108 protein-coding genes, 2 tRNA genes and 1 pseudogene (1 of these 111 running past the window's edge) are annotated in these 115343 nt (G+C 67.8%); 61 read left to right on the top strand and 50 right to left on the bottom strand.

The window, feature by feature from the left end; translation table 11 throughout:
* From MHA02_RS13905 to MHA02_RS13890, 4 genes are all read right to left on the bottom strand, one after another.
* Positions 1-673: part of an MCP four helix bundle domain-containing protein coding region (locus tag MHA02_RS13905; RefSeq protein ID WP_507762917.1), annotated on the bottom strand (this coding region is incomplete at its 3' end). Its footprint begins 38 nt before the window's first position; the window shows 673 of its 711 annotated nt.
* Between the two features lie 35 nt (positions 674-708).
* Positions 709-1254, bottom strand: coding sequence for a chemotaxis protein CheW (locus tag MHA02_RS13900; protein ID WP_147079608.1), 546 nt, complete (start codon positions 1252-1254; stop codon positions 709-711).
* Positions 1251-2735, bottom strand: a complete 1485-nt coding sequence (locus MHA02_RS13895; protein WP_147079606.1) for a CheR family methyltransferase — start codon at positions 2733-2735, stop codon at positions 1251-1253. Before MHA02_RS13895 ends, MHA02_RS13900 begins: the two co-directional genes overlap by 4 nt.
* A gap of 11 nt (positions 2736-2746) precedes the next feature.
* A complete protein-coding gene (locus MHA02_RS13890) occupies positions 2747-3247 on the bottom strand; it encodes a chemotaxis protein CheW (protein ID WP_238180456.1) in 501 nt (166 codons plus the stop codon).
* Positions 3248-3626: 379 nt separating this feature from the next.
* Here MHA02_RS13890 and MHA02_RS13885 point away from each other — a divergent pair, with 379 nt between their 5' ends.
* The 8 genes from MHA02_RS13885 to MHA02_RS13850 all read left to right on the top strand — a co-directional run bounded on the left by MHA02_RS13885 (position 3627) and on the right by MHA02_RS13850 (position 9863).
* Positions 3627-5402 (top strand): acetolactate synthase 3 large subunit, encoded by a 1776-nt coding sequence (locus MHA02_RS13885; RefSeq protein WP_147079602.1) that lies wholly within the window; start codon positions 3627-3629, stop codon positions 5400-5402.
* Positions 5403-5421: 19 nt separating this feature from the next.
* Entirely contained in the window at positions 5422-5964 is a 543-nt protein-coding gene (ilvN, locus tag MHA02_RS13880; RefSeq protein ID WP_147079601.1) for an acetolactate synthase small subunit, read from the top strand.
* Positions 5965-6026: 62 nt separating this feature from the next.
* Complete coding sequence (locus tag MHA02_RS13875; protein ID WP_147079599.1) at positions 6027-6266, top strand: MazF family transcriptional regulator; 240 nt, start codon at positions 6027-6029, stop codon at positions 6264-6266.
* A complete protein-coding gene (locus tag MHA02_RS13870; protein ID WP_147079597.1) occupies positions 6250-6630 on the top strand; it encodes a type II toxin-antitoxin system PemK/MazF family toxin in 381 nt (126 codons plus the stop codon). The genes MHA02_RS13875 and MHA02_RS13870 overlap by 17 nt, the downstream gene beginning before the upstream one ends.
* Positions 6627-7271, top strand: a complete 645-nt coding sequence (locus MHA02_RS13865) for a glutathione S-transferase family protein (protein ID WP_147079595.1) — start codon at positions 6627-6629, stop codon at positions 7269-7271. Before MHA02_RS13870 ends, MHA02_RS13865 begins: the two co-directional genes overlap by 4 nt.
* 75 nt (positions 7272-7346) lie before the next feature.
* Complete coding sequence (locus MHA02_RS13860; RefSeq protein WP_147079593.1) at positions 7347-7982, top strand: TetR/AcrR family transcriptional regulator C-terminal domain-containing protein; 636 nt, start codon at positions 7347-7349, stop codon at positions 7980-7982.
* A complete protein-coding gene (gene ilvC, locus MHA02_RS13855; RefSeq protein ID WP_170249225.1) occupies positions 7891-9033 on the top strand; it encodes a ketol-acid reductoisomerase in 1143 nt (380 codons plus the stop codon). Before MHA02_RS13860 ends, ilvC begins: the two co-directional genes overlap by 92 nt.
* Positions 9034-9209: 176 nt before the next feature.
* Positions 9210-9863, top strand: a complete 654-nt coding sequence (locus MHA02_RS13850; RefSeq protein WP_147079590.1) for a pyridoxamine 5'-phosphate oxidase family protein — start codon at positions 9210-9212, stop codon at positions 9861-9863.
* Positions 9864-9866: 3 nt separating this feature from the next.
* Here the strand turns inward: MHA02_RS13850 and trpS are convergent, their stop codons facing one another.
* The 3 genes from trpS to MHA02_RS13835 form a co-directional block, all read right to left on the bottom strand.
* Positions 9867-10928 carry a tryptophan--tRNA ligase gene (gene trpS / locus MHA02_RS13845; protein WP_147079588.1) on the bottom strand — a complete coding sequence of 354 codons (1062 nt, stop codon included), beginning with the start codon at positions 10926-10928 and terminating at the stop codon, positions 9867-9869.
* A gap of 122 nt (positions 10929-11050) precedes the next feature.
* Positions 11051-11827: an endonuclease III domain-containing protein gene (locus MHA02_RS13840; RefSeq protein ID WP_147079586.1), complete on the bottom strand. Its 777-nt coding sequence runs from the start codon at positions 11825-11827 to the stop codon at positions 11051-11053.
* A 55-nt stretch (positions 11828-11882) separates the two neighbouring features.
* Positions 11883-12635, bottom strand: coding sequence for a GyrI-like domain-containing protein (locus MHA02_RS13835; RefSeq protein ID WP_147079584.1), 753 nt, complete (start codon positions 12633-12635; stop codon positions 11883-11885).
* Between the two features lie 224 nt (positions 12636-12859).
* On the opposite strand from MHA02_RS13835, the gene dapF reads away from it, so the two are divergent.
* From dapF to trpB, 9 genes are all read left to right on the top strand, one after another.
* A complete protein-coding gene (gene dapF, locus MHA02_RS13830) occupies positions 12860-13750 on the top strand; it encodes a diaminopimelate epimerase (RefSeq protein ID WP_147079582.1) in 891 nt (296 codons plus the stop codon).
* Entirely contained in the window at positions 13747-15021 is a 1275-nt protein-coding gene (gene mtaB / locus MHA02_RS13825; protein ID WP_147079580.1) for a tRNA (N(6)-L-threonylcarbamoyladenosine(37)-C(2))-methylthiotransferase MtaB, read from the top strand. Before dapF ends, mtaB begins: the two co-directional genes overlap by 4 nt.
* 220 nt (positions 15022-15241) lie before the next feature.
* Positions 15242-16957: a 30S ribosomal protein S1 gene (gene rpsA, locus MHA02_RS13820; RefSeq protein ID WP_147079578.1), complete on the top strand. Its 1716-nt coding sequence runs from the start codon at positions 15242-15244 to the stop codon at positions 16955-16957.
* Between the two features lie 178 nt (positions 16958-17135).
* Positions 17136-18470 carry a class I SAM-dependent methyltransferase gene (locus MHA02_RS13815; protein ID WP_147079576.1) on the top strand — a complete coding sequence of 445 codons (1335 nt, stop codon included), beginning with the start codon at positions 17136-17138 and terminating at the stop codon, positions 18468-18470.
* 347 nt (positions 18471-18817) lie between these two features.
* The gene (gene sppA / locus MHA02_RS13810) at positions 18818-19789 is read left to right on the top strand and encodes a signal peptide peptidase SppA (RefSeq protein WP_147079574.1); all 972 of its coding nucleotides are present in this window, start codon (positions 18818-18820) and stop codon (positions 19787-19789) included.
* 50 nt (positions 19790-19839) lie between these two features.
* Positions 19840-20157 carry an integration host factor subunit beta gene (locus MHA02_RS13805; protein ID WP_147079572.1) on the top strand — a complete coding sequence of 106 codons (318 nt, stop codon included), beginning with the start codon at positions 19840-19842 and terminating at the stop codon, positions 20155-20157.
* Positions 20158-20286: 129 nt separating this feature from the next.
* Positions 20287-20637 (top strand): lipopolysaccharide assembly protein LapA domain-containing protein, encoded by a 351-nt coding sequence (locus tag MHA02_RS13800; protein WP_147079570.1) that lies wholly within the window; start codon positions 20287-20289, stop codon positions 20635-20637.
* A 24-nt stretch (positions 20638-20661) separates the two neighbouring features.
* Entirely contained in the window at positions 20662-21306 is a 645-nt protein-coding gene (locus MHA02_RS13795) for a phosphoribosylanthranilate isomerase (protein ID WP_147079568.1), read from the top strand.
* Between the two features lie 110 nt (positions 21307-21416).
* A complete protein-coding gene (gene trpB, locus MHA02_RS13790; protein ID WP_147079565.1) occupies positions 21417-22661 on the top strand; it encodes a tryptophan synthase subunit beta in 1245 nt (414 codons plus the stop codon).
* Here the strand turns inward: trpB and MHA02_RS13785 are convergent, their stop codons facing one another.
* On the bottom strand, positions 22662-23093 hold the full coding sequence (locus MHA02_RS13785; protein ID WP_147079563.1) for a cupin domain-containing protein: 432 nt from the start codon (positions 23091-23093) through the stop codon (positions 22662-22664).
* Between the two features lie 185 nt (positions 23094-23278).
* Here MHA02_RS13785 and MHA02_RS13780 point away from each other — a divergent pair, with 185 nt between their 5' ends.
* A complete protein-coding gene (locus MHA02_RS13780; protein WP_147079562.1) occupies positions 23279-25333 on the top strand; it encodes a methyl-accepting chemotaxis protein in 2055 nt (684 codons plus the stop codon).
* 58 nt (positions 25334-25391) lie between these two features.
* Here MHA02_RS13780 and MHA02_RS13775 read toward each other — a convergent pair whose 3' ends face one another.
* On the bottom strand, positions 25392-26597 hold the full coding sequence (locus MHA02_RS13775) for an efflux RND transporter periplasmic adaptor subunit (protein ID WP_147079560.1): 1206 nt from the start codon (positions 26595-26597) through the stop codon (positions 25392-25394).
* 116 nt (positions 26598-26713) lie between these two features.
* On the opposite strand from MHA02_RS13775, the gene MHA02_RS13770 reads away from it, so the two are divergent.
* Entirely contained in the window at positions 26714-29866 is a 3153-nt protein-coding gene (locus tag MHA02_RS13770; protein ID WP_147079558.1) for an efflux RND transporter permease subunit, read from the top strand.
* 22 nt (positions 29867-29888) lie between these two features.
* Here MHA02_RS13770 and MHA02_RS13765 read toward each other — a convergent pair whose 3' ends face one another.
* Positions 29889-30704, bottom strand: a complete 816-nt coding sequence (locus MHA02_RS13765; RefSeq protein WP_147079556.1) for a Crp/Fnr family transcriptional regulator — start codon at positions 30702-30704, stop codon at positions 29889-29891.
* Between the two features lie 191 nt (positions 30705-30895).
* Positions 30896-31759 carry a glycoside hydrolase family 25 protein gene (locus MHA02_RS13760; RefSeq protein ID WP_147079554.1) on the bottom strand — a complete coding sequence of 288 codons (864 nt, stop codon included), beginning with the start codon at positions 31757-31759 and terminating at the stop codon, positions 30896-30898.
* Positions 31760-31949: 190 nt separating this feature from the next.
* Between MHA02_RS13760 and MHA02_RS13755 the strand changes: the two genes are divergently transcribed.
* The 10 genes from MHA02_RS13755 to MHA02_RS13710 all read left to right on the top strand — a co-directional run bounded on the left by MHA02_RS13755 (position 31950) and on the right by MHA02_RS13710 (position 43478).
* Positions 31950-32393: a DUF488 domain-containing protein gene (locus tag MHA02_RS13755; RefSeq protein WP_147079552.1), complete on the top strand. Its 444-nt coding sequence runs from the start codon at positions 31950-31952 to the stop codon at positions 32391-32393.
* A gap of 297 nt (positions 32394-32690) precedes the next feature.
* Complete coding sequence (locus MHA02_RS13750) at positions 32691-33791, top strand: SMP-30/gluconolactonase/LRE family protein (RefSeq protein ID WP_147079550.1); 1101 nt, start codon at positions 32691-32693, stop codon at positions 33789-33791.
* A gap of 322 nt (positions 33792-34113) precedes the next feature.
* Positions 34114-35145, top strand: a complete 1032-nt coding sequence (locus MHA02_RS13745) for a sulfate ABC transporter substrate-binding protein (protein WP_238180457.1) — start codon at positions 34114-34116, stop codon at positions 35143-35145.
* Positions 35146-35151: 6 nt separating this feature from the next.
* Complete coding sequence (gene cysT, locus MHA02_RS13740; protein WP_147079548.1) at positions 35152-36009, top strand: sulfate ABC transporter permease subunit CysT; 858 nt, start codon at positions 35152-35154, stop codon at positions 36007-36009.
* Complete coding sequence (gene cysW / locus MHA02_RS13735; RefSeq protein WP_147079546.1) at positions 36002-36901, top strand: sulfate ABC transporter permease subunit CysW; 900 nt, start codon at positions 36002-36004, stop codon at positions 36899-36901. The genes cysT and cysW overlap by 8 nt, the downstream gene beginning before the upstream one ends.
* 4 nt (positions 36902-36905) lie before the next feature.
* Entirely contained in the window at positions 36906-37952 is a 1047-nt protein-coding gene (locus MHA02_RS13730) for a sulfate/molybdate ABC transporter ATP-binding protein (protein WP_147079625.1), read from the top strand.
* A gap of 811 nt (positions 37953-38763) precedes the next feature.
* The gene (locus MHA02_RS13725) at positions 38764-40092 is read left to right on the top strand and encodes an MFS transporter (RefSeq protein ID WP_147079544.1); all 1329 of its coding nucleotides are present in this window, start codon (positions 38764-38766) and stop codon (positions 40090-40092) included.
* Positions 40093-40097: 5 nt separating this feature from the next.
* The gene (locus MHA02_RS13720) at positions 40098-41213 is read left to right on the top strand and encodes a metallophosphoesterase family protein (protein ID WP_147079542.1); all 1116 of its coding nucleotides are present in this window, start codon (positions 40098-40100) and stop codon (positions 41211-41213) included.
* Between the two features lie 41 nt (positions 41214-41254).
* Positions 41255-42523: an arsenic transporter gene (locus MHA02_RS13715; protein WP_147079540.1), complete on the top strand. Its 1269-nt coding sequence runs from the start codon at positions 41255-41257 to the stop codon at positions 42521-42523.
* A gap of 25 nt (positions 42524-42548) precedes the next feature.
* On the top strand, positions 42549-43478 hold the full coding sequence (locus MHA02_RS13710; protein WP_147079538.1) for a DMT family transporter: 930 nt from the start codon (positions 42549-42551) through the stop codon (positions 43476-43478).
* Between the two features lie 255 nt (positions 43479-43733).
* Here the strand turns inward: MHA02_RS13710 and MHA02_RS13705 are convergent.
* From MHA02_RS13705 to MHA02_RS13680, 6 genes are all read right to left on the bottom strand, one after another.
* A tRNA-Ile gene (locus MHA02_RS13705) sits at positions 43734-43809 on the bottom strand.
* A 321-nt stretch (positions 43810-44130) separates the two neighbouring features.
* Complete coding sequence (locus tag MHA02_RS13700; protein ID WP_147079536.1) at positions 44131-44712, bottom strand: DUF2147 domain-containing protein; 582 nt, start codon at positions 44710-44712, stop codon at positions 44131-44133.
* Positions 44713-44751: 39 nt separating this feature from the next.
* Positions 44752-47856, bottom strand: coding sequence for an efflux RND transporter permease subunit (locus MHA02_RS13695; protein WP_147079534.1), 3105 nt, complete (start codon positions 47854-47856; stop codon positions 44752-44754).
* Positions 47857-47899: 43 nt separating this feature from the next.
* Entirely contained in the window at positions 47900-49138 is a 1239-nt protein-coding gene (locus MHA02_RS13690; protein ID WP_147079532.1) for an efflux RND transporter periplasmic adaptor subunit, read from the bottom strand.
* On the bottom strand, positions 49135-49773 hold the full coding sequence (locus MHA02_RS13685) for a TetR/AcrR family transcriptional regulator (RefSeq protein WP_147079530.1): 639 nt from the start codon (positions 49771-49773) through the stop codon (positions 49135-49137). The genes MHA02_RS13690 and MHA02_RS13685 overlap by 4 nt, the downstream gene beginning before the upstream one ends.
* Positions 49770-50078: a hypothetical protein gene (locus MHA02_RS13680; RefSeq protein ID WP_147079528.1), complete on the bottom strand. Its 309-nt coding sequence runs from the start codon at positions 50076-50078 to the stop codon at positions 49770-49772. The genes MHA02_RS13685 and MHA02_RS13680 overlap by 4 nt, the downstream gene beginning before the upstream one ends.
* A gap of 361 nt (positions 50079-50439) precedes the next feature.
* Here MHA02_RS13680 and MHA02_RS22710 point away from each other — a divergent pair.
* Both MHA02_RS22710 and MHA02_RS13670 read left to right on the top strand, forming a co-directional pair.
* A pseudogene (locus MHA02_RS22710) lies at positions 50440-50630 on the top strand (transposase); the annotation flags it as partial.
* A gap of 354 nt (positions 50631-50984) precedes the next feature.
* Entirely contained in the window at positions 50985-52439 is a 1455-nt protein-coding gene (locus tag MHA02_RS13670; protein ID WP_170249222.1) for a TIR domain-containing protein, read from the top strand.
* A gap of 499 nt (positions 52440-52938) precedes the next feature.
* On the opposite strand, the gene MHA02_RS13665 is transcribed toward MHA02_RS13670, so the two are convergent.
* Positions 52939-53028: transfer RNA gene (locus tag MHA02_RS13665), tRNA-Ser, on the bottom strand.
* A gap of 192 nt (positions 53029-53220) precedes the next feature.
* Between MHA02_RS13665 and MHA02_RS13660 the strand changes: the two genes are divergently transcribed.
* Positions 53221-53874, top strand: a complete 654-nt coding sequence (locus tag MHA02_RS13660; RefSeq protein WP_147079623.1) for an ABC transporter ATP-binding protein — start codon at positions 53221-53223, stop codon at positions 53872-53874.
* A 108-nt stretch (positions 53875-53982) separates the two neighbouring features.
* Entirely contained in the window at positions 53983-55224 is a 1242-nt protein-coding gene (locus MHA02_RS13655; protein ID WP_147079522.1) for a KpsE/RkpR family capsule polysaccharide export protein, read from the top strand.
* 9 nt (positions 55225-55233) lie between these two features.
* On the opposite strand, the gene MHA02_RS13650 is transcribed toward MHA02_RS13655, so the two are convergent.
* Entirely contained in the window at positions 55234-55932 is a 699-nt protein-coding gene (locus tag MHA02_RS13650) for a general stress protein (protein ID WP_147079520.1), read from the bottom strand.
* Between the two features lie 41 nt (positions 55933-55973).
* A complete protein-coding gene (locus MHA02_RS13645; protein ID WP_147079518.1) occupies positions 55974-56273 on the bottom strand; it encodes a hypothetical protein in 300 nt (99 codons plus the stop codon).
* A gap of 144 nt (positions 56274-56417) precedes the next feature.
* Between MHA02_RS13645 and flhA the strand changes: the two genes are divergently transcribed.
* From flhA to hemC, 4 genes are all read left to right on the top strand, one after another.
* Complete coding sequence (flhA, locus tag MHA02_RS13640; protein ID WP_147079516.1) at positions 56418-58556, top strand: flagellar biosynthesis protein FlhA; 2139 nt, start codon at positions 56418-56420, stop codon at positions 58554-58556.
* Positions 58557-58816: 260 nt separating this feature from the next.
* Positions 58817-60154 carry a type III PLP-dependent enzyme gene (locus MHA02_RS13635; RefSeq protein WP_147079514.1) on the top strand — a complete coding sequence of 446 codons (1338 nt, stop codon included), beginning with the start codon at positions 58817-58819 and terminating at the stop codon, positions 60152-60154.
* A gap of 87 nt (positions 60155-60241) precedes the next feature.
* On the top strand, positions 60242-60541 hold the full coding sequence (locus MHA02_RS13630) for an antibiotic biosynthesis monooxygenase family protein (protein ID WP_147079512.1): 300 nt from the start codon (positions 60242-60244) through the stop codon (positions 60539-60541).
* A gap of 59 nt (positions 60542-60600) precedes the next feature.
* Positions 60601-61530 (top strand): hydroxymethylbilane synthase, encoded by a 930-nt coding sequence (hemC, locus tag MHA02_RS13625; RefSeq protein WP_147079510.1) that lies wholly within the window; start codon positions 60601-60603, stop codon positions 61528-61530.
* Between the two features lie 210 nt (positions 61531-61740).
* Here hemC and MHA02_RS13620 read toward each other — a convergent pair whose 3' ends face one another.
* Positions 61741-62808, bottom strand: a complete 1068-nt coding sequence (locus MHA02_RS13620; protein WP_147079509.1) for a GSCFA domain-containing protein — start codon at positions 62806-62808, stop codon at positions 61741-61743.
* A gap of 136 nt (positions 62809-62944) precedes the next feature.
* On the opposite strand from MHA02_RS13620, the gene MHA02_RS13615 reads away from it, so the two are divergent.
* Positions 62945-63883 (top strand): WcbI family polysaccharide biosynthesis putative acetyltransferase, encoded by a 939-nt coding sequence (locus MHA02_RS13615; protein WP_238180504.1) that lies wholly within the window; start codon positions 62945-62947, stop codon positions 63881-63883.
* On the opposite strand, the gene MHA02_RS13610 is transcribed toward MHA02_RS13615, so the two are convergent.
* Positions 63866-64264: a response regulator gene (locus MHA02_RS13610; protein ID WP_147079507.1), complete on the bottom strand. Its 399-nt coding sequence runs from the start codon at positions 64262-64264 to the stop codon at positions 63866-63868. The genes MHA02_RS13615 and MHA02_RS13610 overlap by 18 nt on opposite strands.
* Before the next feature lie 105 nt (positions 64265-64369).
* Between MHA02_RS13610 and MHA02_RS13605 the strand changes: the two genes are divergently transcribed.
* From MHA02_RS13605 to MHA02_RS13565, 9 genes are all read left to right on the top strand, one after another.
* On the top strand, positions 64370-64732 hold the full coding sequence (locus tag MHA02_RS13605; RefSeq protein ID WP_147079505.1) for an Hpt domain-containing protein: 363 nt from the start codon (positions 64370-64372) through the stop codon (positions 64730-64732).
* Between the two features lie 299 nt (positions 64733-65031).
* Positions 65032-65535, top strand: a complete 504-nt coding sequence (gene pal / locus MHA02_RS13600) for a peptidoglycan-associated lipoprotein Pal (RefSeq protein WP_147079503.1) — start codon at positions 65032-65034, stop codon at positions 65533-65535.
* 107 nt (positions 65536-65642) lie between these two features.
* Positions 65643-66647, top strand: coding sequence for a tol-pal system protein YbgF (gene ybgF, locus MHA02_RS13595; protein WP_147079501.1), 1005 nt, complete (start codon positions 65643-65645; stop codon positions 66645-66647).
* Positions 66644-67765, top strand: a complete 1122-nt coding sequence (gene tilS, locus MHA02_RS13590) for a tRNA lysidine(34) synthetase TilS (protein WP_238180503.1) — start codon at positions 66644-66646, stop codon at positions 67763-67765. The genes ybgF and tilS overlap by 4 nt, the downstream gene beginning before the upstream one ends.
* 133 nt (positions 67766-67898) lie before the next feature.
* Positions 67899-69827, top strand: coding sequence for an ATP-dependent zinc metalloprotease FtsH (gene ftsH, locus MHA02_RS13585; RefSeq protein WP_147079499.1), 1929 nt, complete (start codon positions 67899-67901; stop codon positions 69825-69827).
* 239 nt (positions 69828-70066) lie between these two features.
* Positions 70067-71410, top strand: coding sequence for a phosphoglucosamine mutase (gene glmM, locus MHA02_RS13580; protein ID WP_147079497.1), 1344 nt, complete (start codon positions 70067-70069; stop codon positions 71408-71410).
* Between the two features lie 228 nt (positions 71411-71638).
* The gene (locus tag MHA02_RS13575) at positions 71639-72502 is read left to right on the top strand and encodes an outer membrane protein (RefSeq protein WP_147079495.1); all 864 of its coding nucleotides are present in this window, start codon (positions 71639-71641) and stop codon (positions 72500-72502) included.
* A 375-nt stretch (positions 72503-72877) separates the two neighbouring features.
* On the top strand, positions 72878-73783 hold the full coding sequence (locus tag MHA02_RS13570; RefSeq protein WP_147079493.1) for an outer membrane protein: 906 nt from the start codon (positions 72878-72880) through the stop codon (positions 73781-73783).
* A 35-nt stretch (positions 73784-73818) separates the two neighbouring features.
* Positions 73819-74115, top strand: a complete 297-nt coding sequence (locus tag MHA02_RS13565) for a hypothetical protein (RefSeq protein ID WP_147079491.1) — start codon at positions 73819-73821, stop codon at positions 74113-74115.
* Between the two features lie 10 nt (positions 74116-74125).
* Here the strand turns inward: MHA02_RS13565 and MHA02_RS13560 are convergent, their stop codons facing one another.
* From MHA02_RS13560 to MHA02_RS13525, 8 genes are all read right to left on the bottom strand, one after another.
* A complete protein-coding gene (locus MHA02_RS13560; protein ID WP_147079489.1) occupies positions 74126-75289 on the bottom strand; it encodes an endo-1,4-beta-xylanase in 1164 nt (387 codons plus the stop codon).
* Entirely contained in the window at positions 75286-76566 is a 1281-nt protein-coding gene (locus MHA02_RS13555; protein WP_170249220.1) for an acyltransferase family protein, read from the bottom strand. The genes MHA02_RS13560 and MHA02_RS13555 overlap by 4 nt, the downstream gene beginning before the upstream one ends.
* A 19-nt stretch (positions 76567-76585) precedes the next feature.
* Positions 76586-77923 (bottom strand): O-antigen ligase family protein, encoded by a 1338-nt coding sequence (locus MHA02_RS13550; protein ID WP_147079485.1) that lies wholly within the window; start codon positions 77921-77923, stop codon positions 76586-76588.
* A 219-nt stretch (positions 77924-78142) separates the two neighbouring features.
* On the bottom strand, positions 78143-79192 hold the full coding sequence (locus MHA02_RS13545; protein WP_147079483.1) for an efflux RND transporter periplasmic adaptor subunit: 1050 nt from the start codon (positions 79190-79192) through the stop codon (positions 78143-78145).
* A gap of 31 nt (positions 79193-79223) precedes the next feature.
* Positions 79224-79418, bottom strand: coding sequence for a DUF1656 domain-containing protein (locus MHA02_RS13540; RefSeq protein ID WP_147079481.1), 195 nt, complete (start codon positions 79416-79418; stop codon positions 79224-79226).
* Positions 79419-79423: 5 nt separating this feature from the next.
* Entirely contained in the window at positions 79424-81448 is a 2025-nt protein-coding gene (locus MHA02_RS13535) for an FUSC family protein (protein WP_147079479.1), read from the bottom strand.
* Positions 81445-81882: a DUF4345 domain-containing protein gene (locus MHA02_RS13530; protein ID WP_147079476.1), complete on the bottom strand. Its 438-nt coding sequence runs from the start codon at positions 81880-81882 to the stop codon at positions 81445-81447. Before MHA02_RS13530 ends, MHA02_RS13535 begins: the two co-directional genes overlap by 4 nt.
* Before the next feature lie 76 nt (positions 81883-81958).
* Positions 81959-82213, bottom strand: coding sequence for a hypothetical protein (locus tag MHA02_RS13525; protein WP_147079474.1), 255 nt, complete (start codon positions 82211-82213; stop codon positions 81959-81961).
* 232 nt (positions 82214-82445) lie between these two features.
* On the opposite strand from MHA02_RS13525, the gene MHA02_RS13520 reads away from it, so the two are divergent.
* Positions 82446-83081, top strand: coding sequence for a glutathione S-transferase family protein (locus MHA02_RS13520; RefSeq protein WP_147079472.1), 636 nt, complete (start codon positions 82446-82448; stop codon positions 83079-83081).
* A 115-nt stretch (positions 83082-83196) separates the two neighbouring features.
* On the top strand, positions 83197-83565 hold the full coding sequence (locus MHA02_RS13515) for a hypothetical protein (RefSeq protein WP_147079470.1): 369 nt from the start codon (positions 83197-83199) through the stop codon (positions 83563-83565).
* Positions 83566-83589: 24 nt separating this feature from the next.
* On the opposite strand, the gene MHA02_RS13510 is transcribed toward MHA02_RS13515, so the two are convergent.
* From MHA02_RS13510 to MHA02_RS13500, 3 genes are all read right to left on the bottom strand, one after another.
* Positions 83590-84141, bottom strand: coding sequence for an RBBP9/YdeN family alpha/beta hydrolase (locus MHA02_RS13510; RefSeq protein WP_147079468.1), 552 nt, complete (start codon positions 84139-84141; stop codon positions 83590-83592).
* A 32-nt stretch (positions 84142-84173) separates the two neighbouring features.
* Positions 84174-85244 carry an apurinic/apyrimidinic endonuclease family protein gene (locus tag MHA02_RS13505; protein WP_147079466.1) on the bottom strand — a complete coding sequence of 357 codons (1071 nt, stop codon included), beginning with the start codon at positions 85242-85244 and terminating at the stop codon, positions 84174-84176.
* Positions 85245-85361: 117 nt separating this feature from the next.
* A complete protein-coding gene (locus MHA02_RS13500) occupies positions 85362-86144 on the bottom strand; it encodes a GntR family transcriptional regulator (RefSeq protein ID WP_238180502.1) in 783 nt (260 codons plus the stop codon).
* A 62-nt stretch (positions 86145-86206) separates the two neighbouring features.
* Between MHA02_RS13500 and MHA02_RS13495 the strand changes: the two genes are divergently transcribed.
* A complete protein-coding gene (locus MHA02_RS13495; RefSeq protein WP_147079464.1) occupies positions 86207-87106 on the top strand; it encodes a ribokinase in 900 nt (299 codons plus the stop codon).
* A 6-nt stretch (positions 87107-87112) separates the two neighbouring features.
* Here MHA02_RS13495 and MHA02_RS13490 read toward each other — a convergent pair whose 3' ends face one another.
* The 7 genes from MHA02_RS13490 to MHA02_RS13460 form a co-directional block, all read right to left on the bottom strand.
* Positions 87113-87331, bottom strand: coding sequence for a hypothetical protein (locus tag MHA02_RS13490; RefSeq protein WP_147079461.1), 219 nt, complete (start codon positions 87329-87331; stop codon positions 87113-87115).
* Positions 87332-87434: 103 nt separating this feature from the next.
* The gene (locus MHA02_RS13485; RefSeq protein ID WP_147079459.1) at positions 87435-88457 is read right to left on the bottom strand and encodes a 5-oxoprolinase subunit C family protein; all 1023 of its coding nucleotides are present in this window, start codon (positions 88455-88457) and stop codon (positions 87435-87437) included.
* A complete protein-coding gene (gene pxpB, locus MHA02_RS13480; RefSeq protein WP_147079457.1) occupies positions 88454-89179 on the bottom strand; it encodes a 5-oxoprolinase subunit PxpB in 726 nt (241 codons plus the stop codon). Before pxpB ends, MHA02_RS13485 begins: the two co-directional genes overlap by 4 nt.
* A gap of 46 nt (positions 89180-89225) precedes the next feature.
* Positions 89226-89945, bottom strand: coding sequence for a hypothetical protein (locus tag MHA02_RS13475; protein WP_147079455.1), 720 nt, complete (start codon positions 89943-89945; stop codon positions 89226-89228).
* Positions 89946-90101: 156 nt separating this feature from the next.
* On the bottom strand, positions 90102-90479 hold the full coding sequence (locus MHA02_RS13470; RefSeq protein WP_147079453.1) for a DUF3618 domain-containing protein: 378 nt from the start codon (positions 90477-90479) through the stop codon (positions 90102-90104).
* Positions 90476-90871 (bottom strand): phage holin family protein, encoded by a 396-nt coding sequence (locus tag MHA02_RS13465; RefSeq protein ID WP_147079451.1) that lies wholly within the window; start codon positions 90869-90871, stop codon positions 90476-90478. Before MHA02_RS13465 ends, MHA02_RS13470 begins: the two co-directional genes overlap by 4 nt.
* Positions 90872-90881: 10 nt before the next feature.
* A complete protein-coding gene (locus tag MHA02_RS13460) occupies positions 90882-91343 on the bottom strand; it encodes a hypothetical protein (RefSeq protein ID WP_147079449.1) in 462 nt (153 codons plus the stop codon).
* Between the two features lie 464 nt (positions 91344-91807).
* Here MHA02_RS13460 and MHA02_RS13455 point away from each other — a divergent pair, with 464 nt between their 5' ends.
* Together MHA02_RS13455 and glgX are read left to right on the top strand one after the other, a co-directional pair.
* On the top strand, positions 91808-93229 hold the full coding sequence (locus tag MHA02_RS13455) for an alpha,alpha-trehalose-phosphate synthase (UDP-forming) (protein WP_147079447.1): 1422 nt from the start codon (positions 91808-91810) through the stop codon (positions 93227-93229).
* Positions 93230-93309: 80 nt separating this feature from the next.
* Positions 93310-95427, top strand: a complete 2118-nt coding sequence (glgX, locus tag MHA02_RS13450) for a glycogen debranching protein GlgX (protein WP_147079445.1) — start codon at positions 93310-93312, stop codon at positions 95425-95427.
* Here the strand turns inward: glgX and MHA02_RS13445 are convergent, their stop codons facing one another.
* Positions 95428-95835: a flagellar biosynthesis repressor FlbT gene (locus MHA02_RS13445; RefSeq protein ID WP_147079443.1), complete on the bottom strand. Its 408-nt coding sequence runs from the start codon at positions 95833-95835 to the stop codon at positions 95428-95430.
* A 191-nt stretch (positions 95836-96026) separates the two neighbouring features.
* Here MHA02_RS13445 and MHA02_RS13440 point away from each other — a divergent pair, with 191 nt between their 5' ends.
* From MHA02_RS13440 to MHA02_RS13415, 6 genes are all read left to right on the top strand, one after another.
* Positions 96027-97217, top strand: a complete 1191-nt coding sequence (locus tag MHA02_RS13440) for a flagellin N-terminal helical domain-containing protein (protein ID WP_147079441.1) — start codon at positions 96027-96029, stop codon at positions 97215-97217.
* 181 nt (positions 97218-97398) lie between these two features.
* Positions 97399-98601 carry a flagellin N-terminal helical domain-containing protein gene (locus tag MHA02_RS13435; protein WP_147079439.1) on the top strand — a complete coding sequence of 401 codons (1203 nt, stop codon included), beginning with the start codon at positions 97399-97401 and terminating at the stop codon, positions 98599-98601.
* A 132-nt stretch (positions 98602-98733) separates the two neighbouring features.
* Positions 98734-99075 carry a PilZ domain-containing protein gene (locus MHA02_RS13430; RefSeq protein WP_147079437.1) on the top strand — a complete coding sequence of 114 codons (342 nt, stop codon included), beginning with the start codon at positions 98734-98736 and terminating at the stop codon, positions 99073-99075.
* 99 nt (positions 99076-99174) lie between these two features.
* Entirely contained in the window at positions 99175-99807 is a 633-nt protein-coding gene (gene upp / locus MHA02_RS13425) for a uracil phosphoribosyltransferase (RefSeq protein ID WP_147079435.1), read from the top strand.
* 59 nt (positions 99808-99866) lie between these two features.
* Positions 99867-100871 carry an NAD(P)H-quinone oxidoreductase gene (locus MHA02_RS13420; RefSeq protein ID WP_147079433.1) on the top strand — a complete coding sequence of 335 codons (1005 nt, stop codon included), beginning with the start codon at positions 99867-99869 and terminating at the stop codon, positions 100869-100871.
* A 118-nt stretch (positions 100872-100989) separates the two neighbouring features.
* A complete protein-coding gene (locus MHA02_RS13415; protein ID WP_147079431.1) occupies positions 100990-101214 on the top strand; it encodes a hypothetical protein in 225 nt (74 codons plus the stop codon).
* Between the two features lie 60 nt (positions 101215-101274).
* Here the strand turns inward: MHA02_RS13415 and MHA02_RS13410 are convergent, their stop codons facing one another.
* The 5 genes from MHA02_RS13410 to MHA02_RS13390 form a co-directional block, all read right to left on the bottom strand.
* A complete protein-coding gene (locus tag MHA02_RS13410; RefSeq protein ID WP_147079429.1) occupies positions 101275-102156 on the bottom strand; it encodes a 3-hydroxybutyryl-CoA dehydrogenase in 882 nt (293 codons plus the stop codon).
* 183 nt (positions 102157-102339) lie between these two features.
* Positions 102340-103290, bottom strand: coding sequence for an electron transfer flavoprotein subunit alpha/FixB family protein (locus tag MHA02_RS13405; RefSeq protein WP_147079428.1), 951 nt, complete (start codon positions 103288-103290; stop codon positions 102340-102342).
* 76 nt (positions 103291-103366) lie between these two features.
* Positions 103367-104116, bottom strand: a complete 750-nt coding sequence (locus tag MHA02_RS13400) for an electron transfer flavoprotein subunit beta/FixA family protein (protein ID WP_147079426.1) — start codon at positions 104114-104116, stop codon at positions 103367-103369.
* 194 nt (positions 104117-104310) lie between these two features.
* Entirely contained in the window at positions 104311-106497 is a 2187-nt protein-coding gene (locus tag MHA02_RS22705; protein ID WP_238180251.1) for a hypothetical protein, read from the bottom strand.
* Positions 106498-106563: 66 nt separating this feature from the next.
* A complete protein-coding gene (locus MHA02_RS13390; RefSeq protein ID WP_238180252.1) occupies positions 106564-109014 on the bottom strand; it encodes a PAS domain S-box protein in 2451 nt (816 codons plus the stop codon).
* A 413-nt stretch (positions 109015-109427) separates the two neighbouring features.
* Between MHA02_RS13390 and MHA02_RS13385 the strand changes: the two genes are divergently transcribed.
* On the top strand, positions 109428-109676 hold the full coding sequence (locus MHA02_RS13385) for a hypothetical protein (RefSeq protein WP_147079610.1): 249 nt from the start codon (positions 109428-109430) through the stop codon (positions 109674-109676).
* 99 nt (positions 109677-109775) lie between these two features.
* On the opposite strand, the gene MHA02_RS13380 is transcribed toward MHA02_RS13385, so the two are convergent.
* The 4 genes from MHA02_RS13380 to MHA02_RS13365 all read right to left on the bottom strand — a co-directional run bounded on the left by MHA02_RS13380 (position 109776) and on the right by MHA02_RS13365 (position 114183).
* On the bottom strand, positions 109776-110348 hold the full coding sequence (locus MHA02_RS13380) for a cob(I)yrinic acid a,c-diamide adenosyltransferase (RefSeq protein WP_147079424.1): 573 nt from the start codon (positions 110346-110348) through the stop codon (positions 109776-109778).
* Between the two features lie 122 nt (positions 110349-110470).
* Positions 110471-111097, bottom strand: a complete 627-nt coding sequence (locus MHA02_RS13375; protein WP_147079422.1) for an acyloxyacyl hydrolase — start codon at positions 111095-111097, stop codon at positions 110471-110473.
* 116 nt (positions 111098-111213) lie between these two features.
* Positions 111214-111399 carry a twin transmembrane helix small protein gene (locus MHA02_RS13370; RefSeq protein WP_147079420.1) on the bottom strand — a complete coding sequence of 62 codons (186 nt, stop codon included), beginning with the start codon at positions 111397-111399 and terminating at the stop codon, positions 111214-111216.
* Between the two features lie 75 nt (positions 111400-111474).
* Complete coding sequence (locus MHA02_RS13365; protein WP_147079418.1) at positions 111475-114183, bottom strand: TIGR02302 family protein; 2709 nt, start codon at positions 114181-114183, stop codon at positions 111475-111477.
* A gap of 220 nt (positions 114184-114403) precedes the next feature.
* Between MHA02_RS13365 and MHA02_RS13360 the strand changes: the two genes are divergently transcribed.
* Positions 114404-114634, top strand: a complete 231-nt coding sequence (locus MHA02_RS13360; protein WP_147079416.1) for a hypothetical protein — start codon at positions 114404-114406, stop codon at positions 114632-114634.
* 64 nt (positions 114635-114698) lie between these two features.
* Entirely contained in the window at positions 114699-115253 is a 555-nt protein-coding gene (locus tag MHA02_RS13355; protein WP_147079414.1) for a GAF domain-containing protein, read from the top strand.
* Positions 115254-115343: the final 90 nt, after the last annotated feature.

Here is a 115343-nt window from a genome sequence, read left to right as displayed (position 1 = left end):
CCCAGGCGACGAGAAGACTCAGGGCCACGCCGCCGATCAGCGTCAGCAGGATCGAGAGCCGGCTGCGCTCGTAGATCTCGGTGGCGCCACGCTGTCCGGCGGCAATGCTGCCGTCCAACGCGGCGCGGGTCAGTTCGATGCCGGAGACCGTGGCCTCGTAGAGCCGGCTGACCTCCGCATTCATCGTCTCGACACGTTCGAAATCCCCGGCGGCCACCGCCTTGAGCTGCGTGTCGCTGCTGTCGCGATAGACGTTGTAGGTCTGCAGCGTATCCCGGAGTGCGCTGCCGAGGCGGTCCCAGGCGGCGGACCGGTCCGACGAGATCGACTGTGCCCGGAGCTCACCGGACATGCGCACGAGATCGGCGAAGAGCGCGTCGGTCGCCGCCGCCGTGCGGCGCCAGGTGGCGTAGTAGTCCTCGTCCTTCACGGTGCGCCCGCGCTCGCGCATGAGCACGGCGATGACCGCGTTGCGGCGCTGGACACCGAGGTCGCGCGCCCTGTTGCCGAGGTCGTCGAGCTGGCGCAGCACCATCAGGTCGCGCGCCACGATCCGGTCGATCGTTTCGCGAACCGTGCCGATCTGGCCGGTCGCGTAGAGCCCGAGCGCCACCAGGATCGCCGTGATGACGGCGAAGCCGAGCAGGATGCGTTTTCCGATCGAGATCGACACGTGACGTCAGGCTCCGGGCGTCGCGCGCGCGCGCATCAAGGCAGAAAGGGGCGCAGAAGGCGCGGCAGGTCGAGGATGGTGAAGCCGCCGCTCACGGTGCCGCCGCGATCCGAGCCGGCCGGTGCATAGCCCGAAAGCGGCTCCGCTCCCAAGCCGTCGCGATCGTCCGCCAGGGGCGGTGCCTCGATCGCGTCGAGTTCCACGCTGGCGAGACCGAGCACGCGGTCGACGGCGAACGCCACGGGCGGATCGTCGGCGCGCAGCCGCAGGAAGTGGCCTTGCCCGGCATTCGCGTCGTCGCGGCGGAACCCAAGAGCCTCGGCAAGGTCGATCACGCTGAGGATGGATCCGGCATGGGCGACGATGCCGCGCAGCGCCGCCGGCGCCCCCGGCACCTTCGTGCAGCCCCGCTCCGGCATCACGGCCGCCGTGGCCGACAGGGGAAACCCGTACTGCTCGGCGCCGACCAGGCAGACCAGGAAATCCCGGCACGCTCCGACCTGGCGGTCGACGAGTCCGCGCGCGGCCAGGGCCGCCGAGCGTTCATCGAGCAGGGCGCGATGGCGTTCGGTCTCGCTCACCGCAGAGGGCGCCCGAACTCTTCGAGCGCATGGCGCACCGTCACCACAAGATCGCCCGCCGTCACGCCGTCTCCTTCGGGAAGGGCCGCATCAGGCTCCAGTCCTTGCGCGAGGCGCAGCGCGTTGTCGAGGGCGCGGCGCGCGGGGGCGCGGCGGCCGAGCGAGGACAACATCAGGCCGAGATGGAGATGGGCCATCACGAAGTCGCGGTCGAGAAACAGCGCGCCGCGCAAGGCCCGTTCGGCCTCGGCCTCGCGTCCCAGGCTGCGGGCGAGGAGACCCTCGTAGTAGCGCAGGGGTGCCGCGGTCGGATCGGCATCGACGGCCTTGCGCAGCTGTTTCCACGCCTCGCCCGTATCGCCGGCATCCGCCAGGGCGCGGATGCGGGACAGCCGGTCTTCGGGAGAGTCGAAGTCGACCGGCGAACCTGCTGGCAAGACAGCATCGGGCAGGGGGATCGGATCGATCGCGATGGCGTCCGGCACGACGTCCTCGGCATAGGCGAAAACGGTCGCCGTCGGCGCCGGATCGGGCAGGGGCGCATGATCCCAGGCTTGCCGCGGGCTCGTGCCGGGAAGCGGGGGTTCGTCCCGGCGGCGGTAAGCCGCGGTGCCCGGGAGGGCGACCGGGGTGAGCCAGGCGTCGAAAGCCGGGTTCGGCTCGGCATGCCCGATCAGCAGCCAGCCGCCGGGGCGCAGCCGATCGGCGAAACCGCGCATCATGCCGAGCACGTGCTCGGCACTGAAGTAGATCAGCACGTTGCGGCAGAGGACGAGGTCGAACCCCGAGAAGCTCGCGGGCACGGTGCCGTCGATCAGCCCCATCAGGTTGCGCCGCTCGAACCGCACCATGTCGCGGAACTCGGAGCGCAAACGGTAGCCGCCCTCGCGGGTGGCGCCGGGCCGGGGCGCGGCGGGACGGAACCAGCGCAATCGCTCCTCGGTCGGCATGGTGCGCAGTGCCCAGCGGCCGTACTCGCCGGCCCGGGCGGTGGCGAGGGCGGCTTCGCTGATGTCGGTGCCGACGATGCCGACGTCCCAGCGGACGAGGTCGGCGCCGAGGAGCTCGTGCAGCAGGATCGCGATCGAGTAGGGCTCGGCCCCTGTCGAACAGCCGGCGCTCCAGATCCGCAGCGTGCGCTCCTCACGCCGCGCCGCGATGAGCGCCGGCAGGATCTGCTGCCTCAGCGCCGCGAACTGCTCGGCGTAGCGGAAGAAGAAGGTCTCGCCGATGGTGATCTCGGCCTCGAGCGCGGTCCATTCCTCGCGCCCGTCCGCTCCATCGAGATGGGCGAGATAGGCCCGGGCATCGGGCAGGTTGAGCGCCTTGAAGCGTCTGGCGAGACGGTCGAAGAGCAGATCGTCCTTGTCGGCATAGTAGTGGTGGGCGGTCCGCGCGATCACCCGCGCCTTCAGCGCTGGAAAGGCCGGATCTGCCGCCGGTCCCGATCCACGCCTGAAGCGGCTCCGGTCGAAGGGCACGGTCTCCCGCCTCACGACACGGCGGACAGGTCGAACGCCGCGAGCCGCTCGGCGGCCCGCCGACCGAGGGCAGCGACGCGTTCCCGCTCCTCGGCAGTCAGGAGGCGCGCCATCGACAACACGTGGACGAGGCGGTCGCCGAGCGCGACCTCGGCCTCGATGCAACCGTTGAGGGTCCGGCCTTCGGCGACCGGGCGCACGGTATCCGCACCGGCCTGGATCACGTCGAGCACCCGGTCGACGAGCAGCGCGAGGCTGCCGTCGGCGGCGAGGAGGACGTGCCGGTACGGATCGGGGTCCGACGCGTCACGTAGCCCCAGAAGTCTGGCAAGGTCGAGAACCGGGAGCGGAACGCCGCCGAGATTGAGGAAGCCGGCCAGAGGCCCGGCGGCGGCCGGAGGCGCATGCAGATGCGGCAGCGGCAGGATCTCGCGAACGGCCTCGCGCGGCAGAGCGCAAGGCGTGCCGGCCACGTCGAGGACGAGATACGTCGTGGTCGAGGGCGGCGCCACCGATGCTCCTTGTGGCCGAGGCGTACGGCCGAGATAGGGCCGGTCCATGGCGGCTGCAATCGCGGTGCTGCACGAACACCGGGCTTCGCCAGCGCGAACCGCGATCGGTCGCCGATCCGTACCCTCGGCGTCCGACGTATCGAAGGCTCGAACTTGCCGTTGACGCTTCCGCAGCCTTCGACTACACGAGCCGCTCGACTTCGAGACAGGTCAACTTTTCACATGCGTACGGTTCTCATCGTAGCGGAAGCGCCACGGACGGGGCGGGCTTAACGGAGCCCGCAGACCCGGTCGGTGGCGCATGCAGGGTCCCTCGGGGCCCTTTTTTGTTGCCGAAAGCCAGGGTCGTCGCACGAACAACGGGATGATGGAGGAGACGATGAGCGGCGAGGTCATGACCGGGGCCCAGATGGTCATCCGGGCTTTCCAGGACCAGGGCGTCGACACCCTGTTCGGCTATCCGGGCGGCGCAGTGCTGCCGATCTACGATGCGCTCTTCGGCGAAGAGCAGATCAAGCACGTGCTCGTGCGCCACGAGCAGGGCGCGATCCACGCGGCGGAGGGCTATGCCCGCTCGTCGGGCAAGGTCGGCTGCGTTCTCGTCACCTCAGGCCCCGGCGCCACCAACATCGTCACCGGCCTCACCGACGCGATGATGGACTCGATCCCGATCGTCGCGATCACTGGTCAGGTTCCGAGCCACCTGATCGGCACCGACGCGTTCCAGGAATGCGACACGGTCGGCATCACCCGCCACTGCACGAAGCACAACTACCTCGTCCGATCGATCGAGGACCTGCCGCGCATCCTGCACGAGGCCTTCTACATCGCCTCGCACGGGCGTCCCGGCCCGGTCGTCATCGACCTGCCGAAGGACATCCAGTTCGCAAGCGGGATCTACGAGCGGCCGACCGAGAACGGCCACAAGACCTACCACCCGGCCTTCAAGGGCGACGGCGAGCGGATCAAGGCTGCCGTCGAGATGATGGCGAATGCCCGGCGCCCGGTGTTCTACACCGGTGGCGGCGTCATCAATTCCGGACCCGAGGCGACGCGGCTGCTGCGCGCGTTGGTTGCCGAGACCGGCTTCCCGGTGACGTCGACCCTGATGGGCCTCGGCTGCTTCCCGGCTTCGGACGACAAGTTCCTGGGCATGCTCGGCATGCACGGGACCTACGAAGCCAACCTCGCGATGCACGACAGCGACCTGATCATCTGCGTCGGGGCGCGCTTCGACGACCGCATCACCGGCCGGCTCGACGCCTTCGCGCCGTTCTCGAAGAAGATCCACATCGACGTCGACGCCTCCTCGATCAACAAGGTCGTGCGCGCCGATATCGGCATCGTCGGCGACTGCGCCTCGGTGCTGGAGGACATGCTGGCCGATTGGCGCGCCCTGCCGAAGCAGCCGGACAAGGGCCGCCTCGACGAGTGGTTCGGCAAGATCCACACGTGGAAGGCGCGCGAGTGCCTCGCCTATTGGCCGTCGGGCACGATCATCAAGCCGCAATACGCGGTCCAGCGCCTCTACGAGGCCTGCAAGGACCGCAAGACCTTCATCACGACGGAGGTCGGCCAACACCAGATGTGGGCGGCGCAGTACTTCAAGTTCGAGGAGCCGAACCGCTGGATGACCTCCGGCGGTCTCGGCACCATGGGCTACGGCCTGCCCGCCGCGATCGGCACGCAGTTGGCCAACCCGGACGGACTCGTCATCGACATCGCCGGAGAGGCCTCGATCCTGATGAACATGCAGGAGATGTCGACGGCGGTTCAGTATCGCCTGCCGATCAAGATCTTCATCCTGAACAACGAGTACATGGGCATGGTGCGCCAGTGGCAGGAGCTGCTGCACGGCTCGCGCTACTCGCAGAGCTACTCGGAGAGCCTGCCGGACTTCGTCAAGCTCGCCGAGGCCTACGGCGCCAAGGGCATCCGCTGCGAGAAGCCCGGCGACCTCGACGCGGCCATCCAGGAGATGCTCGACTACGACGGTCCGGTGATCTTCGACTGCGTCGTGGACAAGAAGGAGAACTGCTTCCCGATGATCCCGTCGGGCAAGGCGCATAACGAGATGCTGCTCTCCGATTACCTCGGCGAGACCGGCGTCGAGATCGGCGACGTGATCTCGGCCGAAGGCAAGATGTTGGTCTGACCGGTCCGGGAGCCGAACCATGAACGCCATGAACACGCATTACCCCGAACCCACGAAGTTCGAGACCGTCAACCGGCACACGCTCGCCGTGATCGCCGACAACGAACCCGGCGTGCTTGCACGCATCGCCGGGATGTTCTCGGGCCGCGGTTACAACATCGAGAGCCTGACCGTGTCGGAGACGGAGGAGGCGCGCCACATCTCGCGCTTCACCATCGTCACCACCGGCACCGACGTGGTGATCGAGCAGATCAAGGCGCAGCTGAACCGGCTCGTCCCGGTCCACCGCGTCGTCGACCTGACCCTGCAGGGCCGGGCGCTGGAGCGCGAGCTCTGCCTCGTGAAGGTCGCCGGCACCGGCGATCACCGCAGCGAAGCCCTGACGCTCGCCGCCGCCTTCGGCGCGCGCACGCTCGACGCGACGCTCAGCTCCTTCGTGTTCGAGCTGACCGGTACGACCGAGGAGGTCGACCGCTTCATCCGGCTTCTCAGCGTGATCGGCCTCGTCGAGATCTCGCGCACGGGGATCGCGGCGATGGAGCGGGGGGCGGAGGCGCTCTGAACGCGTCTTTGCCGGAAGCAATGCTATCATGGCCTCGCAGACGGACCGCAGGAGGATCTGCGATGGAAGCCAAGGTGGCGCCAAGAGGCGATGATTTCGTTGTCCAGCTTTCGGCCGAGGACATCCATTCGCTCGGGTTGCGCGAAGGGCAGATCGTCGAAATCATGCCGAAGCGAAAGCGCGAATTGATGCTGGCCGACATGATTGCCGAGATGGACCGACTGGGACCGTCCCACCGTCCGGACGTAGTCGATGGGGGTCCGGACGTCGGTGCAGAAATCATCGATGACGGCGATCGATGAGCTGCCGCCGTCTTCGGGCGACCTTGTTTGGGTCGATCTGGGGCCGACCAAGGGTCGCGAGCAGAATGGTGTTCGGCCTGCCGTCGTCTTGACCGACAGCGCGTTTCATCTGCGGAACGCGACGGCGATCATCTGCCCAATCACGAGCAACACGCATCCTTGGCCCACGAAGGTCATCCTTCCTGCGGGACTGCCCGTTGCCGGAGCCGTGCTCGCCGACCAAATCCGTAGCGTCGATCGATCGACGCACGGCTTTCGGCGCGTTGGAGCCGTGCCAGCCTCGGTGCTCGCAGAAATCAGGCTGAAGGTCGCCGTGCCGATCGGAGCCGTTGCGGACGGCGATCTTCCGGGGCCGACACCGTGACCGCCCGCACACTCTATTACGCCCCCGGCACCTGCTCCCTCGCCGCCCACATCGCCCTCGAAGAAACCGGCACACCCTTCGAGACCGTGCGGATCGACCTCGCCAAGGGTGGCCAGCGTGCACCGGAATACCTCGCCGTCAACGAGCGCGGCCGGGTGCCGGCGCTCTGGGAGGACGGCTGGGTGCTGACCGAAACCCAGGCGATCCTGCGCCACGTCGCCCGTTCGCATCCGGACGCCGGGCTCTGGCCCGAGGATCCGCGCGATCAGGCCATCGCCGACGAATGGCTCGCCTGGCTCGCCACCAACCACCACGCGGCCTTTCGGCAGGCGCGGATGCCGTCGCGCTACTCGGACGAGGACGAGGGTCTTGACGCGATCCGTGCCAAGGGCGCCGACACCTACGGCGACCTCGCCACGATGACCGAAGTGCGGCTCTCGCACGGCGGCTGGGCCTTGGGCGTTCACTACAGCGGGGTCGATCCTTACCTGCTGGTGTTTTGGAACTGGGGCAGCAGCCCGACCCTCCGCTTCGCCATGGCCGATCGCTTCCCGGCCTGGACCGCCCATGCCCGCCGCGTCGCGGGACGGCCGGCCGTACGTGCGGTTCTGGCGCGCGAAGGGCTGACGCTTCCGGCCTGAGAACCGCCCTTGCGGCACGATCGAAATCCGCCTATGAGCCGAACCGTACGGTACGGTACGGCCCCCCGGAGTGCAATGGAATCAAGCCCCGCCATCGAGACCACGACCCCATCCGCCCGCCAGCAGGCCGTGCTCGACGCCGTGCTCGGGTTGATGGTGGAGGCGGGCGACCAGCTCACCATGGACGCGGTCGCGCGCCGTGCGAGCTGCTCCAAGGAAACGCTCTACAAGTGGTTCCGCGACCGCGACGGCCTGCTGACCGCGACGGTGCAGTGGCAGGCCTCGCGGGTGCGCGCCGGACGCTACGAGGCCCGCGCGCTCGATGTCGCCACCTTGAGCGAGAGCCTGCGGGACTTCGCGACGACATGGCTCGAAGTCATTTCGAGCTCCGCTTCGATCGCCCTGAACCGCATCGCCATCGGCGATGCCGGATCGCGCAAGAGCAATCTCGGTAGCATCGTCCTGGCGAACGGGCGCTTCGCCATCGGCGATCGCCTGAAGCCGCTGCTGGAGGCGGGGCGCGCGGCGGGGCTGTTGGCCTTCGACGACAGCGAGACCGCCTTCCGGACGTTCTTCGGCCTCGTCGGCCGCGACGTCCAGATCCGACTTCTGCTCGGCGATGCGATCGACTTCGACGCCGCCGAGATCCGACGCGACGCCGCCAGCGCGGTCGAGCAGTTTCTGGCCCTCTACGGCCAGCCCCAAAGCTAACCACACCAGCTTCAGCAGAAGGACAAGAAACATGCGGGTTTATTACGATCGCGACGCCGACCTGAACCTGATCAAGGGCAAGAAGGTCGTCATCGTCGGCTACGGCAGCCAGGGCCATGCCCACGCGCTCAACCTGCGCGACTCCGGCGTGAAGGGCATCATCATCGCCCTGCGCGAGGGCTCGGCCACCGCCAAGAAAGCCGAGCACGAGGGCTTCACGGTGATGAACGTCGCCGACGCCGCCAAGCAGGCCGACGTCGTGATGATGCTCACCCCAGACGAGTTGCAGGGCGACATCTACAAGGAGTCGCTCGAGGGCAACATGAAGCAGGGCGCCGCCCTCCTGTTCGCCCACGGCCTCAACGTGCACTTCAACCTGATCGAGCCCCGCAAGGATCTCGACGTCCTGATGGTCGCCCCCAAGGGCCCCGGCCACACCGTGCGCGGCGAATACCTCAAGGGCGGCGGTGTCCCCACGCTGATCGCCATCGCCCAGGACGCCTCCGGCAATGCCCACGACCTCGGCCTGTCCTACGCCTCGGCCAATGGCGGCGGTCGCGCCGGCATCATCGAGACCACCTTCAAGGAGGAGTGCGAGACCGACCTGTTCGGTGAGCAGGCCGTGCTCTGCGGCGGCCTCGTCGAGCTGATCAAGGCCGGCTTCGAGACCCTGGTCGAGGGCGGCTACGCCCCCGAGATGGCCTATTTCGAGTGCCTCCACGAAGTGAAGCTCATCGTCGACCTCATCTACGAGGGCGGCATCGCCAACATGAACTACTCGATCTCCAATACCGCCGAGTACGGCGAGTATGTCACCGGCCCGCGCATCGTGACGTCGGAGACCAAGGCCGAGATGAAGCGCGTGCTGGACGACATCCAGTCGGGCAAGTTCACCCGCGACTGGATGCTGGAAAACAAGGTCGGCCAGACCTCGTTCAAGGCCACCCGCGCCAAGCTCGCCCGTCACCCGATCGAAGAAGTCGGCGCCAAGCTCCGCGGCATGATGCCGTGGATCTCGGAGAAGGCGCTGGTCGATAAGTCCAAGAACTGATCTTTTCGGAGTCGAGGCTGGGCTTTGCTCGGCCTCGGCGACGGATCTCGGCCGGTGTCGCGAGGGCGACATCGGCCTTTTCTTCGAATTTCGCTTGGGCAAAATGCCCTTCCGGCCGGCCGCGCGCCTTGCGAAGCTGCCGCCGAACAAGAACAGTCAGGGGAGGGACGATTCCGATGGGCTCGCTCTACAGCGAAGAACACCGTGCGTTGCAGGACGAATTCGGCACGCGCAAGCTCGCCGACTTCCTCGACAAGCATCACGTCCAGCCGGCGATCGGCGAGCAGGAGAGCGGCTTCATCGAGAGCCGCGACATGTTCTTCCTCTCGACCGTCGACCCCGACGGCAACCCGACCGTTTCCTACAAGGGCGGCCCGACCGGCTTCGTGAAGGTGCTCGGGCCGAACGCGCTCGCCTTCCCCGGTTACGACGGCAACGGCATGTTCCTGTCGATGGGCAACATCGCCGGGCAGCATAAGGTCGGCATGCTGTTCATCGACTTCGAGACGCCGCACCGCGTCCGTGTCCAGGGCACGGCGCGGGTCGTGCGCGACGATCCCTTGGTCGGCGAGTTCCCCGAGGCGCAGTACATCGTGCGGGTCGAGGTCACGAGCATCTGGGTGAACTGCCCGCGCTACATCCACACCTACACGCGCGTCGAGCAGAGCCGCTACGTGCCCAAGGCCGCGTGCGAGACGCCGCTCGCGCAGTGGAAGCGCCTCGACATGGTGCAGGAGGTGATCGCCGACGAGGATCGTGCGCGCGCCGAGAGCGAGGGCGTGCTCAGCCTCGACGCCTATGGTGAGAAGCTGGTGAAGGGCGAGGCCTGAGTCTCACACCGCCCGCAAGGCCGGCCCCCGCCGCACGAAGCCGACGATGTCCTTGACCGCATCGAGGGTCGGGGCGGCCAGCGCCTCGGCCCGCTCCGAGCCATCGGCGAGCACCGCGTCGATGTGGGACGGATCGGCCACCAGCCGCTTCATCTCGCCGGCGATCGGCGCCAGCTTCTCGACGGCGAGGTCGACCAGCGCCGGCTTGAAGGTCGAGAACTGCGAGCCGCCGTAATCGGCCAGCACCTCTTCCCGTGAGATCCCGCGCAGGGCCGCGAAGATGCCGACCAGGTTGTCCGCCTCCGGCCGCCCGGCGAGGCCGGCGACCTCGGAGGGCAGGGCCTCCGGGTCGGTCTTGGCCTTGCGGACCTTCTGCGCGATCGTATCGGCATCATCCGTGAGGTTGATGCGCGAATTGTCGGAGGGGTCCGACTTCGACATCTTCTTCGCACCGTCCCGCAGCGACATGACCCGCGCCGCCGGGCCTCCGATCAGCGGCTCGGTGATCGGAAAGAACTGCTCGCCGTGGCCATGGGCGAGGATCGACCCCGAAAAGTCGTTGTTGAACTTCTGGGCGATGTCGCGGGTGAGTTCGAGGTGCTGCTTCTGGTCCTCGCCGACCGGCACATGCGTCGCGCGGTAGGCCAGGATGTCGGCGGCCATCAGCACGGGGTAGTCGTAGAGCCCGATCGAAGCGGCCTCGCGGTCCTTGCCGGCCTTGTCCTTGAACTGGGTCATGCGGTTGAGCCAGCCGAGCCGCGCCACGCAGTTGAAGATCCAGGTCAGCTCGGCGTGCTGCGGCACCTGACTCTGATTGAACACGATCGAGCGCTTCGGGTCGATGCCGGCGGCCAGGAACGCCGCCGTGACTTCGCGGATCTGCCCCTTCAGCGCCTCGGGGTCCTGCCACAGTGTGATCGCGTGCAGGTCGACGACGCAGTAGAGGCACTGCGCATCGCGCTCCTGCATCTCCACGAAGCGTTTGATCGCGCCGAGATAGTTGCCGAGATGCAGGTTCCCGGTCGGCTGGACGCCGGAAAACACCAACTCCGAAAACGCCGCCATCGGCGCGATCCTTCAAGCCATGCGCCGGAGCGGCCCACCGCCCGATCGAAGGGCCGGGTTCTGACACCCGGTGCGCGGCACGGTCAAGGATCCGCGGCGATCGATGGACGCGACGACCGCTCTCAAGACACCTTCATCGCCGAGGCCGAAGCCCGTGCCCGGCCGGTCGGGCAGAGGTCGAGGAGCACGCATCTGGCACAAGCCGGATTGCGGTGGTGGCAGACGTGCTGCCCATGCAGCATCAGCACCTCGTGGTTGTCGTAGAGCGCCTGTGCCGACCAATCCTCGGGAAGCTGGGCACGCAGGATTGCGTGCGAGGGACCGACATCGACTGTGTCGCCGATGAGACCCGTGCGCTGCGCCACGCGGTGGTGGTGGCTGTCGACCGGCAAGGCCGGCATGCGCAGGGTCGAGAACGATAGCACCGCCGCACTCGTCTTCGGGCCGACGCCCGGAATGGCTTCGAGCCAGGCCCGCGCCGCATCGACGGTCAGGTCGGCGAGGAAATCGAGGCACAGCGATCCGCGCATCTCGGCAATGGCGAGAAGGACGGCGCGGATCCGCGGCCCCTTCAACTCGGGCCAGGTCACGCAGCGGATCGTCTCTTCGATCTCTGCCGGGTCGGCTTGCACGACCTGCCGCCAATCCGGCCAGCGTGCCCTCAGCGCCTTGAAGGCGCGACCGGAATCGGCATTGCGCGTCCTGTGGGAGAGCAGCGACGAGACCAGTTCGCTCAACGGATCCAGATCGTGGAAATAAGCGATCGGGCAGCCGTACACCGTGCAGAGATGCCGGTGGATATCGAGCGCCTTGGCCGAGAGGCGCTCCGCCTCATCAGCCCTGAGCGGATCGGGCCTCGATCGGGGGGTCGGCCGTGCGTGAGATGCGGAGATGGGCATGCAGCCGGAATCCGCGGCGAGTCAGGCCCGTTCCCACCTGCGGCATTGCGGTCCGCTATTTCGGCAGGGCGTAGATGTTGATGTCGAGCTTGTCGTCGGCGGATTCGCTCAGGTCGGTGACGTATTCCTCGATGAAGCGGTCCTGCACCGCGATGTCCTTGGCGTCGAAATACGCGATCAGGGTGTCGTAGGTGCCGCTGATCTCGTCGTAGGAGCCGGCATGCTTGAAGCGCAGCGCCTTGCCGCTCGGGGTCGCACCGAAACGCAGGCCCTCGCCCGAGGTCGGGCCTGACGACGGCACGGCCTCCACCGGGATCATCGCCTCGTACTGAAAACCGTTGTCCTCGGTCTTGGTGAAGACCGCGAGCGGCCGCCCCGTCGGACGGATGCCGGCCTTCGCCAATTCGCCCTCGATCCTGGCGAAGGAGGCCTTCAGGCTCGCGACGGCCTCCTCCCAGGTCGTCTTGCCCGAGAGGATCGCGGCGGGCTTGGCCGGTAGCGTGACCTCGTCGACGTCGCTCGGTTCGGCCGGCGCGGGCACCAGGGTCTGGCGCGCCGGAGGCGTGGACGACCGGGCGGGCGCTGTTCCGGGGACGCTCGGCGGCGCCAGCGATTTGTCGGGCGCGGGGTTCACGGTGCCGGCAGGCTTGGCGGAGGTGTCCGGCACGGTCGTGGTCGAGAGCGGATTCGCCTCGGCGGGGGAGGGCGTCTTCGAAGGCGGAGGCGCTGGCTGCTCGGCAGCCCTGCCGGCCGAGACGGCGAGCGCAAGCGCGAGGGCGGCGGCGGTCACGGGACGAAGACGGGTCAAGGTGGCGCTCCGGTCTCTGGTCCGCAGCGAATCGCGCGCACCGTCGGTTCTCGCCAAGCTAGCGACGATGCGGTCGCTCCGCGAGGCTGCGGTTCAGCACGCATGCCGCATGCCGGTCCGGCCCTCGCGTCGGGCGGTACGGTTTGCCATATACGCGGACCATTCCCGAACCTCGAACCGCCGCCCGAGCACCCGTCACCGCAGCGATCGCCCGACACAGCCGCATGACCCCACTCGCCAATCACCGCTTCCTGAAGATGCACGGCGCCGGCAACGCCATCGTCGTGCTCGACCTGCGCGGCTCGCGTCACATCGTCAGCGGTCCGGAGGCCAGCGCCATCGCCGGAGACCCGCGCTCGGTTTTCGACCAGCTGATGGTGATCCACGACGCCAAGTCCCCCGGCACCGATGCCTTCCTGCGGATCTACAATACCGACGGCTCACGCTCGGGGGCCTGCGGCAACGGCACGCGCTGCGTCGCCTTCGCCATGCTCGACGATCCCGCCATGGCGCGGCCGGTCGAGTGCGGATCGCTGACGCTGGAGACCGAGGCCGGGCTCGTCGGCGTCCGGCGGATCGCCGACCGCAGCTTCACCGTCGACATGGGCAAGCCGCGCCTCAAGTGGGACGAGATCCCGCTCCGCGACCCTTTCCCCGATACGCGGCGGATCGAGCTGCAGATCGGACCGATCGACGATCCGATCCTGCACTCGCCCGGCGCCGTCAGCATGGGCAACCCGCACGCGATCTTCTTCGTCGATCGCGACCCCGACGATTACGATCTCGGCCGGATCGGGCCGATGCTGGAGGGGCATCCGATCTTCCCGGAACGCGCCAACATCTCGATCGCGCAGGTCGTCGCCCGCGACATCATCAAGCTCCGCGTCTGGGAGCGCGGCGCCGGATTGACGCTCGCCTGCGGCACCGCCGCCTGCGCCACCGTGGTCGCCGCCTCGCGGCTGCGTATGATCGGCCGGCAGGCGACTGTCGGCCTGCCCGGCGGACAGCTCGCCATCGAGTGGCGGGCCGACGACCACGTGCTGATGACCGGCCCGGTCTTCCTCGAAGGGGAGGGCACCTTCGCGCCGGAGCTTTTTTCCGGGCTTGCTCCGTGAGCGTCGAAACGCTCACCTTCGGCTGCCGGCTCAACACCGTCGAATCCGAGGTGATGCGCGACCACGCGCTCGAACCCTCGGCCGAACGCGATCTCGTCCTCGTCAACACCTGCGCGGTCACGGCCGAAGCCGGGCGGCAGGCCCGCAAGGCCATCCGCAAGCTGGCACGGGAGCGACCCGGTGCCGAAATCGTCGTCACCGGCTGCGGCGCCGAGATCGAGACGGTGGCCTATGCCGCCATGCCCGAGGTCACCCGCCTCGTCGGCAACGCCGCGAAGACCCGGCCCGAGACCTGGAGAGACGCCACGCCGGCTCCCGGCATCGGCGCCGTGATGCAGGCGCGCGCGACGGATGGGACGCGGATCACCGGCATGGCCGGTCACACCCGGGCCTTCGTGCCGGTCCAGAACGGCTGCGACCACCGCTGCACCTTCTGCGTGATCCCGTTCGGGCGCGGAAGCTCGCGCTCGGTCCCCCTCGCCGACGCCGTGGCCCAGGTCCGCCGGATCGTCGCGCATGGCGGTCGCGAGGTGGTGCTGACCGGCGTCGACCTCACCGCCTATGGCCGCGACCTCGATGCGGACCTGACCCTCGGCCGCCTGGTCAAGGCGATCCTGTCCGCCGTGCCCGATCTCGCCCGCCTGCGCATCTCCTCGATCGACTCGGTCGAGGCGGACGGCGACCTGCTCGATGCCTTCGCGACCGAAGCGCGGCTGATGCCGCATCTCCACCTCTCGCTCCAGGCGGGCGACGACGTGATCCTCAAGCGGATGAAGCGCCGGCATACGCGCTCCGACGCGATCCGGTTCTGCGAGGACGTCCGCCGCCTGCGTCCCGGGACGATCTTCGGCGCCGACCTGATCGCCGGCTTTCCCACCGAGACCGAAGCCCAGTTCGCCCGCTCCCTCGACCTCGTGGCGGAATGCGGCCTGACGCATCTCCACGTCTTCCCGTACTCGCCCCGCCCCGGTACGCCGGCCGAGCGGATGCCGCAGGTCGCGGGCGACGTGGTACGCGAGCGCGCCGCCCGGTTACGCGCGGCCGGGGCATCGGCCCTGGTCCGGCACCTCGACGGCGAGGTCGGTCAGACCCGGCGCATTCTCGTCGAGCGCGGCGGCACCGGGCGGACCGAGGCGTTCACGATGGTTCGGCTCGGCGACGGGCTCGCGGAGCGTCTGGTCCCGGGAGCCATCGCCGAGGTCGTGATCGACGGACACGACGGTCGTATCCTCGCCGCGGCGCAAGTTGCGAAGAACCCGCCCGTCGGGTAATAACTCGCCCGATTCTTCCGTTCGGATCATAGGCTGCGGATTGCACCGCTCCTGTCCGCCGGGAGGTCGGCCCTCGACCATCGCTTATCGAGCATGCGTCGGCCCCTTCTTGATCGGGGGGTGAGCCCGGACCGTTTCGGTCCCGGGCGGTGAGGAAGAGGGTCTTCCGCAACACGAGCCGCCGACGCCGGCCTCCGCGAGAGGCCATTCAGGAGAGAGAATGTCTGCAGGTCTGAACGCGCGCGACACCGCGCCGAGCCGTGACGATTTCGCCGCGCTGCTCGAAGAGTCCTTCCTCGAGCACGAGATCACCGAGGGTTCGGTCGTCAAGGGTACCGTCGTCGGCATCGAGAAGGATGTCGCGGTCATCGACATCGGCGCCAAGACGGAAGGCCGTGTCGCCCTCAAGGAATTCCACGGCCCCGGTCGTGAAGGCGACCTCAAGGTCGGCGACGTCGTCGAAGTCTATGTCGACCGGATCGAGAACGCGCTCGGCGAAGCCGTCATCTCGCGCGACAAGGCCCGCCGCGAAGAGAGCTGGGTCAAGCTCGAGAAGTCGTTCGAGAACAACGACCGCGTCACCGGCACGATCTTCAACCAGGTCAAGGGCGGCTACACCGTCGATCTCGACGGCGCCGTGGCGTTCCTGCCGCGCTCCCAGGTCGACATCCGTCCCGTGCGCGACGTGACCCCGCTGCTCGGCACGCCGCAGCCCTTCCAGATCCTCAAGATGGATCGCCGCCGCGGCAACATCGTCGTGTCGCGCCGCACCGTCCTCGAAGAGAGCCGCGCCGAGCAGCGCTCCGAGCTCGTGGCCAACCTCGAAGAGGGTCAGGTCATCGACGGCGTCGTCAAGAACATCACCGAGTACGGCGCCTTCGTCGATCTCGGCGGCATCGACGGCCTGCTGCACGTCACCGACATGGCCTGGCGCCGCGTCAACCACCCGTCCGAGGTCGTTGCGATCGGTGCGACGGTCAAGGTCAAGATCATCAAGATCAACCACGAGACCCACCGCATCTCGCTCGGCATCAAGCAGCTGCTCGCCGATCCGTGGGAGGGCATCGCCCAGCGCTACCCGGTCGACGCCAAGCTCAAGGGCCGCGTGACCAACATCACCGATTACGGCGCCTTCGTGGAGCTGGAGCCGGGGATCGAGGGCCTGATCCACGTCTCCGAGATGAGCTGGACCAAGAAGAACGTCCACCCCGGCAAGATCGTCTCCACCTCCCAGGAAGTGGAAGTTCAGATCCTCGAGGTCGATCCGGTCAAGCGCCGCATCTCGCTCGGCCTCAAGCAGACCCTGCAGAACCCGTGGGAGGCCTTCGCCGAGAAGCATCCCGTCGGCTCCGAGGTCGAGGGCGAGGTCAAGAACAAGACCGAGTTCGGCCTGTTCATCGGCATCGAGGGCGACGTGGACGGCATGGTCCACCTCTCGGACCTCGACTGGCAGCGCCCCGGCGAGCAGGTGATCGAGGAGTTCAAGAAGGGCGACATCGTCAAGGCGCAGGTCCTCGACGTCGACGTCGAGAAGGAGCGCATCTCGCTCGGCATCAAGCAGGTGGGCGGCGATCCCTTCGCCGAGGCCGGCGACCTCAAGAAGGGTCAGATCGTGACCTGCGAAGTGACCGAGGTGAAGGATTCGGGCCTCGAGGCGAAGATCGTCGACAGCGACATGACGACCTTCGTCCGCCGCGCCGAACTCGCCCGCGACCGCGGCGACCAGCGCCCCGAGCGTTTCGCCGCCGGCGAGAAGTTCGATGCCCGCGTCGTGCAGTTCGACCGCAAGGCCCGCCGCGTCCAGGTCTCCATCAAGGCGCTCGAAGTCGCCGAGGAGAAGGAGGCGATGGCCCAGTTCGGCTCTGCCGATTCCGGTGCCTCGCTCGGCGAGATCCTCGGCGCGGCCTTCAACAAGAAGAAGGGCGACGACGAGTAAGCTCGTCCGCGCTCGATCGCCCCGGAGCCGGTTCGCCGGCCCCGGGGCTTTTTTGTTTCTGGATCAGCCAGCACGACGTGGATATGCCCTTCGCTTTCCGAGCGCGTCATGGGCCATCGACCCTTGGGCAAAGCGCGGTCTGCGGTTCGATCGACGGCGTTTCAGTGAGGAGCCGCGCGTGCGTGATGAAGCGAGCCAGGCCCGCTCCAAGCAACGATCGCGGGGGCTCGGCGCTCTGATCGGCCGAGGCCGGCGGCAGCGCACGCCGCCGCTTCCCGCCGATTTCGACTCGGATCTTTATCTCGACCTGAACGCCGACGTCGCCATGGCGATCGAGACCGGCACGCTGGCCTCGGCGGCGGAGCATTATCTCGCCTTCGGCCGGAACGAAGGGCGCCACTACCGGCCGCCAGCGGCGACGACCGAGCTCGGCGGCGGCCTCGCAGCCCCGTGGACGTTCCGCTATCCCTATCGTGCTTACGGCGCACTGCCGGCGATGGAATTCGCAGAGCCCGCGGCCGGGCCTAACGACGAGGCCATCGCTCGTCGTATCATCGCGGCCTGGAACCACGCCGCCGCCAGGACCGAGCGCGAGGGGCGGCCCGACACGGAGGGGATGTGGGCGGCGCGGACCCGCGGCTTCTCCCGCTTCCATCGGGCCCTTCGGGACGCGGATGCGCCCGGCTTGGCGACGATGCTCGCGGGCCTGTTCCAGTCGCATCTCGCGCACGGCCTCGCCATGGGCCGTGCCACGGCGACCTTCGCCCGCCACGCGCCCGAACCGTTCGCCGCGAGCTGGTGCGACCGGCTCCTGCGGCTCGCAGAAGCCCTGGCCCTCGCCGACGTGCGCTCGCCCGAGCAGAGCGACTACACCGCCCCTTGGGCCATCCCGGACCTGCACACCCGGATCGAAGCCGAACTCGGCTTTCCCCTGCGCTTCCCGGAGATCGGCGCGCCCTACGGCGTGCGGTTCGGCGGGAGCCTGCTGCCCGAGCACGCCTTCAGCCATGCCTATGCCGCCTGGCGGATCGGACAGATCGATGCCGGGCCGCGCCTCGCCGAGATCGGCGGCGGCTTCGGGGGCCTCGCCTGGTTCATGAACCGTCCGGACCGGCGCTACACCATCCTGGACCTGCCCTTCACCAACGCCCTCCAGGGCTGGTTCCTGCTGAAAACCGGCCTCGAGGTCTCGCTCTATGGCGAATCCGACGCAGCGATCCGGGTGCTGCCCTGGTGGGAGATCGAGAGCGCCGACACCTACGACCTCGTGATCAACCAGGATTCCCTGCCCGAGATGCCGCAGGAAACCGCGAGCGGCTACATCGCACGCATCCGCGCCATCGCGCCGCTGTTCTACTCGATCAACCAGGAGGCTGCGGCGGCCAACACCGAGGCGTTGCGACAGGGAATCGTGCCGGAACTCGTCGCCCGCGACGGAGGCTACCGGCGCCTGAGCCGCAACATGTTCTGGCTGCGCGACGGCTATGTCGAAGAACTCTATACCCGCCGCTGAAGCGCCGCGCGCCTACCTGCGGGTTATTGGCTCATTCGCCCAAGACAACCGCAAGTGTATCGTTCCCGACGGGCTCTTGCCCGTGCGCGGCCGCCGGGGCTAGAACAATCCCGGTGTTGGGGGAAACGCCGCGAGCCCATGCCGGTCAAGGACTTGACCCTTGCGGCGGCCCGGTGCCTCCTGCCGAAAAGACCAAGTGCAAACCGCGGCTCCGCATGGGATGCTCGTGGTAAGCGAGTCGAGAATTGACCGGCCCCGAGACCGCCGACCCGTCGTTTCGGCGGCGCCGGAGCATCAGGGGCGAGCACCGGCCGAAAAGGCCGGGGGGCGAGGGAGTGAGCCGTCGCATGGCCGCAGACGCCGAAGTTCTGATCGATCGTCGGCGCCTGCGCCGCAAGCTGACCCTGTGGCGCGTACTCGGCATCGGTGGGCTGATCGTTGCGGTGGGTGCCGTCGGCTATCGTGCCGGGGTCGGCACGGAAGTGTTCGGCTTCTCTGCGGCACCGAGCCAGATCGCCCGCATCTCCATCGGCGGGTTCATCGCCGGCAGCGAATCCACCACCAAGCTGATCAAGAGCGTCGGCGAGTCCGCTGCCGTGAAGGGCGTCGTGATCTCGATCTCGTCGCCCGGCGGCACCACCACCGGCTCGGAAGAGCTGTACCGGAACCTGCGTGCACTCGGCGAGAAGAAGCCGATCGTGGCGTTCGTCGACGGCACGGCGGCGTCGGGTGCCTACATCACCGCGATCGCGGCCGACCACATCGTCGCCCGCGAGACAGCCCTCGTCGGCTCGATCGGCGTGCTGTTCCAGTACCCGGAGGTCTCCGGCCTGCTCGACAAGGTCGGCGTGAAGATGGAGTCGATCAAGTCGTCGCCGCTCAAGGCCGAGCCGTCGGGCTTCACCCCGACCTCGCCGGAGGCGCGCGCCGCCCTCGCCTCGGTCGTCTCCGACACCTACGGCTGGTTCAAGGGGCTCGTCGCCGAGCGCCGGCACATGACCGACGAGGAACTCGTCAAAGTCACGGACGGGCGTGTCTTCTCCGGTCGCCAGAGCGTTCCGCTCAAGCTCGTGGACGAACTCGGCGCCGAGCGTCAGGCGGTGGCGTGGCTCGAGACGAACAAGGGGGTCGCCAAGGACCTCCCTGTGAAGGACTGGAAGCCGAAATCCGGCAGCGGCTTCACCCTGTGGTCTGCGCTGGGCTCCAGCGCGTCCCTGATCGGCCTCGACGACCTCGCCGCACGGCTTCGCGCCGTCGGCACGGAGGCGGAGGGCTATGCCGGCGGAGGCCTCCTCGTGCTCTGGCGCCCGGTGCCCTGATCGCGACGAACCGCGCCTCCACCCGCCCCCGGACTTCGGAAGACGGACGCATGATCAAATCGGAACTCGTGCTCAAGATCGCCGAGCAGAATCCCCACCTCTACCAGCGCGACGTCGAGACCCTGGTCAACGCGATCCTCGACACCATCGCCGACGCGCTCGCCCGCGGCGACCGGGTCGAACTGCGCGGCTTCGGCGCCTTCTCGGTGAAACGCCGCGAGGCACGGCGCGGTCGCAACCCGCGCACGGGCGAGGCCGTCGCCGTGTCCGAGAAGGCGATCCCCGTGTTCAAGACGGGCAAGGAGATGCGCCTGCGACTCAACAAGGCGGGAATCGGCGATGAGATGGGCGCGGAAGCGGTCGGTTGACGGCGACGCGCCGCTTGCGATCCGAATGCATATCGACGCCTTTGCCGTACCGGGCGGCCTGACGCCGGACCGGCATACACTTCGTCGGAAACCGCTCTAGCTTCCCGACATGTCCGCCGGAGACCCGAGATGATCCGCTTCCTGAAGGCCCTGATCCTGCTGCCCGTGGCGATCGTCGTGCTGCTCCTGGCCGTGGCCAACAGGAACGCCGTCACGTTGTCCTTCGACCCGTTCTCACCCGAACCCGCTTTCAGCCTCGTGCTGCCGCTCTACGCGATCGTCTTCGGGGCGGTGGCCCTCGGCATTCTGGTCGGCGGCGTCGGTGCATGGCTCGGCCAGGGCAAGTCCCGCGCGAGCGCCCGCCATCACCGCCGCGAGCGGGAAAGGCTGGAGCGCGAGACCGCGCAGCTCCGGACTTTCGGCCCCGAATCCGGAAGCCCTGCCTATGCCGGGGGCACCGCACTGCCGGCCCTCCGCTGATCGCCAAGAGTTCGAACCCGGCCGTTGTCCCCCATCCAGGTCAAGATCTGCGGCCTCAGCACCGAGCCGACGCTCGACGCAGCCCTCGACGCCGGCGCCGATCTCGTCGGCTTCGTGCATTTTGCGAAGAGCCCGCGCCATGTCGCCCTCGACCACGGCGCGGTCCTGTCGGCACGTGCGAGGGGCAGGGCCGAACGCGTCGTCTTGCTGGTCGATCCCGACGATGCCCTCGTCACTGCGGCCGTCGAGGCTCTGGACCCCGACCTGATCCAGCTCCACGGTCACGAGAGCCCGGAGCGCGTCGCCGCGATCCGCACCCGGACCGGGCGCCCGGTGATGAAGGCGATCGGCATCGCCACCCGCCCGGACCTCACGGCCGTCCCGACCTACGCCGGGTTCGCCGACCGCATCCTCCTCGACGCCAAGCCCCCGAAGGATGCGGCGCTGCCGGGCGGCAACGGACTGACCTTCGACTGGAGCCTTCTGGACGAAGCACAGCTGCCAGCGGGCACGATGCTCTCGGGCGGGCTCACACCGGAGAACGTAGCCGAGGCGCTCCGGCACACCCATCTCAGAGCCGTGGACGTCTCGTCCGGAGTGGAAACCGCGCCCGGCGAGAAGGATGTCGACAAGATCGCTGCCTTCCTCGCAGCGGTGCATCGGGCCTGATCCGACGAGCCGCGAGAGAGATCCCGTCGCATACGGCCACATTGCGGCCCGCCGCCGACAGGTCTAGGCACGCGCAACAATCGCAAATCCTTTCGCGAAGGACATCGTCCGTGACCATCGCTCCCGAACCCAATTCCTTCCGCACCGGGCCGGACGAGCGCGGCCGGTTCGGCATCTTCGGCGGGCGTTTCGTCGCCGAGACGCTGATGCCGCTGATCCTGGAGTTGGAGAAGGCCTACGAGGCGGCGAAGGCCGATCCGGCCTTCAAAGCGGACATGGAGTCCTTCGGCACCCACTATATCGGCCGGCCGAGCCCGCTCTATTACGCCGAGCGCCTGACCGAGCACCTGCGCGCCGGCGCGCCAGCCGGGAACGGTGCCAAGGTCTACTTCAAACGCGAGGAGCTGAACCACACAGGCTCGCACAAGGTGAACAACGTACTCGGGCAGATCCTGCTGGCGCGCCGCATGGGCAAGCCGCGGGTGATCGCCGAGACGGGGGCGGGACAGCACGGCGTCGCGACCGCCACGCTCTGCGCCCGCTTCGGCCTGAAATGCGTCGTCTACATGGGCGCCGTCGACGTCGAGCGGCAGGCGCCGAACGTGTTCCGCATGAAGATGCTGGGTGCCGAGGTCGTGCCCGTGCAGTCCGGCACGCGGACGCTCAAGGACGCGATGAACGAGGCCCTGCGCGACTGGGTCACCAACGTCGCCGACACCTTCTACTGCATCGGCACCGTGGCGGGGCCGCATCCCTATCCTGCGATGGTACGCGACTTCCAGTCGGTGATCGGCCGCGAGACCCGCGAGCAGATGCTGGCGCTCGAAGGCCGCCTGCCGAATTCGCTGATCGCCTGCATCGGCGGCGGCTCGAACGCCATGGGCCTGTTCCACCCCTTCCTCGACGACCGCGAGGTCGAGATCTTCGGAGTCGAGGCGGCCGGGCACGGGATTTCGAGCGGCCTGCACGCCGCCTCGCTCTCGGGCGGCAAGCCGGGCGTGCTGCACGGCAACCGCACCTATCTCCTGATGAACGAAGACGGCCAGATCGCCGACGCGCATTCGATCTCGGCGGGGCTCGACTATCCCGGCATCGGCCCCGAGCACGCCTTCCTCCACGAGGCCGGCCGCGTCACCTACCTCTCGGCCACCGACGGCGAGACGCTGGAAGCGTTCAAGTTGTGTTCGTCGCTGGAGGGCATCATCCCGGCCCTGGAGCCGGCCCACGCCCTCGCCCGGGTGATCGACCTCGCCCCGCAGCGTCCGGCCGATCACCTCATGGTGCTCAACCTCTCCGGCCGCGGCGACAAGGACATCCCGCAGGTGTCGGAAATCTTCGCGAAGCAAAGCGCCTGATCACGAGCCGGCGTTGCGCGCCATGAAGGTCGCGGGGCTGCCGTCCTCCGGGTTCACGAAGACGATGTCGGTGGGTTCGCGCCGCGGCGTGTCGATCGAGAGGAAGACGAGCGGCTCGCCCAGGATCTGCGGCAGGGCGTGCACGGTACCTCGCTCGAAGAACAGCAGTTCGCCCGGCCCGAATTCCGCCTCCGTCGCGGCATCGTCCATCCAGAACGTGCCGCGCCCTGCGACCACGTAGAGGTATTCGTCGCAGGTCGCGTGGTAGAGCGGCGGCGTCGGCCTGTAGACGCGAAAGACCCGTGCGCTCGCCGCCTCCCGATCGATCAGATAGGTGTCGACCAGAAGCGTCGCGGCCGTCTCGGGCAAGGTGGCGACGATGGCCTCGATGTCGAACCGCCCGGTCTTCGCGGTCTGATCGGCGTCGCTCATTCCGCTCGGCTCCAGAGAGGTTGATCCAGTCTGAGATTTGGAGCAGCGGACCTTCAAGTCACGCGTCCATCATCGCACGAACGCGCGGAATCGCCAGACGAAAACCTTACGTTTACCGGCCGTAACCCTTTCTTCACCATGGACGACCACCGTCCGATCACGTCTCGCGGGTTCGGACTCATCGCATGTCAGGCAGTTTTTTCGCGCCGCTCCGTCGTCGCATCGTCGCGGTCGCGCTGATCCCGTGCCTCGCCTTCGCGGTGGTGGCGACGCTGGCCGTGGTCGAGCGGATGGCCCAGGGGCGCGAGATGGTCCGTCTCGAAGGGCTCGTCGCCCTGTCGGGCAAAATCAGTGCCTTCGTGCACGAGGCGCAAAAGGAACGAGGCGCGTCGAGCCTGTTCCTCGGCTCGAAGGGAACGCAGTTCGGCGCCGAGCTCGCGGCGCAGCGCAAGCTCCTCGACGGCACCCGTGAGCTGCTTCCGAGCGCCCTCGACGCAGCGGAATCCGACGGCCTGGGCGATGGCTTCGCCGGGAAGGTCACCGCCCTGCGCGACGGGATCGCCAGGATCGACGGGCACCGCAAGGCCATCGATGCGGTCGGCCTGACCCCGCCCGAGAACGTCGCATTCTTCTCGAGCGTGATCGCCGATGCGCTTAACCTCGTGCGCGACGTCTCCCACGTCGCCACCGATCCCGCGATCGGCGCGCGCATCTCCGCCTATTCGGCCTTCCTCTCCCTCAAGGAATTGTCCGGCCAGGAGCGCGCCGCCGCTTCGGCCGTCTTCGCCTCGGGCTCGATGGACCTCGCCGGGCTCAGGCGGATGAGCGGCCTCGCCGCCAACCAAGCGACCTTCGAAACCCTGTTCCGCACCGGGAGCCCGGCCGAGCACGACGCGGCCCTCGATGCCGCGAACGCCTCGGAGGCGGCCCGCGAGGTCGCCCGCATCCGTGCCATCGCCCTCGACACGGTTCCCGGCCAGCCGCTCGCCTTCACCGACGCCAAGGGCTGGTTCAGGCTCGCGACGCAACGCATCGACGGCCTGAAGGCGATCGAGGATCGCCTGACCGCCGAACTCTCCGCACGGGCCGCCGAGGCGCGCGCCAGGGCCGAGAACGGCGTCTGGATCTGGGGTGGGGCGGGTTTGGCGACCCTCGCGCTCTCGGTGCTGCTCGCCTTCCGGCTGGGCTCGGCCATCGCCCGGCCGCTCACCCGGATGGCCGAGGTGCTCACCGCCATCGGCCAGGGCCGGACCGACGTGACCATCGCTACGGACGGCCCGAGCGAAGTTCGCGCCATCGCCGCTGCCGCATCCAGCTTCCGCGACAGCGTCATCGAGCGCCGGCGCAGCCGTGACGCGCAGGAGCGCATGAGCGAGGAGCAGGCTGCCCGCCAGCACGCGGCGATGCTGGGCATCGCCGACGGCTTCGAGGCGCGGGTCGGCGGCATCGTCGAGGCGGTCTCCGCTGCTTCCCATCAGCTCGAGGCCGCGGCCCGCGCCATGAGCGCCACCGCCAGCGAGACCTCGAACCGCAGCACGGCGGTCGCCAGGGCCTCGGAGCACGCCGCGCGCTCCTCCGACACCGTCGCCGCGGCGACCGAGGAACTGTCGGCCTCGATCCGCGAGATCGCGACGCAGGTCACCGCCTCGGCGGACGCGGCCGGCATCGCCGAGCACGATGCCACGCGCATGACCGCGGAGGTGGAGCGTCTCGCTGCCGCGGCCGCCAGCATCGGCCGCATCGTCGGCCTGATCTCCGAGATCGCGGCTCAGACCAACCTTCTCGCCCTCAACGCCACGATCGAAGCGGCCCGCGCGGGCGAGGCCGGGCGCGGCTTCTCGGTCGTCGCGGCGGAGGTGAAGGATCTCGCCGGCCAGACCGCGAAGGCCACGGAGGAGATCGCGGCCCGCGTTGGCGAGATCACCGCGTCGACCCAAGCCTCCGTCACCGGCATTTCCGGCATCACCACGACGATCCGCAACCTCTCGCGAATCTCGGCGGACATCGCCTCCGCCGTGGAAGAGCAGGGCGCGGCCACGACGGAGATCGCCCGCACCACCGCCGAGACCTCGCAGGGCAGCCGCCTCGTCTCCGAGAACATCGCCGGCGTGTCTCAGGCGGCCGATTCCGCGAGCGCGGGTTCGGCGCAGGTGCTCTCGGCCGCGAGCGATCTCGCCCGGCAGGCGCGTGACCTCCGCTCCGAGATCGGCGGGTTCCTGGCGACCGTGCGAGCGGCGTAACGTCTCTTCCATCCGAAGGCGATCGAACGGGTAGGCTTCGAGAAAGCGCGGTCGGCGATCAATGCCGCGCTTCGCCCTGGGCCGGTTCGTCGGCGATGGCGCTGACCGCGCCGCCGGAGCGCGGATTGACCTTGAGGTTCTGGCGCAGCCCCTGGAGGTGGTCGACGGCAACCTGCGTGTCCGGCTTCAGGCCGCTGACGATGGCGGTGGACTCGCCATAGACGTCGCCCGTCTCGATCGGGGTCATCTGCACCGTACCGTCCTCGGCCACCGTCCAGACGACCTGCTGGTCGAGCTGAGAGGACAGGGCGATGGTCGGCACCAGCAGGCGGTCCTGCCGCCCGACCTCGACCCGGGCGCGGACGAACTGGCCGGGGAGGTAGCGCTCGTCCTTGTTCTCGACCTTGGCCTGTACGAGGCGCCGCGCCGTGCGCGGATCGAAGCGGTTGTCGAGCTTGTAGATCGTCGCCTCGCGCACCGGCTTGCGGCGCTCGTCGAGCAGCTGGACCTTCACCACGTCGCCATGCATCGCCCGGCGCACGGCCTCCACATCCTCGGAGGAGAGCGCCATCTGCACGTCGATGGGATCGACCTGGACCACCGACACGAGGTTGGTCTGGTTCTCGATGACCATGTCGCCGATGTTCACCAGCGACAGGCTGGAGCGGCCGTCGAAGGGCGCGTTGACCTCTGCATAGTCGAGGTTGAGCTGCTGCCGGGCGATGGCCGCCTCGGCTTCCTGCAGCTTGCCCAGGGCACCGGCGAGGTTCGACTGGTTCTGCTGGTTGCGCTGTTCGGAGGCATAGCCCTTCTCGACCAGCTGCTCGGTCCGGCCGAGTTCCGATTGCGCGAAGTCGAGGGCCGCCTTGGCCTGCCCCTGCTGGGCCTTCGCCGCCTGCAACGCCACCTGGAACGGGCGCGGATCGATCTTGAACAGCAACTGGCCCTTCTTCACGTGGCCGCCCGGCTCGAAGGCCCGCTCGACGACCTTGCCGGACACGCGGGCCTGCAGTTCGGCATCGGCCGGCGAGATGATGGTGCCGGTGTACTCGAACGCGATCGGCACCGATTGCCGTGAGGCCCGGACGACGCGAACGTCGATCCGTGGTTCGTCTTTCTCGGCCTTCTCGGCGCGCTTCAGCGTGTGGAAATGCTCGGCGACGAAGTTCGGGATCGGATGTCCGGCGCCCCACCAGACGCCGCCGCCGACACCCGCCGCTGCGATCAGCGCGCCGGCAACAACGAAACCGAGACCTGACCGCACACGATGCTCCCGTGGAAAGCCGCAAGCGTCTCGTGAGACCCAAGCCGACAGAGGAACACGCAGAGAGCGAACACGTTGCAAGCTCGATCGCGGTTCGGGGAGCTCGACGAGAACGCATGTTCGCCAAGTTCGTCGACCGGCCGATCCTGGCGGCCATGATTTCCGTCGTCATCACCGCAATCGGCATCGTCGCCGGGCTGACCCTTCCGATCGCGCAATATCCCGAGATCGCGCCGCCGGTGATCAACATCCAGGCGAGCTATCCCGGCGCCAGCGCCCAGCAGGCCTACGAGTCGATCGCGATCCCGCTGGAGCAGGAAATCAACGGCGCCCAGAGCCTGCTCTATATCAACTCTACGTCGAGCACCGACGGCAGCGTCTCGATCGATGCGACCTTCGAGGTCGGCTACGACCTGAACGGCGCAGCCGCGGACGTGTTGACCCGCGCCAAGCGCGCGGAGGACAAGCTGCCGGAGGCCGTGCAGCGCCAGGGCCTCGAGATCCAGAAGAGCTCACGCCAGCAGCTGGGCAACATCGTGCTCTATGCCGACGAGGGCACCGGCTACGACGAGCTGTTCCTCTCGAATTGGGCCGAGACGCAGGTGATCAAGCCGCTGCGGCGCGTCACCGGAATGGGGCGCATCCAGAACTTTTCGCAGATGCGCTACGCCATGCGGCTCTGGCTCGACCCGGCCAAGATGGAGGCGCTCGGCATCGGGGTCGAACGGGTCCGGGAAGCGGTCGCCGCGCAGAACGCCCAGATCACCACCGGTTCCCTCGGCAAGCCCCCGCTCGACAATCCGACGCCGTTTCAGTTGCAGATCGTCACCAAGGGCCGCCTGACCAAGCCCGAGGAGTTCGGCAACATCGTCCTCAGAGCCAATCCCGACGGTTCGGTCGTCCGGGTGTCGGACGTGGCCAGGGTCGAACTCGGCTCCGAGCAGTATGGGGTCACGTCGAGCTTCGACGGCAAGCCCTCGGCGACGCTCGGCATCTACCAGAACCCCGACGCCAACGCCGTCGAAGTGATGGACGGCGCCCGCAATACGATGAAGGACCTCGCCAAAAGCTTTCCGCCGGGCCTGCACTACAAGATCGCGCTGGACCGCACCGAGTTCGTGAAGGAGGCGATCTACGAGGTGGTGCACACCCTCGTCGAGGCGATCCTGATCGTCATCGTCGTGACCTACCTGTTCCTGCAGAACTGGCGCGCGACGCTGATCCCCTCGATCGCGGTGCCCGTGGCGTTGATCGGTACCTTCGGGCCGATGGCCGCGCTGGGCTTTTCCTTCAACACGCTGAGCCTGCTCGGACTGGTGCTCGCCGTCGGCCTCGTCGTGGACGACGCCATCATCGTGGTCGAGAACACCGAGCGCCTGATGGCCGAGGGCATGGCGCCGAAGCAGGCCTCCCGCGAAGCCGTGACCGAGGTCGCCGGTCCCGTCATCGCCACCACGCTGGTACTCGCCGCCCTGTTCGTGCCGGTGGCGTTCATCCCCGGACTGACGGGCAAACTCTACAACCAGTTCGCGCTCACCATCGCGATCTCGGTGGGTATTTCCGGACTGGTCTCGCTGACCCTGACCCCGGCCCTCTGCGGCCTGCTCCTGCGGCGGCATCAGGCCGCGAAGAAGTCGTGGTGGCGTGCGCCCCTGCGCTGGTTCGATGTGGCTCTGGAGCGCAGTGCCAACGCGGTGGCGGCGACGGCCGGCCCGCTGTCACGTCACATCGTGCTGACGCTCACCGTGTTCGCGCTCTTCGCCGGGCTGACGTTCTGGCTGTTCTCGCTACGCCCCACCGGCTTCGTGCCGGACGAGGATCAGGGCTATGCCTACGCCGAGGTTGCCTTGCCGAAGGGCGCATCGGTCGCGCGCACGGAAGTGATGGTCCAGCGCGTCGGCACCTATCTGCGTGAGCGCGGCGATGTCGACCACACCATCGGCGTCGGCGGCCGCAGCTTCCTGGCCGACACCGTCGCTTCGTTCTACGGGTTCAACATCCCGGTGATGAAGAACTGGAGCGAGCGCACCACCACGGTCGACGCCATGATCGCGGACGTGGAAAAGCGCTTCAAGAACGATCCCGACGGCGAGATCCGCGTCGCCAACCCGTCACCGCTGCCGGGGCTCGGCACGCGCGGCGGCCTGACGCTGGAGATCCAGGATCGCAGCGGCAATGGCGGCCTCGGGCTCGCCCAGACCGCGAACGACTTCATCGAGAAGATCAAGGCGCTGCCCGGTGTCAGGAGCGCCACGCCGACCACCGAGTTCGGAGTGCCGCAGATCCGGCTCGATATCGACCGCGCCAAGGCCGAGCAGCTCGGCGTGCCGCTGTCGCGGCTGTTCGATGCGCTGGGCGCCTATGTCGGCTCGTCCTACATCAACCTCTTCAACCGCTTCGGCTTCGTCTACCAAGTCTATATCCAGGCTGAGGATTCCGGCCGGCGATCCCTCGCCGACATCGAGGCGCTGACGGTGCTGAACAGCCAGAACCAGCCGGTGCGGATCGGCTCTCTGGTGCAGCCGCATTTCGTCTCCGGCCCGACGGCGGTCCTGTCCTACAACACCTATCCGGCGATCGAGGTATCGATCTCGCTGGACGCCACCGCGAGTTCCGGCACGGCCATCGCCGATATCGAGGCGCTGGCGGAGACGGCGCTGCCGCGCACCTTCTCGGCCGAATGGACCGAGGTCGCCTTCCAGGAAAAGATCGCGGGCGGCTACGCGCCCATCATCTTCGGATTCGGCGTGTTCATGATCTTCTGCGTGCTGGCCGGCCAGTACGAGTCGCTGCGCTTGCCGCTGGTGATCCTGCTCGCGACGCCGCTGGCGATCTTCGGCGCCGTCGGCGCCCTGGCCCTACGCGGCCTGCCACTCGACGTTTTCGGGCAGATCGGGTTGCTGCTGCTCGTCGGGCTGGCCGCCAAGAACTCGATCCTGCTCGTCTCCTTCGCGGAGGAGCTGCGCGAGAAGGGCGAGGATGCCTTAAGCGCGGCCCAGCATGCCACGCGTCTGCGCATGCGCCCGATCCTGATGACCTCGTTCGCCTTCATCCTCGGCTCGGTGCCGCTGGCCATCGCAAGCGGCGCGGGCGCGAATGCGCGCCTCTCCATGGGCACCGTGGTGATCGGGGGGCTCCTGGTGGCGACAATCCTGACGCTGTTCGTCACACCGGTCTTCTATGTCGCCGCCGACCGGCTTCGGAGCGAGACACCGGAGGAGAAGGAGCGGTCAGGCGAAGCGGGCGCGGCGCCGAGCCCCACGCATTAGCCGATGCAGGTCGCCGCATCCCTTACGGATCGGCGTCCTCCACCGCCGACATTGCGGCCCGCTTTCGCGCGGCCTTCGGGGTTGGCGGCGGCTCGAAGGCGACGAAGCGGCCGGTCGGCCCGTAGACGGCGCCGAGGACGGCATCGAAATGGCGCCGGACGCAGTCGTGGCACTCGCAGGCCGCCTTCTCCATGGCCGGGCGGGCCATGATGGTGATACGGCCACGGCCCACCGCGATCAGGCCCTGGTCCTGAAGCGTGCGCAGGATTCGGGTGAGATAGGTGCGTTGAACACCCAGCATCGCGGCCAGAAGCTCCTGCGTCACCGGAAGAACTTCGCTGCCGAGCCGGTCCTGAAGCGTCATCAGCCAGCGCAGACAGCGCGACTCGATCGGATGGAGGGCATTGCACGCCACCGATTGCAGCACCTGCGCCAGTAGACAGTCGGCGTAACGGCTGAACAGGTTGCGCACGGGCTCCGAGAGCCGCTTGGCCTCCTGCAGACGGCTCGAATCGATCCGCAGGATCGGACCGCCGAGCTGTACGACGGCATGGGTCGAGGCCGGCAACCCACCGTTGCTGACGATGCCGCCGACCGCGCCCTCGCGGCCGATCGTGGCCGTCTCGGCGCTACGGCCGTCCGCCATCGAGATCAGCAGCGTCACGACCGTCTTGTCGCAGGGGAAGCTGATGTAGGAGATGTCGCCGCCGGCCGCGAAGACCGTGTCGCCGCGCCCGTATTGGACCAGTTCGAGATGCGGCTCGAGCAGGGAGCGATCCGCCTTGCGAAGCGCCTTGAGCAGCAGGTTGCTTTCTAGGAACTCGCTCGGTGTAGACATTCGCTATACTATGTTCACGGTTCGTCTGCCGGGATGCGTAGCGCACCGCTACCCTCAGCGTCTGTATAGTTTCTCACATTCAGACCGATTCCGAAAGGTTGCCCAGTCCCGCCGTGCGAATTCGGCGACACTTGGGGGCGCGGCTCGATTTCGGAGGCGCCATCCCAGGGCTCGCTATGCCGGGTCCTCGATTATTTCCCCGTGCACAGCCCCTGGCCGGCAAGCCGTGGGTGCTCGCGCGGATCGCAATCCGTCGAGAGGAACGAGGCCCATTCCGCGGGGCTGCCGTAGAAGGCATTCCGGTCGACGTCGCCGCGCACGCCCGGCACCCGGCCGGTCGAGGTGAATTGCCAGAGCATCCACTTGCGGTTGGCGAAGCGCTGCTCGGGCTCGGCCGCGGTGGAGCGCAACCAATGCGGGTAATCGGGCAATTCGTCCTCGAGCACGTCCTTGTGGAACGTGATGTCGGTGTAGATGATCGGCCGCTTGCCCGTGTAACGCTCCATCTCGACGAGCATGTATTTCGTCATGGCCAGCGCCTGGGCCTTGGGCAGCTTCTTCGGGCAGCTCTGCGAATGACCGTTCCACTCGACGTCGAGCACCGGGGGGAGGGCACTCGGATCGTTCGGGACGTTGCGCTTGAACCAGGCCATCTGCTCCTCGGCGGAGCGGCACCAGAACACGAAATGGTAGGCGCCGCGCGGCACGCCGGCCTGAGCCGCGCCGTCCCAGTTCGCGCGGAAGCGGTCGTCGACGTGGTCTCCGCCCTCGGTCGCCTTGATGAAGGCGAACTGCGTGCCGGCGGCCCGGACCGAGGCCCAGTCGATGGGGCCCTGCCACTTCGAGATGTCGATGCCCTGGATCGGGTGCTGCTTGGCCTTGGCCACGCCCGGATGGGGCTTCGTGTCCCCCTTGGTGGGGTAGTAGTTGAAGGTGTCGCCCGCACAGGCCGCGAGGCCCGACAGCAGGATCGCCGCGGCGGCGCGCCCGGCCCAGCGACGGACACGGCCGAAAGAGGCCTCAGGCGCGCGACGGGACCCGTTCTCCAAAGACATCGTGCCCCCGCTCGACCTCGGCCGCGCCATCTCTACGGCTCATCGATGCCCTAGACGCGGTTAACGGAGGTTTGACGGCAGCCGAACAGATTCTGCACAAGCGTTGCCGAAAGAGCACAAAATCGTTGCGCCGCGTCGCCGCTCCGCCGTGCAAGCCTTTGAGAAAACGAGATAATCGCGTGAGGCCGACATGGCGAAAACCCTGTTTACCATTGGTTACGAAGGCCTCGATCCGGAGCGGCTGACCGCCGCACTCAGGGACGCGGGCGTGGCCCGGCTCACGGATGTCCGCGCCGTCGCCAACTCGCGCAAGCGCGGCTTCTCCAAGGGCGCGCTGAAAGCCGGCCTGGAGGAGGCCGGACTCGGCTACGACCATTACCGGTCCCTCGGCACGCCGAAGGCCGGCCGGCAGGCCGCACGCGCCCACGACGCCGCGCTGATGCGCAAGATCTATTGCGAGGAGGTGCTCGACACCGCCGATGGCGGCCTCGCGCTCGATCGGCTCGTGGACTTGGCGGAGCGAGCGCCGATCTGCCTGCTCTGCTTCGAGCGCGATCCCGAGCGCTGCCACCGCCGGGTGCTGGCGGAGCGGCTGGAGGCGAAAGGCTTCGCGACGGTGGATCTGTTCGGCTGAGCCGGGCCTACCAGTAGCCGCCGCATTGCCGGTTGGCATCGTGCATCGCCATGCCCTTGGCTCCACCGGCCAGGAGCAGACCCAGCGTCGTCAGACCGGCGATGGCGACGAATGCAAACATGTCTGCAAGTTTGCCGATTCGTGGTGAACGAACGGTTAAGCCTCCCGGCGAGCCGAAGCGGACCGCCATCGCCGCGGAAACCGTGACGGCACTCGTGGGTTCTCCCGGTGTCCGGCGGGAGACCAAGCCTCGGCCGGCTTCATCACCATCGAGCGCACCCGAAGATCAGAGGCCTCATGCGAGCGATCCTCCCGGCACTCCTGCTGTCCGTGACGTTGGCACTGCCCGGCCATGCGCAGGAAGACACGGCGAACGCCTCGGCCCAGCTTACGCCGGCCTTGCGCTCCGCCGATCTCGTCTTCAACGGCATCACGCGCTCGAAGGATGGACGCCTGTTCTCACCGTTCCAGCGGCAGGAGAAGGGCAGGGGCCTCGAGCTCGGCGAATGGAAGAGCGGCAAGCCGGCGGCCTACCCCGACGAGGCTTGGAATGCCTGGAAGCCGGGCGACGACGCGGCCAGGGCCTTCGTCGGCGTCAACGCGATCCGGATGGGGCCCGACGGCGATCTCTGGGTGCTCGACAAGGGCGCGGCCGGCTTCGGCGAGGCCCCGCTGCCCGGCGGCCCGAAACTCGTGCAGATCGATCTCGCAACGAACGCCGTCCGCAGGGTCTATCCCCTGGAGGCCGCGACCACGCCCAAGAGCTTCATCGACGATTTCCGCTTCAACGGGCGCAAGGTCTACCTGACCGATGCCGGACAGCCGGGACTGATCGTGCTCGACCTCGACGATGGCGGGACGCGCCGTGTCCTCGACGGGCATCGGTCGATGATCGCGCAGCGCCCGCTCACCGGCGAGGACAAGGTGCTGCTCGACCCGAAGGGCAAGCCGATCACTGTCCACGCCGACCAGCTCGAAGTCTCGCCGGACGGCAAGACCTTCTACTATCAGGCCTGCACCGGTCCGCTCTATCGGATCGAGACCCGCTGGCTCGACGATGCCGCGGCAACCGACGCTGAGCGGGCCGGGCACATCATCCTCCATGCCGCCACGGTCTCGACCGGCGGCACGGCGATCGATGCTGCCGGCAACATCTACGCGAGCGACGCCGATGGCCTGCGCATCCTCAAGATCGCACCGGACGGCGGCACCAGCACGCTGGTGCAGGATCCCCGCCTCGTCTGGGTCGACGCGATGTGGATCGACGAGGAGGGCGGTCTCTGGATTCCGGCCGCCCAGGTGAACCGCACCAAGGGCTTCAACGGCGGAAAGGCCGCCTTGCGATTCCCGACCACGATCTTCCGCATGGAGATCGGTGCGAGGCCGGTGCGGAACTGAGGCGGGTATTTTCTGCGCAGGAGGACCGCGCAGAACGCAAGAGGCGAACATGGCAATCGCCACGGCTCCAGCATATCCGTTTTAAAGAACGGACTACTGAGAGATGGTTCCACCCGCAACCCCGTGCTCAGACAGAAGATCCATCTCCAATACCGAGGGCCCTCATATGCTTGGAGAAATATCGATCGCCAGTCGGGCCTGCCGCATCGCACAAAAAGCCGTGAGGCCAGGCTTGACAGCGTTCGTTATATGGAACGAAGACAGGTGGCCCCGCACCGGTTTTCCCTGGCGCGTGGGCGACCGGCCTCTTCAGGACTCCACCATGCGTTTCTCGAACTCCCTCGGGCATACCGTCGTCGCCGCGGCTTTCGGCGCGTCGCTCGCGCTGGCTGCGACCGTGCCCGCCCGTGCCCAATCCGAGCTCTTGAACGTCTCCTACGACCCGACGCGCGAGCTCTACAAAGACATCAACGCCGCGTTCGCCGAGGACTGGAAGGCCAAGACCGGCGAGACGATCACGGTGCGCGCCGCCCATGGCGGCTCGGGCGCCCAGGCCCGCACGGTGATCGACGGAATTCCGGCCGACGTGGTGACGCTGGGCATCCCCTCCGACATCGACGCCATCGCCCGGATCTCCAAGAAGATCTCGCCGGACTGGCGCACGAAGCTTCCCAACGAGGGTCTGCCCTACACCTCGACCGTGGTGTTCCTCGTGCGCAAGGGCAATCCGAAGGGCGTCAAGGACTGGGGCGACCTCGTGAAGCCCGACGTCAAGGTGATCACCCCGAACCCCAAGACCTCCGCCGGCGGACGCTGGAACTTCCTGGCGGCCTGGGGCTACGCCTACGAGCAGAACAACAAGGACGTCGAGAAGGCCAATGCTTTCGTCGGCCAGCTCTACAAGCAGGTCCCCGTCCTCGACACCGGCGCCCGCGGCTCGACCGTGACCTTCGCCCAGCGCGGCCTCGGCGACGTGCTGCCGACCTGGGAGAACGAAGCCTATCTCGTCTTCGACGAGTTCGGTCGCGACAAGTTCGACATCGTGATCCCGCCGACCTCGATCTACGCGGAGCCGCCGGTCGCCCTCGTCGACGCCAACGTCGACAAGAAGGGCACCCGCAAGCAGGCCGAAGCCTACCTGCAGTTCCTCTATACGGATCAGGCGCAGGCGATCTTCGCCAAGCACCATTACCGGCCGCTGAAGCGCGAGGCCGCCAAGAAGGAAGATCTGGCGCTGCTGCCCGAGATCAAGCTCTTCAAGATCGAGGACCTTCAGGGAAGCTGGGACGACATCCAGAAGAAGAACTTCGACAACGGCGGGCTGTTCGACCAGCTCGGCAAGGCCGGACGCTAGATCGCGATGGCCACGCCCTCCCCACGGCCCAAGCGGCGCTTCCGCCAGCCGAGCGTGATCCCCGGTTTCGGGCTCACCCTCGGCTACACCCTGACCGTCCTATCGCTGGTCGTGCTTCTGCCGCTCGCCGCCCTGGTGGTACGGGCCTCGGGGCTCGGCATCTCCGGCATCTGGGACGTCGCCACCGATCCGCGCGTGGCGAGCGCACTGCGTGTCAGCTTCGGCGTCTCGCTCCTCGCGGCGCTGACGGCCTCCTTCTTCGGCAGCATCGTGGCCTGGGTGCTGACCCGCTACGACTTCCCCGGCCGCCGGATCATCGACGCCGTCGTCGATCTGCCCTTCGCCCTGCCGACGGCGGTGGCAGGCATCGCCCTGGCCTCGCTCTACGCGCCCAACGGTCTCGTCGGCGAGCAATTGGCCAAGGTCGGCATCGAGGCGGCCTACACCCCGGTCGGCATCTTCATCGCCATGGTGTTCATCGGCCTGCCCTTCGCCGTGCGCACGGTGCAGCCGCTGATCTCCGAGATCGACAAGGAGGTCGAGGAAGCCTCGGCCATCCTCGGCTCGACCCGGCTCGGCACGCTCACCAAGGTCGTGCTGCCGCCGCTGATCCCGGCCGTGCTGACCGGGTTCGCGCTCGCCTTCGCCCGCGGCGTCGGCGAATACGGCTCGATCATCTTCATCGCCGGCAATCTGCCCTACGTCTCCGAGATCGCGCCGCTCCTGATCGTGATCAAGCTGTCGGAGTTCGACTATGCCGGCGCCTGCGCCATCGCGACGATCATGCTCGCGATCTCGTTCACGGTGCTGCTCGCCATCAACCTGATCCAGGCCTGGAGCCGGCGGAGATTCGGCTATGTCTGAGGCGATTGCCCCCGCCGACTTTCCCGCCGCCGAGGCCAGCCTGCGGCCGCCCGCGAGCGTCGTCACCGAGACCGGCTGGGTGCGCTGGACCCTGATCGCCGTCGCGGTAGCCTTCCTGGCGCTGTTCCTGGTGCTGCCGCTCGTCACGGTCTTCGCACAGGCCTTCGCCAAGGGGATCGGGGCCTACCTCGCCGCTTTCTCCGAGCCCGACGCCCACGCGGCGATCAAGCTGACGCTGATCACGGCGGCGATCGCGGTGCCGTTCAACCTGGTCTTCGGCGTCACCGCGGCCTGGGCCATCGCCAAGTTCCAGTTCTGGGGCCGCGACCTGCTCGTGACCCTGATCGATCTCCCGTTCTCGGTCTCGCCGGTGGTGTCGGGGCTGATCTACGTGCTGGTCTTCGGCTCGCAGGGCCTGCTCGGCCCCTGGCTGATCGAGCACGACATCCAGATCATCTTCGCAGTGCCGGGGATCGTGCTGGCGACGATCTTCGTAACCTTTCCCTTCGTCGCCCGTCAGCTCATTCCGCTGATGCAGGAACAGGGCACGGTCGAAGAGGAAGCGGCGCTGACCCTCGGGGCCACGGGCTGGCACGCCTTCCGGACCGTGACCCTCCCGAACATCCGCTGGGGCCTGCTCTACGCGGTCTTGCTCTGTAACGCCCGCGCCATGGGCGAGTTCGGTGCCGTCTCCGTCGTTTCCGGCCACATCCGCGGCCTGACCAATACACTCCCGCTCCACGTGGAGATCCTCTACAATGAGTACAACTTCGTTGCCTCTTTCGCCGTCGCCTCCCTCCTTGCCGGCCTCGCTCTTGTCACCCTCGTCATCAAGTCCGTCCTCGAGTGGCGCTACGCCGACGACATCGCGGCGGGCGCACGGCGTCACTAATCCGATCGGCACCGCGACCGCGATCAGGGTCGAGAGCGTCACCAAGACCTTCGACACGGCCGCGGTCCTGCGCGACCTGACCCTCGACATCCGTGCGGGCGAGCTGCTGGCGCTGCTCGGCCCCTCGGGCTCGGGCAAGACGACGCTGCTGCGCATCATCGCCGGACTCGACCGGCCGGATTCCGGGCGCATCATTTTCGGCAAGGACGACGCGACGCGCCTGCCGGTGCAGGAGCGCGCGGTCGGCTTCGTGTTCCAGCACTACGCGCTGTTCAAACACCTGACCGTGGCCGACAATATCGCCTACGGCCTGAACGCCCGGAAACGGTCGGACCGTCCGGCCAAGGCCGAGATCAAGAAGCGCGTCGGCGACCTGCTCGACCTGATCAAACTGTCGACGTTCGGCGACCGCTATCCTTCGCAGCTCTCCGGCGGCCAGCGCCAGCGCATCGCGCTCGCCCGCGCCCTCGCCGTCGAGCCGCGGGTGCTGCTGCTCGACGAGCCCTTCGGCGCCCTCGACGCCCAGGTCCGCAAGGACCTGCGCCGCTGGCTGCGCGAGATCCACGACCGCACCGGCCAAACCACGATCTTCGTGACCCACGACCAGGATGAGGCGCTCGAACTCTCCGACCGCGTGGCCGTGCTCGGCAACGGCCGCCTGGAGCAGGTCGGCACACCCGACGAGGTCCAGGAGCACCCCGCTTCGCCGACGGTACTGAAGTTCCTCGGTGACACCATCGAGGTGGAAGCGATTGCGCAGGGCGGCCACGTGCTCGTCAACGGCCGCGAGACGCCGGTCTCCGCGCCGGACGGACTTGTCGGGCCGGTAAAGCTCTATGTGCGTCCGTGGCAGCTCCAGTTCGCCGACGCCCACGAGGCTCACCTTGAAGGTTTCGTACGCTCCTCCTACCGGGCGCAGGGGCGCCAGCGCATCGAGATCGACCGCCCGAACGGCAAGCTTCTGGTGGTCGAGGCCTCCGACAACGCCCGCCTCGCGGCCGGACGGCCGGTGGGCCTGAAGATCAACAACGGCTACGTGTTTTCGAATTGAGGCCGGCCGCCGGCTCCGGCCGGCGATCGTGACGGCCGTGCCGTGGATCCGGGGCGCTGAAGGCGCACCCGGATCCGAAACGGCGCAGCCGGGCAGAACGAGACGACCGTCGACACCATGCTCGGCACCGCGACCGGGGTCACCCGGCTTCCCGGCCGTGGCGATGGAGCGGCCTCCGGTCGATCGAAGGGCAATCGACGGACCACGCCCTCAAGACGTCGATGCCAGCTCCATCTTTGCGCGCACAGCGAAGCAATCCACGGCCAATGCGCCCATCGATGACGATGTGGCCCTGATTGTTTCGGCCGCGCCGCGCGATGACGGCAGAGGGTCCGAGCGATCCAGCTGGATCGGCCATCCGACAGATTTCAGCGACCCGTTTCGGCTGGCCGGAACCATCCGTCTCCACTGGGGTGAAGCGGCAGCGGACGCTGGTCCTGGCTCCCCGACTGCCAGCCCCTTGAAGTCTGGAAAAATCCAGCATTCCCAAATGGATCGGCGGACGGCGGCAGTACCGGCCCAGCAGCCGGCGCTTAACCGAAACTGAACGGGATGGTTCAGGGCCGGTTTCGAGCGATACCCGACAAGCCATCGGTGCTCGCGATAACGGCGGCGATTCGCCTGCGGGTTGCACGCGCGACGCCATGCGCATGCTCGGAGCACCGCGAGCGAAAAAACTAATCTATGAGTGGATTAAATCAGAATCGCTCCGGAACCAGACCAAACGATGGCGCTTAATGCGTCGCAGCAATGCGCATCCTCTGCACATGCCGGGACGACCTGCTGACGACCTCTTGAGGGGAGATCGCCAATGGCTGCCATTGTGCCCCAATCCACCGACGATCGGTCGGCGCGCCAGCCGTCGCGCGCCGCTTTGCGCGGCCTGGACCTTCTGAACTTCACCCTGGCCGACGTCCGCGACGGCCTGGGGCCGTACCTGGCGATCTACCTGATTGCCGTGCGCGGCCCGGACCAGGGATGGAACGAGGCCACCACCGGCCTGATCATGACCATCGCGGGCATCGCCGGCCTGATCGCCCAGACGCCGGCCGGCGCACTCATCGACCGGACGAACCGCAAGCGCGCCGTCGTCATCGCCGGCGCCGTGGCGGTGACCCTGAGTTGCCTCGCGCTGCCGTTCATCACCAACTTCTACCTCGTCGCCGCAACCCAGTCGGTGGCCGGCATCGCCGGGGCGATCTTCCCGCCGGCGCTTGCCGCCATCACGCTGGGCGTCGTCGGACCCAAGATGTTCGCCAAGCGGATCGGTCGCAACGAGGGGTTCAACCACGGCGGAAACGCGGTCTCGGCGGCCATCGCCGGCAGCACCGCCTATTTCTTCGGCCCGATCGTCGTGTTCTGGCTCATGGCGATCCTCGCCGCCTGCAGCATCGCCGCGATGCTGATGGTGCCGGCCGACGCCATCGACGACGACCTCGCCCGCGGCCTCGACAAGAGCGTAAGCGAGGCGGAAGCCGAGGGCGATGCGCAGCCCTCCGGGATCGCAGCCCTCCTGGCAAACAAGTATCTGGTGGTGTTCGCGGTTTTGGCGGCTCTGTTCCATCTCTCCAACGCGGCGATGCTGACCTCCGTCGGCCAGTTGCTGACGAAGCTCTCGGGCAAGGACAACGCCACCTCGCTGATCGCCATCTGCATCGTGGCCGCGCAGCTCGTGATGGTGCCGGTGGCGGTCTTCGTGGGCGCCAAGGCCGACACGATCGGCCGCAAGCCGATCTTCCTGGCGGCGTTCGGGGTCCTCGCTGTCCGCGGCGTTCTCTATACCCTGTCCGATAATCCGTTCTGGCTGGTGGGTGTCCAGCTCCTCGACGGCATCGGGGCCGGCATCTACGGCGCGCTGTTCCCCCTCGTCGTGGCCGACCTGACCCGGGGCACCGGCCGGTTCAACGTCTCGCAGGGCGCCGTGGCCACGGCCCAGAGCCTCGGTGCCGCGCTCAGCGCGACGCTGGCGGGCCTGATCATCGTCTCGGCCGGCTATTCCAGCGCCTTCCTGGCCCTGGCCGGCATCGCGGCCGCCGGGTTCGCCATCTACCTCGCGGTGATGCCCGAGACCTACGGCTACGAACCGCCACGGTCGGGTACGGCGACCACGCCGGCGGCCGTCGCCTTACCCGCCGCGTGAGCGCCATGAGCAGCCGCGACGACATCCTGGCCTTCGCCCATATCGGCGACCTCCACCTGACCGAGGCCGGGTCGGACAATGCGCGGGACTACCTCGCCATCGTCGACCAGATCGCGGCCCTCGACGGCCTCGACTTCGTCTACCTGCCCGGGGACAACGCCGATAACGGCCGCCCCGAGCAGTACGCCCTGGTGCGTGCCGGAATGGACCAGCTGAACCTGCCGGTCCACGTGATCACGGGCGATCACGACATGGAGGGGGGCAGCCTCGACGCCTTCTATGCCGGCCTCGGGGCGAGGGCGCTGCCCTACGCGGTTACGGTCTCGGGCACCCGCTGCCTGTTCCTCGACATGTGCGGCCCCGGTCGCGGCGGACCCGATTTCCGTCTCGGGACCGAGCAGATGGCTTGGCTCGGCCGGGAACTGGACGCGGCGGAAAGCGCCGGCCAGGACGCGGCCCTGTTCATGCACAGCTACCCGGCCGACCTGAAAGGCGAAGGCGAGGCCGAGGCTGTCGCGAGCCTCGTCCACCGCTCGCGGGTGCGCCTCGTCGAGATGGGGCACACGCATTACAACGAGCTCGCCAATGACGGCCGCACGGTCTACGCGGCGACCCGGTCGACCGGGCAGATCGAGGAAGGGCCGGTCGGCTATGCCGTCGCCGCCATCGATCGGGGCGTGGTCAGCTGGCGCTTCAAGGAATTGTCCGAACCCTGGCCGCTCGTGCTGATCACGAGCCCCTCCGACCGCCGCCTGGCCCATGACGGCGCGCATGTCGTCGACGGCACCACCGAGATACGAGCGCTCGTCCTCGGGACCGAACGCGTCGCCGCCTGCGAATGCCGCATCGACGACGGAGACTGGCGGCCGATGGCCCGCATGGACGGCGGCAACCGCTACAGTGCCGCGATCTCCTGGCCGACCGGCGGCCGAAGGCTGACGGTGCGCGCGACCGACGCCACCGGTAAGCGAGGCCTGGACACGATCGAGCCCGCCACCGACCGCGCCGACATCCCGGTCTCGCGCGGCATCGGAAGCGACGCGGACGCGCTCGGTGCATGGCCGGAACGCGGCCTGCTCGGCACGCAGCTCGGGCCGAACCGCAACGGCCGGCACTGGTAGCCCCTTCCGATTTCACCTCCTCGACCAGGACACCCAAAACGATGGGCGCGCTCACGCTGACCCCGAACCTCGCGACCTGGGGCATCGCTGCGCTGGCGACGCTCGGCGTGATCACGCGACCCTTCTCCTGGCCGGAGGCGATCTGGGCCGTGCTCGGGGCCGTGGCCCTGGTGCTGTTCGGGCTGCTGCCGGCTGGGACCGCCTGGACCGGCGTTCTCAAGGGCACCGACGTCTACCTCTTCCTCGTCGGCATGATGCTGATGTCCGAGGTCGCCCGGAAGGAAGGCCTGTTCGACTGGCTCGCGGGCATCGCTGTCCGGGCCGCCAAGGGGTCCGCCACACGCCTGTTCGCCCTGATCTACGGGGTCGGCACGGTGGTGACGGTGTTTCTCTCGAACGACGCTTGCGCGGTCGTGCTGACGCCCGCCGTCTATGCCGCGACCAAGGCCGCGAAGGTGAAGGACCCGCTGCCCTACCTGTTCATCTGCGCCTTCATCGCCAACGCGGCGAGCTTCGTCCTGCCGATCTCGAACCCGGCCAACCTCGTCGTCTTCGCCGACCACATGCCCCCGCTGACCCGCTGGCTCGCCATGTTCGCGCTGCCCTCGGTTCTGGCGATCGGGGCAACCTACGCCGTCCTGCGCCTGACCCAGGCCTCCGCCCTGAAGACGCAAGACGTCGCCACCGACGTCGAACGGGTCGAGCTCTCCCGCACCGGCCTCGTCGCCGGCCTCGGCATCATGGCCACCGGCGCCGTGCTGATCGGGGCCTCGGCCTACGGGCTCGATCTCGGCCTGCCGACCTTCGTCGCCGGTCTCGTGACGACGCTCGCCGTGCTGCTGCTGAAACGCGGCGGGCTGGTCGAGGTAATCAAGGACGTTTCCTGGAGCGTCCTGCCCCTGGTCGCCGGTCTGTTCGTCCTGGTCGAGGCCCTGGAGACGACCGGCGTGCTCGGCATGATCGCGGATGCCCTGAAGCGGCTGGCCCATTCGGCGCCGACCGAGACCGCATGGGGTGCCGGCGCCCTGGTGGCTGTGCTCAGCAACGCCGTGAACAACTTGCCAGCCGGCCTGATCGCGGGCGCCGCCGTCCACGCCGCCGAGGTTTCCGACAAGCTGGCCGGCGCCGTGCTGATCGGCGTCGACATCGGCCCGAACCTGTCCGTCACCGGCTCCCTCGCCACCATTCTCTGGCTCACGGCCATCCGCCGGGAGGGCCAGGACGTGAGCTTCTGGCGCTTCCTGAAGCTCGGTCTCCTCGTGATGCCGCCGGCCCTCCTACTGGCCTTGGCCGGCCTCCTCCTCGTCTGATCGCTCCAGCCACCCAAGGACGCCCGTGAACCCGGCCCTTCTCTATCCCTTCATCCTCGTGGCCGGCGCCCTGCAGGCGCTCGGCAATTCCATGAACGCGCAGTTGCGGGGCCGGATGGTGAACCCGTGGCTGGCCGCGTCCGTCTCCTTCGCGCCCATCGTCTTCGTGTTCGCGACGCTCTTCCTGATGATGCCGACGCCGCTGCCGAGCCTCGATACCCTCGGGAAGATGCCCTGGTACGCGCCCCTCGGCGGGGTCGCCGGCGCGGTGGCCGTGTTCGGCGGCCTCGCCTTCATCGACAAGGTCGGGGCCGGGCCGTTCAACGGCCTGACGCTCACCGCCAACATCCTGGCCTCCCTCGCCATGGATTCCCTCGGCCTCTTCGGCCTGCAGGGCAGTGGCTTCAAGCCGATGCCCTGGATCGGTGGCCTGCTGATGGCCGTCGGGGTCGTCTTCATCGCCCGCACGACAGCCGACAAGGGCGAGGAGAAGGACGAGGGGCACGGCCTCAATCCGAAGCTGCTCTATCCCTTCATCATCGTCGCCGGCATCCTTCAGGCCGTCGGCGTCGTCTGGAACGCGCAGCTGCGCGGCGCCCTGGTGAATCCTTGGCTCGCCGCAACCGCTTCGTTCCTGCCGGTGGTGTTCGTCTTCGTCTTGGTGTTCCTGCTGCGCCCGACGCCGCTGCCGACGCGGCAGGACCTCTCGGGCGTACGCTGGTGGATGCCGCTCGCCGGCATCACCGGCGCGGTGGCCGTGTTCGGCGGCCTGCTCTTCGTCGACACGGTCGGCGCCGGTGCCTTCAACGGCCTGCTCATCACCGCCAACCTCCTCACCTCGGTGGCGCTCGACCATTTCGGCTGGGTCGGCATGAAACAGGTCAAGGCCGGACCATCGCGTCTGGGCGGGGCCGCGCTCATGGTGGCGGGCATCGTCCTGATCTCGGTGTTCTGAACCTTCGGATCGGAGGCATCGCCGTCCAGCCGTGTGGCGGGATGCCGGCCTGGGGCGAATGACGGTCGGCCGGTCATTCGAGACAGGAACCAAAGCCGACGCAGGACCGCCGGAGACTCCTACGGAAGCCCGGCAAAAGCTTGAAGCCGAGTCGGCATGTCCGGCCTCCGCACGTTGCGAGGCTCAAACGCTTCCGGTTCGGTGCCGGCAGGCTCCGGATCGATCGCCCCGGCGGCGCATCGGACAAGGAAACGGTGGTGGGCCCGGCAGGACTCGAACCTGCAACCAGACCGTTATGAGCGGTCGGCTCTAACCATTGAGCTACAGGCCCAGGCGTTCTTTGATACGCTCGGCAGCGATACCCGAGCCGGGGCCCTTCGTCACCCCGGCTCCTCGCGAATGCCTCACGTTTCGGTGGCGACCTCGAACCGCAGACTTCGTTGTCGTTCGTCCTTTTCAGCCCGCTTCAAAAGCTGGGTTTCGCGATGGCATACAGAAACTTACCTGTCTCCAATTCTCGGCGGCAAATGCGGAGACCGTGTCCCTGAGCGCCTCCCGCCTCACTGCGGGGCGACCCTGACCGGGTCACAGGCGACGATTGCGTGCGCCGGACGATGGCGGCCGGTCGATCGCAATCGAGGAATTCGCACTCCTATCTCGCCGGGGTCGAGCCATCGGCGGGACGGCCCTTCGATCCCGGTGCGGCGGGTTTGGCTATCCATTCGGGATCGGAGCGGGGGCCGCCGGCAGCGTCGGTCGCGCCCTGGAGTTGCCCAGGCAGCAGATCGGTCACGCGCGTCCAGGTCTGCGTGCCGCACAACACCGCCAGCAGGCAGCCCTTCACGGAGAGCTCGGACGGCGCCTCGCTCCAGACCGTGACCTCGTAGGATTTGCCGTTGTCGCCGTTATAGATGCTGCCCACGTAGCGGCCCTCCGCATTGCGTTTCAGGCCGAGGATCATCTGGTGGCCGAGGAGGGGGCGCGACTGCTTGGCCGGATCGGGATTGTAGCGGTCCCGCTTGGGCTTGCCGGTCTCGTCGAGGGGCTTGCTGCCCCAGACCACGTAGCCGCACAGATGGATCTTGCCCGGTCCGCACGGCTCGGTTCGGACGCGGGCACGCCCGTCCTCGGTCAGCCAGGTGCCGACCGGATCGGCCGCCGCTGCCGGAGCGACAGGCAAGGCGGCGAGGCCGGCGATGGCCGCCAAGCAGGATCGGATCAGGTTTGGTGGCATTCGGTCTCCTTCTCGGGACGGTTCCGGAACGGGCGAGCCCTAACGGCTCGCCTGCGCCGCCACATGGGGATCGTGTGTCGCGACGGCCTCGTCACGTGCACCGACGAAGCGGCCGAAGATGCGCCCGAGCAGGGAGCCGAGGCTGTCCATCAGTAGGAACACGGCGGGCACGAAGACCAGCGAGAGCAGGGTCGAGACGATGAGGCCCGAGATCACCGCCACCGCCATCGGCGCGCGGAATTCGCCGCCGATACCGAGCGCGAGGGCCGAGGGCACCATGCCGGCTGCCATGGCGATGGTGGTCATCACGATGGGCCGCGCACGCTTGCGACCGGCATCGACGATGGCGGTGACGCGATCGACGCCGCGGCCCATCTCTTCCACCGCGAAGTCGACGAGCATGATCGCGTTCTTCGTCACAAGCCCCATCAGCATCAGGATGCCGATCACCACGGGCATCGAGATCGGCATGTTGAGGATGAGGAGGCCGAGGATCGCACCGCCGATGGAGAGCGGCAGCGAGAACAGGATGGTCAGCGGCTGCAGGAAGTTGCCGAAGAGCAGCACGAGCACGGCGTAGACCATCATGATCCCGGCGCCCATCGCCATGAGGAAGCCCGAAAACACCTCACCCATGATCTCGGCGTCGCCGGTCTGGCGGATGGTCACCCCCGGAGGCAGGTTTTTCGCAGTCGGTGTCTGCAGCGCCTGCTGGATCAGCGAGCCCAGCGCGTCCGAGCCCTCCATGTTGGCCTCCACCGCGACGCGGATCACGCGGTCGTAGCGGTCGATGGCGCCCGGGCCCTGGTCGAGCTCGATGTCGGCGACGGCGGCGAGTGGCACGGCGGTGCCGTTCTTGGCCGGCACCTTGAGGTTCTCCAGGCGCGAGACGGCGCCGCGGGCGCTCTCGGGGAGCTGCACCCGGATCGGGATCTGGCGGTCCTTGGCGTTGAACTTGGCGAGGTTCAGGCCGATGTCGCCGATGGTGCCGACGCGCACCGTCTCGGCGATGGCGTCGGTTGAAACGCCGAGGTCGGCGGCCGAGCCTTCCTTCGGGCGGATGCGGACCTCGGTGCGGTTGAGCGGGGCCGTCGACATCACCGCGACGAGGTGCGGGATCGCGGCCATGTCGCGCTGGAGCCGGGCCGCGACCTCCGCGACCACCTCGGCATCGGGACCGCCGACGACGAGGGCGAGGTCGCGCTGGCCGCTATCGCGAAGCGTCCAGGAACGGATATCCGGCTCCTCGGCGATGAGGGCGGCGATCTCGGTTTCAATGGTCCACTGCTTCTTCGTGCGCCGGTTCTTCGGCGTCAGGTTCACGGTCAGCGTGGCGAGCCGGGTCTCCTTCTTGCCGCCGACCTGACGGCCGCCGTCGACGAAGACCGAAACAACTTCCGGCAGGGAGCGGATGCGCGCCGCCACCCGGTCGGACACGGCGATGGTGTCGGCAAGCCTGGCGCCCGGCGCCAGCTCGACCATCACCAAGGTGCGGGCATTGTCCTGCTTCGGCACGAAGCCCGAGGGCAGCAGGCCGGTCGAGGCGAGGGAGCCGGCAAACAACCCGAGGCCGACGAGCAGCGTGATGACGCGGTGGCGCACCGACCAGCCGACGAGGCGACCATAGGCGCGCATTACCGGCCCGTCGCGCTCGTCCGTGTGGGCGTGGTCGCGCAGGAAGTAGGCGGCGAGCATCGGCGTGATCAGGCGCGCCACGAGCAGCGACATGAACACCGAGACCGCGATGGTCAGGCCGAACTGGATGAAATAGCGTCCGGCGATCCCCGGCATGAACGACACCGGCGCGAACACCGCGATCAACGTCGCGGTGATGGCGATGACCGCAAGCCCGATCTCGTCGGCGCCGTCGATGGCGGCGCGGTAGGCGGATTTGCCCATCCGCATGTGGCGGACGATGTTCTCGATCTCGACGATGGCGTCGTCGACGAGGATGCCGGTGACGAGCGTGATGGCAAGCAGGCTGATGCCGTTCAGCGTGAAGCCGAGCATGTCCATCGCCCAGAAGGTCGGGAAGACCGAGAGCGGCAGGGCGATCGCCGCGATCAGCGTGGCGCGCCAGTCCCGCAGGAACAGGAACACCACCAGCACGGCGAGCGCGGCGCCCTCGATCAGGGTGTGCATCGCCGAATCGTAGCTGCCGATGGTCGAGGAGACCGAGGAATCGATCTTTTCGAAGAGGATATCGGGGTAGCTCTGCCGGAACTCGGCGATCTTCTTTTCGACGCCCGCGGCGACGTCGGCATCGCTGGCGCCCGAGCCGCGCGAGACCGTGAAGGCCACCACCGGCTCGCCGTCGAAGCGGGCGAAGGTGCGGGGCTCCTCGATGGCGTCCTGCACCGTGGCGAGGTCGTCGAGGCGCACCTTGCGGCCACCGGGCAGGACGATGGAGGTCGCCTTGAGGTCGCGGATGGTGCGCGAAGCCGCGAGCGTGCGGATCGACTGCTCGCGCCCGCCGACCTCGCCGCGCCCGCCGGCCATGTCGGCGGAGGTGAGGCGCAGCTGCCGGTTCACGTCGGCCGCGGTGATGCCGAGCGCCAGCAGGCGGTCGGGCTGGAGCACGATGCGCATCTCGCGGGCGACGCCGCCGACGCGCTCGACGCCGCCGACGCCCTTCACGCCCTGGAGCGTGCGCGCGACCTTGTCCTCGACGAACCAGGACAGCTCGGCCGGGTTCATCGCCGGCGCCTTCACGCCGTAGACGAGGATCGGCAAGCCGGCGATCTCGACACGGCTGATCACCGGCTCGTCGATGGTGCGCGGCAGGTTGATGCGGATCTTCGAGACGGCGTCCTTCACGTCGTTCACCGCGCGGTCGGTGTTCACCTCCAGCCTGAACTCGACGGTGGTGACCGACGAGCCCTCGGTGATCGCCGAGGTGATGTGCTTGACGCCCCGCACGCCCGCGATCGAGTCCTCGACCCATTTCGTGACCTGGGTCTGCAGCTCGGAGGGGGCTGCGCCGGACTGCGTGATCGCCACCGAGACGATCGGCACGTCGACGTTCGGCATCTTCGTCACCGCCAGCCCGCGGAAGCTGACGAGGCCGAGCACGATCAGCACGAGGAACAGGACCAGTGGCCCGATCGGATTGCGGATCGCCCAGGCAGAAATGTTCAGGCGCATCGAGGCGACCCGCTTCTTTGAGGGTTCAAGGTAAGGCGTCGGCTCAAGGAGCGCCGGCTTCGGCACTCGCCTGGGGCGACGGCGCCTCGGCGACAGCCGGCGCCGCAGCCGCCACGGGGATCGGCCGGACCCGGTCGCCGTCCCGCAAAAAGCTGCCGGCCCGTGCGACGACGCGCTCGCCCTCGGTGAGGCCGGTGCGGATCTCGATGTCGTCGTCATCGGACAGGCCGATGCGGACCTCGCGGGCCTCGACCCGGCCGCCGGCCGCCACCAGCACGCTGCTGCCCTTCGTCCCGCCATAGAGCACGGAGGCCTGCGGCACGGTCACGCCGCGGGTGCGGGCGAGTTCGACGGCGCCGCGGGCGAAGGTGCCGATACGCAAGCGCGGGTCGGCATCGAGCCGGATGCGGACCTTGCCGAGCCGGCTCGCCTTGTCGACCTCCGGATAGACCGCGCGGACGCTGCCCCGCACGCGCTCGCCGCTGCCGAGCTCGATCCAGGCCGGCCGGCCTTCGTGCAGGAGCGGCAGCTTGGTCTCGATGACCTCGCCCTCCAGCTCGATCTCGCCGCGGGCGATGAGCCGAAACAGCGGCTCGGCCGCGGACGAGGCGGTGATGCCGACGCGCGCCGTGCGGCGGTTGACGATGCCGGCCTCCGGCGCGCGGATCTCGGTGCGGGCGAGCCGCAATTCGAGCTCGTCCTGCACGGCCTTGGCCTGAGCGAGTTCGGCCTTGGCGATCAGAAGGCCGTTGCGCGCGAAGGCGAGCTTGCCCTCGGCCTGTCGGAGCGCCGCCGTGCGGCTCTCCATCACCACCGCGGTGGCGTTGCCGGTCTGCAGGAGCTGGCGGGCGCGGTCGTAGCTGAGACGGGCCTCGGTCTCGGTGGCCTCGGCCTGCTCGATGCTGCTCTGGGCCTGCGGCACGGCGGCGGAGGCCTTGTCGACGAGGGCACTCTGCTGGACCAGTTGCCGGTCGATCAGGTCGTGCGAGAGCCGGGCGAGGACCTGTCCGCGCTGGACGCGCATGCCCTCCTCGACCAGAACCTCGGTGACGCGGTAGCCATCGATCTCCGGCGTCACCAGAATCTCGTCGCGGGGCACCAGCGTGCCGGTGACGACGACGCTTTCGACGATCTCGCGGCGGGCCGCCTCGACCACGCTGACCGCCGGTATCAGGCTCGCCTTGGCGGGTGCCCGGCTCCCCTCGGCCTGCGCGGACGAGGCGGCCAAGGCGATGCCAAGCGACAGCAGGGCCGAGCCTGCCAGCTTGCGGGGGAGCTTCATCGCGGCGGTGTCCCTGATGCATCGGACGCGGTCGGCAGACGTCCGCCGAGGCCGGCCTCGAGCAGCTGCAGCAGCTGCGCGACGGCGGGGGCCGGGTCGAACTCGGGCGTCAGGGCCCGGTCGACGATGACGCCCTTCAACAGACGGCTCACCAGGATGTGGAGCGCGGGCGGGTCGCAATCGGGCGACGTGGCGAGCGCCTCGAACATATCGAGGAACCAGGCACGGGCTTCCGCCTCGGAACTCTCGGTCATCGCTGCGATGGCTGGATTGCGGGTCGCCTCGGACCAGATGTCGAGGCGCAGCACCGCAGCCTCACGTGTGAGGGCGGAGACGTATTGCGTAAGGACGCCGAGGAACGCCGCGCGGCGGTCACCGCTCTTCTGCAGTTCACCGAGCATGGCGGCGCCGCGCTCGCGGTCCCGCTCCGCCAGACCTAGAACGATGGCCTCCTTCGAGGAGAAGTACCGGTAGAAATTCCCGGCGCTCATCGCGGCGGCCTTGGCCAGATCCAGCATCGTGGTCCGGTGGAAGCCGTTGCGGATGAAGCAGGTCTCGGCGGCATCGAGGATGTGCTCACGCCGCGCCGCCTGTCCGCGCCCGGCATCGATGACGTTTCCGACGGCCGCGCTCATCGAGCGGCGTCCGCGGCGTCCATGAAGGGCGCGATGCGGCTCTGATCCTTCGTGAACCGTATGGTGCTGCATGACGCCCGCCCCAGGTCGAATTCCGCACAGGAGCGTGCCTGCCAACCGTCGGGGCCGTTCCCGGTCCAGGCGACGAGCGCCAGCCAGCCGAAGGCCACGGCCCCCGCGAGCATCAGGTTCGACGGCGTGGCGATGGCCCGAATGGTCCCCAGGATCCGTACCGGCCCGGACTGCCCGGCAAAGGCCCGATCGTCGTCCTGGCCCGACCAGCGGCCTGAAAGCGAAACGCTCATCGCAAACTCCTGCGTACCCCCTCTCCATAATGAACGTTCATTCTCATGTCAATGAACGTTCGTTCTCATTGATCTGCCGGTCTCGCTCGGTGCTGGTCGTCCCAGGTGACCATCTCGGCTCGAACCCGAGACGATGACGCAGGGGTCCACCGACGTCCATGGGTCAGAAGCCCGTCCGCCCTCGCCAGCAGTCCGGAAAGGGGAGTTCACGCCTCCGGACTCAGCTGCAGCAAGCACAATCCAGCCGGGAGCCGCCCCTGTCATTCCGGGGCGGCGCAGCGGATATCGGACCCGGAGGGCCAAGCCGAAAGCTAACAATCCAGAACCGCCGCATGTGCTCATCCAAATTCGTCGGCGGCTCTTGATCCAGAACAATCCCGCAATGGCGAGCCAGCATCCTTTCGACAAACACCTCAACAAACAGCGTCACCGCGTCGAGTGCGCTTTTCCACGCTCAAGCAATTCCGCCGCGTCGCAAGCCGATACGAGGAAACCGCCCGAAACTATGCCGCAATCGTCGCACGCGCCGCTATCGTCGTCTGGCTAAGATAACTGTCCACACGGCCCTAGCCCTGTGCCCCATCGATCGACCAGCCGCGGCTATCGGCCGTGATGGGGATCCTGCATGCGAAAGTGCGGTGCGTGGCTCGCGGACAAAACGTATGGCGGCGCTCGACAATATGGCCAATATGCTCAGCTTTCAGTCGACTTTCGTCGTCGACCGAGCACGAACGCAGCCGCGCCGTGCGATCACGTTGCCGTCTTTGGGGAATGGTCACAATCTCGAGATCCGACCTGTTAGCTGGTTTTAAATGCGATCACAGCGTCGACCCGACTCAAAACAAACCAGCTTTCGACAAACAAGACTTCAATAATAATAGTATATTTATGGAAACGGAGCACACCATGCCAGAAGCGCTTCAAAATGTATTTTTTATTATATCAAGTATTTGTTTAATATCTATTCTCATCACGATAATACTTATCTATAAGTCGATAAAAAATGGCATTGAAAATATAATTACCCTATTGAAGGGCCTTCGGCCGTCGAAAGACGACAGCAATCCATTGACTGCTAACGAGGAATCCCGTGCCGCTACCAACCCGTCGATTTCAACGCCCTTAATAAATACACCTTCTGTCAAAGCATCTCAGAGCATGAGTACGCCGCAAGAGCCGTTATCAGCGGCTAAAAAGCAAATTCTTAAAAGTATAATTGATCTCGAACCAAATCGAGATCCAACAGAGGAGAGGCGTACCGTATTGTTGGGCCGCCTGAGTAGTGTCGGCTTCGGGGGACGCCGTGAAGAAAATGCTTCTCAGGATGATGGGCCACATCCTCGAGAGCGATCCTCTCCCGGAACACGCGGATCCACATCGCAACCACGAGTGACGGCCGATGATGAACTCGACATCCCAGCGTTCTTGCGTTCACAAGAGATAATTGACAATAAGACAAGTCGATCAGCAAAAACAGCAGGAAATTCAGCAGCTGACATTGCGCGCAGCGCACGCAAATCTAACCGTATACCAAAGGAAATCGATCTTTGCCCGGTCGATGCGGCAGTTTTTTGTCCGCCCGAGGTCCAAGCCGGAACAGACTTCCTTTTACAAGTATGCATTTACTCGCCCGGCTTCGAAAAAGCGGCGTCTAAACTTATCAAACTGTCTGATCCCGATGCCGTAAAGAAAGGTGTTTTCTCATTTCCACTTGATATTCCGTCTGGCACGCGTGTCGAATTTAGAGCGGAGATAGACCATCTGCAAATATTGGAACCAGACGGCGTAATTGTTTGGAAAGGTCTACCGGTTGTCACTCAATTTGAGGTCACAGTCCCAAAAACTGTTACCATGCCACAAAGCATCGGCCGGATAAGAATTTCGGTTTCAGGAGTCCCGGTTGGAGCAATTCGATTTATATTGAAAATAAGCAAACAAATTTCAAAAGATAATCAGTACGCTCAACAAGAAATACAAATACAACGCTATAAGCGAGCATTTGTGTCATATGCATCCAAAGATCGAGCGGAGGTTTTACGGCGCGTTCAGGCATTCAAGATTGCCGGAATAGAAATATTTCAAGATGTATTGAGTCTCGCCCCGGGAGATCGGTGGAACCAACAATTGTATAAAGAAATCGATAAATGCGACGTGTTTTTGTTGTTTTGGTCGCATTCTGCCGCGGACTCTGAATGGGTATCCAAAGAGATCGAATATGCCCTTAACCTCAAGATGAATACCGAAGATAGACCTCCGTTTATTCAACCCATACCGATCGAGGGTCCGCCAATCGCTCCGCCTCCAAAACTCTTAGAGCACCTTCACTTTAACGATGCCTTGCTGGCATATATGAGAAACTAATCAATCAATGATATTACCTCGCTTCTGCAGACAATTTTGGTTCATTCTGCAGAATTAATGCTAAATGACGATGCGACTGCCTGGGATAAATCAGCTCTGTCTTGCTATCGGAATGAACGTGACGATCGCCACCGTGGCAGTAGCCTATCGCCGTTGCCGTCTGTCATCTGCACCGTCCTCTTCGAAATAGGGATCGGGATCGGCGATGCATCGATCGTGGCAGCAGCGCGCGAGCCTCGCACCATCGTCGGGTCGTCGGTGACGTGGATCTGTGATGGATTGCCGGATGACGCCGCGCGGGTCGAGTTCGGTGAAGGCAACCGGGGCAGGCCTGGCGTAATGCCAGATCCCGGCCCGTGCGGTCAGGTAGTCGGCGTGTGTCGATCGTTCATCGGCATGCAACCGTTGGACGTTTCGCTGGGCCATGTCATGCCCCATCAAAGCATGGGACGTCAGGAGCCGGCCTGAAGTCACGAATTTGAGTTTTTCGATTATATGGTGGCGGAGGAGGCGGGATTCGAACCCGCGATACGGTTTCCCGCATACACACTTTCCAGGCGTGCGCCTTCAACCACTCGGCCACCCCTCCAGGTCCGCCGTTCAACGGCGGACGCGGGTCCTGTAACCCGCTGCGGCTACGGCTGGCAAGGCGCTCGGCGCGTTGTGGGTGAGGGCGGGCGCGGGCGTGGCGGGCGATCCTCAGATTCGCCGCTTTCCGGGTGGATCGAGCCGCCTGCTGCTGCAGGTACCCGCGGCGCGGCAGGGCAAGGGTCGGGCGACCGTGATCCGGTTCGAGAACGTCACGAAGGTCTATCGCACCAACGGCCAGCGGCGGACGATCCTCGACCGCGTGTCGTTCACGCTCAAGCCGGGTACCAGCTACGGCATCATGGGCATCAACGGCGCCGGCAAGTCGACCACGATGCGCCTGATCGCCGGCACAGAGGAGCCGACCCGCGGCAGCGTGCACCGGGGTCTGCGGGTGTCCTGGCCGCTCGGCTTCGCCGGCGGTTTCCACCCGCTGATGACGGGGCGCGACAACATCATCTTCGTGGCGCGCATCTACGGCGAGGACCCGCGCCGGGTGCTGGAGTTCGTCGAGGAGTTCTCGGAGCTCGGCAGCTATCTCGACGTGCCGATCAAGACCTACTCCTCCGGTATGGGCGCACGCCTCGCCTACGGGATGAGCATGGCGATCCCGTTCGACTGCTACCTGATCGACGAGACGCTGGCGGTCGGCGACGCGCGCTTCGCCAAGCGCTGCGCGGACGTGTTCAACCAGCGCCGCGAGACCGCCGACGTCATCCTGATCTCGCACGACATGGAGACGATCCGGCAATACTGTTCGCAGGCGCTGATCCTCGTCGGCGGCCGGGCCATCGTCTACGAGGACGTCAACGAGGCGATCGAGGTGTACCGGCGCCTCAACACCTGACGGACACGGTTTCGCCGTTCGGGTCGGTCATGAGGCACGAGTCAGACAGGTGAAGACGGGGCGCGGCCTTGGGGCCGGGGCTTCGAACCGAACGGACCATTCAGGCGCATGACCGTCGAGATTCGCAATCCGCAGGGCCAGGCGCTCACCACCGCCGACCGCTCGAACGCCGTCGCCGAATCCCTGAAGCAGATGGCGCGGGCCTCGCGGTTCGCCGACCGCAACAAGGGCATCCGGTCCTACCAGAGCCACGTCCGCAGCGACCCGCTGCTGCCGATCCTGTTCGTACTGCTCTGCGTGGTGCCGACGGTCGTCGGCGCATTGTATTTCGGCCTGATCGCCTCGGACCGCTACGTCACCGAGGCGCGCTTCGCGATCCGGCCAGCGATCGGCGGTGCGGAGAAGGCCTCGTCCGACGAGGTCGGCACCGGCAACGGCGTGCCGAAGGCGATGATCGCCCAGGACACGATCATCACCACGAACTACATCGAGAGCCGCCCGATGATCGAGACGATCGAGGGCATGATGCCGGTGCGCGCGATGTTCTCGCGCGAGGACATCGACTGGTTTTCCCGGTTCAAGGCCAACAAGCCGATCGAGAAGCTCGTCAAGTACTGGCACGACCGGGTCAAGACGAACATCGAGACCGGCTCCGGCATCGTCACGCTCACCGTCGAGGCCTTCGATCCGCACGAATCCCTCGCGCTCACTCAGGCCGTGATGAAGGAGAGCGAGCGCAAGGTGAACGAGCTCTCGCAGAAGCTGCGCGACGACGGGCTCGCCGAGAGCAAGCGTGAACTCGTCCATGCCGAGGAGCGCATGAACAAGGTCCGCTTCGCCATGCGCGACCTGCGCAACCGCGAGGGCATGCTCGACGCCTCGAAGACAAACGAGACCAACCTCAAGATCATCGGCGAGCTGCGCAAGGCGCGGATCGAGCTGCAGGTCCAGCTCACCATGTCCCTGCGCGACCTCGCGCCGGAAACACGCCGCATCCAGGACATGAAGGCGCAGATCGCCAACCTCGACGAGAACATCGCGCGTATCGAGCGTGAGGCGACGAGCCTGGACCCCGAGAAACGCAAGGTCATCTCGGCGGCGATGTCGCAGTTCGAGGCCTACGAGAACGAGCGCATGGATGCGGAGAAGTACTTCGCCAAGGTGCTCGCCGCCAACGAGCGCGCGCGGATCGTGGCGGCGCGCCAGATCGAGTTCTTCAGCACCGTGGTCGAACCAGTCCTCGCCGAATCGGCCACGCAGCCGCGGCGGATGCTGATGATCAGCTTGATCGCCGCCGGCTCTCTCGCCGCCTTCGCCTGCGCCGTGATGTTCCGAAAGTACACGGCATAACCGACAGCCTCAGCGGATGCCGCCCGGCGGCAGGCGCGTCGGCGGCGCCGTCTCGGGATCGGCGGAGGGCCTCGGTTCGGCTCCGGGCACGAGCGGATCGCTGCCGGCGACCTCGTGGCCCGTTACGGGGGTGACGCCGCCGTCGCCGATGCTGCCGCCGGTCCAGCCCTGCGCGCGCCAGCCCTCGGCACGCTCGTCGAGATCGATCGAGCCGCTCTTCTGCAGGAGGCTCATCACGCGGTCGGCCTTGTCATCCTCGGCCCGCACCGTGACCAGCGTGCCGCCACGGCGTACGCCCTCGGCATAGGTCTCGGCATCGGAGTGGCTGAGGCCCGCCCCGGTGAGCGCGCCGAGCAGGCCTCCGGCCGCCGCGCCGACGCCGGCCCCGGTGACCGCCGCGACGAGCCAGCCCGCGGCCACGACCGGGCCGACGCCGGGAATGGCCAGAAGACCGAGCCCGGCGAGTAGCCCGGCGCCGCCGCCTAGCACCGTGCCCACCGTCGCGCCCGCACCCGCGCCGTCCGCGGCATCGCTCTCCTGCGCGGAGGCGGAGGCCGCGGGCGGTAGCCGGCCGAGATGACGCTCGCCTTCGTTGCTCGCGACGATCGCGATGTCCGCATGCGGCACGCCCTCCGCCTCGATCCGGTCGACCGCCTTGGCGGCCTCTTCGTAGTCGTCGAACAGGGCGGTGATGGCGCGAGCAGCCATGGCGAGTCCTCCAGCGTGTCTTTGCGTTCGTGTCGGCGGCGTCACTCGGCGGCGACGTTGCCCTTGAAGTCCATGCCGATCGAGAGCGTCTTTCCGGCGTGTACGGCCTTGCCGTGCCAGATGCCACGATCGTCCTTCTTCAACTCGGTGACCTCGCCAAACCCCATCTTGCCGAACTTCTCCCGCACCTGCGCCTCGGTGAAGCTGTTGGAGCCGGGCTCCAACGGTTCGCCAACGGCGCCCTTTTCATGCGGCTTCAGCCCATGCGGATCGACGCCGCTGTCGGCGAAGGCCGGGGCGAGGAGCGACAACAGGACGGCGAGAGCGAGCGGGGTGCGCATGACGATCTTCGAGTGGAGCGGAGCCTACCACCCCTCAAGCAGCCGGCCTCCCCATGGTTCCGGCGCCGGCGTTAACGCGCCGCTAACCAAGAGCCCGGCAAATCTTGCCGGGTCCGCATCCGCTGCGGCAGGGAACGTCCGTTCATGAGCGAGATCGCCAGCGCCGCCCCCGGCGCCGGGAGCGGTGCTTCCGCCTTCGGCGGCTTCGCCATGCCCACCCGCGCGAACTGGCAGGCGCTCGGCCGGCGCACCGACCTGTTCTTCGCCACCGCGGTGATGGGCATCCTGACGGTGCTGATCTTCCCGCTGCCGGCGATGCTGCTCGACATGCTGCTGGCCGTGTCGATCATCATGTCCGTGCTGATCATGATGACGGGCCTGTTCATCGACAACCCGCTCGAATTCACGGTCTTTCCGACGCTGCTGCTCGTCGCGACCCTGCTGCGGCTCGCGCTGAACCTCGCCTCGACCCGGCTGATCCTCGGCCACGGCCACGAAGGTACGGCGGCGGCGGGCCACGTCATCGAGGCCTTCGGGCACTTCGTGATGGGCGGCAACTTCGTGATCGGGATCATCGTGTTCGCGATCCTGATCATCGTGAACTTCGTGGTCATCACCAAGGGCTCGGGCCGGATCGCCGAGGTCGCGGCCCGCTTCACCCTCGACGCCATGCCCGGCAAGCAGATGGCGATCGACGCCGACCTCTCCGCCGGCCTCATCGACGAGAAGGCGGCCAAGGCCCGACGCTCGGCGCTGGAGGAGGAATCCTCGTTCTTCGGCGCCATGGACGGCGCCTCGAAATTCGTGCGCGGCGACGCGATCGCAGCGCTCCTCATCACCGGCATCAACGTCGTCGGCGGCATCATCATCGGCGTCGCGCAGCAGAACATGGCGTTCGGCGAGGCGGCCAAGACCTACACGCTGCTGACCATCGGCGACGGTCTCGCATCCCAGGTGCCGGCCCTGATCGTCTCGACGGCGGCCGGCATCCTCGTCTCGAAGGCGGGCGTGAAGGGCTCGGCCGACAAGGCGCTCGGCAAGCAGCTCGCGAACTACCCGAAGGCACTCGGCATGTCGGCCGGCGTCATGGGCCTGATCGCGCTCCTGCCCGGCATGCCGCTGATCCCCTTCGCCCTCCTCGGTGGCGCCGCCGGCTACGCCGCCTGGAAGTTCGCCAAGACTGCCCGCGAGGCGCCCCCCGTGCAGGCCGACGGCTCGCCGGCGCCCGCCGCCGGCGCTGCGCCGGCCGAGGAAACAGTCACCGACCTGCTCAAGCTCGACGACCTCAAGCTGGAGATGGGCTACGCGCTCCTGGCGCTGGTCAACGGCGAAGGGCAGGACCGGCTCACCGACCAGATCAAGGCGCTCCGTCGCCAGCTCGCGGCCGAACTCGGCTTCGTGATGCCCTCGGTGCGCATCCTCGACAACGTGGCGCTGGAGGCCAACGCCTACGTCGTGCGCGTGAAGGAGATCGAGGCCGGGGCGGGACAGGTCTTTCCGGGTCAGTTCATGGCGATGGACCCGATGGGCGGCCAGGTCCAGCTGCCGGGCCAGCACATGGTGGAGCCGACCTTCGGCCTGCCGGCGACCTGGATCGATGCGTCCTTGCGCGATCAGGCTCAGCTCAAGGGCTACACCGTGGTCGATGCGGCCACCGTGATCTCGACGCACCTCACCGAGACCATCAAGGCGCATGTCTCGGAGCTCCTGAACCATGTCGAGGTCCAGAAGCTGATGCGCGAGCTCTCCAAGGAGCACGGCGAACTCGTGAAAGAGGTCGTGCCGGCACAGATCGCCACCACCGGCATCCAGCGCGTGCTGCAATTGCTGCTCGCCGAGCGGGTCTCGATCCGCGATCTCGGCGCCATCGTCGAGGGCATCGCCGAGGTCGCCGGCCACGTGAAGAATCCGCGAGACATCGTCGAGCACGTTCGCGCGCGGCTCGGCCGCCAGATCTGCGCGCAGTACCAGGGGCCGGACGGCACGCTGCCGATCATCACCCTGTCGCCCGCCTGGGAGCAGGCCTTCATGGAATCGATCGTGGGCGAGCGCGAGGAGCGCTATCTCGCCATGCAGCCGTCGAAGCTCTCGGACTTCGTCAACATGGTCCGCGACCGCTTCGAGCAGGCTGCCCGCATGGGCGAGATGCCGGTCCTCGTCACGTCCGTCCAGTCACGGCCGTTCGTACGCTCGATCATCGAGCGCTTCCGGCGCGAGACCCCGGTGATGAGTCAGGCGGAGATCCATTCGCGCGCGCGGCTGCGGACGGTGGGATCGGTCTGAGCGACCCGCCGCTCAATCTGCCAGCAGGGCGACGCAGGAGAAGGCGCCGGCGAGGGCGAGGTTGCCGAGGACGAGAAGGGTGAGGAGTGTCATGGGGAAGATCCAGGGCGCAAGGCCACGCTAAGCTTGACTTTAAACGCGTATACTCAAGGTTGGTTGCACGGCGGGTTTCACGCGTACGATGCCGCCGTGGAGGCGGGCGGCTTCGTCTGCTATTCCGGCGTGACGGGCTTAGCCGACTCCGCCTGACAGGATCGTGAATGCCGCAGCCCGAGGGCAGCACACCGGCCGAACGGCTCGCCGCCGCGTTTGGCTGGTCGGACGGAGAACTCGCGGTTGGCGGCGTGTCGCTCACGACGCTGGCCGAGCGCCACGGCACGCCGCTCTACGTCTACGATGCCGAGCGCATGCGTGAGAGCTACCGCGCGCTGAGCGAGGCCGTCGCGGGTTTCGCCGGCATCTACTACTCGATCAAGGCCAACCCGAACCCGGCCGTCGCCCGCGTTTTCGTGGGGGAGGGGGCAGGGATCGAGATCGCCTCGGCGGCCGAATACATCGCGGCGCGTGCGGCGGGCGCCACACCGGAGCGCATTCTCTTTGCCGGCCCCGGCAAGCGCCCGGACGAGCTCGCCTACGTGATCGAGCACGGTATCGGCGAGATCCATCTCGAATGCGCCGAGGAGATTGCGCGCGTCGCCGCGATCGGCGCGGCGCTCGGCCGGCCGGTATCGGTCGCCGTGCGCATCAACCCCTCGGCCGCGGCTCAAGGCGGTGCGATGCGGATGGGCGGAAAGCCGTCGCCCTTCGGCTTCGACGAGGAGGAGCTCGAAACCGTCATCGACACGGTGACGGCGCAGCCGGCGCTCCGCCTCACCGGCATCCACCTCTTCGCCGGCACCCAGATCCTCGACGCGGACGTGCTCGCCGGCCAGTGGCTCCACGGCCTGCGGCTGGCGGCGCGGGCGGCACGGCATCTCGGCCGGCCGCTGGAGACGATCGACCTCGGCGGCGGCCTCGGCATCCCCTATTTTTCGAGCGAGACGGCGCTCGACCTCGCGCGGCTGAAAGAACGCGTCGGCGACCTCGTCGCGGTCGTGCGCGACGAGCCGTTGATCCGCGACGCCGCGATCGTGATCGAGCCCGGTCGCTTCCTCGTCGGCCCGGCCGGGCTCTACGTGGCGCAGGTGCTGGCCTCCAAGGTCTCGCGGGGCACGCGCTTCCTCGTGCTCGACGGCGGCATGCATCACCACCTCGCCGCCTCGGGCAATCTCGGACAGGTGATCAAGCGCGACTATCCCATCGTCGCCGCCACGCCGCGCGGCCGCGAGACCGCGCTCTGCACCGTCGTCGGCCCACTCTGCACGCCGCTCGACACCCTCGCGCGACAGGCGGCGCTTCCCGACTGCCAGGCCGGCGAGCTGATCGCGATCCTGCAATCCGGCGCCTACGGGCTGACGGCGAGCCCAGTCGGCTTCCTCAGCCATCCGACGCCGGCGGAGGTCATGGTGGATGGGGGGAAGGTCACCGAGATCCGCCCGCGCGGAAGCTTCGACGTTCCGATGGCGCTACCAGGGATGGGGGCCGGTACGGGACGATGAGCTCAGAGCCGAGAGGATCGGCTGTGATGAAGGCGGCCGAGGCGCTATGACCGCCGTCCGGACGAGCAGCAGGGACCAACGCCGATCATGATCCTCGAAATCGCGCAGATCGACGTGAAAGTCGGCTCGGAGGCCGCGTTCGAGGCCGGCATTACGACGGCCTCGGCGCTGTTCAAGGCCGCAGCCGGCTGCCGCAGCTTCCAGCTCCGTCGCTCCATCGAGAAGCCGCAGCGTTACCGGCTGCTGATCGAGTGGGAGACCCTGGAGGCCCACACCCAGGATTTCACCGGCTCGCAACCCTGGAAGGACTACCGCGCCCTGGTCTCCCCGTATTTCGAGGGGCCGCCGCAGGTGGAGCATACGGAACTGGTGCTCGAGGCTTTCTGAGTGAGCAACCGGGTACAGAGGCGTGACAGCCCGCGGCCGCGTCGGCTACGACGCTCTTCATGAGCCTGTCACGTCCCCTCCGAATCGGCACCCGCGGCAGCCCGATGGCGCTTGCCCAGACCGGCATGGTCCGCGACAAGATCGTCGCGGCCAATCCGGGGCTGGAGACCGAGATCGTCGTCGTCTCGACGGTGGCCGACCGGATCCTCGACCGGCCGCTCTCCGAGATCGGCGGCAAGGGCCTGTTCACGAAGGAGCTGGAGCAGGCATTGTTCGCCGACGAGGTGGATGTGGCCGTCCACTCGATGAAGGACGTCGAGACCTGGCTGCCGGACGGCCTCGCCATCGCCTGCATCCTGGAGCGCGACGACCCGCGCGACGCCTTCCTCTCCGCCAACGGCGCCGACGGGTTCGCCGATCTGAAAGCGGGTTCGCGGATCGGCACCTCCTCGCTGCGCCGCGCCGCGCAGGTGCTGATGCGCCGGCCCGACCTCAAGATCGTGCCCCTGCGCGGCAACGCCAACACCCGGATGCGCAAGCTCGAAGCGGGCGAGTGCGACGCGACGCTGCTGGCGCTCGCCGGCCTTCAGCGCCTCGGCATGGAAGACGTCGCCCGGAGCGTGCTTGGCGTGGACGAAATGCTGCCGGCGGTGGCGCAGGGCGCGCTCGGCATCGAGACGCGGATCGGCGACGATGCCGTCCGTGCGCTGCTGGCTCCCATCGCCTGCGCTAGGACCACCACGGCCCTCGACGCGGAACGCGGCCTTCTCGCCGAACTCGACGGCTCCTGCCGCACGCCGATCGCGGCGCTGGCGCGGATCGAAGGCGACCGGCTCACCCTCGACGGCCTGCTCTTCCTGCCCGACGGCAGCCGGCATTGGGGAGTGACGCGCGAGGGCGCAGCCAGCGACGCGGCGGCGATCGGCCAGGATGCCGGGGCCGAGCTCAAGCGCGCGGCGGGCGACACGTATTTCAAGCATCTGCAGTAAGGGTGCTGGTCGAGTGCCGATCGGCATTGCGGCAGCCCGCACCCTCGGCGGCCCTCATCCTGAGGTGCTGCGTAGCAGCCTCGAAGGACCCAGCGACATATCCCGGAGGCGGTGCGGGCGGGTGGGACGAGTGGCGGCAGTGCTTCGAGGCCGCTGACGCGGCACCTCAGCATGAGGGGCGAAGTGCCTGCCAATTTTACCTAAATGCGCTCACGCCACGCTGCGCTCGATCTCCTCCTCGTCGCAGATCACGCCCGACACACCTACGAACTCGGCCTGCGTCGCATACGCCGCGGGGCGGGCGGCTGCGCCGGTGCGATCGGGGGCGAAGGTGGCGAGGAACGAGCGCATCACGTGGCGCACGCCGGCATCGTTGATGGTGCGCTGGTCGTCGTTGTAATAGCGCCCGGCATTCACGTTGCTGGTCACCACGTCGTAGGCGGGGAAGTAGACCGCGTTCGGGTCCGAGCCATCGCAGACCTCGCCCGCCGCGACCCGCAGGACGGACTTCGAGTAGCTGTTCGATTCCATCACGTGGCGGTCCATGTAGGTGGCGATCATCGGAACCGGCGAGACCGTGAAGATCACCCGGGCGCCCGGATTGACGCTGCGCAGCCGCTCCAGGAAGCCGCGCAGGTCGCCGAGCACCTCGGCCGCACCCGCGTTGACGCAGGTGTAGAGCGAGGGATCGAAGCTCCCGCCGGCGACGCCCGGGGCCAGGGGCAGGGCGGCTCCATCGGCCCGCCAACGCCAGCCCTCGGTGAGGCCGAGCGTCAGCACGAACACGTCGAGGGTCTCGAACAGGTGGCGCACCTGGGCGAAGTGTGTGTCGCGCGCCGCGATGACCTCCTCTTCGCTGGCGAAGCCGCCCGGCTCGATCGTCGGGCGGAACGGATCGACGTAGCGCCCATCCTCGCGCTGCCAGGACTTGAGCTCGGGATCGAAGCGGCCGTAGGCACGGTCGAAGAGCTGCACGAATTGGCGCGTGTAGTAGAGATTGCCGTAGCGAGCCGAGAAGGTGCCGAACTGGCGTGCCTCGGCCTCGGTACGGAGCGTGCCCTCGGGGGCGGTCTCGGTGACGTAGTAGTTGAAGCCGGCCTCGCGCAGGGCCTCGGCCACGCGCTGGGCGAAGCAGGAGCCGCCCGTGGCGACGCGGTCGTTCACACCGATGGTGAAGGCCGCCTTCGGCCGCGGATCGACTGCGAAGGGCGGCAGGTTGACCACGGCCTTGCGCCAGAATCGCTCGGCCGGTAGATCGCTGTAGGGGTTCGTCGCCACGATCGACCCGTCTCCTCATCCGCAACGGCAGCAGGCCCGTCGGCGCCCTTGCCCGGACCCGGACCAGCCCGGCGCGCTTTACGCCCTGACCTTCTCGATTCCATCCTGGGCGACACCGTGGCGCTCCCGTCCGTCCGTGACGGAGAGGCACGGGCCGCGGATCGTCGTCATCGGCAATTGCCAGGCCGTGGGCACGGCGCAGGCGTTGCGCCTGCTGCTCCCGGACGCGCGGGTCGAGACCCAGCCCATCGCCTATCTGAAGCGGCGCTTCCGCGATCTCGGCGGGTTCGCGCGCCATCTACGCGACGCCGACCACGTCTTTTCGCACTTCTTCCCAGACGGGTTCCTGCCGGGCGGCAACGTGCTCGCGCTACAGAAGCAGGTGCCGCATCTGCGGCTGTTCCCGACCATCGTCTTCCCGGCGTTCCACCCCGACGTCGTCTATGTCGGCGACGTGGCGGGACTCCGGCTGTCGAAGCTGGTGCAGGGGCCGGTCGGCCCGTCGCATTCGGCGATCGCGCTCTGCGCCTTCCTGGAAGGCCTGAGCGTCGAGGCGGCGCTCGGGCTCTACAGCGGTGCGGTGTTCGAACGGCTCGGCTACGACCGGGCCTGGGACGAGGGGGCCGCGTACCTGCTGAAGTCGGCGCGCGACATGCAGTTCGGCCTGGAGCCGGAACTCGCCCGGTGGTCGCGACGCGGCTGCTTCATGCACGATGCCAACCATCCGAAGCTCCCGGTTCTCGGCGACATCGCCCGGCGCCTCGCCGTGGAGGCGGCCCTGCGGCCGCTCGACCTGAGGGTGGAGGACTACCTGCCGGACGCCCTGGTCGACGAGTCGATGTGGCCGGTCTACCCGGAGATCGCCGAGCGCTACGGCGTGCCCGCGGAGTTCCTGTTCCGGGCGAGACCCGTCAGGGGCGGGCCGCCGAGGCTGCTCGACCTGCCGGCCTTCATCGCGGAAAGCTTTGCGGTGTATGCGCGCGTGCCGCGTGAGCGGTTGACCGCGGCTCGGGTGACGGCGTGGCGCAGCGACCCGGAGATCCGCGCGCTCTTCACGTCAGCCGGCGGCGCGTAAAAGCTCGTCCTGGCCGGCGGCGCTGGCCATCATGCGGGCGAGCGAGAGAATCTCGCGGACCTGGAAGGGCTTGTGCACGAAGATGCTGCCCGGCACCGAGCGCCGGGCGATCTGCGCGGTTGTCGAGGCATAGATCACCGGGCGGCGCGGATGGCGCTCGCGATAGGCGCTCGCCACCTCCCAGCCGTCGATCAGGCCGGGCAGGCTGATGTCGGTGAACAGCCAGTCGATCTCGTCGGCGCGCTGGCGCAGCATGGTCAGCGCCGCCTCGCCGCTCGATGCGGCGAGCACCCGGATGCCCTGCTGTTCGCACAGGCTGGTGAGCATCTCGAGCAGGAGATAATTGTCCTCGACGATGAGGACGCTCGGCGCGGGAGCCATCGGTGTCGACCCAGTTGCAGGAATCCGCATGACGCTGCCGAAATGGTTAATGTTTGATAAACGGGCTGCGAATACGGACAGGGTTCGAACGATGCGGAACGGTTGATGAGCGGCGAGAACGAGGCCCTGGACGGCGCGGAGACGGTAATCTGCGATCCCGAGACATTGGCCGACCTCGCGGATGTGTTCGGCCGGGAGCGGCTTGGGCACCTGCTCGGCGGGCTCGACGCGGAGATCGTCCTGCGCCTGGAGACGGCGACGGCGGACACCGCCGGCCTCGGTGCCGACGCCCACGCCCTCGTCTCGGTGAGCGGCACCCTCGGTTTCTCGGATTTGTCGCGCGCCTGTATGGCGCTGGAGCGGGCCTGTCTCGAGAACGGCGACGTCGCCGGGCCATTGCAGGCCGCACAGGCCGAAGCCACGCGGGCGCGGCCCGTGATCGCGAAGCTGCGCGCCGGCAGCGCCTGACCAGCAGCTTGTTGTTGCGTTACAACAGCAAGCTGTTGGCACCCTGTCGAGGCCCTTGCGACCACCCGTCTGCCGCAATCGCGGCGTGAAGACCACGGCGCCGTAGCGGTCGACCGCCGAAGTGCTCGTTTCGCGCTGGCGGGTGCGGGCGCGCACCGCATTCGCCCCCGAACGGGCAGACGGAAAGCTACCGTCAAGGTTGATCGAACCTTCGCTTAACCGTGAGGCCGTAAAACGGACCGGACGAAGCAATTTTGGCGCGATCGGCATCAGATCCGACCGCGCGAGGAGACGAGACCATGTCGAAACCCGCACGCTTCCGTGCCTTGCCCCTGGCGGTCGCGCTCTGCGCGGCGCTCAGCGTCGCAGCCTGCTCCAACGACAAGGACCTCGCGGACGCCTCTGCCTTCGGCGCCGGCGCGGCGACCCCCGGCAGCGCCCAGGACTTCGTGGTGAATGTCGGCGACCGCGTCTTCTTCGAATCCGACTCGACGGACCTGACCCCCACCGCCACCGCCACCCTCGACAAGCAGGCCTCCTGGCTGCAGCGCTACCCGCGCTACACCTTCCTGATCGAGGGCCATGCCGACGAGCGCGGCACCCGCGAGTACAACTATTCCCTCGGCGCCCGCCGCGCACAGACGGTCAACGACTACCTCGCCTCGCGCGGTATCGGCGCCAACCGCATGCGCACGGTCTCCTACGGCAAGGAGCGCCCGGTGGCGGTCTGCAACGACATCTCGTGCTGGTCGCAGAACCGCCGCGCGGTGAGCGTCCTCGACGGCGGCCGCGCCGGCTCGTAGAACCGGTCCGGCCAGCCCCCCGCGTTTTGCTGCGAACCGGGGTCTCTGTTACGGCGCGGGAGCGATCCGCATCCCGCGCGCACGTTTTCCGACCGGTGCCCTCCGCCATGCTCCGTCGCCTGCTCCTCGCATCCTCCGTCGCGATCGGCCTCGTCTCCGCGGGGCTTCCGGCCCACGCGCAGGACGCGGCGGACGTCGTGGTGCGCCTCAACCGCGTCGAGAACGTCACGCGCACTCTCTCGGGGCAGATCGAGCAGCTCCAATACGAGAACCGCCAGCTCAAGGAGCAGCTGCGGAAGTTCCAGGAGGACGTCGAATTCCGCCTGCAGGAAAGCAAGGGTAGCGGGGGAGGGGCGGCCAAGCGCGCGCCTGCCGCCGCGCCCGGCGCCTCCGGCACCAATCCCGGCGACGGCCGCCCCGGCAAGCGCGGCGACGCCTTCGATCCCGAGCACAATCCCGGCGCTCCGGGTGCACCGCGCCAAATCGGCATGGCGGCGCCCTCGGCACCGCTCGCGATCCCACCGCCGGTGGCCTCCCCCCCGCCGGTCTCCCGCGAGGCCGCGGCCCCGCGCCAGCTCCCGGCCGCGGTCGATTACGAGGGCGCGGACGAAGACCCGGATGCCGGCCCCGGCGCGCCGGTCGACCTGTCGCCGCCGCCCGCCGTCCCGACCACCGGCGCCATCGAGCCGCAGCCCTCGACCAGCATCGCCGCCACCGGCAGCGGTGATGCGAAGAGCGATTTCGAGACGGCCTACGCCCTCGTGCAGAGCCGGCAATACGAACAGGCCGAGATGAGCCTGCGCCAGTTCATCCAGTCGCATCCCCGCGACAAGCTGGTGCCGAAGGCGACCTACTGGCTCGGCGAGAGCTATCTCCAGCGCAACCGCTCCCGCGAGGCCGCCGAGCAGTTCCTGAAGGTGTCGACCGACTTCGCGGGCTCGACCGTCGCACCCGAGGCGATGCTGAAGCTCGGCACCTCGTTGAATGCGCTCGGCGCCAAGGCCCAGGCCTGCGCGACCCTCGCCGAGATCGAACGCAAGTATCCGGGCGCGACGGCCTCCGTCCGCCAGGGCGTGGAGCGCGAGCAGAAGCGCGCGCGCTGCGCGGCGTGACCTCCCGGGACGACGGCGGCGGCGACAGGCTCGCCCGCGCCCTCGCCCCCTACCTGACCCCCGATCCGGCCTGTCTCAGCGGCATACTGCTCGCCGTCTCCGGCGGCCCCGACTCCACGGCGCTGATGCATGCAGCGGCTTGTGCGGGCAGCGACATCGCGCTTTGGGTCGCCACCGTCGATCACGGCCTGCGGCCCGAATCTGCCCACGAGGCCGAGGCTGTCGGCGAACGCGCCAAACAACTCGGCTTGCGGCACCGCATCCTGCGCTGGGAAACGCCGCCGCGCGGCGGCATCCAGGCGGCGGCCCGCGCCGCGCGGTACCGGTTTCTGGCCGCCCACGCTGCCGAGATCGGCGCTCGCATCGTCCTTACCGCGCACACCGCCGACGACCAGGCCGAGACCGTGCTGATGCGCCTCGTCGCCGGAAGCGGCCCGGCGGGGCTCGCCGGGATGCGACGCGAACGAGCGCTTGCGGGCGGCATCCGTCTCGTGCGGCCCTTCCTCGACCTGCCGAAGGCCATGCTCGTCGCCTATTGCGAGACGCGCGCCTTGCCCTTCGCACGAGACCCCTCGAACGCCGACGACCGCTTCGCCCGGGCAAGGCTGCGCCGTCTCCTGCCGGCCCTCGCCGCCGAGGGGCTGACGCCGGACCGGCTCAGGCGCCTCGCCGAGCGCCTCGCCCGCGACGAAGCGGCGCTTTCGCAAGCCGCTGCAGACCTGCTCGACGCAGCCCGCCGGCCGGCGGCACCGGGTGCCTTCGCTCTCGACGGAGGAGCGCTTCTGGCCGCGCCCGCAGCGCTGGCCCTGCGCGTGCTCGACCTTGCGATCGAGGCCATCCAGCCGGACCCGCAGCGCGCGGTGCCGCGCCGGCTCGAACGGCTGGAACGCCTCGTCCTCGATGCCCTGCTGCCGGCCCTCGCGCAGGGCCTTCGGCTGCGCCGGACGCTGCGCGGCGTCTTGGTCGAGACCACGCCGGACGGCACCGTCGTGCTGGCCCCGGCCCCGCCGCGGCGGGCCTCCGCGCGGACCCTGCACGGCAGCCGCGTCGCAGGGCCTGCCGATTTACTTGGCAAGGGAGAGGGTGCCGCTTACATTGGCCCAGCGTGCCCGGAGTGACAGGCCTTCACCGAACGGCGACCATGTTCGTATCTCCTTGGGGAGAAACGAATATCGGGTCGTGTCCGGTTGGAGCAGTCGCTGCGAGGCAGGAGCGGACGGCCGGCAGCGCTCGTCCTGGGATGATTGGTCGATGAACCCGAACTTCCGCAATTTTGCCCTGTGGGTGGTCATCTTCCTGCTCGTACTGGCGCTCGTGACCCTGTTCCAGGGCCAGGGTCACCGGGGCGGCGGCAGCGAGATTTCCTACAGCCAACTCCTGAACGACGCCGATTCCGGCAAGATCCAGTCGGTGGTGATCGCAGGCCAGGACGTCAGCGGCTCCTATGTCGGCGGTGGCAATTTCTCGACCTATGCCCCGAACGACCCGCAGCTCGTCACCAAGCTCCAGGGCAAGGGCGTGCAAATCACGGCGCGCCCGCCGTCCGACAACACCCCCTGGTTCATCCAGCTTCTCGTCAGCTGGCTGCCGATCCTCGTCTTCATCGGTGCTTGGATCTTCCTCTCGCGCCAGATGCAGTCCGGGGCGGGCAGGGCGATGGGCTTCGGCAAGTCGAAGGCCAAGCTCCTGACCGAGGCCTCCGGCCGCGTCAGCTTCGACGACGTCGCCGGCGTCGAGGAGGCTAAAGAGGATCTGCAGGAGATCGTCGAGTTCCTGCGCGACCCGCAGAAATTCCAGCGGCTCGGCGGGCGCATCCCGCGCGGCGTGCTGCTCGTCGGCCCGCCCGGCACGGGTAAGACGCTGATCGCCCGCGCCGTCGCCGGCGAAGCCAACGTCCCGTTCTTCACGATCTCCGGATCGGACTTCGTCGAGATGTTCGTCGGCGTCGGTGCCAGCCGCGTGCGCGACATGTTCGAGCAGGCCAAGAAGAACGCGCCCTGCATCATCTTCATCGACGAGATCGACGCCGTCGGCCGCCATCGTGGCGCCGGCCTCGGCGGTGGCAACGACGAGCGCGAGCAGACCCTGAACCAGCTCCTCGTCGAGATGGACGGCTTCGAGGCGAACGAAGGCGTCATCATCATCGCGGCGACGAACCGCCCCGACGTGCTCGACCCGGCGCTGCTGCGCCCCGGCCGCTTCGACCGCCAGATCATGGTGCCGAACCCGGACGTCACCGGACGCGAGCGCATCCTGCGCGTTCACGTCCGCAAGGTGCCGCTGGCGCCTGACGTCGATCTCAAGACCATCGCCCGCGGCACCCCCGGCTTCTCGGGCGCCGACCTGATGAACCTCGTCAACGAATCGGCGCTCCTCGCCGCACGCCGGGGAAAACGCATCGTCACGATGCACGAGTTCGAGGACGCCAAGGACAAGGTGATGATGGGCGCCGAGCGGCGCACCCTGGTCATGACAGAGGACGAGAAGCGGCTCACCGCCTATCACGAGGGCGGCCACGCCATCGTCGCCTTCAACGTGCCGGCGACCGACCCCGTCCACAAGGCGACGATCATCCCGCGCGGCCGGGCCCTCGGCATGGTCATGCAGCTCCCCGAGCGCGACAAGCTCTCGATGAGCTTCGAGCAGATGACCTCGCGTCTCGCGATCATGATGGGCGGCCGCATCGCCGAGGAGATGATCTTCGGCAAGGACAAGGTCACCTCCGGCGCCCAGTCCGACATCGAGCAGGCGACGCGGCTGGCCAAGATGATGGTCACGCGCTGGGGCTTCAGCCCTGAACTCGGCACCGTCGCCTATGGCGACAACAACGACGAGGTCTTCCTCGGCATGTCGATGGGCCGCCAGCAGACGGTCTCGGAATCGACCGCCCAGAAGATCGACGCGGAGGTCCGCCGCCTCGTCGAAACGGGGCTCGAGGATGCCCGTCGCATCCTGTCTGAGAGGAAGGACGACCTCGAAGCCCTGGCCCAGGGGCTTCTCGAATACGAGACGCTCTCGGGCGACGAGATCCGCAAGCTCATCAAGGGCGAGCCACCCGTGCGCGATTCCGGCGACATCCCGTCGACGCCGTCGCGCGGCTCCTCCGTTCCCTCCGCCGGCCGCGGCCGGCCGCGGGAGAGCGATGGCGGGCTGGAGCCGTCGCCCCAGCCGCAGGGCTGAAGATCGGTCCCGACCTTTGAGACCACGAGCCCGCCCTTCGGCGGGCTCGTGCCGTTCGGGGGGCGCAAGCAAGTGCTAACGACGCCGCGCGATCGCTGGGTTTGGGGCCTAGTCCGCAAGGGCCTTTTCAATCTTCGCGGGTATTCTCGCCGCAAAAGGCACGATTCATCCGCCTGTCCGCGAGCACGCGTCTCTACAAGGACGACTTAGGGCAGCCGAACGACAGGAATGGGACCGCGATGTCGCGAAAGTATTTCGGCACGGACGGCGTCCGCGGACGGGCCAACGTCGTCATCACGCCGGAACTGGCGCTGAAGGTCGGGCAGGCGGCCGGCTTGGCGTTCATGCGCGGCGACCATCGCCACCGCGTCGTCATCGGCAAGGACACGCGCCTGTCGGGCTACATGATCGAGACGGCGCTGGTTGCCGGCTTCACCTCGGTCGGCATGGACGTGATGCTGCTCGGGCCGATGCCGACGCCGGCCGTCGCCATGTTGACCCGCTCCATGCGCGCCGATCTCGGCGTGATGATTTCGGCCTCGCACAACCCGTTCGAGGATAACGGCATCAAGCTGTTCGGCCCGGACGGCTTCAAGCTCTCCGACGAGGTCGAGCACGAGATCGAGGCGCTGATCGACGGGGCGATGACGAAGCATCTCGCCGGCGCCCGGGATCTCGGCCGCGCCAAGCGCATCGAGAGCGTGCATGCCCGCTACATCGAGTTCGCCAAGCGCACCCTGCCGCGCCACGTGACGCTGGAGGGCCTGCGCGTCGTCGTCGACTGCGCCAACGGCGCCGCCTATCGCGTCGCGCCGGAGACCCTTTGGGAGCTCGGCGCCGAGGTCATCGCCATCGGCGTCGAGCCCGACGGCTTCAACATCAACGACGACGTCGGCTCGACGGCGCCGAACGCTCTCATCAACAAGGTGCGAGAGCTGCGCGCCGATGTCGGCATCGCCCTCGACGGCGACGCCGACCGGGTGCTCATCGTCGACGAGAAGGGCCAGAAGGTCGACGGCGACCAGCTCATGGCCGTCGTCGCGCGCTCCTGGAAGGAAGATGAGCGGCTGACGCAGCCGGGGCTGGTGGCGACCATCATGTCCAATCTCGGCCTGGAGCGGTTCCTCGGCGGCCTGGGGCTCAACCTCGCGCGCACCGCCGTGGGCGATCGCTACGTGCTCGAGCACATGCGCGAGCACGGCTACAACCTCGGCGGCGAGCAATCCGGCCACATCATCATGTCGGACTATGCCACGACCGGCGACGGCCTCGTCGCAGCGCTGCAACTGTTGAGCGTGATCAAGCGCCAGGAGCGGCCTGTGAGCGAGGTCTGCCACTGCTTCGACCCGCTGCCGCAGATCCTGAAGAACGTGCGCTACCGCTCCGGCGAGCCGCTGCGCGCGGACTCGGTCGTCACCGCCATCGCCCACGCCGAGGCGCGACTCGGCAATTCCGGCCGACTCGTCATCCGCCCCTCCGGCACCGAGCCGGTGATCCGCGTGATGGCCGAGGGCGACGACCGCGCCCTCGTCAACGAGGTCGTGGACGAGGTGGTCGACGCGGTCACCCGCGCCGCCGCCTGACGCGGGCCGGACCCGAACTTCGCCGGCGACCTTTGCACACGCTCGCCGACGTTTCGGTGCAACGTCGGCGATGACTTGATGAAAGTCGCATCCTCGAAACATCAACACTTTGGCAAGGCTAATTTTTTACGTTAAGCGCGATTTAACCTTCCCCCAGCATCATGGCCTTCGTTCTCCTCGCCGGCCCTTCGCGGTTTCCGGCACATATCGAAGAGTGAAGGAAATCCCATGGGCCGCTCCAAGCTTATCGCCTTGGCGCGCTCCCTCACGCTCCTGGCGAGCGTCGGAGCGCCCTGCCTCGCACATGCTGCGGACCTGCTTCCGCCGCCCCCGCCTCCGCCCCCTCCGCCGCCCATCGATGTCGGTGGCGGCTGGTACCTGCGCGGCGATGTCGGCGTCGGCGCTGCTCAGTACGAGAAGGTCACGACGACGCTCGGCGTCACCGGTGCCGCCCTCCCGGCCGGTTATCGGATCACCGATCAGCGCATGGACGACCAGTTCTTCGCCGGCGCCGGCTTCGGCTACCAGTTCAACAGCTTCCTGCGCGGCGACATCACCGGCGAATACCGCGGTGGTGGAAACATCCACTACACGGAGCGCTTCCCGCTCAACGGCGGCACCGGCATCGATGTCAATTCCGGCAAGTTCCGGTCGATCGTCACCATGGCGAACGGCTACATCGATCTCGGCACGTGGTGGTGCCTCACGCCGTATATCGGCGGCGGCGTCGGCGCGGCGTTCAACCAGATCAGCGGCTACACCGACCAGGGCGCCGGATTTGCGGCGGGCGGCTTCGGCACGGCGCCGACCAAGAACACCACCAGCCTCGCCTGGGCGGCCCAGGCCGGCATCACCTACGACGTGACCCCGAACTTCAAGGTCGACGTCGGCTACCGCTACCTCAACATGGGCAGCGCCAAGACCGCCCCGGTGACCTGCGTCAACGACCCGACCTGCTCCTTCGCGAGCTACAAGGTCAGCGAGATCACCTCGCACGACGTCAAGATCGGCCTGCGCTACCTCCTCGGCGGCGGCGTCGCCGCCCCGCTGCCGCCCGTCTACGAGCCCGGCCCGCTCATCACCAAGTACTGATCGACGCACTTTCCGTCGAAAATCGAAACGGCGTGGATCGGATCCGCGCCGTTTTCTTGCATGATGCCGTCGGCATTCGATCGAAACGATATCAGCGGAACCGGGATATCGACCCCACCTTCGTCATCGCAATCGCAGTGAAGCAACCGAGGGCCGATTTGCCGACCTCACGGGTGTGGCCCTGGGTTGCTTCGCTGCGCTCGCAATGACGGAAAACGCTCCGAGGCGATCGTTCGGAAACGGCCTCGGCAAGTCCGGCATCGTTTCGGGCCAATGCGAAAACCGATCCCGCAACAGACCATTAAGGTTACTCAAGTAAGACAATCTCATGGGCAAGGCACGGTGATCCGTCTTGCTGCCCAAAGGACGATTGCGATGCGTACCCTCACCATCGGTTTCCTGGCGGCCACGACGCTCGGTTGCCTCTCCACCGCCCAGGCCGCTGATCTCGACTACGACTATCTGCGTGGGCCGGAATACGAGCCGGTGACGACGCAGATCATCGACTGGAGCGGCGGCTACGTCGGTGGGCATGGCGGGTACAGCTCCTCCGCGTTTGGGTTCAAGAACGTCTTCCAGCCGATCGTCGCAAATGCTCTGCGCGCCACCGTGATCGAGAGCGATATGAGCGCGTCGAGTCTCTTGAGCACTCACGACGTGCGAAAGGGCGGAACCAGTTACGGCGTTTTCGCCGGCTACAATATGCAGTTCGACGAAGCCGTCGTCGGCATCGAGTTCGATTACTCACGCTTCGACATCGCAGGCGTTAGCGCCGACGCAATCGGGCGCACCAAGGTGACGACGGACGGCTACCAGAGCACGGCGATCCTGTCCGGCACGTCGCGCACGAAGATCGAGGATCTGGGCACCATCCGGGCACGCGCTGGATATGCGATCGGCAGCTTCCTGCCCTTCGTGACCGGCGGTCTCGCCATCGGTCGGGCACGGATCGGCGACTCGGTCGACGTCCAGGCCTACGCCTACGACAGGACCACCTACCAGTCGAACGTCACAAATTCTCAGTCGGCCTATGTCGGCCGGTACGGTTACAGCTCATTCGACCCGACAAACCCGGGCGCAGGTGTACCAGCCCCCGCGAACAGCTACGGCTCGCGCAAGACCAAGGTCGTGGGCGGCTTCACCCTCGGTGCGGGCCTCGAATACGCAATCACCTCGAACATCCTGCTGCGCGGCGAATACCAGTACGTGCTGCTAAACGACTTCGACGGGCACAAGATCAATATCAACACCGTCCGCGGCGGTGCCGCCTACAAGTTCTGAGCCCGCTGGCAGCCCCCGATCTCAGGACCGAACCCATGCCGCTGAAGCCCGCCGTCGCCGCAATCCTGGCCAGCCTCGCCATCGCCGGGGCCGCTCGGGCGGAAGGCCATGGCGAGCGCGGCCCCGGCTTCGCACAGAGCCGCGATGATCACCGCCACGCCTTCGCACGGACGTTGCCGCCGGAGATCCGCTACCGCGATCCGCGCTATCACTCGCCGCGCCGGCGCGGGCCGCAATTCGGGCCGCCGGTGGATCTGATCCAGGCGTACCTGCCGCGAACCACCGAGACCCCGCTCTACAACGAGCCCCCGAGCCGCTTCCCGCGGCGCTGAGGCACGCCGGTCAGACCTTGGCTCTGAGCCGCGCGCGCGCCGCCCGGTGATCGGGCGCGTCGCGGAAGGCCTCATGCATCGCCCGCCAGAGGGGCTTGCGCCGATACCCCGCATCGAAGGGCAGGGCCCGCTGCGGCAGGCCGTCCGGCCGCTTGCGGGCCGGCGAGGCGTTCAGCCAGGTATCGGGATCGTAGAGGTCCCAGCTCACCACGTTGAGCACGGCCGCCTCGTCCAGTGCCGTGTCGAGGAAGCGCCGCGCAAGGTCGGCCACGCCCCTGTCGCGCGCCGCGATATCGGCAGGGAAGGCGCGGTCGTCGACATCGAACTCGGTGATCTCGATCGCGAGCCCCATCTCGGCGATCTCGCGCAGGAAACGCCGAAAACCCGCCTCCGCGAAAGGCAGGGTGGTGAAGAGGTGTGCCTGGATGCCGAAGCGGTCGATCGGCACGCCACGTCGCAGCAGCCCCTCCAGCGTCTTCAGGATCGCGGTGCGGCGTTCGTCGATCCAATCCGCCCGATGCTCGCAATCGTTCTCGTTCCAGAGCGCAGCGGCGCCGGGATCGGCGTCTTTCATGATGCGGAAGGCGAGGTCGACGTAGCCGGGGCCGATGGCCTTCAGCCAGGGCGTCGCGCGCAGGCCGTCGGGACGGCCGTCGGCGGGCGAGACGATCTCGTTGAGCACGTCCCAGACCGCGATAGACCCCTGGTAGCGCCGGACCACGGCTTCGATCCATTGCCGCATCGTCAGCTCGGCCCGCGCGGGATTGCCACTCGCGAGCGCGGCCAGCGCCCAGGGCGGCAGACCCTCGTGCCAGACGAGGCAATGCCCCCGCATGCGTTGGCCGTTGCCGCGCGCGAAGCGGAGCGTCTCGTCGGCGGCCGCGAAGTCGAGCGTGGCCGGGTTCGGCGCGACGGCGACGAACTTCATCGCGTTCTCGCACACCAGAATTCCGCATTCGCGGGCGGCGAGCTCGCGCCAGCGCGGATCCTGCCGGAAGCGCGTGATCGGCACCGCCGTGCCGTAGGCGAGCCCCTTGGCCGCGGCGGCGGCGTGGAGCCCGTCGCCCGCCCAAGACGGGGAGCCGAGCGGGGAGGGTGCAGCCGTGGCGGCACCGGTGAATGCGAGCGCTCCGCCGGCGAGAACCGCGCGGCGGTTCGGGCCGCGCACCGTCATCGCCGGCCCGGACTCGCGGACGGCCGGATACCGGGCGTGGCGGATCGGGAGAACAGCGCTGGCAGCCTCGGTGCGAACGTCGCGCGCAGCAGCAGGCGTCGGGCCGGCTCCTCGACGAGGAGGTGGACGAGGCTCGCCGCGACGAGTGCCAGAAGGGTCGCCGCTCCGGCCGCCAGCCAAGGCGAGACGCCCGAGATCGCGCCATGCAGGGCGCGGTCGACGGTGTTCACGACGGCATAGGCCGGCATGTGCAGGAGATAGAGGGCGAAGGAGATCCTTCCGAGGAACACCAGCGGAGCGCTGGCGAGAAAACCGCCGCGCAGATCCGCGCCTGCCAGAACGAGGGGAGCCCAGGCCAGCACGGTCAGGCCGTTATGCATCAGCGGCGCCGGCACGTAGGGTTCGATCAGGACGAGTACGAGCGCCGCCAGAGCGGCGGCGGCCAGGAACGGACCGGCGCGACCGCGGGGCGGGACGCCATTCGCGGATGCAGGCCTCCGCATCCATTGCCAGCCCGCGAACAGCACGAGGCCGGCGATGAATTCGGGCAGGCGCAGCAGCGGATTGTACTTGATACCCTGCGCGAGCAGCACCGCAACGGTGCCGGCCGGCTCCGGCTCGATCAGCGAGACGCCCGGCGCGTACCGGTTCCAGAGCATGGTGCAGAAGGCGCCGAACACCGCCCAGAGGCCTAAGGCCGCCAGCGCGTACTCCGTGGGTCTGCGGAGGACCAGCGGCAGCAGCAACGGAAACAGCAGGTAGAAGAAAACCTCGACCGAGATCGACCAGCTCGCGCAGTTCAACGAGCAGGCGGCGCCCGGGACCCAGGCATGGAGGCCGAGGGGCGCGAGCACCGCCCCCGAGGCCATGGCCCATTTCAGCGGCGGCGCGGTCTTGAGCACCCAGGCGGCGAACCACGGCAGGCTGATCGCCAGCGAGAGCAGGAAGGCGGGATAGACCCGGGCGAAGCGCGCCCACAGGTAGCGCCTGCGCGCCAACCGGTCTCCCAGATCGACCGCGTGGTAGGTGTAGGCGAGGATGAAGCCCGAAAGGATGAAGAAGAACGTCACGCCGGTATGGCCGAGCAGGATCACGGTGTTCCGCGTCGCATCGGGGAAGAAGAAGCGGTCGTAGTGGAAGACCAGCACGTAGAACGCCGCGAAGAAGCGCAACGCCGTCAGGACGGGCAGCGGCGTGGTCGGCGGATGCGCACGCGCCTCGGACGCGGGCGTGGCCGGCGCCGGTGCCGCCGTATCGAGAGGTCTCGCGAGGCCCATCATCATGTCCCGGTGAGGATCAGCCCTGCACGGTCCGGTAGGACGCGCGCAGCCGCAATCCGAACACGGCGAGCATGAACATGCAGCAGATCGCGGCGTTCGGGGTGTAGAGCACGGTCTCGAACGAGCCGCCGGCCAAGGCCAGCAACCAGAGCCGCAGGAAATACAGCGTGGCCGGATCGATCCGCCCGGCCGGCGCGATGCGCTGGAGATCGCGCAGGGGCGCGAGCACAAAGGCGGCCAGCGTCATCACGAGGCCCGGGAGCCCCATGATCAGGCAGATGTCGAGATAGGTGTTGTGCGCCTGGCTGGTCTTGGTGACCCAGCTGAAGGCGTCCGAGGTGCCGAACCGGGTCCGCTCGGTGCCCCAGAAGGCGCCGAAGCCCCAGCCGAAGATCGGCCGTTCGGCGATGTGGCCGGCGGCGAATTCCCAGATCTCGGTGCGGCCGGTGAAGGACGTGTCCGGCAGGATGCCGCTCAACCCGTCCCGGATCGGCGGGAAGAACACGGAACCGAGGGAGAGGAGCGAGACCAGCGCCACCGGCCCGACCAGGATCCCCGCGCGGAGCCAGCGGCTGCGCACGAGGCCGCACAGGCTCGGCGCCAGGATGATGAAGGGCAGCAGCGCCGTCACCGATTTCGAGTTCGTCGCCGCGAGGAACACGGCGGCGAGCAGCACGATGGTGATGCCCCAGAACCGGCTCAGCGCCGAAGCGACGAACAGGCCGGTGAGGATCATCAGCGCCATGGCGCCGCCGGCCTCGTTCTTGTGCGCGAAGATCCCGCGCCAGAGCCCCTCGTGCTCAGGCTCGTTGATCAGATCGAAATCGGCCGAGTGGATTGCGAGCTGGGGCAGGAAGGCTACGGCGAGGTAGGAGGAGACGAGGATGATCAGCGCGGCGATGGCGAGCGTCAGCGCGAACTGTCGCACGGAGCGCATCACCACCGGGATGCCGGTCGCCAGCATGGTCACGATGGCGAAGAGCACGATGCGGCGGATCGAGAGCAGCGGCTCGACGGAGGTGAGCAACGTCAGCGCCATCCAGCCGGCCAGGGCGATCAGCGGCCAGGTCAGGAGCGGGCGCAGCTTCTCGATACCGAGCCGGCGCAGCGCCGCCGCCATGGCGAGGCCGAGGCCGAGGAACAGGACCTGCGTCGTCCAGCTTCCGGCGGTGGAGGTCTCGAGGATGTCGCGGTCGCTGAGATCTGCGAGCGGCGTGTGATTCCAGAATGCCAGGATGCACGCCCCGACGAGCGCGATGCGCAGAACGTCGGGCACGTCGCCGCGTGCCGCGACGCTCGTCGGGCGCTCAGCGGTCGCACGGACCCGCGAAAAGAACTGAACCGCCGACGCCACGCTCCGGCCTCATCGATCGCCCACCGGCGCAACGTCGCGCGCGGCGGTCGGAACACGGCAAGAGGCTAGCGCGAAACGGGTTTCGAATCGGCTGCGGCAAAAGCTTTGTGCCCAGCTAACCGTTCGTAAGGTTGACGAGGCCTGCCGGGGGCCACCGCTTTCGATGACAGCACCTCACCAGAAGGCGAGAGGATGTCCGGAAGCCGCCCGCTCATCGGCTCACGGTTTACCGTCGGCGGCGGCGGAAGCGGGCTCGCCGACGATCCTACGGCGCAGGTCCATGAACCAGGCGGGTGCCGCCGCGGTGCCTTCGCCGACGACGACGGTGGCGGTCATGCCGGCCACCAGGGTCACCTCCGGCGGCACGTGGTCGATGCGGATGCGGACCGGCACGCGCTGCGCCAGGCGCACCCAGGTATAGACCGGGTCGACGTCGGGCAGCCCCTGCGTGCTCGGGGTCGCGTTCGCCGTCGAGATGCCGAGCGTGACGCTCTCCACCGTGCCGCGCAGCGAAGCGCCGTAGCCCATCAGCGCCATCTCGGCGGGGGCGCCGACGCGGATATGCGGCATCTTCGTCTCCTCGAAATAGCCGTCGATCCAGAAGCTGTCGGTGTCGATGACGCGGACGTTGGGCGTGCCGGTCGTGGCATAGTCGCCGACGCGCATCAGCAGGTTGGTGACGCGTCCGTTGACGGGCGAGCGCACCGTCGTGCGCTTCAAATTGACCTGCGCCTGCGAGAGCTGCGACTTCGCCGTGTCGAGGGCCGCCTGGGCGATCTTCGCCGTGCCGGCGAATTGCTGCTTCTCCTCGATCGAGGTCGAGACCGTGGTCAGCTCCTGCCGCCGGGCGGACTGCGCGTTCTTCACCTGCAGGTCGGCCTCGCGGTTCTTCATCTCGGCCTCGGCCGAGTCGATCGCGACCTGAAAGTCGAACGGGTCGATCACGTAGAGCACGTCGCCCTTCCTGACCGGCTGGTTGTCGACGACCTTGACCTCGACGATCGCGCCCGACACCTGCGGCGCGATGTTGGCGACCTGTACGCGGACCCGGCCGTCACGCGTCCAGGGCGCGGTGACGTAGAACTGCCAGACCACGAAGGCAGCGACCGCGGCGGCGGCCAGGATCACGCCGGTGGCGGCGAGGCGCGCTAGCTTCGCCGCCCGGCCGCGCCGTGCCGGGGCAGGACGCTCGGCCTCGATCTTGGGCGGATCGTCGGGCGCCGCCCGGCGCGCGGCATCTGCTGTCCTGGGATCGTCCTCGTCGGCCATCGGGCAATATCCGTGGTCCCCGGTGGGGCCCTCAAAAGAAAACGATCAGGAGTGCGAGGACGCAGACATAGATTCCGGCCTCGGCGAGCGGCGCATTCGCGACATAGCGGCTGAACCGGATTTTCCGGAAGACGATCCTGAGCAGGATCAGGATCGCGAGCGCACCAATCGCGTAGGCGACGAAGGGCGAGAGCAGGACGCCGCCGATCTGGAGTTCGTGACGCATGGCGGTCAGCTGCTCGGGAGGGCGAGGCGGCGGAAGAAGCGTCCGTGCCGGCGGATCACCTGCGAGGCCGTCGCCAGATCGGTCGCGGCGCGCGCAATGCGCAGGCGCGTGTCGCGGTCTTGCTGACGCCCGGCCGTGAGCATGGCGCGCGCGGCATCCTCCAGCCCCCAGGCATTGCCGCGGGCCAGGGCCTCGCGGCCGCTCCGGATGCTCGCCCGAAGGCCGTCGGCGCACCAGAGCAGGCGCATCTGCGCATGCGCCCGGGCGGCGGATGATTCGAGGCGAGAGAGGGCGAAGGCGTGGGCGAGGCTCGCGCGCCGCACGGTGCCGCTGCCCGAGTTCCATTGCGAGAACTGAAACAGGCGGTCCGCGTTCAGGCTGGTGCGCGTGGTGGCGTCGCCCCCTTCGCCGATCAGCGCGTCGGCGGTGTCGCGGCGCGCCTCTTCGAGCGCGTAGAACCGGTGCCGGGAGTTCGAGATCGGCAGGACGAGCCGCACGACGAGGAACAGGATCACCGACGCGGCGACCACGAGATAGGCGTTCATCAGGAAGGTCTGCGGATTGTAGCTCTGTGGGTTCGTCGGCGACAGCAGCACCGGGGTGAACACCAGCGAGATGAAGCCCACGGTGAAGGTCTTGGGGTTCAGCGAGAGGAAGCAACCGAAGAACACCACCGGCGCCATGGCGATGGCGAGCAGCGGAAAGCCCTGGTTGCCGTTGAGGACCACGAACAGGATGATACCCGCGAACAAGGCCGCGAGCGGCATCCCCATCAGCACGCCGACGGCGAATTTCTTCGGGTCCGGCGTCACCGAGGAAAGCGCGGCCGTCGCCGAGACCTGCACCAGGGCGAAGGACGCCTGAGGCAGGCCGGCGAAGATGAACACGCTCGCCGTTATGGCGAAGGCGATGGCCACACGCAGGGCTCCGCGCAGGGCGACCTGAAAATCGCGGTGCGTCGGCAGGGCGACGTCGCGCAGCGGGGCGTGCCCGTCGGAGAGGGCGCGCAGGCCGTCATCGGCGAAGGTGGCGGCGTTGTGCAGGTCGAGCGCGCGCTGGAGCGCCATGGTTTCATCGAGGGCGCGCGTGGGGTCGCGGATTGCGGCGTCGACGAGATCGCGCAGGCGTTCGTCGTCTCGGGCCAACCGCTCGGCGCCGGGCTCGGCGATATCGCCGCTGATGGCGCGCAGGCAGAGGCGGCGCGCCTCGGCCAAAGCCGGCGTCGGGTGGCGGATGCGGTCGCAGGCCAGGGCGAAGCCGCGGCTCGCCGCGCCCATCACGTAGAGCGCGGCGATGGCGCTGCGCGCGCCGGCCGCGCGGTTCCGGCCGTCATCGAGTTCGCCCCCGATCGCGCTGGTATCGGCCCGCATCGCCGCGATTTTCTGGATGAGGTCCGCTGTTCTCTCGTCGCCGGGATCGCCGTGCATCAGCGCGTCACGCACGAAGGCGCGTGTCGCGCCGTAGGCCTTGGCCAGTGTCGGCCGCAGGGAGCGCCACGTGCTGGGCGAGGCCAGCGCGTCGTTGATGAACGTGATTGCGACGATGCCGATGGCGATGGCCGCCACACGCCCGAGGGCGACATCGAAAGTGTTCTGCGGCGTGTCGATGTTGGCGAGCGCGATGATGCCGACGGTGTAGCCCGACAGCATCGCCCCATAGGCGCGGGTATCCTGCAGGTACTGCGCGACGAAGACGCAGAGGCCGAGCCAGACCGTGAAGGACACGAGCAGGAGCACCCGGTCCCCGTTGAACAGCCCCATCAGGACGATCGCGACGACGCCGCCGACGATGGTGCCGAGGAAGCGGTAGCCGGCCTTCGAGAGCGCCTGCCCGCGCTTGGGCTGGGCGAGAATTGCGACGCAGGTCGCAGCGGAGGAGGCGCTGTCGAGCTGGAGCCAGAACGCGGCGTATAGCGCGATCATCATCGCCAACCAGATCCGCAGGCCGAAGAACCAGGCGGAGGGCGGCGGCACGATGGCGTCGAGGCGGTCGATCAGGCGGTCGGCGAGGGGTGGCGCAGCCGTCGTCACACGGCGCCCTCGCGTGTCAGGTCGACGATGGCGGGACTGTCGGAGCCCGCGAGATGGGCGACGCGCGCCTGCCACAGGCAGAGCAGAGGCGTCACTCCGAGCTCGAACGCGAGGGCACCGAGCATGACCAGCGACGGCAAGCCGGTGAGGTAGAGGCCGAGCAGGCGCGAGAGGCCGCCGAGCACCACCACCATGGTCAGGAACCGGAACAATCCGGTCTTGTGCTCGATCCCCGGCACGCACGTGAGGAATAAGATGCCGATGCCGGCGAGCAGGCCGGACAAGTAGCGAAAATGGCTGTCGGCCGAGATGTTGACGATGCGGTCGGTGCCGATGCCGTCGATGCCGGCCAGAACGCCGTAGAGGCCGGCCGCGATCGGCAGGAGCGCCGCTACCGCGACCACCCGCTGCAACAGCCGCCGCTCACCCTGCATCGCTCCCGTCCTCGTCCGTCCCTCGATCCCGGCAGGCAACGCCCCATCGCCGCCACGGTTCGCCCGAAACGGGCGATCAGGCCTTCGTTGCCTTCAGGCGCTTCACGCACTTGCTGTAGAATTGCGGCCAGGTCGGTCCCTTGGCGGTCTTGTCCGTCGTCGAAAGGCCGCGCCACTCGATGCCGCAGCGCTTCTGGCGCTCACGCGCCGGCGAGAGGGCCGGCTCCTTGTCGCGCATGGCGGCCGCCGGCTTGGCCCTCGCTTCGCCCGCGAATCCCGGCATGGCCAGACAGAGCACCGCGGCGAAAGAGGCGGCGAGACGAAGCGACATTCCGGCAACCTCAGGGAGACAAATTCCCGCATCCGAGAGCGGGTTGGGGCAATCACAGCCGCAATCTCAGGGAAAGGGCAAGGCCAGAACGGGCCAGTCCGCAGGGGAGTTGCATCGTGCTTCGACGTCGCAACGCCGCGCTCCGCCTGTTCACGGGGTCGCGAATGCGGTCTACTCCGCGCGATCGGCGGACCCGCCGGAAAGCGCGGCGGGCCGGATCGCGGAGCAGGCCATGGCGCAGACGACAGCCGGTGCGATCGACGTGCACACCTGGAGCACGCCGAACGGCTGGAAGATCCCGATCATGCTGGAGGAATGCGGGCTGCCCTACCGGGTGGTGCCGGTGAATATCGGCAAGGGCGAGCAGATGGCGCCCGATTTCCTGGCGATCTCGCCGAACAACAAGATCCCGGCGATCGTCGACCCCGAGGGCCCCGGCGGGCAGCCGATCACGGTCTTCGAATCCGGTGCGATCCTGCAATATCTCGGGCGCAAGACCGGCTGCCTCTACCCGTCCGACGAGCGTGCCCGCGTCGCCGTCGACGAATGGCTGTTCTGGCAGGTCGGCGGCCTCGGGCCGATGCTGGGACAGGCCCACCATTTCCGCATCTACGCCAAGGAGAAGATCCCCTACGCGGTAGAGCGCTACACCGAGGAGGCCAAGCGACTCTACGGCGTGCTCGAACGTCGGTTAGAGGGCCGCGAACATATCGCCGGCGATTACTCCATCGCCGACATCGCCACGCTCACCTGGGCGAAGTTCCACGACAAGCAGGGCGTCGATGTCGTGACCTACCCCAACGTCGCGCGCTGGTTGGACGCCCTGCTCGCACGGCCCGCCGTCCAGCGGGGGCTCGCCGCGATCTGACGGCACTTGTCCCCGCTGTTATCCCAACGCCGGACCACCGCTAAACTGCGACCGATGTCTCGGACACGCCCTTAAGACTCCGCCGATACCCTGCCGGGCAGCAGGAGGTGGAGACATGAGAACGCTCACCGTCGTGGCTTTGTCGGCACTGACGCTCGCGGGCAGCATCGCAGGGGCGGAAGCCCGCGGCTTCCGGCTGCGGGGCTCCGGCTTCGCGATACCGCATCGGTCGGCGACGGCACGTGTCACAACGACCCGCCCCGTGCCCACGATCGCCACCGTCGGAGCCATCGGCCTGTTCGATCCGACCCGACCCGATGCGAGCATCGTAACGCGCAGCGTCATGACGGCCGGGGCGACGGACGAGACGTCGCCGATCCCGCCCATGCCGCCGGTCCCGGCCGCGGTCAAGAAATCGGCCGAGCCATGGTGTCCGAGCGGCCGGATCGCCGGCGCGGGCACGGGATTCTGCCTGATCAACTGATACGGCCGTTTCGAACCCCGCGCTTCAGAGCGTCGTCATGAACCCGGCAAGCCGCATCAGGCCCTCGGGCCAGGGGCCGTGACCGCTGGCGACGTTGATGTGTCCGGCTTCGCCCGCATCGACCACGCTCGCCCCCCAGGCCGCGCCGAATTCTTCGGCCCGTGCGTAGCTGCAATGCGGATCGGTGCGGCTCGCCACGAGCAACGACGGAAAGGGCAGGGGATCGCGCGGCACCGGCGCGAAGGAGCAGACGCTGGCCGGCAGGTTCCGGCAGGTCTCGATGTCGGGGAAGGCGACCAGCATCGCGCCGCGCACGATGCCTGCGGGTAGGCACGGCGCCGCCTCCACCGCTGCGACCACACCGAGGCTGTGGGCGATCAGCACGACGGGGCGCGTCGCCTCCTGCACCGCCGCGACGATGCGCGCGCGCCAATCCTCCGGATCGGGATGGTGCCAGTCGGCCTGCTCGACGACCCGCCCGGTGCGCAGGCGCCCGGCCCAGCGCGCCTGCCAGTGCTCGTCCCCGGAGCCGGCATAGCCCGGCAGGATCAGGATATCGCAATCGCCCGTCTTCATGCCGCCTCCCTATCGCCTGGGGCGCGGGACGATCAAGCGGCGGCGCTCACCGGCGGGGCTGTGGCGATCCAGGCCGCGAGGGCGGTCGAGGCGCGGTTCTTTCCCTTGGCCTCGACCTCGAAATCGGTCCAGGCGAGGTGACGGGCCACCAGCGCGTTGATGCCGGCGTTCCACATCAGGTCCGAATGCGCAGCGAGATCGCGCCGGGAATGGCCGGCATCCGTGAGCGCGGCGAAGTCGGGCAGAGCAGCCGTATCGTGGCCGGCGAGGAGGGCTTCGCGCGACACGCTGATATGGCTCAGCGGCCGGGTCCCGCGCCACGACCCGCGGATGCGGGCGATGCGGGGATCGTCGGGCTCGAGATACGCGCCGCCGCTCTCGACCCAGTGATGGTGCAGGTCGAGGACGACGGGTACGGTGTCGGCCAGCCGCAACACGGCATCGAGGCCGTGGCAGGTCTCGTCGTTCTCCACCGTCAGCAGGTTTCTCGCGGTCTCGGAGATCAGCCGGAGGCCGGCGCGAAACCCCTCGATGCCGGGCTCGCGTCCGCCGACATGGATGTTGATGTGGGCGCCGTGCGGATGCCAGCCGCCACCGTAGCCGAGCATCGCCATCGCCTCGGCATGGTATTCGAGTTCAGCGATGCCGTTCTCCTGCGCCGACGGGCTCCGCGAGGCGATGAGGCAGAACTGACCCGGATGCATGCTCAGCCGCACGCCGCCGGCCCGCGCCAGGTCCCCGAGCCGCCCGAGACCGGCTTCGATCAGGCTACGCAGGCCGGGCTCGGCATAGAGATCCTTGGCGATCGGATGGGTGAAGCCGGGCAGCAGGGAACTGGCGATGCGCAGAAGCCGCTCCGCCGAGGGTCGGGCGGCGACCCAGGCGATCTGGCGTCCCAGCGCCGCGAGGTTGTGCCGGGCGATTCCTTCGAGCTTCGCCCGCCGTGCGGCCGGGGAGAGACCCGCGAGATGGGTCATTGTCGTGCTGGTCAGGTTCATCGCCTGCAAGGCCTCGCGCTCGGCCTTGCGGGTCGGATAGCCGCCGGGCGGCTCGTCGGGGATGAAGGTGCAGCAGAAGCCGAGGCGGGATGTGGAGGCTGTCATGGCCCGACAACGCGAGCCGGCCGAGGCAGGGTCCCCATGGAAACGAGTGCTTCGATCAACCGGACGTTTCGAGGACAAGAACGTCGTGAAACGAGGCCCTTGTTCCCGCGAGAGCCCTCAGGTCCGCAGCTTGAGCCGGTAGCTGTACATGTCGCCGCGAAACAGGCCCTCGACGTATTCGATCATCACACCGGCATCCGAGAAGCTGTGGCGCTTGATCAGCAGGCAGGGGCTCGGCTCGTCGAAATCGAAGATGCGGCATTCCTCCTCGGTGGGCATCGTCGCCTCGATGGTCTGCTCGCAGGTGACGAGGCGGGCGCCGCCCTCCTCGGCGAGGAAGGCGTATACGGACCCGGAGAGGTCGCCATGCTCCAGTGCCGGCACGGCCTTGAGATTGTACCAGGCGACCTCCCGCGACATGGCGATGTCGTCGCCGTAGCGGATACGGGTTAGCTTCAGGATCGGCGTGGTCGAGGGCAGCCCGAAGATCGAGGAGATCGAACGGTCCTGCACGATGGCCCGCTCGGCGATGGAGGAGGAGGGCACCTTGCCGAGTTCGCGCATCTCCTCGGTGAAGCCCTTCAGGCGATCCATGCCGGGATGCACCTGCTCGGGCCGGGTGCGGACCAGGAACCCCTTGCGCCCCTGCGACGACAGCAAATTGCGCTGGCGGAGCGCCGCATAGGCGCGCTGAATGGTTACGCGGCTGACCCCGAGGTTCTCGGCGAGTTGCCGCTCGGCCGGCAGAACCGCACCCGTGGGCAGCGCCCCGGACATGATCAGCGCGTGGATCTGCTCTTCCAGTTGCTGGTAGAGCGGCATGGCGGTGTCGTCGCGCAGCCGCAGGAGCGACATCAGCGACGGGCGATCGAGATGGAGGGGGACGACCGTGGCGGTCATGTCCGAGCGGAACCCTCCGGCTGATTTCCTGCTTGCCACGTTGCGCTACCGGGTCATCGTTCGTGCAGATCTTCGTCGTCGGAAGCTTCGTGGTCGCCTGCTCGGTCAAGGTAGCACGGCTTCCGCGCGCCGGTGAGTCCCTCGACGCTCAGGACTTCGTGTCAGAGCCGGGCGGCAAGGGCTTCAACCTCGCGCTCGCCGCGCACCGCCTCGGCGCGAGCATAGAAGGTGTGTTCGCCATCGGCGACGACCCCTTCGCCGCCGTCGCCGTCTCGGCCTTCGAGGGAGCGGGCCTCGCCACCGACATGCTCGTCACGCGTAGCGGCTCGACCGGAGCCGGCGTCGGCTTCGTCGATCAAGCCGGCGAGAACTGCCTCGCCGTGAACCTCGGTGCGAACCGGTTGCTCGGGGCCGGCGACGTCGACCGGGCCCGGATCGCCCGAGCCGACTTCGTCATGGCGACCTTCGAATCGCCGGACGCGCCGATCGCCGAGGCCTTCGCGCAGGCCCGTTCGCGCGGCATCCGCACGCTGCTCAACCCGTCGCCGAGCCGTCCCATCGATCCGCGAATCCTGGCCGATACGGCGATTCTCGTTGTCAATCGCGTCGAGGCCGCCGATCTCGGTCTCGACGTGGCCGATGCCGGGACGGCGCAAGCGCTGCTGCGGGCCGGCCCGGCGATCGTCGTGGTGACGCTGGGGGAAGAAGGCGCCGTTGTCTTCCAGCGTGACGAGACGGCCTGCCGTCAGGCGGCCTTCCCGGTCGCGGTCATCGACACGATCGGCGCCGGCGACGCCTTCTCCGCGGGCTTTGCGGTGGGCCTGCTGGAGGGCCGGCCGGTTGGGGAAGCGCTGGTCCGGGCGGCGGCCTGCGGCGCCATCACCGCCTGCCGCTTCGGCGCGTTCGATGCCTTCCCCACGAAAGCCGAGCTCGACCGCTTCTGCGACGCGGCCGCCGGCTGAACCGGCTCATTCCACCACGGCGTACGGATCGTCCGGCCCCGGCACGGCCACCGCGATGTCGCCGGTGGCCGTGCCGACGACGAGCAGGGCGAAGCAGAGCGCCACGACCAACACCATCAGGACAACGCCGACCCGCTCGGGATCGAACCGCCGTGCATTCAGGACTGCGCAGCCGATCGTGAAGGCAGCGGCCTCGGCCAGCGGGACGACGTGAACGAGCGCCATGTTCGCATCCATGAGTCGGGAAGCGAAGTGTTGGACTGACTTTGGTCCGCTTTCAACGGCTTCGACCAAGGGAATTCGCTGGTCTCAGCCGAACGGAGGTCGGTCAGTCCCGCTCGTCGAACGCATCGACGGCATTGCCGGCAAGGTTCGCGCCAAGCAGGCGGTCGGGCGCGTCGGCGACGAGTCGCGCTCGCGTCGGCAGCTCCGCGATCGCGGCGGCGCGCTCGCGAGCCTGCCGCACCGCCTCCCGAAGCGGAATGCTTTCGAACCGCACGGTCTCCCCGGGCCGGCGCTGGGCGAGGCGCCGGAGATCTGCGGAGATCACGGTGGCGATCTTCGGGTAGCCCCCGGTGGTCTGGCGGTCGGCGAGCAGTACGATCGGCCGGCCGCTGCCGGGCACCTGGATCGCACCGGCGACGGTGCCGTCCGAGACGATGTTGAAGCCGCCCAGGCCATGCGCGATCTCGGGGCCGTCGAGCTGGTAGCCCATGCGGTCGGCGCGGTTGGAGACGGTGAAGGCGGCATTCAGCAGGGTGTCGATGCCGGCTTCGGTGAAGCGATCCGCCTGCGGCCCGAGCACGACGCGGATGGGCCGGTCGCGCTCGATTGGCACGGGGTCGAGACAGCATTCGGGTTCACCAGACAGCGGCGGCGGAGCCAGCGGGAGCCGGTCGCCTTCGTGCAGCGGGCGGCCGTCGAGACCGCCCAATGCCGCACGAAGGTGCAACGAGGCGCTGCTCAGGACGGGCTCCACCGCGATACCGCCCGCCAACGCCAGGGTTGCGAAGACGCCCTCGCGCGGCCGGTCGATGGAGAGTTCCGAGCCCTCGCGCAAAACGAGCGAGCGGTGATGCGCGACCGGCTCGCCGTCGAGGCGGATCGGGCAGGGGGCTCCGGCGAGCGCCAGCCGCACGGCACCCCCCTCGATGCGAAAGCGGCCGCCGCCGAGGCCGAACTCGATCGCGGATGCATCCGCGACATTACCGACGAGGATGTTGGCGCCGGCGTGGGCGATGCAGTCCATCGGGCCGGAAGCGGAAAGGCCGTAGCGCAGGTAGCCACGGCGGCCACCATCCTGAAGGGTGGTCGCGGCGCCACAGGATAGGACGACGAGAACGACGCTCATCCATCCAGCCGCTCGGCCACGAGTTCTCCGGCGGCGGCGGCTTCGTCGAGGACAGTCCAGCGGCCGGGGTCGACGGGCTCGAACCGCACCCGATCGCCGGGCGCCAGCAAGAAAATCGGGTCGCGCCCAGGCATGAAGCTGCGCACCGGCGTGCGGCCCAGGAGGTGCCAGCCGCTCGGCGCTGCAATGCTCGCCACGAGAGCCTGCGCGCCGCCGATTGAAATGGTCCCGGCCGGCGTGATCGGGCGCGGGCTGGGACGACGCGACAGGGCGAGCGTCGGATCGAGACCGCTGAGATAGGCATAGCCGGGCAGGAAGCCGAGCATCGCGACACGGTAGTCCGGCTCGGCGTGACGCGCGATCACGTCACCGGAGGACAGGCCATGATGCTCGGCGACGGCGTCGAGATCGGCGCCGAATTCGCCGCCATAGACGACCGGAATGCGCCAGATCCGGCCGGCGTGCGGCGGCGTCAGGTCGGACCGGGCGAGCGCGAGAATCTCTTGGCCGAGTTCGGCCGGATCGACCGCGACGGGGTCGCAATGCACGGTTAGCGAGCGGTAGGTCGGTACGGTCTCGACGACACCCGGCAGCGCGGCCTCGGCGAGCACGGCGTCGAGGGCGAGGACGGCAGCGTTGAGGTCGGCATCGATGGCGTCGCCGAACTCGATGGTGAAGGCGGTGTCGCCGCAGGGCAGGAGGCGAGGAGGCCGACGGGTCATCGCACCACCCGTAACCGCGCCGGCCACCGCTGGTAAAGCCGCCCGTTCAGAGACGGTGGGAGGTGCGCTCCGGTCCCTCGTAACCCTCGTCGTCCGGCGCATCGGCGCGACGCACGGCGGCGTCGAGGTTGTCCGGATCGAGGGCGGCCTCGACGTATTCGCGGCCGCGATGCGTCATCTCGCGCGCGTAGCGCAGGCCCTGGTCGCGGACCTCGTCGGCCCAGGGGCCGAGTGCTTCGTCCTCGCGGCGCGTGCGCGGCAGCAGGGCACCGAGCAACAGGCCGGCGGCGAGCCCGACGACGCCGACGAGCAGCGGATTGTCCGAAACGAAGGCTTCCGTAGCGCTGCGGCTCTCGCGCAGGCGGATGTATCCACGATCGGCGAGGTCGGCAGCGCGGCGGCCATGTACGTCGACGCGGTCGGCTGCCCAGGAGCGCACGTCGTCATAGGCGTCGGCAGCCTGCTCACGCACGCGGTCGACGGTGTCCTCGACACGTCCGCGCGCCGTCTGTGCCGCGTCCGAAACGCGATCCCGGACGTCGGAGGCGGCATTGGCGGCATCGCGAGCAGCGGTCTCGGCCGTTCCCTTGGCATCTTCCCGCACGTCGCGGGCCGCTGAGAGTGCCTCTTTGGCCTCGCGCTCGGCCCGGTCGCCGAAGTCGTGCAGCGAATGCGCGACATCTTCCTGGCGAGGCAGTCCGGCTTTGGCCGCGATGTCGTCTGGCAACGACCGGCTGCCGTCTCCGTGGATCTGATTGTCGCTCATCACGCCACTCCGATTTGGTTGTATGTGTTCGACGCTTCCACGGCGCGCCGGGAAGCTCGGTCTCGTTCATTCAGTGCCGAGGCGACCGCATTCGTTCCGCGCAGGGGACGCCGGCTCGATCCGCCAACTGGCCGGAGGGACCTGCCCGGAGCGAACTCAGGCCGTCGCCTCCTCGGTCAACGTCCGGGTCGGGCGCCCGCCGGGCTGGTCCGGATCGTAGGCCCGCTCGACGCCGACGCCGGGAGCCGGCTCGACCGGCACCGGCCGAACGGCAGCAACACGAGGACCTTGCGCCAGTTTCTTCATCAGCATGCCCACACCGGCCACGATCAGAAGAACCGGCAGCGGATTGCGCCGCACGACCGCGAGCGCGTCGTCATAGACGCTGTTCAGCGGCGTGCTACGGGCCGAGCCGAGCATTTCGTCCACCAGATTGACCGGCGAGAGCCGGTTCTGGATCCTGTCGATCGTTTCGTCGAGGCGCGCACGGCTGGCCTCGATATCCTTCTCGAGATCGGACAGCGAACCACTCATCCCGAAACCCTCTCGGACAAGGCGCGCGCGTCCTGGCGGACCTGCCGCGAGGTGCGCGTCGGCGCGAGATTGGACAACGACATCGCCCTGGCGCCGACGACACCGAGGATGACGGCGACGAGAAGCAGGACACCGCCGACGATCAAGGCCGCCAGCCAGTCGGAATGGACGAGCGTCGCCACGAACTTGACGAAGGCGCCGATCAGGACGAGCAGCGATACCACTGCGAACACCGCAGCCGCCACCATCATCGCGAGGCCGATGAACAACGTGCGGACGTTGCTCACCATCTCGGTGCGAAACAGCGCAATCTCCTTGCGGGCAAGATCGCCGGTCTCGCGGAGGGCGTCGCCGATCAGGCCCTGGATGCTGCCGGGGGGAGGATTCGACATCTGTGCGCCCTCAGACCCGCTCACGGTCGAACGCGCCGTCGATCTGGCGCTCGCCGGACGACTTCACGAAACGGGCGAGAAGGAAGCCGGCGGCGAACGTCGCCACGGCGACAGCGACGGGGGAGCGCCGGGCGAAAGCTTCGGCGTCCTGATAGAACTCGTTGAACGAGCGCGTCTCGATCGAGCCGGCCAGATCGTCGAGCCCCTCGGCGGCACTGTCGAAGAACGCCTTGACGTTCGGGCGGTCGTCGAACGTCCGGCCGGAATCGCGGAGGGAATGCGCGAGGCCGGAGACCGATTTCGCGGCCTCTGCCTTGCGGCTCTCGGCGAGGTTCACGGCATGCGTGCGAGCCGCGGCAGCGAAACCGCGGCCACGCTCGACGGCCACGTCCACCGTGTCCTCGACGTCCCGCTTGAGGTCCTTCAAGTCGCCGGGATCGCTCGCCTGACCGTGGGCTGCGGAATCGGTCATGGGCGGTACTCCTCGGACGACACGGATCGGGAAGGGGGCGCGCTCCGTCCCGCCATCGGAACTTGGCAGGGCGGCACGCTTCGGCTGAGTAACATCGGCGGGCTCAGCCGGTTCCGCCGTCCTCGGCACGATCGGGACGGCAGGCCACTCGGCCACTGTGCAAGCCCCGGCCCGTCAGCACCCGTTCAGCTTGGTATGCTCAAGTTGGCCGCGACAATCGTCATCGGTGAACGATCGTTCGTCGAGCATGGCGGAACCGAGCCTTCCCAGGTAAGGTTGCAGTGCCGAACGGGCATGGGGATCGGGGGACGTCTGATGCAGCCATCCTGAACCGCGAGGTTCGACTGCGCTCGTCCGTCCCACGACGGATCACGCGCCTCCCCCGTGCGTTTTCATCTCACATCGTCAATACGGGCCGGGCGCGAACAACGCGACCGAGCCGTTGAGGACCGGAGTCCGACTTCGTGTCACGTCTCGTCATCGTATCGAACCGCGTCGCGATCCCCGCGGAGGGCAAGGGCCTCGTATCCGCAGGCGGCCTCGCCGTCGCGGTCAACGAGGCGTTCTCCGCCTATGAGGGGCTTTGGTTCGGCTGGAGCGGCGAGATCACGGAAAACCCGGATCCCGAACCAAGACTGATCGACCGCGGTCGGGTGCAATATGCCGTCCTCGACCTCTCGCCGCAGGACTACAAGGAATACTACGCCGGCTTCGCCAACCGAGCGCTCTGGCCGATCATGCATTATCGCGTGGGCCTCGGAAGCTATTCGCGCTCCGATTATTCGGGCTACCAGCGCGTCAATCGGCTGTTCGCCCGGGCACTCGCCAAGCTGCTCGAGCCCGACGATCTAGTCTGGGTTCACGACTACCACCTGATCCCGCTCGCGAGCGAGTTGCGCGGGCAGGGCGTCGACAACCCGATCGGCTACTTCCATCACATCCCCTGGCCCGGTGCCGATGTGTTCAACACGCTGCCCGCCAGCGGCGATCTGCTGCGTGCCATCGCGGATTACGACCTGATCGGCCTGCAAACCGATCCGGATGTGCAGAACCTCTCTCGCAACCTCATCGACGACCTGCGCGCGATCCCCCTCGGCGGCGGCTCGCTGATGGTCGACGGACGCCGCACCCGCATCCGCAGTTTCCCCATTGGCATCGATGTCACGGGCTTCAAGGAGGCAGCCGACAAGGCTGGCACCAACAAGATCGTGCGCGAGACCATGGCGGGCCTGCGCACCAGGAAGCTGCTGATCGGCGTGGACCGGCTCGACTATTCGAAGGGCGTGCCCGAGCGCATGGAGGCGGTGGACCGGTTCTTCGCCTCGAACCCGGACCAGCGCGGCAACGTGGTCTACATCCAGATCACGCCGAAATCGCGCAGCGAGGTGCCGGAATACGAACAACTGTCGCGTGACGTGAACGAGAAGGTCGGCGACATCAACGGCATGCTCGGCGAGCCGGCTTGGACCCCGATCCAGTACGTCACCAAGGCCTATCCGCGCCCGGTCCTCGCGGGCCTGTACCGCGCAGCCAGGGTCGGCCTCGTCACGCCGATGCGCGACGGCATGAACCTCGTCGCCAAGGAATACGTCGTCGCGCAGAGCGAGGACGATCCCGGCGTGCTCGTGCTCTCGAAGTTCGCCGGCGCCGCCCGGCAGATGCCCGAGGCGCTACTGGTCAACCCCTACGACCGCTTCGAGATGGCCGAGGCGATCCGCGAGGCGCTCTACATGCCGCGCGAGGAGCGGCTTGCCCGCTGGAAGCCGATGAACGAGCGCATGAAGCGCGAGGACGTCGACTGGTGGGCGCGCAACTTCATGACCGAGCTGGAGAATTTTCGGACGCTCGATCGCTCCCCGCCGGCCACCGTCGCTGCGGCCGAGTAGAACATCCTCCTTTCGCCGACGCGTAAAATCGGGCAAGTCTCAAGCTTGGCTCGGTATGAAAGCGGACGCTTAGGGTTGCGATGATCGTCATCGAAGAGGGCGTGCCAGCGCCGCTCGGCGCGCACTTCGATGGCAGGGGCGTCAACTTCGCCCTGTTCTCGCAGCACGCCACCGCCGTCGATCTCTGCCTGTTCGACCCGGGCGAGCGGCATGAGCGGCACGTCATCCGGCTACCCTGCCGGACCGACGACGTCTTCCACGGCTACCTGCACGGGGTACTGCCGGGGCAGCATTACGGATACCGGGTACACGGCCCCTGGGAGCCGGCGCACGGGCATCGCTTCAATCCGGCCAAGCTCGTCATCGACCCCTATGCCCGCGAGATCGCCGGGCACATCCGCTGGAACGACTCGGTCTACGGCTATCGTCGCGGACTTCAGCGCGAAGACGTCATCGACCGGCGCGACAGTGCGCCCATGATGCCGCGCGGCGTCGTCACACGCACCGACATCCCGGATTTCACGCCGACCCAGACCCACCGCCCGCTCTCCGAGACCGTGATCTACGAGGCGCACGTCAAGGCGCTGACCATGACGCATCCGGCGCTCACGGCGGCCGAACGCGGCACCTATCTCGGCCTCGCCCATCCGGCAATCATCGAGCACCTGCTCAAACTCGGCGTCACGGCGCTGGAACTGCTGCCGATCCAGGCCTTCGCCGACGACCGCTTCCTGGTCGAGAAGGGCCTCGTCAATTTCTGGGGCTACCAGCCCTACAACTACTTCGCGCCGGAGCCGCGCTATCTCGGCGAGGGCGGGACGGGAGGCCTGCGCTTCGCTATCCGCGAACTCGCCGCCGCCGGGATCGAGACGCTGCTGGATGTCGTCTACAACCATACCGCCGAGGGCGACCGTACCGGGCCGACGCTCTCGTTCCGCGGCATCGACAATCACAGCTACTACAAGCTCAAGCCCGAGAACCTGCGCGAGGACGTCGACTGCACCGGCTGCGGCAACACTCTGGACGTCGCCAATCCGCGTGTGATGCAGATGGTGCTCGACAGCCTGCGGCACTGGGTGCAGTCCTACGGCGTCGCGGGCTTCCGCTTCGATCTCGCCACGAGCCTCGGCCGGGCGCCCTACGATTTCTCGCACCGGGCCGCCTTCTTCCAGGCCTTGAGGCAGGACCCGGCGCTCGCCCGGGTCAAGCTCATCGCCGAGCCCTGGGATATCGGCCACGGCGGCTATCGCCTCGGCGGCTATCCCTATGGTTGGAGCGAGTGGAACGACCAGTTTCGCGACACACTGCGCGGTTTCTGGCGCGGCGATTCCGGCACCCTCGGCAAGCTGACGCAGGGGCTTTCGGGCTCGCGCGAGATATTCTCGCCGTCGGGCCGCGCCCCGCAGGCGAGCATCAACTACGCCGCCTCGCATGACGGTTACACGCTCGCCGACGTATCCGCCTACGAGAGCAAGCACAACCACGCCAACGGCGAGGAGAACCGCGACGGCCACGGGCATAACCTGAGCTGCAATTACGGAATCGAGGGTCCGAGCGACGATTCCGCGATTCTGGGCCTGCGCGCCCGCCAGACCCGCAACATGCTGGCCACGGTGTTCCTCGCGCAGGGCGTGCCGATGCTGCTGATGGGTGACGAGCGCGGGCGGAGCCAAGCCGGCAACAACAACGCCTATTGCCAGGACAACGCGGTCAGCTGGATGGACTGGGCGCACGACCCCGACCCGGAACTCGCGATATTCGTCGGCAACCTCTCAAGTCTTCGCCGGCGCTGCCCGTCGCTGCGCCGCCGTCACTTCCTGATCGGCGCCAAGGTCGACGGCACGGAACTCCGCGACGTGCACTGGCTCTCGCCGGACGGCACCGAGATGGACGGGGACGCCTGGAACGACGGCGGCCGGCAATGCTTCGGCATGCAGATCGGCAACGACATCGATGGCGCGCAGCGGGTGCTCGTGCTGATGAACGCGGCCGAGACCCCGTGCGACTTTCGCCTGCCGACCGTCATCGGAGGCCCCTGGCGGCGGGTGTTCGACACCACGCTGGCAACCGGAACGGTGCCTCCGAACACCGTCCCGACCGTGAGGGAGGGCGGAACGGTCGTCATCGCGCCGCGCAACATCCTCGTCCTCAAGGCGCCCCCGGTCCCTTCCGCCGACGAATGCGGCGGCACGGCGTGATCAGGCGGCCGGCGGCTCCGTCGCGGGTCCGCGACCGCGAACCTCCTGCTCGTAGGCGATGAGCTCGCGGCCGAGCTTGAGTGCCTTGTAGCGCTCGTTGGCACTGGTGGCGTCGTGGATCGCGGCAATGCGCGGGCCCATGCTCGGCACGGCCTGCATCACCTCGTTGGCCAGCGCCATGAAGGCGGTCTCGGCCTCGAAGGGATTGTCCACGAGATACATCACCTGAAGCAGCACGTAGAGCTGCTTGCACGGCGTGTCGGCCTCGCTCTCGGTGATGATGTCGCTCTCGCGCAGAAAGCGCGTGTTCGTCTCCAGCAGGAAGCTCGACCGGCGATCGCCGTTGCGGATCGCGGCATTGCCGATGATCAGCCGCTCGTTCGGCTTGAGTTCGATCTTCAGGGGCATGGCGCGCAGTCCCGGGCTCTTGGGCGCCGACCACCCTTCCGGGAGCACCCTAAGATCGGGTTAACCAAGCTCGATGAGAGCCAAGCGCCAGAGCAATTCCGATCGATCGCAGTAAGATTTGGGAAGGGTGCGGCGGTGCTTGATCGGGTCACTCCAGAACGGGGTGCATCAGATCAGAAAGATCGAAACCAATGTCCTCCAGCGTGACCCTTTCCGCCGCGACCCGTCAGAACCTGCTCTCCCTGCAGGACACGTCGTCGCTGACCTCCACCACCCAGAGCCGCCTGTCCACGGGCAAGAAGGTCAACTCGGCTCTCGACAGCCCGGTCAACTTCTTCACCTCGCAGGCCCTCAGCAACCGCTCCTCGGATCTCGGCTCGCTCCTCGACGGCATCTCGAACGGCATCCAGACCATTCAGGCCGCCAACCAGGGTCTCACCTCGATCCAGAAGCTCACCGACTCGGCCAAGTCCACGGCCAACCAGGCGCTTTCGACCCAGATCACCACGTCCGGCACCGCTTCGACCGCGTTCGCAGCGTCCGCTAGCACGGTGAACCTTTTCGTAAACGGCAGCGCCGTGACGGCCACCTTGACCGCCACGGACACGATCGACACGACCATCGCCAAGTTGAACACCGCTGTCGGCTCGACGGCTTTCTCAAAGGACACCACCGGCAAGAAGCTGGTGTTGAACGCGAGCGCCGACATCGAGTTCAAGGACGCAGGAAGCCAAACCGCTCTGGGTTTCGCCGCCGGCACCGGCACTGCAGTCTCCTACGGCACCACCACCACCGCCGTCGCAGGTGTGGCTCAGAGCGCCGACCTCACGGTCAGCGGTGTCAAGGAGAGGGCCAACCTGGCTGCCCAGTACAACAGCCTGCTGACCCAGATCGACCAGCTCGCGAAGGACGCGTCCTACAACGGCGTCAACCTGATCGCGAACAGCGCCACCTCCAACAAGCTGCACATCTCGTTCAATGAGAAAGACACGTCGAACATCGACGTGCAGGGCGCGGACGCGACTTCCACAGGTCTCGGCCTGAAGGCGACCACCAAGGACTCCGGCCCCAACGCCAACGTCGGCAACTTCCTGCTCGACGCCGACATAACCGCGACGCTGAACACGATCAATACGGCGTCGACCACGCTGCGCTCGCAGTCCTCGACCTTCGGCTCGAACCTCTCGGTCGTGCAGAACCGTCAGGACTTCACCAAGAACATCATCAACGTTCTCGACACCGGCTCGTCCAACCTGACCAGCGCGGATCTGAACGAAGAGGCCGCGAACTCCCAGGCCCTGACCACCCGTCAGTCCCTCGGCATCTCGGCGCTCTCGCTCGCCAACCAAGCTCAGCAGGGCGTTCTCCAGCTCCTCCGCTGAGCGCTTACCGCGCTCGACGGCGAGACGGCCGGGCTCACGCCCGGCCGTTTTCGTTTGTGCGCCCGCCGGGATGAGGCGGCGCATCGCGTTTTTCACAAGCACCACAACCCGTTAACCAAACCGCAAGAACTTCATGGTTCATTAACGCTAACGCTTCGCAAACGCTGGACGGATCGCAGCCATGTCCTCGGACGTCACCCTCTCCGCCGCAACACGGCAGAACCTCCTCTCGCTGCAGGACACTGCCGCGCTCACGTCGACGACCCAGAACCGGCTCTCGACGGGCAAGAAGGTGTCGTCGGCCCTCGACAACCCGGTGAACTTCTTCACGGCGCAGAGCTTCAACAACCGCTCGGCCGATCTCGGCACGTTGCTCGACGGGATTTCCAACGGCGTGCAGACGATCCAGGCAGCGAACCAGGGCATCACCTCGATCCAGAAGCTCGTCGATTCGGCGAAATCGACGGCCAACCAGGCGCTCGCGACGCAGATCACCACGACGGGTTCGGCGTCGAGCACGCCCTCGGCCGCGTTCCTGACGGCGGGCGGCACGGTCAGCCTCTACGTCAACGGCACGGCGAAGCCTGCGACGATCCCGGCGAACGCGACCATCGACCAGGCTATAACGGCGCTCAACACCGCCGTCGGCTCGGCGGCCTTCTCCAAGGACACAACGGGCACGAAGCTGGTGCTGAACGGCAGCGTCGACATCGAGTTCGGTGCCGCCGCCGATCAGACCAATCTCGGCTTTGCCGCCGGCACGGGCGCCGGCCCGACTTACGGCACCGTGGGCACTCCGGTCACGACGGTGGGCAAGAGCCCGGACCTGAACGTCACCGGCGTGACGACCCGCGCGACGCTCGCCGCCCAGTACAACAGCCTGCTGACCCAGATCGACCAGCTCGCCAAGGACGCCAGCTTCAACGGCGTCAACCTGCTGTCGAGCAACAACATCACCAACAAGCTGCACATCTCGTTCAATGAACGCGACACGTCCAACATCGACATCCAGGGCGTCGATTCGACATCTGCCGGTCTCAAACTCAGCGCGGTAGCCGGCCTCTCCGGCACGAACGTCGGACAGGGCAACTTCCTGCTCGACGCCGACATCAAGACGACGACCACGACGTTGACCCAGGCGAGCGATACCCTGCGCTCCCAGGCTTCGACCTTCGGTTCGAACCTCTCGGTCGTGCAGAACCGCCAGGACTTCACCAAGAACATCATCAACGTGCTGGAGACGGGTTCGGCCAACCTGACGAACGCCGACCTCAACGAGGAAGCGGCCAACTCCCAGGCCCTGACCACCCGCCAGTCGCTCGGCATCTCCGCCCTGTCGCTGGCCAACCAGGCGCAGCAGGGCATCCTGAAACTTCTCCAGTAATCGACCGTATAAAACCATTCAATCGAGCCGAGGCGTTAGCCTCGGCTGTTTTCGTTGTAAGAGCCAGCATTAGAGAACAGGTAACGCCTGCAGATATAGAGTTCTTTGGACACGCGGAAGGCTGGGCGCGAGATGTCCGAGGCGATGCTGGATTGGGTGGGGATGAGTGCCGGAGACGACGCTCCCGTGCGCGATTTCCACGTCGACCGCCGGGAGGAGCGCACCGAGGCGAACCTGATCGCCGTGATCCGCCTTCCCGACGGGAGCGATATCCGCTGCGTGGTCAAGGACGTCTCCAAATCCGGCGCGAAACTCGGCATTCCGCGCGGTTGCGCGCTACCGGAGACCTTCCTGTTCAAGGTCAACGGGCGCGATTTCGTGTTCCAGGTGAGGCTTGCCTGGCAGCGCGACTGCTATGCCGGCGTGCGCATCGAACGCATCGGCCGTTTGCCGCCGACTTTCGGCTCCGCCTGACGGCCTCGACGCTGGCGCGACGCCTGCATCGCGGGCTCGCTCCCGTGCGGATTCGGCGCATAAGGAGTGCAGGCGCGCAGAACCAGGGAACCCGGTGATATGGCGGCGACGGTCACGGTGGTCGATCACCCCCTCGTCCAGCACAAGCTGACGCTGATGCGGGATCGCGACCGCTCCACGAAGGGCTTTCGCGAGCTTCTCAACGAAATCGGCATGCTGTTGGCCTACGAGGTCACCCGCGACCTGCCGCTCGAACCCGTCATCATCGAGACGCCGATCGAGGCGACGGAGGGGAGGCGGATCGCCGGCAAGAAGCTCGTGCTGGCGCCGATCCTGCGGGCCGGTGTCGGCTTCCTCGACGGCATGCTCTCGCTGATGCCGGCCGCCCGCGTTTCCCATGTCGGCATCTACCGGGATCCCGAGAGCCTCCAAGCGGTCGAATACTACTTCAAGAGCCCGTCGGACCTCGCCGACCGCACCGTGCTGGTGCTCGACCCCATGCTCGCCACGGCGAATTCCGCGGTGGCCGCCATCGACCGTCTGAAGAGCCGCGGTGCCCGCGACCTGCGCTTCGTCTGCCTGCTCGCAGCACCGGAAGGCCTCGCCCGGCTGCAGCAGGCCCATCCCGAGGTGCCGGTTTGGACCGCGGCGATCGACAGCCACCTCAACGACCACGGCTACATCGTGCCGGGCCTCGGCGATGCGGGAGACCGCATGTACGGCACGCGGTGACCCCTTGCCGCAGAGCGCGCGGGCCGCAACTAGGGAGACACACTTTCGAGGAGACTCCGATGCCCGTACCCGACACCATGCGCCAGATCCGTTTCGACGGCTCGGGAGGTCCCGAGGTCATGGCGGTGGAGACGGTGCCGGTGCCGAAGCCCGGCCCGGGGCAGGTGTTGATCGAGGTCGTCGCCGCCGGCGTGAACCGGCCGGACGTGATGCAGCGGCAGGGCAACTATCCGCCGCCGAAGGGGGCGACCGAGATCCCCGGCCTCGAAGTCGGCGGCCGGATCACGGCGCTCGGGGACGGCGTTTCGGGCTTCTCGGAGGGGGACGAGGTCTGCGCGCTGGTGATCAGCGGCGGATATGCCGAGTTCGTCGTCGCGGAAGCGGGTCAGGTGCTGCCGAAGCCCGGTCCGCTCTCACTGATCGAGGCGGCAGCGCTGCCGGAGACGGTGTTCACGGTCTACTCGACGGTCATCCAGCGCGGGCGGCTGCAGAAGGGCGAGCGCTTTCTGGTCCATGGCGGTTCGAGCGGCATCGGCTCCACCGCGATCCAGATCGCCAAGGCGCACGGCGCCAGCGTCTACGCCACCGCCGGCTCGGCCGAGAAATGCCGGTTCTGCGAACAGCTCGGGGCGGATGCGGCGATCGACTACCGCGAGGCCGACTTCGCCGAGGAGATCAAGCGGCTCACCGACGGCCAGGGTGTCGACGTGATCCTCGACATGGTCGGCGCAGCCTATCTCGCCAAGAACATCGCATCGCTCGCCGTCGAGGGCCGCCTCGTCCAGATCGCCTTCATGAAGGGCTACAAGGCCGAGAGCGTGAACCTGACGCCGATCATGTTGAAGCGTCTCACCATCACAGGCGCGACGCTTCGCGCCCAGCCGAAGGAGAACAAGGCGGCCATCGCCGACAAGCTTCGCGCCGAGATCTGGCCGCTGGTCGAGGCAGGCACGATCAAGCCGATCGTCCACGAGACGTTCCCGCTGGAAGACGCGGCCAAGGCGCATGCGCTGATGGAGTCGAGCGCCCATCTCGGGAAGATCATGCTGGTGACCGGGCGCTGAGCCCGATCGCCAGCAGGATCCGGGCTTATTGCCACGCGCCGGGATGAGGAACACGCGACTCCATGCGACGTTGGCTGCCCGTCACGGGTGTCGTGGCGTCGCGTGAGTTGAGGAATTGATGGCACAGGTCGAGACGGGAAAAGAGTCACGTCAGGGTGAGAAGGGAAAGCCGGTTCTCTACGTGCTGGTCGCCGCCGTTATCCTGGCGATCGTCGCCGGAGCCGGCGTGCTGACCTGGCAGGGATCGGTCTCACCGAATGATCACGGGAGCCAGAGCACCGAGGCTGCCCGTTCGACCGCCACCAATCCGACGCAGGCTCCAGCCGAGAAAAAGCAGAATTGATGTCCGACGCCGGCCGTGAGGCCGGCGCTTTCATCCATCCCCCGTCACTAGGAGACTTGCTCAGCGTGTCGGGACAGGCGTTTCGCCGCGATAATCGTAGAATCCGCGTTTGGTCTTGCGGCCGAGCCAGCCGGCCTCGACGTACTTCACGAGCAGCGGGCAGGGGCGGTACTTCGAATCGGCCAGCCCTTCGTAGAGCACCTGCATCACCGAGAGGCAGGTATCGAGGCCGATGAAATCGGCCAACTGGAGCGGACCCATCGGGTGGTTCGCGCCGAGCTTCATCGCGGTGTCGATGGATTCGACCGAGCCGACGCCCTCGTACAGCGTGTAGATCGCCTCGTTGATCATCGGCAACAGAATGCGGTTGACGATGAAGGCCGGGAAATCCTCCGACATCGTCGAGATCTTGCCCAGTTTGGCGATGAAGCGCTTCGCCGATTCGTAGGTCGGATCTTCCGTGGCGATGCCGCGAATCAGCTCGACGAGCTGCATCAGCGGAACCGGATTCATGAAGTGGATACCGATGAAGCGCTCCGGCCGGTCGGTCGAGGCGGCGAGTCGCGTGATCGAGATCGACGAAGTGTTGGTGGCGATCAGCGTGTCCGGGCGCAGCGACGGACACAGGGCCTGGAAGATCTGGCGCTTGGTACCCTCGTCCTCGGTGGCGGCCTCGATGACGAGATCGCAGGCTTCGAGATCCTTGTAGCCGCGGGCCGCGCCGATGCGGTCGAGGGCGCCGCGGCGCTGGTCCTCGCTGAGCGTGCCCTTCTGAACCTGCCGGGTCAGGTTGCCTTCGATGAGCGAGAGGCCGGCCGTGATACGGTCGGGGTCGCGGTCGTTCAGCCGCACGTCGAGGCCGGCTGCAGCACAGACATGGGCAATGCCGTTGCCCATCTGTCCGGCGCCGATGATGCCGACGGTCCTGATATCGAGGGCCATTGCCGTTCCCGAATCCTCAGACATTGCGGCCGCGCCGCGTAATCCATCGATCACAATGCGGCAGCGCAACAATGACGTCAAACGTGCGTCATAGAGTATTTCAGGCCTTCGGGGAGCCCCCCGAAGGTCCAGTAGTATACGAAATTTCTCAAACCCGAATCGCGGGTCGGATCAATCTCGGATTCAGCCCTTGGCTTTGGCGACTTCGGCCTGCAGTTCCGGCACGATCTGGAAGAGATCGCCCACGAGGCCGTAATCGGCGACCTGGAAGATCGGCGCGTCCTCGTCCTTGTTGATGGCGACGATAACCTTCGAATCCTTCATGCCGGCCAAGTGTTGGATCGCGCCGGAAATACCCACCGCGACGTAGAGGTCGGGCGCCACGACCTTGCCGGTCTGGCCGACCTGCCAGTCGTTCGGGGCGTAGCCGGCATCCACCGCCGCGCGCGAGGCACCGACACCGGCGCCGAAGGCGTCGGCCAGGGGCTCGATGACCTCCTTGAACTTGTCCGACGAACCGAGCGCACGGCCGCCGGAGACGATGATCTTGGCCGACGCCAATTCGGGACGGTCGGACTTGGCGATCTCCTCGCTCTTGTAGGCGGAGCCGCCGGACTCCTGCGCGCCCTCGGGGACGGCCTCGACAGGCGCGGCCGAGCCGCCTTCGCCGGCAGCCTTGAAGGAGGCGCCGCGCACGGTGATGACCTTCTTGCCGTCCGGCGCCTGCACCGTCTGGATGGCGTTGCCGGCATAGATCGGCCGCTCGAAGGTGTCGGGCGAAACCACCTTGATGATGTCGGAGACCTGGGCGACGTCGAGCAGCGCCGCGACGCGCGGCAGGATGTTCTTGCCGGTGGTGGTCGCGGACGAGACGATCGCGTCGTAGGGGCCGGCGATCTTGGCGATGAGCGCGGCGATCGGCTCGGCCATGTCGTGGTCGTAGACGGCGTCTTCGGCGTTCAGGACCTTCTCGACGCCGTCGAGGCGGCCTGCGGCCTCGGCCGCCGCCTTACTGCCGGTGCCGAGCACCAGGGCGTGGATGGGGGCGCCGAGGTCCTTGGCGGCGGTGAGGGCCTTGAGCGTGCCGTCCTTGATCTCGGAATTGGCGTGCTCGACGTAGAGGAGCGTGGTCATCGGTCGGTTCTCACGGTCAGTGGATGGGCGCGCCGCTCGACCACAGGGCGGGAGCGGCGCAAAACGGCCAAAAATACTAGAGGACGCCGGCTTCGTTCTTGAGCTTCGAGACGAGCTCCGACACCGACCCGACCTTGACGCCGGCGGAGCGGCCCGGAGGCTCGGTGGTCTTGATGACCTTGAGCCGCGGGGTGACGTCGACGCCGAGATCGTCCGCCGAGAGGATGTCGAGGGGCTTCTTCTTCGCCTTCATGATGTTCGGCAGCGAGGCGTAGCGCGGCTCGTTCAGTCGCAGATCGGTGGTGACGATGGCCGGAAGCTTCAGCTTCACGGTCTGCAGGCCGCCATCGACCTCGCGCGTCACGTCGATGCTCTCGCTCTCGAACGCGAGCTTGTAGGCGAAGGTGCCCTGCGGCCAGCCGAGAAGGGCGCCGAGCATCTGGCCGGTCTGGTTGCAATCGTCGTCGATCGCCTGCTTGCCGAGGATGACGAGCCCCGGGCTCTCCTTCTCGACGACGGCCTTGAGGAGCTTGGCGACGGCCAGCGGCTCGGTGGTCACGTCGGTCTTCACCAGAATGGCGCGGTCGGCACCCATGGCCAGCGCGGTGCGCAGGGTTTCCTGGGCCTTCTCCGGCCCGATCGAGACGGCGATCACCTCGGTGACCTTGCCTGCTTCCTTGAGCTTGATCGCCTCCTCGACGGCGATCTCGTCGAAGGGATTCATCGACATCTTGACGTTGGCGAGTTCGACGCCCGAACCGTCGGCCTTCACGCGGATCTTGACGTTGTAGTCGACAACCCGCTTGACGGGCACGAGAACCTTCATGGGTGCAGCTTCCTCCGGCACGTCGCGGCAGGGTCCGGCGCTCTGAAACGGGCGGCCGGCACCGTCGACGATGATCAACCATGGTTGAATTAGGGCGCGGACCGTAACGAGGCCATTTCGCGCTTGTCAACGCAGGCCGCCGGCCGAGAGGTGGCGGCCAGGGCTGCGATTCTGCCGGATCTGCCGACCCGTCGTCACCGCATGGTGCTGATCATGTCCGCCGGCACGCCGGTGATGTCGTCGAGGACGAGCTGGTTCATGGCGCAGATGAACGACGACAAGCGGTAGCCGTCGTGGCGCGAGAGGGCGTTGTCGAAGGCGCGCACGTTCCAGAACGGGTCGTTGGCGGCGGTGATCGGCGCGATGCCGGTGAATTGCAGACCGTGCAGAAATTCCGCCGCGGGAACGCCCTGGCCGCGCACGCCGCGATCGGCGGGCGCGAGGGCCTCGCTGTCCCAGAACAGCCCGAACTGGTTCGCCTGCGCCGCCCGTGCGCGGGTGAGCCAGCGATTGGTCGGGGGGCACGGGATCGGGGCGTCCGCCAGCGTCGCGTAGGGGTGATGCCGCTCCGCGCCCGAGGCGTTGAGGCCGAGGAGCTCGTGCGTGGTGCCGAACGGGGAGGCCGAAGGCTGCGCGTCCGCCAGCACGCCGGCGGCCGGTCGCGGCGGGTCGAGGTTGCCGATCGTGTGCGAGTCCTCGCGGGACGAATCCTGGAACGGGAAGGTCCGAGCGAGCAGCGCGAGCGCGCGGATCGGGAGCGTCTCGATCCGTGAGAGCCAGTCCGCCGGCGGCGGGCGCGTGCAGCTCTCGCCATCCGGCCGACGCCGCTCGATGCGGGCAGCGGCCCGGCCGAGCCAGCCGGCGGCGGGGCGGTAATCGAACTTGAAGGTCGGGAACAGGTCGTGCGTCGCCCAGTCGTAGTCGACGCCGGCATCGAACATGGTGTCGGTGCTCTTGAGCCGGTCGCGGATCCGCGCCCGCGCCTCCTTGTAGTCGTCGTCGAGGTCGAGCCCGATCCAGGCGCAGTCGCCCGCGCGCAGCCCGCCGGCCGGGAAGGCGAGGGCGGCCGTCACCGAGACCACCAGCGGCTTCTGGACGGCCGGGAAGAAGCCGGTGTCGCGCTGGACCTCTGCGAGCGGCGTGTTGGGGTCGGCATGCGTCGCGGTGCGGCTCCAGACCTCGCGCTGGATCGCCGTCCACTTGGTCGCCTCGGAAGCGGGGTTGATCAGGAGCACGAGGTTGCCGAGGACCGGCGGCATGATCTGGCCGGGTTTGTGCCGCCGCACCGCCTTGACGAGATCGTCCTTGAGGCCGGTGGCGAGCATGTTGCCGCCGAGGCTGTGGCCGGCGATCACCATCCGGTTATGCGCGCGCGGATCGTCCGGTCTATGTCCGAGCGGGGGCGCCAGGACGCCCTCCAAAGTGCGCAAAGCCGAGACCGCGGCCGGTGCGATCGCCTCGCTCACCGGCTTGCGGTCGAACAGCGTCGCCCCGGCCGACAGATTGCCGAGAAACCCGCCGACAGCCTCGCCGAAATCCGCCTTGAGGCCCTTCTCGTCGACGCGGGCGCCGCGCCAGCCGATATAGATCGCCGTGACCTTCATTGCGCAGGCGCTCGGATCGATCGGGCAGCGCTCCCGCAGAAAGCGCGCCGCATGGGCCGCGTAGAGTCTGATGTCCGCGACGTTGCCGTCGCCGATGCGGGCGTCGTGCCGCCAGCCGTGGATGAAGACGATGACGTAGTGCGAGCCGTTGGAGAGGTGCTGCTTCAGCGCATCGAGCTGGGTGATGACCGGCTGCGCGTCCGGGACGGAGGGCCGGGACGCGTCGTGCATCCGGTCGCGCAGCATCGCCGAGGTCATCGCCGCGTCGCTGCCGCGTGCGTTCTGCGAGATCAGCGCATAGGGCTCGCCGGTCTCCTGGAATTCGAGGAAGCCGAGATGGTAATCCAGCGGCTTTCCCTCGGCCTTCGTCGACGGCACTACGTGGCGCTGCAGCGCGCAGCGTAGCCGCGTACGCCAGGCCGGGTCCTTGGAAACGGCGGCGCGCTCGTCGTTGCTGGAATCCTCCCAACCGCCGTCGTCGGGCACGCTCGCGTCGCGCAGCGTGTCGCGCCCGAGATCGGCCAGGATCGTCCAACCCTGGGCGAGCCCGTCGCGGCAGGCGGGCAGGGCCGGGTCGAGGTTGCGATAGGCCGTCGCGGTCGGAGTCGAGAGCACGACGTAGTTGATGAAGAGCACGCCGAAGGCCAGGAGCAGCGTGCCGACGACCGCCATGACCAGCAGGCGCACGAGCCGCGCATAGGCCCGCCACACCCAACGGAGCACCACCCCGATACGGGATCGCTGGGGACGCTCGGTATCGGCTGGTCCTGCGTCCACGCGGCACCTCTCGCGGGTTGCTGCAGAGCATTCGACCGGGGCGGCAGGACGGTTACGCGAGACGGATCACGTCGGCGATACGCTCTGCCGCCGCCGGCGGCGGCCCACAGCCTTGTTCAGCACGCGCGCCAGCTCCTCGACCGAATACGGCTTCTGGAGCAGCTCGAACCCGTGTGCGCCCTCGCGGGCGAGCACGTGGCTGTACCCGCTCGCCAGGACCACCGGCAGGTCGGGGCGGCGGCGCTGGATCTCGCGGGCGAGGTCGATGCCGTCGCGGCCCGGCATCACCACATCCGAGAAGACCACTTCGAACCGGAACGGGATCTTCTCCAGTTCCGCGAGCGCCTCGTCGGCATTCGCGGCCCAGATGGTACTATAGCCGAGTTCGGCCAGCGTCTCGGCGGCGAAGCGGCCGACCTCGCGATTGTCCTCGACCAGCAGCACGCAGGTGCCCATGCCGTTCGTCACCGGTTCGGCCTCGGCGACCTCCTCGGCCCCCTCGCCGGTGCGGTCCGCGCGCGGGAGGTAGAGCGTGAAGGTCGAGCCCCGGCCGACAGCGCTCTCGACCATGATCTCGCCGCCGGACTGCTTGGCGAAGCCGAAGACCTGGGAAAGGCCGAGCCCGGTGCCCTGGCCGACGCCCTTGGTGGTGAAGAACGGCTCGAAGATGCGGTCGAGCTGCGCCGGTGCGATGCCCGACCCGGAATCGGTAATCGACACCGCTACGAACGAGCCGGATACGGCCGGAAGCGCGCGCATCGCCGGCATCCCCGCGGTGCAGGCGACGCCGATGGTCAGGCGGCCCTCGCCGTTCATGGCGTCGCGGGCATTGACCGCCATGTTGACGAGTGCCGTATCGAACTGGCTCGAATCCGCATCGATGTAGCAGGGCTCGTCGGGCACGCTGAGGGTGACCTGGATGCGGGCGCCGGTCAGCGTGCCGACCATCTCGCTGATCGACCGAACACTCTGGGCGGCATCGAACACCTCCGGCCGCAGGGCCTGCCGGCGGGCGAAGGCGAGAAGCTGGCCCGTGAGCTTGGCCGCGCGCTCCACCGTGTCGGAGATCGCGCCGATATAGCGGATCCGGCGCTCCTCGGAGAGTTCGGGCCGTTTGAGGAGATCGGTCGACGACTTGATGACGGTCAGAAGATTGTTGAAGTCGTGCGCCACGCCGCCGGTGAGCTGGCCGACCGCTTCGAGCTTCTGCGACTGGCGCAGGGCCTCCTCGATCGCCGCGAGCGCGGCGGCGGACTTCTTCTCCTCGGTGATGTGCCGCCCCGTGGCGAAGACCAGTCCGCCCTCCGGTGCCGCCACCCAGGAGAACCAGCGCGGGTCGCCGTCCTTGTGGGAGAAGCGGTTCTCGAAGCTCGGCAGCACGTCGCGCTCGGCCTGAGCCAGCGCGTCCCGGGTCACGGTCACATCGTCGGGCACGACGAAATCGAAGACGGGCCGACCCACCATCTCGGCGGGATCAAGGTCGAGCAGCGTGGCCGCGGCCGGATTCGCCGAGACGATGCGGCCCTCCGGATCGAGAATCAGGTGCAGGTCCTGTGCGCTGCGCCAGAGGCGGTCGCGCTCCATGGTGCGCGCGGCCAGCTCCTCGGCCTGCGCCTTCTCGGCCGTGACGTCGCGCCCGCTGCAATAGGCCTTGCCGCCCTCCGGCACGCTGACCCAGGACAGCCAGCGATAGGTGCCGTCCGTCCGGCGATAGCGGTTCTCGAAGCTGACGACGGGCTGACCGGCCTGCAGGGACTGCCAGACGGCGTCCGTCCGCTCGACGTCGTCCGGGTGGAGAAAGTCGGCATAGAACGTCGCGGCCACATCCTCGGACGACCAGCCGAGCACGGTCTGCCAAGCCGGATTCGACGTCTCGAAATGTCCCTGTGCGTTGACCACGCCGAGGAGGTCGGGGCTGACCTCCCAGGTCCTGTTGCGCTCGCGGGTGCGCTCGACGACCTGCGCTTCGAGGGAGACGTTCACCGCCCGGAGCGAATCCTGCGCCCGGCGCAGTTCCATCAGCGTCATGACCTGCCGGGCCAGCGCTTCGAGGGATCCCGCCTGCTCCTCCGTCAGGCCCCCGGGGCGGGGCGCCGTGTCGATGACGCAGAGGGAACCCAGCGCGATGCCCTCGGGCGTCTCCAACCGGGCGCCGGCGTAGAACCGGATGAAGGGCTCGCCGGTGACGAGTGTGTTGCCGCGGGTGCGCGGATCGGCCGCCAGGTCGGGGATGACCAGAAGGCCCGGCTGCAGCAGCGCGTAGGAGCAGACCGATTGCGAGAGCGGCGTTTGGCAAGTGTCGAAGCCGATGCGCGCCTTGAACCATTGCCGGTCGCCGGCGACGAGGCTGACCAGGGCCACCGGCGTCGCGCAGATCCGCGAGGCCAGCAGCACGATGTCGTCGAAGCCTTTCTCGGGGCTGGTGTCGAGGATGGCGTAGCGGTCGAGCGCTTCGAGGCGCGCCGCCGTCGCGGCCGCCTGCGACGCGCGCTCTGTCTCGATGTCGGTCATGATCATGCGTGTGCCGCCCCGACGATGCCTGTCGCACCACCATGCCGCACCAATCGTTCGGGCAAACTGCGCCGGGCGGTCAAGTGAGGCGATAGGGTGCGACTGCGTGCCGACCGGACTGCGCGTTAGCACGTGACGGCCGGTCTGTCGCAGACCTTCCAAGAGATGGCGTACGGCCAACCACTTACGCGACGCGCGCCACTTCCGGTTGCGATGGAACGCCGTTCCCGGGTCGGCCAGCCGCATCTCCCGAAGAAAACCGACCGGGTCTGCGCCGGCTGCCGTCCGCGGACTCCGCGCCCGCGTAGCTGCCATGCGTCGCCTTTTCGCGTGCGCGGCGCGTTACACGTGCTATTATGTTGCAACGCACAATGGCCGCAGCCGCCGTCAAATTCGGCGCACGCTCACCAGGAGTCGGAATGTACAATCCCTTTCACAGCGCAATGATGTTGAGCATCGAAGCCCAGAAGGTCATCGAACTGCGCCTCGTCCGGATCGCCTGGGGCGGACAGGCTGGACAGGACGAGATCCAGTCGATGGTCGCGGAAAAGATCAATGCCTCGATCGAAGCGTTCGGCACGCTGATGACCGGCGGTTCGGCCGAGACGGTGGTCGCGCGCTACCGGGAGCACGTGGCGGCGAATACCGTGCGGTTGAGCGCCTCCTGAACCGGCTAAACCTGGTTCTCCGGCTGGTTTCGCCGGACCCCTTCTGCGGAGCGACTTCCGCTATGCCGCAGCGGCCCGGATAGGGGTGGCGAGCGTTCGTCAGCGGTTCTTGCCGGGCACCCAGAGCACGTCGTCGGCGCCGTTTGCGTTGGCGACGCGGGAGGCGACGAAAAGAAAATCCGACAGCCGGTTGAGATACTGCACGGCCTCCGGCGAGATCTTTTCCGAGTCGATGGCGGCGAGCGCTACCGTGACGCGCTCGGCCCGGCGGCACACCGTGCGGGCAAGGTGCAAGGCCGCCGAGAAGGCCGAGCCGCCCGGAAGGACGAAGGACGTGAGCGGCGCGAGATCGGCGTTCAGCGCGTCGATGTCGGTCTCGATCCGCGCGACCTGCGAGGCGACGACGCGTAGGGGCTCGTATTCCAGCGGCTTGTCGCTCGGTGGTGTGGCGAGGTCGGCGCCGAGATCGAAGAGGTCGTTCTGGATCGCCGCCAGCATCGCGTCGATCTGCGGATCGGCGTGGAGCCGTGCGAGGCCGACGCAGGCGTTGGTCTCGTCGACGCAGCCATAGGCCTCGACCCGGAGGTCCGCCTTGGAGCGCCGCTCGCCGTTGGCGAGGCCCGTCGTGCCCTTGTCGCCGGTGCGGGTGTAGATCTTGTTGAGCTTGACCACGGCCTGTCCCCTCGTGCCGACAAAAAGCCCGCCGGACGCGGGTGTCTCGCGCGCGGCGGGCCTTTGCAAGGCAGAAGTCCGTCCGTCGGGTGCGACCAGCGCGCCCGGCAGCATCGCGAAGCTTAGAACGTGTAACCCAGCTTGCCGCCGAAGTTGGTGAGGCCGCGGTTGTTCACGCAGAGGCCTGCATTCGACATGTGCTCGACGGTGGCCATGATGCTCCAATGCTCGGTGAGCCGGAAGCCGAGGGCCGCCGCCTCGCGGAACAGCGGACTGCAGCCCAGCGCGTTCATGGTGATGTTGCCGGGCACCTTCTCGCCGGTCTGGCCGTTATGCGCGGCCGCGCCGAAGAAGCCTTCGAGGAATACGAAGTTGTTCAGCGTCTCGGGGAAGAGGTCCACCGTCCAGGTGCCGCCGATATAGGCGTAGCTGGTGCGTCCGCCGAAATTGTAGCTGCCGCCGACGGTCGGGCGGGGAATCGCGCGCTGCCAGAACTCGTCCTGGAACACCTGCGGCTTGGCGAACAGGATTTCGCCGTTGATGTTGTTGGTTCCGCCCTCGGCGCTGCCGGGATCCTGCACCGCGCCGCCGATCCGGACCTCGGAGACGATGCTGTAGGGCTTCACGGGCGCGAGGTAGGGCAGGGGCGCCGGCTGACGGGCGTAGCCCAGGTCGGCCGCCTGGGTCGCCTGGGCGACGGAGGTGAGGGCGAGGGCGCCGGCGAGGAGGCGGGTGAGCGTGGCGTGCATCGGCGACCGATCCGGACTTGTCAGGCCTTACCACCTATCACGGCCATGCTTGCCGGGGACCGGGATTCATCCCTTGCGGGTACGTTCGCCGAAGAGTGCGACTTGCCCGCAACAGGTCAGGCCGAGCGCCACCACAGCACGCCCATGATCACCACGATGGCCAGAAACTGCAGAAGCACGCGCAGCCGCATCAGCCGCTGCGAGAGATTGGCGCTGCCGCCGCGCATCATGTTGGCGAGGCCGAGGAGGAGCACCGCGGCGACCGCGAGGCAGGCGGCGAGCACGATGGTGTTGGTGGACATGACAGACGTCCCTGGACTTGTGTCAGCGCCTCCTAGAGCAGGCGCGACCCGTCCGCCAAGGCGCTGGCGGACAAATTAATTCCGGCGGAGCAGACGCTCGAAGTAATCCAGCTCTTCCTGCGGACGCGTCGGGTCGCCGAGCTTGCGCCGCAGCTCCTCCATGATCCGGCGGGTCCGCTGAACCGCCGATTCGTCGGCGGTGGGCACGCGGACATTGCCGTTCGAGAGATCGCGGCCCTTGGTCGGGCGGCCGAGCGGGTCGTCGTCGGCCGCGCCCGTCTGGCCCTGCTGGCCGGGGCTCTCGCCGTCCTGCTGGCCCTGGCCCTGGCCGTCGGCTTCGGCCTGCTGCTGCATCTGCTGCTGCATGCCTTCGGCGCCCTTCTTGAGGCCGTCAAGGGCACGGCCCTGCGCGTCCACCGCCTGATCGCCCTGGCCGCGGCCCAGCGCGTCCTCGGCTTCCTTCATGGCCTGCTCGGCGTCGGACAGGCCCTGCTCGCCCTCGAGACCCTGCTCCTTCATGCGTTTCTGCAGATCCTGCAGCTGCTCGCGCAGGGCCTGCTGCTGCTGGCCCGTACTGCCCTGGCCCGGCGGCTGCCCAGGCTGGCCGCCCTTCTGACCCTGGCCGCCCTGGCCCTGTTGGCCGCCCTTCTGACCCTCCTGCTGCTGGCCGTTCTTGCCCTGCTCCTGCTGGCCCGGCTGCTTCTGGCCGCGTGGGGCGCGCTGGCCCTGGCGAGGCTTGTCCTGCTGTTCCTGGCTGTCCTTGAAGGTCTGGTCGCGCAGCTTCTGCTGGTCGCGCGACATCTGGTCGAGCTCCTGCGCCTGCTTGTTCATCTGCGACTGCTGCTGGTTCTGCTTCTGATCCTTCTGAGCGCTCTGCAGGTTCTCGAGGATGTTGCGCAGTTCTTCGAGCTTGCGCTGAGCCTCGGCGGTGTCGCCGCGCTTCATCGCCTCCTGCATCTCCTGGATCATCTTCTGGAGCTGGTCCGGCGTGACGGTCTTCTGCTGGCCCTGCTGCTTCTCGGCCTGCTGCTGGCCGCTCTTCGGGTCCTGCTTCTGGCGCTCGGCGAACTCCTTCATGAAGCGGTCGAGGGCCTTCTTGAGGTCGTCGGTGAGCTTCTTGATCTCCTCGTCCGGTGCTCCCCGCTCCATCGCCTCCTTGAGGCGGTCCTGAGCCGCGCGCAGGGATTTTTCGGCGTCTGACAGATCGCCGTCCTCGATCTTGAGGGCCATCTCCCAGAGAAGGTCGGCCACCGCGGTCAGGTCCTCGTCGGACTTTGCCACCCGCAGACGGTCCGACGCCGTCTTGAGTCCCAGGAAAATGCCGGGCTGCGGCGTGAAGCGGTCGGGCGCGATCATCAGCGCGTCGATGGCGATCTGCACCCGCTTCCGGTCGTCGTCCGGCGCCGTGACGAGGCGGCGGCGCTCTTCCGCCAGCGCGCGGGCGAGTGGCTGGATGAAGGGGCGGGCCGGGAGCGTGATCTCGGCGGGCGCCGTGCGCCCCTCCTGTCCGGCCTCGTCCTTCACCACGAGGGTCAGCCGTACCCGCGCACCCGACCAGGGATTGTCGGTGAGGTCGACGAGCGTCTTCGTATCGGTCGCGCCGGTGGCATCGGCCGGCAGGGCGAGATTGAGCTTCGGCACCGGCACGAGCGAGCGGCCGGCCTTCAGCGGCTCGAGCAGCCCCTCGGCGGACGCGATCCCGTAATCGTCCTTGGCGCGATAGGTCAGGTTGAAGGTGCCGCGGCCGTTGACGTCGAGATTCCCGATGCGCTCGACCTCCGGCGCGGTGTCGGGAATGCTCTCGATGACGAGCCGCTGCGGTTCGGCACCCTCGGTGGCGATCTTCAGTTCCGCGGTGCCGCCGACGAGCCGAAACCGCTCTTCACGCAGGTCGGACTGCGCCGTCTTGGAGGGCACGCCGCTCGGGGGTGCCTTGCGCGCGCCTGCATCGGCCTTGGCATCCTTGCGGATCGGCTCAAGCGCCGAATTCGGCGTCAGCACCGCCTCGCCGCGACCGGCGATGCGCACGATCAGCGTCGAATTCACCGGCGCACGCAGGCGCTGCTCGGCGGGCTTGGCCGCGCCGCTGCCGGACATCGTCACGATCAGCGGCGGCAGCCGGGTGTAGAGCGGTGGGTCGACCCAGCCGTCCACGCGGAAGCTCGGGGCGGCTACCGGCGGCTCGCGCCAGTCGAAGGCGGCGCCGACGCGCTCGCGCCATTCGGGGCCGGCCACGAACAGGGCGGCGATCGCGGCCACGACGAAGCCGGCCCGCAGGGCGAAAGGGTCGTGCCTCGGCATGTCGGGCCTGGGTGCCCCGACCCGCAGGCTCGCGACGGCCGTTGCCGCCCGGCGCTGGTGCAAGGCCCAGAGCGCCTTCGTCGCCGGATCGGCGGTGCCGACGGCGAGCGTATCCTCGATGGCGGACGCCGGATCGTGCACCTCCGCGCCCCCGGCCCGCCCTGTCCGCGCGGATTCGCGGTCGATCCGCGCCAACGCCTGCCGACGGTCGGGTCGGGTAACCCTAAAGAGCGGAACCAGTGCCACGCCGGCTGCGACAGCGAACGCGGCGAGACCCACCATCCGCCAGAGTGGCGGCAGGTCGAGCCAGAGCCCGAGCCAGGAGACTGCCAGGAAGGCGAGGGCCACCACCGCCCCGCGCCACAGCACCGGCCAGAGTCGCTCGAACAGCCCCGCCGCCCGCGCCCGGACCACGAGCCGATCGAGAATCGTCCGTGCTGGATCGCGTGGTGCGTCTGAGGTCGCCGTTTCGGCCTCGCTCATCGTCGGTCCGCTCTGGTACCGGCCGCTGCCGGCCTACATACGCACGAACCTAGCACCGTGGCAGCGGTCCACCATGGGGTCAAATCCGCCCAGTGACGCTTGGTGGTTGCCGAACAAGCGACCTTGCTTCATCTTCTTATCAAATGTGTACGATCGTACGGTTCGGCCGGCGACGTAGCGCCACCCTCGGAGCCACGGCACCGATCCGTTCGAGAGCACCGTGCACACTTACCGCCTTCGAGTCGCCTTCCGAGATAAGCGTGGCATCGTCCGGCCGCCGGCCCGCGACGAGACCATTGAGGTCGCCAACCTTCGCGAGGCCATCGGCGCCCTCCTCAGCAATGCCGATACCCTGTTGATCGAGGGCACCAACCTCGCCTGGCTGACGGACAAGGAGGGCAACCTGCTTTGGACCCTCCGGATGGACGAGCAGAACGCCGAGACGACCTGAGACAGTTTTGCGAGGCAGCCACGCCCGGCTGGACGGCACCCTGCGCGCACCTTAGCTTGCATGGATGTCAGACGATGGCCTCGAACCCGAACACCGATGGGAGCGTACCGGCGAACGCTTCGCGGCGGCTCGTTCGCTCGACGACGTCGTCTCCGTCCTGCGTCAATCCGCACGGCGGCTGATCGGCGCCGACGGAGTGGCCGTCGTCCTGCGTGAGGACGGTTGCTGCCACTACGTCGCCGAGGATGCGATCGAGCCGCTTTGGAAAGGCCAACGCTTCCCGCTCGAAGCCTGCGTGTCGGGTTGGGCGATGCTGAACGACGAGACGGTCGTCGTGCCCGACGTCACCCTCGATCCCCGCGTCCCGGTCGCGCCATACCGCAACAAGTCGATCAGCAGCCTCGTGATGGTTCCCGTTGGCTCGCCCGAGCCGGTTGCCGCCCTCGGCGCCTACTGGTGCGCCCTCGTCTTCCTGGATGAGGCGACGGTGTTTCGTGCCGAGGCGCTCGCCCGTCAGGCCGGCGATGCCCTCGATCGCATTCGGACCGGCGCGGCGACCAGGACGAACGCAGCCCGGGAGCGCTCTCCACAGGATCACGTACAGCACGCCGGAGGCTGACGACGGCTTCGTCAGGGCCTGTACATCCGCCGAGACGCGGCGGACGCAATCCGGTTCGCGTCGAGAGCGGAGCAGCGGCCTCCGGCCTTC

This window comes from Methylobacterium haplocladii (genome assembly GCF_007992175.1).
Classification (GTDB): domain Bacteria; phylum Pseudomonadota; class Alphaproteobacteria; order Rhizobiales; family Beijerinckiaceae; genus Methylobacterium; species Methylobacterium haplocladii.
Note: the sequence above shows the minus strand (reverse complement) of the source record. Positions and strands in the feature narration are given on the sequence as shown.

Bases quoted from the DNA above. Each gene is read 5' to 3' on its own strand.
- pxpB (WP_147079457.1), bottom strand. From the start codon at position 89,179: ATGACCCGTCGGCCTCCTCGCCTCCTGCCCTGCGGCGACACCGCCTTC.
- MHA02_RS13415 (WP_147079431.1), top strand. From the start codon at position 100,990: ATGGCACAGGTCGAGACGGGAAAAGAGTCACGTCAGGGTGAGAAGGGA.
- MHA02_RS13745 (WP_238180457.1), top strand. From the start codon at position 34,114: ATGCGTTTCTCGAACTCCCTCGGGCATACCGTCGTCGCCGCGGCTTTC.
- MHA02_RS13490 (WP_147079461.1), bottom strand. From the start codon at position 87,331: ATGGCGCTCGTTCACGTCGTCCCGCTGGCCGAGGCCGCTGCCTTCACG.
- MHA02_RS13545 (WP_147079483.1), bottom strand. From the start codon at position 79,192: ATGGCCGACGAGGACGATCCCAGGACAGCAGATGCCGCGCGCCGGGCG.
- MHA02_RS13390 (WP_238180252.1), bottom strand. From the start codon at position 109,014: ATGATCATGACCGACATCGAGACAGAGCGCGCGTCGCAGGCGGCCGCG.
- MHA02_RS13435 (WP_147079439.1), top strand. From the start codon at position 97,399: ATGTCCTCGGACGTCACCCTCTCCGCCGCAACACGGCAGAACCTCCTC.
- MHA02_RS13575 (WP_147079495.1), top strand. From the start codon at position 71,639: ATGGGCCGCTCCAAGCTTATCGCCTTGGCGCGCTCCCTCACGCTCCTG.
- rpsA (WP_147079578.1), top strand. From the start codon at position 15,242: ATGTCTGCAGGTCTGAACGCGCGCGACACCGCGCCGAGCCGTGACGAT.
- MHA02_RS13765 (WP_147079556.1), bottom strand. From the start codon at position 30,704: ATGTCTACACCGAGCGAGTTCCTAGAAAGCAACCTGCTGCTCAAGGCG.
- MHA02_RS13645 (WP_147079518.1), bottom strand. From the start codon at position 56,273: ATGCGCACCCCGCTCGCTCTCGCCGTCCTGTTGTCGCTCCTCGCCCCG.
- MHA02_RS13700 (WP_147079536.1), bottom strand. From the start codon at position 44,712: ATGCCACCAAACCTGATCCGATCCTGCTTGGCGGCCATCGCCGGCCTC.
- MHA02_RS13750 (WP_147079550.1), top strand. From the start codon at position 32,691: ATGCGAGCGATCCTCCCGGCACTCCTGCTGTCCGTGACGTTGGCACTG.
- MHA02_RS13760 (WP_147079554.1), bottom strand. From the start codon at position 31,759: ATGTCTTTGGAGAACGGGTCCCGTCGCGCGCCTGAGGCCTCTTTCGGC.
- MHA02_RS13610 (WP_147079507.1), bottom strand. From the start codon at position 64,264: ATGGCTCCCGCGCCGAGCGTCCTCATCGTCGAGGACAATTATCTCCTG.
- MHA02_RS13670 (WP_170249222.1), top strand. From the start codon at position 50,985: ATGCCAGAAGCGCTTCAAAATGTATTTTTTATTATATCAAGTATTTGT.
- cysT (WP_147079548.1), top strand. From the start codon at position 35,152: ATGGCCACGCCCTCCCCACGGCCCAAGCGGCGCTTCCGCCAGCCGAGC.
- upp (WP_147079435.1), top strand. From the start codon at position 99,175: ATGGCGGCGACGGTCACGGTGGTCGATCACCCCCTCGTCCAGCACAAG.
- MHA02_RS13770 (WP_147079558.1), top strand. From the start codon at position 26,714: ATGTTCGCCAAGTTCGTCGACCGGCCGATCCTGGCGGCCATGATTTCC.
- MHA02_RS13540 (WP_147079481.1), bottom strand. From the start codon at position 79,418: ATGCGTCACGAACTCCAGATCGGCGGCGTCCTGCTCTCGCCCTTCGTC.
- ybgF (WP_147079501.1), top strand. From the start codon at position 65,643: ATGCTCCGTCGCCTGCTCCTCGCATCCTCCGTCGCGATCGGCCTCGTC.
- MHA02_RS13465 (WP_147079451.1), bottom strand. From the start codon at position 90,871: ATGTCGAATCCTCCCCCCGGCAGCATCCAGGGCCTGATCGGCGACGCC.
- MHA02_RS13510 (WP_147079468.1), bottom strand. From the start codon at position 84,141: ATGAAGACGGGCGATTGCGATATCCTGATCCTGCCGGGCTATGCCGGC.
- ftsH (WP_147079499.1), top strand. From the start codon at position 67,899: ATGAACCCGAACTTCCGCAATTTTGCCCTGTGGGTGGTCATCTTCCTG.
- MHA02_RS13690 (WP_147079532.1), bottom strand. From the start codon at position 49,138: ATGAAGCTCCCCCGCAAGCTGGCAGGCTCGGCCCTGCTGTCGCTTGGC.
- sppA (WP_147079574.1), top strand. From the start codon at position 18,818: ATGGCCGCAGACGCCGAAGTTCTGATCGATCGTCGGCGCCTGCGCCGC.
- MHA02_RS13650 (WP_147079520.1), bottom strand. From the start codon at position 55,932: ATGGCTGCTCGCGCCATCACCGCCCTGTTCGACGACTACGAAGAGGCC.
- MHA02_RS13805 (WP_147079572.1), top strand. From the start codon at position 19,840: ATGATCAAATCGGAACTCGTGCTCAAGATCGCCGAGCAGAATCCCCAC.
- flhA (WP_147079516.1), top strand. From the start codon at position 56,418: ATGAGCGAGATCGCCAGCGCCGCCCCCGGCGCCGGGAGCGGTGCTTCC.
- MHA02_RS13410 (WP_147079429.1), bottom strand. From the start codon at position 102,156: ATGGCCCTCGATATCAGGACCGTCGGCATCATCGGCGCCGGACAGATG.
- MHA02_RS13755 (WP_147079552.1), top strand. From the start codon at position 31,950: ATGGCGAAAACCCTGTTTACCATTGGTTACGAAGGCCTCGATCCGGAG.
- MHA02_RS13355 (WP_147079414.1), top strand. From the start codon at position 114,699: ATGTCAGACGATGGCCTCGAACCCGAACACCGATGGGAGCGTACCGGC.
- hemC (WP_147079510.1), top strand. From the start codon at position 60,601: ATGAGCCTGTCACGTCCCCTCCGAATCGGCACCCGCGGCAGCCCGATG.
- MHA02_RS13400 (WP_147079426.1), bottom strand. From the start codon at position 104,116: ATGAAGGTTCTCGTGCCCGTCAAGCGGGTTGTCGACTACAACGTCAAG.
- MHA02_RS13860 (WP_147079593.1), top strand. From the start codon at position 7,347: ATGGAATCAAGCCCCGCCATCGAGACCACGACCCCATCCGCCCGCCAG.
- MHA02_RS13605 (WP_147079505.1), top strand. From the start codon at position 64,370: ATGAGCGGCGAGAACGAGGCCCTGGACGGCGCGGAGACGGTAATCTGC.
- MHA02_RS13560 (WP_147079489.1), bottom strand. From the start codon at position 75,289: ATGACGGTGCGCGGCCCGAACCGCCGCGCGGTTCTCGCCGGCGGAGCG.
- MHA02_RS13635 (WP_147079514.1), top strand. From the start codon at position 58,817: ATGCCGCAGCCCGAGGGCAGCACACCGGCCGAACGGCTCGCCGCCGCG.
- pal (WP_147079503.1), top strand. From the start codon at position 65,032: ATGTCGAAACCCGCACGCTTCCGTGCCTTGCCCCTGGCGGTCGCGCTC.
- MHA02_RS13885 (WP_147079602.1), top strand. From the start codon at position 3,627: ATGAGCGGCGAGGTCATGACCGGGGCCCAGATGGTCATCCGGGCTTTC.
- MHA02_RS13695 (WP_147079534.1), bottom strand. From the start codon at position 47,856: ATGCGCCTGAACATTTCTGCCTGGGCGATCCGCAATCCGATCGGGCCA.
- MHA02_RS13800 (WP_147079570.1), top strand. From the start codon at position 20,287: ATGATCCGCTTCCTGAAGGCCCTGATCCTGCTGCCCGTGGCGATCGTC.
- MHA02_RS13525 (WP_147079474.1), bottom strand. From the start codon at position 82,213: ATGTCGCTTCGTCTCGCCGCCTCTTTCGCCGCGGTGCTCTGTCTGGCC.
- MHA02_RS13530 (WP_147079476.1), bottom strand. From the start codon at position 81,882: ATGCAGGGTGAGCGGCGGCTGTTGCAGCGGGTGGTCGCGGTAGCGGCG.
- MHA02_RS13685 (WP_147079530.1), bottom strand. From the start codon at position 49,773: ATGAGCGCGGCCGTCGGAAACGTCATCGATGCCGGGCGCGGACAGGCG.
- MHA02_RS13785 (WP_147079563.1), bottom strand. From the start codon at position 23,093: ATGAGCGACGCCGATCAGACCGCGAAGACCGGGCGGTTCGACATCGAG.
- MHA02_RS13500 (WP_238180502.1), bottom strand. From the start codon at position 86,144: ATGACCGCCACGGTCGTCCCCCTCCATCTCGATCGCCCGTCGCTGATG.
- MHA02_RS13420 (WP_147079433.1), top strand. From the start codon at position 99,867: ATGCCCGTACCCGACACCATGCGCCAGATCCGTTTCGACGGCTCGGGA.
- MHA02_RS13565 (WP_147079491.1), top strand. From the start codon at position 73,819: ATGCCGCTGAAGCCCGCCGTCGCCGCAATCCTGGCCAGCCTCGCCATC.
- MHA02_RS13680 (WP_147079528.1), bottom strand. From the start codon at position 50,078: ATGAGCGTTTCGCTTTCAGGCCGCTGGTCGGGCCAGGACGACGATCGG.
- MHA02_RS13520 (WP_147079472.1), top strand. From the start codon at position 82,446: ATGGCGCAGACGACAGCCGGTGCGATCGACGTGCACACCTGGAGCACG.
- MHA02_RS13375 (WP_147079422.1), bottom strand. From the start codon at position 111,097: ATGCACGCCACGCTCACCCGCCTCCTCGCCGGCGCCCTCGCCCTCACC.
- MHA02_RS13460 (WP_147079449.1), bottom strand. From the start codon at position 91,343: ATGACCGATTCCGCAGCCCACGGTCAGGCGAGCGATCCCGGCGACTTG.
- MHA02_RS13655 (WP_147079522.1), top strand. From the start codon at position 53,983: ATGACCGTCGAGATTCGCAATCCGCAGGGCCAGGCGCTCACCACCGCC.
- MHA02_RS13505 (WP_147079466.1), bottom strand. From the start codon at position 85,244: ATGACAGCCTCCACATCCCGCCTCGGCTTCTGCTGCACCTTCATCCCC.
- MHA02_RS13715 (WP_147079540.1), top strand. From the start codon at position 41,255: ATGGGCGCGCTCACGCTGACCCCGAACCTCGCGACCTGGGGCATCGCT.
- MHA02_RS13405 (WP_147079428.1), bottom strand. From the start codon at position 103,290: ATGACCACGCTCCTCTACGTCGAGCACGCCAATTCCGAGATCAAGGAC.
- ilvC (WP_170249225.1), top strand. From the start codon at position 7,891: ATGCGATCGACTTCGACGCCGCCGAGATCCGACGCGACGCCGCCAGCG.
- MHA02_RS13555 (WP_170249220.1), bottom strand. From the start codon at position 76,566: ATGGGCCTCGCGAGACCTCTCGATACGGCGGCACCGGCGCCGGCCACG.
- trpS (WP_147079588.1), bottom strand. From the start codon at position 10,928: ATGGCGGCGTTTTCGGAGTTGGTGTTTTCCGGCGTCCAGCCGACCGGG.
- MHA02_RS13720 (WP_147079542.1), top strand. From the start codon at position 40,098: ATGAGCAGCCGCGACGACATCCTGGCCTTCGCCCATATCGGCGACCTC.
- MHA02_RS13870 (WP_147079597.1), top strand. From the start codon at position 6,250: ATGACGGCGATCGATGAGCTGCCGCCGTCTTCGGGCGACCTTGTTTGG.
- MHA02_RS13840 (WP_147079586.1), bottom strand. From the start codon at position 11,827: ATGCCCATCTCCGCATCTCACGCACGGCCGACCCCCCGATCGAGGCCC.
- MHA02_RS13470 (WP_147079453.1), bottom strand. From the start codon at position 90,479: ATGAGTGGTTCGCTGTCCGATCTCGAGAAGGATATCGAGGCCAGCCGT.
- MHA02_RS13780 (WP_147079562.1), top strand. From the start codon at position 23,279: ATGTCAGGCAGTTTTTTCGCGCCGCTCCGTCGTCGCATCGTCGCGGTC.
- MHA02_RS13515 (WP_147079470.1), top strand. From the start codon at position 83,197: ATGAGAACGCTCACCGTCGTGGCTTTGTCGGCACTGACGCTCGCGGGC.
- MHA02_RS13630 (WP_147079512.1), top strand. From the start codon at position 60,242: ATGATCCTCGAAATCGCGCAGATCGACGTGAAAGTCGGCTCGGAGGCC.
- MHA02_RS13725 (WP_147079544.1), top strand. From the start codon at position 38,764: ATGGCTGCCATTGTGCCCCAATCCACCGACGATCGGTCGGCGCGCCAG.
- MHA02_RS13475 (WP_147079455.1), bottom strand. From the start codon at position 89,945: ATGAGCGACAATCAGATCCACGGAGACGGCAGCCGGTCGTTGCCAGAC.
- MHA02_RS13485 (WP_147079459.1), bottom strand. From the start codon at position 88,457: ATGAGCGTCGTTCTCGTCGTCCTATCCTGTGGCGCCGCGACCACCCTT.
- MHA02_RS13385 (WP_147079610.1), top strand. From the start codon at position 109,428: ATGTACAATCCCTTTCACAGCGCAATGATGTTGAGCATCGAAGCCCAG.
- MHA02_RS13875 (WP_147079599.1), top strand. From the start codon at position 6,027: ATGGAAGCCAAGGTGGCGCCAAGAGGCGATGATTTCGTTGTCCAGCTT.
- MHA02_RS13570 (WP_147079493.1), top strand. From the start codon at position 72,878: ATGCGTACCCTCACCATCGGTTTCCTGGCGGCCACGACGCTCGGTTGC.
- glgX (WP_147079445.1), top strand. From the start codon at position 93,310: ATGATCGTCATCGAAGAGGGCGTGCCAGCGCCGCTCGGCGCGCACTTC.
- cysW (WP_147079546.1), top strand. From the start codon at position 36,002: ATGTCTGAGGCGATTGCCCCCGCCGACTTTCCCGCCGCCGAGGCCAGC.
- MHA02_RS13370 (WP_147079420.1), bottom strand. From the start codon at position 111,399: ATGTCCACCAACACCATCGTGCTCGCCGCCTGCCTCGCGGTCGCCGCG.
- MHA02_RS13445 (WP_147079443.1), bottom strand. From the start codon at position 95,835: ATGCCCCTGAAGATCGAACTCAAGCCGAACGAGCGGCTGATCATCGGC.
- MHA02_RS13440 (WP_147079441.1), top strand. From the start codon at position 96,027: ATGTCCTCCAGCGTGACCCTTTCCGCCGCGACCCGTCAGAACCTGCTC.
- MHA02_RS13430 (WP_147079437.1), top strand. From the start codon at position 98,734: ATGTCCGAGGCGATGCTGGATTGGGTGGGGATGAGTGCCGGAGACGAC.
- ilvN (WP_147079601.1), top strand. From the start codon at position 5,422: ATGAACGCCATGAACACGCATTACCCCGAACCCACGAAGTTCGAGACC.
- MHA02_RS13365 (WP_147079418.1), bottom strand. From the start codon at position 114,183: ATGAGCGAGGCCGAAACGGCGACCTCAGACGCACCACGCGATCCAGCA.
- glmM (WP_147079497.1), top strand. From the start codon at position 70,067: ATGTCGCGAAAGTATTTCGGCACGGACGGCGTCCGCGGACGGGCCAAC.
- MHA02_RS13850 (WP_147079590.1), top strand. From the start codon at position 9,210: ATGGGCTCGCTCTACAGCGAAGAACACCGTGCGTTGCAGGACGAATTC.
- dapF (WP_147079582.1), top strand. From the start codon at position 12,860: ATGACCCCACTCGCCAATCACCGCTTCCTGAAGATGCACGGCGCCGGC.